This window comes from Kocuria sp. UBA5001, from assembly GCF_002398425.1.
In the GTDB taxonomy this organism is placed as follows: Bacteria; Actinomycetota; Actinomycetes; order Actinomycetales; family Micrococcaceae; genus Kocuria; species Kocuria salsicia.
The window spans coordinates 186,205-287,590 of the sequence record NZ_DGYR01000013.1 but is presented as its reverse complement, the minus strand read 5'-3'; the positions used below and the strand labels follow the sequence as shown (position 1 = coordinate 287,590).

Genomic DNA, 101,386 nt, shown 5'->3' with positions numbered 1-101,386 from the left:
CCCCCCCCCCCCCCCCCGCAGCGGCGCCCGGTAGGCTTCTGGGACACCCCGTCCGCCGTCGCAGGAGCCCCGCCATGTCCGAGTCCCCCGCCCACCGGGCCGCCAAGGCCGCCCACTCCGTGGACCACCTCTTCGGCTCCCGGGCGTTCCGCGTGCCGGGCACGTACCTGGGCGCCGTCGCATTCCCGCACCCGCGTCGCGGCCCCTGGCACTACTGGTGGCAGGCGCACCTCATGGAGGCGTTCCTGGACGCCGCCGCCCGCGAGCGCCGCGCCGCTCACGCCGACGCCGCCGCCTGGGCCCGCTCCCGCGCGCACCAGCTGCTGCGGGGCATCGCCGTGCACAGCGGCGGCCGGGTGACGAACAACGTGTTCTTCGACGACATGGCCTGGCTGTCCCTCGCGCTGGGCAGGCTGCGCCACGAGGACGTCGCGGCCACGGGCCGCACCACGCGCACGGTGAAGGACGACGGCGTGGCGCTGGCCAGGCGACTCGAGGCGGGGTGCGACGAGAATCTGGGCGGCGGCTCGTGGTGGAACACGACCCGCGACTACAAGAACACCGCGTCCACGGCGCCGGTGGCGCTGAGCTTCCTGCGGATGCACCGCGTCGAGGAGGCCCACGCCCTGCTGATGTGGCTCTTCGACACGCTCTTCGACGCCGAGCGCGGCGTGTTCCTGGACGGTGTCCGGCTGATCGCGGCGGGCTCCGGCACGGAGACGACCGCCGTGGACCCGCACGTGTACACGTACAACAGTGGACCGGTCCTGGGTGCGGCGCTCGAACTCGCGCAGCACGTGACGGACCCGGCGCAGCGGAAGCTGTGGTTGGACCGTGCGGCACGCCTCGTCCACGGGGCGGCCCGCGAGTTCACCGTCGAGGGACCGCACGGCCTGCCCGTCCTGAAGGGCCAGGGCGGTGGAGACGCCGGGCTGTTCACCGGGATCCTGGCGCGTTACCTGGGCGAGGCGGCGGCGTCGTCGCAGCTGGAGCCGACAGCGCGCATGACTGCTCGCGCGCTCGTCGCCGCCACCGCCGACGCCCTGTGGGACGGCCGCCGTGAGTTCGACCCGGACGTGGACTTCTCCCGGCCCGGCGTCACCGCGCAGACCGTGGATCACGAGACGGTGGCCGTGTTCTCCCCGGAGCCCTCCCGCCACGCGAACGACACCCAGCGCACCGGAGCCCCCGTGGAGCTGAGCACCCAGGTGCAGGCGTGGACGGTCCTCGAGGCCGCGGCGCTTTCGGCTGACCGCTGAACCCGGCGCGGCACGCGAATCCGCTCTGGCCCGAAAGGGTGTGACGAGGGTAGAAACGACTCATGAGTTCAGTACGCACACCGGACCCGAACCCTGGTTGGCTCAGCGAAGAGGACCTCAACCGAGCACGCGCCACGCTGCCCATCGTGTACGTCCAGGCCATTCCCGTGCGCCTGGACCCACTGGGGTGTCTCTCTGAGATCGGGCTGCTGCTCACCGCCAACGACGAAGGCCGCATGGTGCGCACGTTCGTCTCCGGGCGTGTGATGTACCGAGAGACGGTGCGCGCCGCGCTGCTGCGCCACCTGGAGAAGGACCTCGGGCGCCTGGCGATGCCGCAGATGCCCTCCACCACGGTGCCGTTCGCGGTCTCGGAGTTCTTCCCGTCCCCGTCCGAGACGGGGTTGACCGACGACCGCCAGCACGCCGTGGCGCTGAGCTACATCATCCCCGTGCGCGGTGAGTGCGAGCCCCGCCAGGACGCGCTGCAGCTCTCGTGGATGACCCCGGACGAGGCCCTCTCGCTGGACGTCCAGGATGAGTTCGAGGGCGGCCGCGAGGACCTCATCCGCCAGGCCATCGCCCACGCCGGCTGGGGCCGCTGAGGCCTTCTCAGTCTTCGTCCCGCGTCGGGACCCTGGGCATCATTCCAGTGGCCTGCCGGATGAGCGGCAGGGCCTGCGTGTCCGCGATGCGCTCCTCGCGTGATCGGAACACGTAGACCACAGCGAGTCCGCACGCGGCACCGATGACCGTCTCCACCGCGCGCGTGCCTGCAGCAGCGAGGACGCCCCGCCAGGGTTCGCGAGCTCGGTCATCAGCAGGGCCAGCGGGGTGATGAACAGAAGCGCCACGGAGTAGTTGCGCCCCACGAACAGCTCCGCGAGGAACTGCAGCAGGATCACGAACACCACGATGTGCCAGCTCTGCAGTTGCAGGGACAGCAGGAACGCGGTGACCCCCACACCTCCCAGGGTGCCAATCACGCGGTGCACCGCGCGCAGGGTGCGGGCGGTGAGGTCCGGCGCGGCAATTGGGGCCGCGGCCGCCACCATGGCCCAGTAGCTGTGGGAGAGTCCGCTCAGGCTGCCCAGCACCGCGGCCAGGCCCGTGGCTACGAAGAACCGCCCGGCGTGGGCCCACAGCTGCGCCCAGCTCAGGCCGTGGTGCGCAGGAACGGGTGCGACAGGGCCCCGCACGCCCTCGCCCACGAGGGTGAAAGCGGCACCGAGGCCCACGGACAGTGCTGCGGAGACGGCGGCCACCGCACCGGCCTGCCACACGGGGGCCGCGTCGGGCAGCGTGCCGATCGCCCCCGTCGCGAAGATGAAGAACAGCGAGCCCGCCGGCTTGAGCGTGAGGTATGCCGCAAGCAGCGCACCCACCCCGGCCACGACCGCCGTGACGGCCAGCACCGCAGGCTCCGGTGCCCCCACGTCCGACAGCAGAGCACCCAGCATCACGCACAGCACCACCAGCAGACCCGCCCAGGACTGGTGTGCCGCACGTGCGCGGGCGGGTTCGTTGCGCGCGTAGATGGAGGTGAAGGCCCCGAACGCCGCGTAGATGGCCAGGTCCGTACGATCCACGAGCAGCAGCACCAGCAGGGGGATCGCCACCGACAGGGCGATCCGCGCCGCCGGGACGTGGTCGCGCTGGGACGGCTGGATCGTGAAGAACTCGGAAATCTGACTCACGTGTGCTGGAGCGCCTTTTCCACGGGGTGACACGGGGACGCCCCATTCTCCCTCAGATGCGTCCCCCGTCCGCACCCACCCAGGAAATCGTTCCCTCGCTCGCAACGGTGTTGCAACACGACCGTAACGACACGCGTGTTCTGTGAGGAGTAGGCCGCTCACCTGCTCTCGATCCGGCAAGCAGACAGAGCTCTACCCCTTGACGGAACGATCGGCCACTACTACTTTGAAGCAACCGCGTTGCAGACATTGCAACATCTCACCCTGGGGGACCCATGACCCACGAAGCCACAGCCCAACCCGCGCCCGCGGCGGGGAGTCCCGAGGCGCCGTCTGCCCCGGTCTCGGCCGCCACCCGACGCCGCGTGATCTCCGCGAGCTTCATCGGCAACTTCGTGGAGTGGTTCGACTACGCGATCTACGGCTACCTGGCCGCGACCATCGCCGTCGTGTTCTTCCCGGACTCCGATCCGCAGACGGCGCTTCTGGCCACGTTCGCGCTGTTCGCCATCTCGTTCTTCGTGCGGCCCCTGGGTGGCTTCTTCTGGGGCCACCTGGGCGACAAGCTGGGCCGGCGCACCGCGCTCTCGCTGTCCATCCTGATCATGACGGGCGCCACGTTCTGCATGGCCCTGATCCCCGGCCATGCGAGCATCGGCATCTTCGCCCCGATCCTGCTGCTGATCGTGCGCATCGTCCAGGGCTTCTCCGCGGCGGGCGAGTACGCTGGCGCCTCCGCGTTCCTGGTCGAGTACGCCCCGTCCAACCGGCGCGGAATCTACGCCGCCGTGGTTCCGGCCAGCACCGCAGCCGGTCTGCTGTTCGGCTCGCTGTTCGTGGCCGCACTGTCCGCGCTGCTCTCCGGGGACCAGATGAACTCGTGGGGCTGGCGCATCCCGTTCCTGCTGGCCGCCCCCATGGGCCTGATCGGGCGCTACGTGCGCACCAAGCTCGAGGACACTCCGGTCTTCCAGGAGCTCGCCAAGGATGACGAGGTCATCCCGGCCCCGGTGAGGGACATGTTCCGCCACCACTGGGCCACCCTGCTGCGGGCGTGCGGCGCGGTGCTGCTCAACGCCGTCGGCTTCTACATGCTGCTCAGCTACATGCCCACGTACCTTTCCGAGGAGATCGGATTCGGCAAGACGGAATCCTTCCTGGCCACGTCCCTGGCACTGCTGTCCTACATCGGTTTCATCTTCCTCACGGGCCTGGCCTCGGACCGCTTCGGCCGCAAGAAGATGCTTCTGGCCGCAGGGATCTGTTTCATCCTCTTCACGGTGCCGCTGTTCATGCTCCTGGACCAGGGCACGTTCGCGGTGGTGCTGCTCGTGCAGGTGCTCCTCGGGGCCATGCTCACGCTCAACGACGGCACTCTGCCCAGCTTCCTGGCCGAGCAGTTCCCCACCCGGATCCGCTACAGCGGCTTCGCGGTCAGCTTCAACCTGTCCAACGCGGTCTTCGGCGGCACCGCCCCTTTCATGGCCACGCTGCTGATCTCAGCCTTCGACTCGGATCTCGCGCCGGCCTGGTACCTCATGGTCGCCGCCGCAGTCTCGCTCGTCGCCGTCGCCTTCTCCCACGAGACGTGCGACAAGCCCCTGACCGACTGACCGCCATACCGGGGGCGACGCCGCGCGGCGTCGTCGTCCCCCGCCTCACCCGCCACCCCGCCCGAGAAGTCCCCCGTCCAGGCGAGAACGACCACCCCACCAGAACACGACAGCACACCACCAAGGAGGATCATGAACACCTCACCCGCCACCGAAGCCACGCGCACGACGGAAGCCACCGACGTCTCCGAGCTGGCCCGCCTGAAGGTCATGCACAACGGCGAGAAGGAGCAGCTGACCTTCTCGGACGCCGAGTTCGAGCGCCGCCTGGCCGGACTGCGCGCGATCATGGCCGCCCGGCAGATCGACGCCGTGATCCTCACCAGCTACCACGGCATCAAGTACTATTCGGACTTCCTGTTCACCACGTTCGGCCGCAGCTACGCGCTCGTGGTGACCGCACTGGACTCGGTCACGGTGACCGCGAACATCGACGCCGGCATGCCGTGGCGCACCAGCTACGGCGAGAACGTGATCTACACGGACTGGCGCCGGGACAACTACTACTTCGCACTGCAGGAGGTGCTGCGCCAGCGCAACGTGACAGCGCGGCGGATCGGTGTGGAGGACGACGCCCTGCCCCTGCTCAACCGTCAACGCATCCAGGATGCGTTCCCGGACGCCGAGCTGGTGGACGTCTCCCTGGACGCCATGCGCCAGCGCATGATCAAGTCCGCGGAGGAGATCGCGGTCATCACCCACGGTGCGCGTATCGCGGACCTCGGCGGCGAGGCCATCCGGGAGGCTATCCGCGAGGGGGTGAGCGAGTACGAGGTGGCACTGGCCGGCACGGAGGCCATGGTGCACGAGATCGCGCGGACGTTCCCCCTGCGCGAGGTTCGGGACACCTGGGTGTGGTTCCAGTCCGGGCTCAACACGGACGGCGCCCACAACTGGGCCACCACCAGGAAGCTGCGGCGCGGGGACATCCTGTCCCTGAACTGCTTCCCCATGACCTCCGGCTACTACACGGCCCTGGAGCGCACCCTGTTCCTGGGTGAGCCGGACGCCCGCTCGCGCGAGCTGTGGGAGATCAACGTGCAGGTGCACGAGCGGGGCCTGGAGCTCATCAAACCGGGTGCGGTGTGCAAGGACATCGCCGCGGAGCTCAACGAGATCTACATCTCCCACGGGCTGCTCGCCAACCGCACGTTCGGTTACGGGCACTCCTTCGGCGTGCTCTCCCACTACTACGGCCGCGAGGCGGGACTGGAGTTGCGCGAGGACATCGACACCGTCCTGGAACCGGGCATGGTGGTATCCATGGAGCCGATGATCACCATCCCGGAGGGCGAGCCCGGTGCCGGAGGCTACCGCGAGCACGACATCGTGGTGATCGGGGAGGACACCACGGAGGACATCACCAAGTTCCCCTACGGTCCTGAGCACAACATCATCCCGGCCTAGTCAGTCGTAGCACCGCGGGGGTGGCACCGTGTCCGCACGGCGCCACCCCCGAGGCCTGCCGTGGCTCCGGCCCCATCTGCGCAAGAATGTAAAGTCCTATGGCACCCCCGAGATCCGAGTCCGCAGCCGACTCCCGCACCACCCCCGTCATCGCCAACGCAGTCAGCGTGCTGCGCTGCTTCTCCCACGACGATCCCCTGTTGGGTGTCACCGACATCGCCGGGCGGGTGGGGCTGCACAAGTCCACCGTTTCCCGCATCCTGGCGACCCTCGAGCAGGAGCACCTGGTGGAGCGTGACCCCCAGAGCCGCCGCTACCGTCTGGGGCTCGGGCTGATCACCCTGGCCGGGCCGCTGCTGGCCGATCTGGACGAGCGCCGCGTGGCCTACCCAGTGCTGCAGGAGCTGACCGAGCAGACCGGCGAGACCAGTGCCCTGGTGGTCTGGAACGGCTCCGAGACCGTGTGCGTGGAGCAGATCCCCAGTCCGCAGGAGATCCGGCACACGATTCCACTCGGCACCCGGTACGACACCGCCCTGAGCTCGTCCGTGCAGATCTTCCTGGCCCACCAGCCCGCGGAGCGGGTCCGCGCCCTTCTGCTCGCGGGGACCGTGACCCACCACTCCGCGGCCGACGATGCCGTCGCCCGCTACCTGGAGGCCCTCACCGAGGTGCGCGCCGCCGGGGTGGCCGTGAACTACGGCAAGACCCGCGTGGACGAGGTGGGCGTGGCCGCGCCCGTCTTCGACCACCGGGACGAGCTCGTGGCCGCCGTGATCATCGCGGCGCCGCGCTACCGCGTCACGGAGGACCAGGTGGAGCAGATCGCGGCAACGTGCACCGCCGCGGCGGACGAGGTGTCCCAGCGGCTGGGACACGCATCGCACGGCGGCTGACACCCTTGCCCGGCTGGCCACGATCCGGTGCCCCGCACAGACCGGGTGGCCCGCAGTCAGTCCAGACGGGGGACGTGCTCCGGATGACTCGCGCCCAGCGCCCGGTCAAAGGTTGCGAGCTCCACCCCGGCAAGTGCGGCCAGTGTGACGAGGTATTCGTCCGTGACCTGACGACGGCCCCTGAGAGTTTCAAGGCCGACCTGCGTGTAGGGCGGCGAATCCGTCAGGAAATCGACTCGGGGGTGTTCGTGGAGTGCCGTCAGCGGCCGTGCGAGGGACAGCGATGGGAGGCCGGTGGCGGGACGCACCGGCAATGCACCAGGGATTGTTCTGCGGGATCAGCGTCGTCACGCCGGAAGCGGCACCGTGGGGATTCCGCGGTCCGGCACAATGGTGGTGTGCCTTCCCCAGACTCCGTTCCCGCGTTCAGCTTCCAGTTCCACACCCGTCTGCGTGACGGCAAGGGTGTGCCGGAGGCGCGGATCCGCGAGAACGGCGGGCAGTTCCAGGCGCGCACCGGAACCATCACCACGCCGCACGGTCAGATCCAGACGCCCGCGTTCATCCCCGTGGCCACCCAGGCCGCGATGAAGGCCGTGCTGCCCGAGTCCATGGCGGCGGAGGGCGCGCAGGCGATGCTCGCGAACGCCTACCACCTGTTCCTCGAACCCGGGGACGACGTCCTGGACGAGGCCGGCGGGCTCAGCACCTTCATGAACTGGCCGGGCCCCACCTTCACGGACTCCGGCGGGTTCCAGGTGATGTCCCTGGGCTCGGGTCTGGGCAAGGTCATCGACATGTCCACCGGCGCGAGCCCCCTGGGAGACTCGCAGATGGCGCCGGGCCAGAAGCGCATGGCGCGGGTGGACGACGACGGCGTGTGGTTCCGGTCCTACCTCAACGGTGACCTGCACCGCTTCACCCCCGAGGTGTCGATGCGGGTGCAGCACAACATCGGCGCGGACATCATGTTCGCCTTCGACGAGCTCACCACCCTCCACAACACCCGCGCGTACCAGGAGGTCGCGCTGGAGCGCACCCGGAAGTGGGCGCTGCGCTGCGTCTACGAGCACCACCGGCTCACGCAGGAGCGCGCCCACAAGCCCTACCAGGCACTGTTCGGCGTCATCCAGGGCGCACAGTACGAGGATCTCCGCCGCCAGGCCTGCCGGGACCTCTCCGGGATGGGCTTCGACGGCTTCGGGATCGGCGGCGCGCTGGAGAAGTCGCAGCTGGGTACGATCGTGCGCTGGTGCACGGAGGAGCTGCCGGAGAACACCCCCAAGCACCTGCTGGGCATCTCCGAGCCGGACGACATCTTCACCGCGATCGACAACGGGGTGGACACCTTCGACTGCGTCTCCCCCACCCGAGTGGCCCGTTCCTCGGCCGTCTACTCGCCCACGGGCCGGTTCAACCTCACGAACATCCGCTTCAAGCGGGACTTCACCCCCATCTCGGACACGTGCCCCTGCTACACGTGCACGCACTACACGCGTGCCTACCTGCGGCACCTGTTCAAGTCCAAGGAGCGCAACGCCGCAACCCTGGCGTCCATCCACAACGAGCGCTTCGTCCTGGACCTCGTGGCCGGGGCCCGCGCGTCCATCGACGACGGCACCTACTTCGAGTACCGGGACGAGTTTCTGGGCAGCTACTACGGCACGACCCAGCCGAACATCTGAGGACGACGACGCCGCGGGGCCCGCCCCCGCACGTCGCACGCACCGTCCCCATGACCAGGGCCGATATCATCCGAAAGCATGATCGCTCTGGCCCTGATCGCCGCGCGGGCTCTCCACATCACGACACGTTGTGCGCAATTACCCGTGCTCGGCTCCTCTGTGTTGCTCCTCACAAACGGCGGCCTGTATAAACGGAACTCACATCGATGCAGAGGAGTGGTCATTGTGACCGACACCGCAGGTCGTTCGGAAACTCAGGGGACTTCAGGACGGGGTGCGTCGGAGGAGGAGCTGCTGCGCGCGCAGGTCTCGCAGACCATGGCCGCCACGCCCGCCGTCGACGACGCCGCGGGGCCAGACCTCGCCACTCCCCCCGTCGAATCACTGCCGGAGGACGTGCCTGCCGAGCCGGAGACCGGCCGCCCGGGCTCCGTGGACGACTCGCCGGAGACCTCCGCGGGAGGCTACGGGGTGGCGGCGGACGCCAAGTACGTGCCGTTCGACGTCGTCGGCCCCACCCGCCGGGTGCTGCGCAACATGTCCGAGGTGCGCCACTTCTTCCGCGTCAACGACGTCCCAGTGTTCTTCGTGGGCGCCACGCCGTTCAACCTGCTGGGCCTGGACCGCTGGGTCCGCAACCTGTCCTACGTCTCGTACTACGACGGCTGGGACGGAGCCCACCCGCGCATCTTCACGCCCAAGGACAAGCCGGCCCGCGAGTTCGAGTCTGGCGAGGACATCAACAACTGGCTGCTGCGCCACCACGAGGTGCGCGCGCACATCGAGTCCCGCACGCCGCACGGCAACCGGCCCAAGATCGCCCTGGTCTTCTTCAATGAGGAGACGGAGGAGATCTGCGAGGAGCTCGGCTACGACCTGATCCTGCCCAAGGCGGAGCTGCGCGAGATGCTCGACTCGAAACTCGTGACCACGCGCCTCGGCAACGAGGTGGGCGTGCCGTCCGTGCCGAACGTCCTCACCACCGTGGACTCATGGGACGACCTGCGCGAGCAGTCCGAGGACTGCGGGCTGGGCACGGACCTGGTGGTGCAGACCGCCTACGGGGACTCCGGCAAGACCACGTTCTTCATCGCCTCGGAGGAGGACTGGGAGAAGCACTCGGGTGAGATCGTGGGCCACGAGGTCAAGGTCATGAAGCGCATCAACAACGTGCCCGTGGCGGTGGAGGCGGTGCAGACGAGCGCCGGCACCATCGTGGGCCCGTTCATGACCGAGCTCACAGGCTACGCGGAACTGACCCCTTACCGCGGCGGCTGGTGCGGCAACGAGACCTTCCCAGATGTCCTGGACGACGAGACTCGGGCCGTGGCCGCAGGCATGGTGCGCCGGCTGGGCGACCGCCTGGGCCAGGAAGGTTACAAGGGCTTCTTCGAGGTGGACGTGCTTGTGGACACGGACACCAAGGACGTCTACCTGGGCGAGCTGAACCCGCGCATCTCCGGCGCCACGGCCATCACGCAGGTCACGGCAGGCGCGTACGCGGACATCCCACTGTTCCTGTTCCACCTGCTGCAGTACATGGACGTCGAGGTGCAGCTGGACGTGGACGAGATCAACGAGCGCTGGGCCGAGCTCGCGGCCGTGGACGTGTGGAGCCAGGCAGTGGTCAAGGAGACCGGTCCCGGGGTGGCCCGGATCGACAAGGCGCCCCGCACCGGCCAGTACTTCGTGAACGCGGACGGCGAACTGGTCTTCCGCCGCGCGGCACTAGACTGGCACCAGCTCCAGAACTCGTCGGAAGTCTTTTTCATGCGGATCTACGGTCCCGGCGAGTTCCGCTGGAAGGGCGCAGACCTCGGCATCATCGTCTCGGTGGGACGGCTGCAGCGCGCCACACGGGACGGGCTCGGCCTGAGCATCAGGGCCAAGCACCTGATCGAGTCCTTCCGGAACATGTACGCCGTGACTCCCCTGGTTCGCCCGGCAGGGGCCAGGGGATCCGCAGGTTTGAAGGCCTGACTTGCTGAGCGAAACCAGTAGCTCTCCTGGCGCGGGGGTCACTCTCAACAACTGGCAGACGCCCGAGCAGCTCGCGTGGTCTTTCCAGCACATCGCGGACATCCTGCCCACCGCCGTGATCTCGCGCGCCGCGGCACCCACCGCCCCGTTCGAGAGCGCACCCGCCCCCGTGGATGAGCTGCCCCTCGTCACGGTGGATGGCCGGTTCCTGACGGTGCGGGAGGTCATGGACTGGACGTACACGGACGGCTGGCTCGTGGAGCACGACGGCCGCCTGTTCGCGGAGCACTACCCGAGCGGCATGGCCCCGGGCACCCGTCATCTGCTGATGTCCGTGAGCAAGTCCCTGGTCAGCCTGGTGGCCGGCTCCCTGTGGGGCGCGGGCCTGCTGCACCCGGACGCGCCCGTGACCGCGTACGTGCCGCAGCTCGCGTACTCCGGCTACGCCGGCGCCACCGTGCGCCAGCTGCTGGACATGCGCACCGGCGTGCGGTTCTCCGAGGAGTACACGGATCCGGACGCCGAGGTGCGCCAGCTCGAGGAAGCCATCGGCTGGAAGGCGTGGACCCACCCGGGCCCGCGCAGCATGTACGAGTTCCTCCTGGGTCTGCAGAAGGTCCGGGAGCACGGCGGGCTGTTCGAGTACCGCTCGGCGGAGACCGACGTGCTCGGATGGATCTGCGAGGCCGCCGGCGGCGCGCGCATGCCTCAGCTGATGTCCCGTCTGCTGTGGAGCCGCATCGGCGCGGAGGAGGACGCCAACATCGGCGTGGACTCCACCGGCACAGGCATGTTCGACGGCGGCATCTCTGCCTCCCTGCGGGACATGGCCCGTGTGGGCCGCGTGGTGCTGGGCGACGGCGTGTCCATGACGGGCGCACGGGTCACCCCGGCCGAGTGGATCCACGACACGCTCACCGGTGCACCGGACTCCCGGCAGGTCTTCGCAGACTCCCCCACGGACACCCGGATGCCCGGCGGCATGTACCGCAACCAGTTCTGGATTCCCCGTGAGGGCTCGGACGTGGTGCTCGCCCTGGGCATCCACGGCCAGATGATCTACGTGAACCGCCCGGCCCGCGTGGTCGCCGTGAAGCTCTCCAGCTGGCCGGTTCCGCAGGACGCGTGGATGCTGCTCAGCACCATCACGGCCTTCGACACGATCGCGGCGGCGGTGCAGGAAGGCCGCCTGTGAGCCTGGCCCGCCCCTACGAGGCCGTCCCCGGCAAGCTGCACCGCGTGAGCAGCTCGGCGGGCGTGGTGCTCGCCCCGAACCCCGGCCCCATGACGCTGGACGGGACCAACACCTGGATCCTCTCGGGCCGGGGTGAGGGCCCGGAGCACCCGCACTACGGCAACCACCCGTCAGCGCAGGGTCGCGGCGAGTGGCCCGGCCCCGACGTCGTCGTCGTGGACCCGGGCCCCGCGGACGAGGAGCATCTGCAGGCCGTCGCGGCCACGGGCACCGTGGTGCTGATCCTCGTGACGCATCGCCACGGGGACCACACGGACGGCATCGACCGGCTCCACGAGATCACCGGCGCCCCCGTGCGCGCCGCGCTGCCGCAGTTCTGCCGGGACAGCGGCGAACCGCTGCGGGACGGGGACTCCGTCCTGGCCGCCGGCGTGAGCATCCGCGTGATGGCCACCCCCGGGCACACCTCGGACTCGGTATGCCTGCGTCTGCCCCACGACGTCCCGGAGACGGTGCTGACGGGGGACACCGTGCTGGGCCGCGGCACCACCATGATCGATCACCCGGACGGCTCCCTGACCGACTACCTCGCCTCCCTCGAGCGTCTCTCGCAGCGCGCCGGTGTCGTGGGCCTGCCCGCCCACGGGGACCCGTTGCCGGACCTGCGCGAGACGTGCCTGGAGCTGCTGCGGCACCGGCGCGCGCGCCTCGAGGAGGTGCGCGACGTCGTGAACAGGCTCGGCTCCGGGGCCAGCGTCGAGGCGGTCACGGACGTGGTCTACCCGGACGTGCCCGGCGGCGCGCGCCGCGCGGCCGAGCACTCGATCGCCGCGCAGCTCGCCCACCTGGACCGCTGAGCGCTCCTCCTGGGCACGACGAGGCCGCTGCCGCCGGTGCCCGCCAGCCTCACCCCTGGCTCGTGGCGGACTGCGCGTAGCCGGGCTCCCGGCGCTTGATCCAGGCGATAGCCGCGTATGTCACGGGCATGATCACGACCTCCACGAGGCACTTGTACACGTAGCCCACCACGGCGTAGTTCACGAACGCGGACCACGAGTCGATCCCGATCACGGGCGCGGCCACCGCGCAGAAGATCAACGTGTCCACGAGCTCCCCCACCAGTGTCGAGGAGATCAGCCGCGCCCACAGGTGCTTCTCGCTGGTGCGCTCCTTGACCTTGACCATCACGTAGGCGTTGAGCAGCTGCCCCACCAGGTAGCCCAGCAGCGAGCCGGCCACGATCAGCGGCACCGGGCCCAGCACCGCCTCGAACGCGGACTGGTTCTCGTAGAACGGGGCGGCCGGGAGGGCGATCACGATCCAGAACACCAGGGACGAGAACGCACCGAAGAAGAACGACGTGAGGATCGCCCGGCGGGCCGCGCGGAAGCCGTAGACCTCAGAGACCACGTCCCCCAGCACGTAGGCCAGGGGGAAGAGGAAGAAGCCGCCGTCCGTGATAACCGGCCCGAACTGCACGCCCTTCGTGGCCCCGATGTTGGAGAGCACGAGAATCACGCAGTAGCCCGCGAGGACGAGGTCGAAGTACGTGCGGGGGCGGCTCGCTAAGGCGGCCCCGCGTGCGGGAGGCGGGGCGGCGGTGTCACCGGACGGGGACGCGACGGCGTGCGGCGCGGCGGCAGAAGGGCGCGGCGGGGTGGCGTGGGAAGACACAGATGTCCTTGGAGTCGAGGGACGTCGAGGGGACGTCGCCTGCCACCCGACGTCGCACCCAGTGTAGTGGGGCGTGGGGAACTCGCGGGGCCGGTGCGGGGCGGAGCACAATACTGTCCATGAGTGAAACCACACAAAACCAGCCGCCCGTCGCCATGACCGTCGCGGGCTCCGAGGCCACCGGCGGTGCCGGCGCGCTCGCGGACATCAAGACCTTCACCTCGCTGGGGGTCTTCGGCTCCCTCGCACTCACGTGCATCGTGGCGTTCGACCCGGAGAACGGGTGGGACCACCGCGTGACCCCCGTGGACCAGCAGACCCTGGCGAACCAGCTGCAGACCATCACCGCGGCATTCGACCTGGACGCCGTGAAGATCGGCATGCTCGGCCACCCGGACACCATCCGCACCGTGGCCACCGCCATGAAGGAGCTCCGGCCGAAGCACCTGGTGCTGGACCCCGTGCTGATCTGCAAGGGCCAGGAGCCGGGTGCCGCGCTGGACACGGACCAGGCGCTGAAGGCGGAGGTACTGCCGCTGGCCACGTTCGTGACCCCCAACCACTTCGAGTCCCTGTCCCTGTCCGGGATGGAGTCCATCGACTCGGTGGAGGACCTCAAGGAGGCCGCGAAGCGCATCCACGACTCCTCAGGTGCCGCCGTGCTCGCCAAGGGCGGCGTGCGGCTGGCCGGGGCGGAGGCCGTGGACGTGTTCTACGACGGCTCCACGCTCGAGGTGCTCACCGAGCCCAAGGTGGGCGAGGTGCCGGTGTCCGGCGCGGGCTGCTCGCTCGCGGCGGCCGTGACGGCGGAGCTCGCCAAGGGCGCCACCCCGCTCGACGCCGCCCGCACCGCCAAGAGCTTCGTCACCGCGGGCATCCGGCACCGTCTGGCATCCCACCTGCCGTTCGACTCCCTGTGGCAGGGCGGATACGCCGCTGACGCGTAGCCGCACAGCGCCACCGAGGTTCCTGGGAGCCTTCGGGGAATGCCCTGTTCCGCAGGGCATTCCCCGTTTCCATGGGGTGGAATGGACATCGAACCCGCACGCGATGTCGGCAACCCGCGCTTTGCTGACAGAACAAGGTAAGGTGTCGTCATGCCCCGCATCACAGCCCCCAGCAACGCCGCCCAGCGAGAGCGCACCCAGCGCGCGATCCTGGATGCGTTCGGGGAGCTGCTGTACAGCAACGGGCTCACCGACCTCACCATGACCCGCGTCGCCAAGACCGCCGGAGTGGGCCGCACTGCGGTCTACAACTACTTCGCGGACATGGGCGAACTGCTCGTGGCCTACGCCCTGGACAAGACCGAGCGCTTCGTGGCGGACCTCAACCGCGAGCTCGCGGACACCGAGAACCCCGTGGACCAGCTGGGTGTCTACATCCAGCACCAGATCGAGGACCTCGGCCGCCGCCACCTGCCTCCCGGCCAGGCCATGCGCACGGTGCTCTCCCCCGAGGACTTCGCGAAGCTGGGCGCGCACGTGCAGAAGCTGCAGACCGTGCTCGCGGGCATCCTGCAGCGCGCCATGGACGAGGGCTACCTGCCCCACGGCGACACCGACGAGCTCTCCCAGCTGGTGCACGGCTCCCTGACCTCCACCGCGGACCGCACCACCTCCGTGGAGAGCACCCGCGCCCAGCAGCAGCGCACGCTGGCCACCGTCCGCTTCATCCAGCGCGGCCTGGGTGCCCAGTTCGACGCCCAGATGCGCCCCGTGCACCTGCCCCAGCAGCCGCCGCAGCTCAGCGCGGTGTCCTGATCCCCGGGACCCCACGTAGGCCCAGCACCGGAACTCGCCGTTGCGTGTGGCCACGTGCAACGCGTCCCTGAACCGCGGCGCAGAGGGGCAGCTGCTCCGCGATCTCAGCACGCCGGGCAACGAGCAGGCGCAGAACATCGCGGAGGTCATCCAGATCAACGCGCCGGACGTGGTGCTGGTCCACGAGTTCGACCACGTGCCGGGCGGCAGGGCCGCCGAGGCATTCCGTGACCACCACCTGTCCGTGCGCCGGAGCGGAGTGTTCTGGCCGAAGCTCGGCGAACCCGGTTCGGGGCTCACGAGCGACCCCGCCCTGGCCACCGACCACCACCTCGTCTGGGTGGACATGGATGTTCCCGGCAAGCGCTGACCTGCTCCCGCTGGTGCCCAGCTGCCGGGATCGGGGCTTCCGGCGGCCCGGTCACCGGGTTGGCCCGGCCACCGGGCCCGCATGCTCGCCGCTCCCGTCCGGTGACCGATCCGGCCGGTGGTGGTGCCCGCTCGTCGAGGTAGAGCTGGACGAACCGCTCCGCGTCGAAGTAGGGGGTCCAGTCCTGGGTGACGCCGTGGAACGCCTCCGTCACCTCGAACACCCGGGCTGGGGGCTGGGTGACGCACCTCACGGGGAATTCACTGTCCCGTCACGACCTGGTCTTGTGCTGTCCTTACGCTCACTGGCAGCAGTGCTGAACCAAGAGCACCGGTCGATCCCCCGCGACCGTTCACCCCACTCAGACCCCCCTTTCACAGCCCCCGCCCAGGAGATCACCGTGCCCACACCCCACCCCTCCGCCCCCGCCGACGCAGTGCGCCGAGGCGCGCTGGCCATCTCGCTCAGCGCCGCGCTGCTCACCACGGGACTCGGTGCCACCCCCGCCATCGCCGCGCCGAGCACCACGAGCATCGCCACCATCCAGGGCACCGGGCAGAGCACTCCCCTGGCGGGCCAGACCGTCACCACGGAACCCGCGGTGGTCACCGCGGTGTACCCGCCAGGACCCGGGTCCCTCGGCGGGTTCGTGATCCAGACGCCGGGATCCGGGGGCACGATCACTGGGACCACCGCCTCCACCGGGCTGTTCGTCCACACCGGGCAGGCTCCCGTGACCGTGCAGAGGGGCGATGCCGTGCAGGTCACCGGCACCGCCGGCGAGTACCAGGGCCTCACGCAGCTCTCGGGGACCGTGAGCGTCAAGAAGGTCGTCAAGAAGGTGGCACCGGTCAAGCCCGTCACCACCGACTGGGCCTCCACCGCCTCCTACCGGGAGAACCTGGAGTCCATGGTGTACCAGCCCCGGGAGAACTTCCGGGTGGCGGACACCTAGGTCGTGTTGCTAAACGGCCGGCCGGAACCGTTCGGTCATCCTTGGATTGTGTCGCGTGACGTGATCTCTGACGAAACGTGGTCTGTCATCGGTCCGCTGTTCCCGCCTGCAAAAACGAGAGGACGCCCGCCAGTCGATCGTCGGGTCATCGTGGAAGCGGTGGTGTGGCGGTTCCGGACGGGCGCTCCGTGGCGAGACCTGCCGGAGCGGTTCGGAAACTGGAACACGATCTACCGCAACTTTGACCGATGGGCGAAGGACGGCCTTTGGGCGCGTGTTCTCGAACACGTGCAAGGCGTAGTCGAGCGCAATGGGGACATCGACTGGGTGGCGTCAATCGATTCCACAATCGCACGCGTGCATCAGCATGGAGCGACACTGCCACGGGCTAAAAAGGGCACTTCGAACTACAACAAGTCCACCGCTGAGCCGTCGGATCATGCGATCGGCCGGTCGCGCGGCGGGCTCACGACGAAGACACATCTCGTTTGCGACGGCAGAGGCCGACCACTCGGGTTCGTCGTAACCGGCGGCCAGGTCGCCGACACCATCATGTTGCCGGCGACGATGAACCAGATCCGCGTCCTGACCGCGGGACGTCCACGACTTCGGCCGGACCGGTTGCGCGCCGACAAGGGATACCCATCGAAGGCCAGCCGCGCATGGCTGCGGGCACGGGACGTCAAGACGACGATCCCTGAGCGCAACGACCAAATCGCACATCGCCGAAAGCGTCCGGGCCGGCCCATTGTGTTCGACGCGGACGACTACAAGGGCCGGAACGTCGTCGAGCGGTGTTTCAACCGGCTGAAACAGTGGCGGGGCATCGCGATGCGCTCCGACAAGACCGCCCGTAACTACCACGCAGCCCTCTGCCTCGCCGCGACCCTGCTGTGGGCCGAGAGACCCAGCTCTTCTTCTCCGAACTGATCTTCAGTTTGCCGATGCCGACACAGCGTAGGCAGATTCCTCGACGCCTCGCCCGTCCGTTGTGAGCGTCGTCGCGACCAGATTCATGCCAAGCCGCTCGCAAAGCGCACGCGAAGATTCGTTGGCGGCGTCCGTCTTAGCTACCACTTGAACGAAGCCCCAGTCGCTGAGGGCAGCAGCCAGGAGAGCGCCCACAGCTTCAGTTGCCAGGCCCTTCCCACCGAAACGGGGATTGAACACGTAACCAATCTCGGCGCTGTCATCGTGAAGCCAGACGAGCCCGACCTCTCCGACAACTTCGCCTGTCTCAAGAAGCTCGACAACCAGAACCAGCTCGTCGCCGGGGCCGTCGAACCGCGCTGCAGCGTACAGGGAGAGCTCACTCACGGTGTGCTCCCGAGTCCACGTTCCAGCGCTCAGGTACTGAGCCACGTCCGGTCTCGACCTATAGGCGAGGACCGCATCGACGTCAGCTTCACGAGGCCGCCTCATTCGGAGTCTGGATGTATCGAGCACACGAAGACCGTAGCTGAACGAGCATTTAGCAACACGCCCTACGGGGTGGGCCGCTACGGTGAACTGGGCCTGTCCGCGGGCAAAGAGCTGCCCGCCCAGCCCACGCAGGTCGCTCGCCCGAACAGCCCCGAGGCCCGCGCCCAGGCGCAGCGCAACGACGCCATCTCGGTCACTCTGGATGACGGCACCAACCGGGGCTTCGCTGCCTCGCCCACCCAGGAACCCCGCCAGGTCCCGTACCTGACCCCCGAGAACCCCGTGGCCGTGGGCGACACCGCGCGGATCACCGCCCCGGTGATCGTGGACTACCGCTTCGACAAGTGGCGCCTGCAGCCCACCACCCCGATGGTCCCGGGCAAGGAACCGGCCCGGTTCTCCGGCTCGGCGGACCCCAAGCCGGGGGTGGGTGGACAGGTGCGAATCGCGTCTTTCAACGTGCTGAACTACTTCACCACCGTGGGGCAGGACAAGGGCTGCCGCGGCGGGAACTACTCCACGGACGGCACGTACAACGTGGCGCAGGGCTGTGACGCGCGCGGGGCCTACGACCGCGCGGACTTCGAGCGCCAGCAGGCCAAGACGGTCTCGGTGATCAATAAGGTGGATGCCTCCGTGGTCGGGCTCATGGAGGTCGAGAACTCCGCGAAGCTCGGCGAGCCCAAGGACGAGGCGCTCGCCTCCCTGGTCAAGGCACTGAACAAGGCGGCCGGCTACACCAAGTGGGCCTACGTCCCCGTGGCGGATTCCGAGCTGCAGCCGGTCGCAGAGCAGGACTTCATCACCAACGCGATCGTCTACCAGCCCCGCGAGGTCACGCAGGTGGGTCAGGCCCGGGCCCTCGGCTCCGAGGCCGTGGCCGGCGGCGCCTTCGAGAACGCGCGCACCCCGATCGCGGCCACGTTCACCGCGACCAAGGGCGGCGGCAAGCACGGCGCAGCACCCACCACGGTGGTGGTCAACCACTTCAAGTCCAAGGGCTCCGCTCCCCGCACCGGTCCCAACCGGGACACCGGTGACGGCCAGGGTGCCTGGAACACGTCGCGCGTGGCGCAGGCGAGCGCCGTCGTCGACTGGATCCCCGAACTCACGGCCGCCGCGGGCTCCCAGGACGTGGCCGTGCTCGGCGACTTCAACTCGTACGCGCAGGAGGACCCCCTGCAGGAGTTCTACCGCGCCGGGTACGCACGGGCCGCCGAGGACGACTACACGTACGTGTTCGGGGGCCAGGTGGGTTCGCTCGACCACATGCTGATCTCGCCGTCGCTCGCCAAGCGCATGACCGGCGCGGCCGCGTGGAACATCAACTCGGGCCAGTCGCCCTTGCTGCAGTACGCCCAGTACCGCACCACGGCCCTGGACTACTACGTCCCGAACGAGGTCGCCTCCTCCGACCACGACCCGTTCATCGCCGGGTTCCGGGCGGGCACGAAGTAGCCCTACCCCCCGGTACGACGACGCTGCCCGGCCCGTTGCGCACGAACGCGGCTGGGCGGCGTCATGCTGCCAGCCCCCGCGACCTCGGAGGCGCGGGACTCCCCGGCCGCCACGGGTGGATCGGGGAACTCCGCGGACAGCAGCGACCCCTTCGGCGGGATGGCCGCGGTGACTGGCTCGCTCACGACGGCCGAGACGGGCCAGCACATCGACGCGTTCCGGGCCAACATGCCGGGCGATGTGAGCAACGATCCCGCGGGTGCCCGCGAGGCCGTGGCGCAGCTGCGCTCGGCGGCACCGCAGGAGCTCAGCGGTAACCTGCGCGGCATGGAGCAGGTGCTGCACAACTTCGAGAACGGCAACAACCCCATTCAAGGGGTCGAGGGCAAGATGACCGGGCTGACCAACCAGTGCCAGGGTCTCGCGAACCGGTGACGGCTCCGCGCAGACATGTGCGATCGTAATTATTCGGCGGATATTACTCAGGGGTCATTCCTGTTCCTATGATGTGCTCACCCCCTTGATCGGTGAGTACCGCACGGGCCGGCGGAGCTGCCATCACACGCCCGCCACGAGGTTCCTCACCCTTAACGAAGGATCCGCGCATGTCCGCCGCAACCTCCGTCCGCCGCTCTGTCACGACCGGGCTCATCGCATTGTTCCTCGCCTCCGGCACCGTTGCCGTGGGCTCCTCCGCACCGGCGGAGGCCGCCGTGGTCAAGCCGTGCAAGGCCAGCATGTCCGTGACGCAGCCCCGCCAGTACACCAAGACCTCCGTGAAGGTCTCCCAGGTGGGCGCACGCGCCAACGTCACCACCACGGCCAAGTACAAGACCACCACGACCAAGAAGACCGCGGTCGCCTCAACCAAGGGCACCGCCGTGACGACCTACTCGATCGGCCGGGCCACCCTGAACCGCAAGGTGGTCGTGGACGTCGTCGCCACCTCGGGCAAGACCACGTGGACGTGCTCCACGTCGTTCACGCCGAAGCGCTGACGCCTCGGGTGGGGGGCCACCTTCCCACCCCTTCCGCTGGTGAAAATTAAGTGGAGTAAAAGCAGCCTGGCGCACGTGAGGCTGCTTTTACTCCATGAGGAATTCGACACGAGGTTCGACGCAGGGCCCACGCCCACGCGCCGGCGTTCACGAATGAGAAATGCGCCCCGTACTGACACGGGGCGCATTTCGTCGATCACAGCGCGGAGGATGGGGGATTTGAACCCCCGAGGGCGTTAACCCAACACGCGTTCCAGGCGTGCGCCATAGGCCGCTAGGCGAATCCTCCAAGCAAGCACGTGCACCACAGACGTGGGCAACGTGCGGCCATCAGCATAACAAAACTGGGCGGGCGGACGCGAATCGGGACGGTGGGCGGCCCGGACATGCCTGGCCGAGCGACGTCGTCACCCTTCGAGTTACCCCTTGACGGCCCCTCCGGTGAGACCAGAGACGATGTAGCGCTGCAGGAAAAGGAACAGCAGCACCACGGGGATCGCCGACAGGATGGCGCCGGCGGTGAACACTCCCCAGTTCTCACCGAACTGTACGGAGACGAATTGGTACAAGCCCACGGCCAAGGTGTACTTCTGCGGGTCCTGCAACACGATTTGAGCCAACAGGAAGTCCGAGAAGGACGCGATGAACGACAGCATGCCCACGACCACGAGGATGGGTGTGACCAGGGGAAGGATGATCGTCCAGTAGATCTGCGAGTGTGACGCGCCGTCCAGTGTCGCGGCTTCGTCCAGGTCACGCGGAATGGTGTTAAAGAAGCCGTACATCAAGAAGGTGTTCGCCCCCAACGCGCCCCCCAGGTAGACCGCGACCAGACCCATGCGGGAATTGAGCCCCAGGAACGGATACACCTCGGAAATACTGAAGAGCAACAAGAAGATTGCCACAAAGGCCAGCAACTGCGGGAACATCTGAATGATCAACAGGGACATCAGACCGCCCCTGCGGAACCTAAACCTGAACCGGGAGAAGGCGTATGCAGCTGCCGCGCCCATGAGAACCGTGCCCACAGCCGTGATGGACGAGATCAACATGGAGTTTCCGAACCATGTCAAGAACGGGTTCTGTGGATCGTTAAGAAGGTTTCGGTAGTTGGCGCCGGTGATCTCCGCGAAGAGGTCATTGGATCCCAACAAGGACCCCGTGGGCGACAACGAGGCCGATAGCGCGTAGACCAGGGGGAACAGGGCGAAGACGCACGCGATGACTGCGGCCACGTGTTTCCATCCCCCACGGGCGAACCGTTGTCCGACACTGAGCCGTGACCGGGACCCTGGCTTCCTGGAGGCGACGTTCGAGACTCGTGATGTGGACATGTCAGTTGATCTCCTCGAGTGCCCTGCTACGGCGGAAGGTCAGTGCCGAGACCACCGCCACCATGATGAAGATGAGGATCGACAGCGCGGAGGCAACTCCGTAGTCGTTGGCACCGCCGGCGAAGGCGATCTTGTAGACGAACGAGATCAGGATGTCCGTGGCCCCCACTCCCGTCGTGGATTCTAAGTCCTGGGGCCCGCCGCCGGTGAGCAGATAGATGACATTGAAATTGTTGAAGTTCATGGCGAAGGAAGCGATCAGAAGGGGCCCCACAGCCACCATGAGCATCGGCAGAGTGATCGAGCGGAACTTCTGGACGGCTCCCGCACCGTCCATGTCCGCGGATTCATAGAGTTCCGACGGGATGGACTGGAGCGCGCCGGTAGTTACCAAAAACATGTAGGGGAACCCCAACCACAGGTTTACCAGCAACAGCGAGACCTTGGCCAGCCACGGATTGTCCAACCAAGGGATGTTCGTCCCGCCCAGCAGCACCTGGTTGATGTAACCGAAATCAGCGTTTAGTAACCCCGCCCAGATCAGGATGGAGAGGAATGCGGGAAACGCGTAAGGCAGGAAGATGATGGCCCGGTAGACGTTACGGAACTTGAGGTTCTTGTCGTTGAACAGCATGGCCAGAAGCAGACCGAGGAAGAACGTCAGGGCTACCGAGAGGATCGCGAAAGCGAAGGTCCAGAGGGTGACGGAGACGAACGGCCCACCGAGGATCCCGGGATCGAAAATGGCCGCGAAGTTGTCCAGCCCCACGAAAACCCGCCACCCGGGACGCAGCTCTTCTCCCGCCGGGCCGACGAAGGCTCCCTGCCCGTTATCCGCGTACACGGTCCCGTCGTCCGAGACCATGGCATTGGCCTGCTCGTCGTAGACCAACGTGGGCGTATAGGGATACGCAGTGCGGCCGTCATCGGTGCGCAGCGCGCCCACGGCCGGATCATCGGAGACCGGGACTCGCAGGTCCATGACCGCTTCGTGCGCCGCGGTGACCTGCCCGTAATCGAGGATGTCGTAACCGGGGACCGCATCGATGGCACCGTTCGTCACGGTCGCACCCTCGACCGGGCTGAGCGCCTGGTGTGCGGAGCCGACGAGAACCCGGCCGTCCTGCACGGTCGCCAAAGCCAGGTCACCGTCCGCATTGAGCACCGAGACCGGATATTCCTGACCACCCGCCACCCGCTGTTCGTACGTACGGGTCAGCTGATTGACGGCCGCTTGTTTCGTGGAATTGTGACCATCACCGTAATTGGTGAACGCGGTAGCCGCGGTATAGAGGACCACGAAGATCTGGAAGACCAGTAGGAAGATCAGCCCGGGATAGAGGTACTTAGCCGGGAGCATCCTGCGGGTCGGTAGGAAGTACACGAGGTCCGCCGCGATCAGGGCCAGGAGCAGGAACACCAGGATGCCCCAGCTCTCGGCCGCCCATGCGGACAGGATGCCGAGCAGCCCGAAGGCGTTGATCAAGGCCATGAGCACGAGCTTGATCACGAACCCCATGCCGAAGCCGCGCGAGTGGGAATGCCGGATGCTCGGAGGTGACTCCGGCCGGCCGTCACCTGCTGAGTCCCTCTCCGTCGGAGAGATCACTGGACGGGCGGGGGTCGTGCTCATTGGATCTGTCCTTCGATATTGGCGATCATGCGATCCCACAGCTCGATCGGGTCCCCGTTGCCGTTGACGATTCCGTTCTCGGTGGTTCCCCAGAAGGACCACACTGCGCCCATCGCGGGGATGGTGGGCATGGGTAGTGCCTTGGTGGCGATCTCTGCGTAGGCGGAACGCAGCGGGTCACCCTGCATACCGTCAATGGCCACTTTGCTGGCCGGTGGCCGCCCCGTGCTCTTGTAGAGCGCAGTCTGTGATTCCGAGCGTGTCAGGTAGTTGGTCGCGAAGTCCTGCGCGGCCACGGGATTCGCCGCGTTCGCATTGACGAAGAACGCCTGGACTCCGGCGAACGGGCGTGCTTCCTTCCCACCCGCGGACGGGACGGGAAGAACGGTCACGTCCATGCCCGCGGCTTCGATGTCGCCGAGCTCCCACGGGCCCGCGATGTGGAAGGCGGATTGCCCGGAGATGAAGGACTCTTTTGCGATGTCCGGTGTCATGGACGTCCTGAGGTCACCGCTGCGCCCCAGCTCCGCCAGGTAGCGGGCGAACTCGTGACCATTTTGTCCACCCATGGCCAGCTCGTTCGAGTACTCACCGTCCGCGCCCCGCTGGAACACTTCCACACCGAACGAGGTCTGAAGGGGGTAGAGGTGATAGGGATCCCCGGCATCGGGTGACTGGCTCACCGTGAAGGGGTATTTGATGCCGCGTTCGTCCATGAGCCGATGGCCCTCGGCGCGCAGTTCGTCGAAGGTCGCGGGATCATCAGTGGTCAAGGCATTGTTGCGCACCAGGGCCACGCTTTCCACGGCGTAGGGCACCCCGTAGCTGACTCCGTTGTAGACGACGGCGTCCCGCGCGTTCTTCGTGAATTCCTCACCCCGGTCCCCCAGCTCCACGGGGGCGACCACCCCGTTGGCCGCCAACTGTCCGAGGTTGTCGTGCGGTGACACGATGATGTCCGGAGCTTGACCCGTGGGGCTCTGGGAGATGAAGTTCGAGATGGCCTGGGCGTTGATCTCGCGCTCGATGAACCGGACGTTCACACCCGTGTCGGCCGTGTATTCCTGCGCGATCTCACGCAGCGCGGGGATCTCGTCGTCACCGGCCTGGATGGTGACCTCCCCCGGCCCTCCGCCCAGCCCCGCCACCCCTGTTGTGGGTACGCTCGAACACCCGGCCAGTAGCAGAGCGCAACCAGCCAGAGCGGCTGCCCACCGCGTGCGTCTCATGGGCTTGTCCTCATCTCTCGTTCGGGTCCGTCGTCCGGCACGCCCACCGGGTCGCACGGGGCTCACGAGGGCAACCGGTTTCCGGTCGCGGCATCGAAAAGGTGGATGCGCTCGGGATCGGGAGCGACCCACAGGGTGCTCCCGGCGCTCGGCGGCGTGCGGCCGTCCGTCCGAACCACGATGGGGCTGGCGCCCCCATCGGCCCCTTCCTCCTCGGAATCGATGGAGTGGTCCGCGGCGTGTGCGGACGGATCCACCCGTACCACCGACGTGGCGGCTGTCAGCGGGGCGAGTTGGCCGTACACGTATGCATCGGCGCCGAGTTCCTCAACGACCTCCACCGTGATCGGGACCCCCGTCCCTTCCGCTGCGGGTGACAGGTCCTCCGGGCGGATTCCGACGGTGACCTGATGATCGGTCACCGCCTCCTGCTGGGCGGAGGACAACTGCAGAGAAAGCGTGCCCAACTCCACATGACCGGCGGAAACCGGGGCTCGGAACAGGTTCATGGCCGGGGACCCGATGAAGCCCGCCACGAATTCGCTGTTCGGTCGGTCGTACAGGTTGCGAGGGGTGTCCACTTGCATGAGCACCCCGTCCTTGAGCACAGCCACCCGGTCACCCATGGTCATGGCCTCCACCTGATCGTGGGTCACGTACACCGTGGTCACACCCAGCCGACGGGTCAGGGACGCGATCTGGGTCCGCGTCTGGACACGCAGCTTGGCATCCAAGTTGGACAGTGGCTCGTCCATGAGAAACACCTGCGGTGAACGGACGATCGCGCGTCCCATGGCGACGCGCTGCCGCTGGCCGCCGGAGAGGGCTTTCGGTTTGCGATCGAGATACTGCGTCAGGTCCAAGATCTTCGCGGCCTCTTCGACCCGCCGACGCCGTTCCTCGGGATTGACCTTGGCGATCTTGAGCGCGAAGCCCATGTTCTCCGCCACCGTCATGTGTGGATAGAGGGCGTAGTTCTGGAAGACCATGGCGATGTCCCGATCACGGGACGGGACATCCGTGACATCACGGTCGCCGATCAGGATCGTGCCGTCCGTGACCTCCTCGAGTCCGGCCAGCATGCGCAGGGTCGTCGATTTGCCACACCCGGAAGGGCCGACCAGGACCAGGAACTCCCCGTCGGCGATGTCGAGGTTCAGATCGGTCACGGAGGGGCGCTCGGCTCCCGGGTACTGACAGGTGATGTGGTCGAAGGTCACGGCGGCCATGGGCTGAGCTTCCTTTCAGAGTCCCCGTCACGGGGAAATTCCGACATGTCACGAGGAGACTGCCGGGCGCCACCACCACCATGCGATAGTGATGGACCTCACTAGTGTAAGCGATTCCATCAGTGGGAGGCAGGATCGGCACTTTGTTGCGTTGACATGTCGGAAGGAAGGAGCAAGCGTTTCCAGAAATGGGGTGAGACCCGCAGAGGAGAGGGAGCACGGGTTGGCCGGAGGCCGGTCCGCCGTGGAAGGTTTCGGGCCATAATTGGCGCATGCGGCGGTGGCGGCCCGCATCGCAGCTCATCCACCGCCCCGCCACGTGTTCTGTGCGGGATCACGCTGGTACCCACCCCTTGATGCGGAGGCACGCCCATGATCGCCCGAGAACTGTCGGCAACGCGTCGGCCGCAGGGGCCACCCCGCTTGAAGGACGTGGCCTCCAAGGTGGGGATGTCCACGGCCACCGTCTCACGCGCGCTCACGGGCCGGGGGCCCGTCTCCCCGGGGACGAAACGCCGCATCGAGGCCGCAGCCAAAGAACTCGGGTTCGTGGCGTCCTACCACGCATCGAGTCTCGCGAGCGGGCGCAGCCGGAACATCGGCGTCGTCCTGCCCTACGTGGATCGCTGGTTCTTCGCCACGGTCCTCGACGGCATCGCGAGCACACTGACAGCAGCCGGGTACGACGCCGCCCTGTACAACTTGCAGGGCGAGAACTTCCGCGAGAGCGTGCTCACCGATTTCCTGCTCCGCAAACGGCTGGACGCGGCCGCCGTGGTCTCGCTGCGATTGACACCCGGAGAGACCGAACAGTTGTTATCCGCCGGCATTCCGCTGGTAGGAATCGGGGGCTCCCTCGAGGGTGCCCCCACGATCAGCGTGGACGATCTGAATGCGGGACTGCGCGCGACCAATCACCTGATCCAGTTGGGACATTGCCGTATCGCCTTCATCGGAGGGCCCCCCGAGGCCGGCCGTTCCTTCCCCATGTCCAGTGATCGACGCCGCGGTTTCGAACGAGCGATGTCAACTGCGGGACTGCCGATCCACGAGAGGGACCAACTCGTCTCGGACTTCACGTTCCTGGGCGCCTATCAGCAGGTTAAGAATCTGCTCGCTGAGCCAGAGCAACGGCCCACCGCCGTATTCGCCGCGACGGACGAAATGGCGGCCGGCGCCATTCTCGCAGCGAGGGACCTGGGCCTCGAGATCCCCCGGGATCTGTCCGTGATCGGCATCGACGCCCATCCCCTTGGTGAGGCCTTCGGGCTGACCACCATCGACCAGCAAGCCCACCATCAGGGCACCCGCGCCGCGCAGCTGCTCCTGCGCCAGTTAGCCGGGGAACCGGTCACCGCCGGCCACGAACTGCATCGGGCCCACTTCATCGCACGATCCTCGACGGCACCGCTCGGTTCGAACTCCTCGCCGGCTTGAGCTAAAGTATGGGGCAGCCCCTCGTGTGGCGCCATCTCGTAAAACTCCCCCAGGGCCGGAAGGCAGCAAGGGTATATGGGCTCTGGCGGGTGCACGGGGGGTCTTCACGTTCCTGGCTCCCCATGCTCGCGGGCCCGCTGAGGGCGTCTGAGACCCCCGCTAGAGTCTTCGGTGTGACTACCGCCCTGTACCGCCGCTACCGCCCGGAGACCTTCGAGGACGTCATCGGTCAGGAGCACGTGACCGAGCCCCTGATGACCGCGCTGCGCAAGAACAGGGTCAACCACGCCTACCTCTTCTCGGGCCCCCGCGGCTGCGGCAAGACCACGTCCGCGCGCATCCTGGCCCGCTGCCTCAACTGCGCGGAGGGGCCCACCGCCACGCCGTGCGGGCGCTGCGAGTCCTGCAGGGACCTCGCCCGGGACGGCGCCGGCTCCCTGGACGTCATCGAGATGGACGCCGCCTCCCACGGCGGCGTGGACCACGCGCGTGACCTGCGCGAACGCGCCACCTTCGCGCCCGTGCGGGACCGCTACAAGATCTTCATCATCGACGAGGCCCACATGGTCACGCGCGAGGGCTTCAACGCCCTGCTGAAGATCGTGGAGGAACCTCCGGAGCACGTGAAGTTCATCTTCGCCACCACCGAGCCCTCCAAGGTGCTCACCACCATCCGCTCCCGCACACACCACTACCCCTTCCGGCTGGTGCCGCCCGAGCCGCTCATGCGCTACCTGGAGCAGCTGTGCCAGGAGGAGGGCGTCAGCACCGAGCCGGGTGTGCTCTCCCTGGTGGTCCGCGCCGGCGGCGGGTCCGTGCGCGACTCGCTCTCGGTGCTGGACCAGCTCATGGCGGGCTCGGACGAGCGCGGGATCAGCTACGACCTCGCCGTCGCCCTGCTCGGCTACACCCACGCCGCGCTGCTCGACGACGTCGTGGATGCCTTCGCCGCCGGGGACGCCGCCACGGTCTTCTCCTCCGTGGACCGGGTGATCCAGACGGGCCAGGACCCCCGCCGCTTCGTGGAGGACCTCCTCGAGCGCTTCCGGGACCTCGTGGTGGTCAACGCGGTCCCGGACTCCGCGGACAACATCCTGCATGGCATGCCCACGGACCAGATCAACCGGCTGCGCAACCAGAGCACCCAGCTGGGCGCGGCGGAGCTGTCCCGGTCCGCGGACATCATCAACGAGGCGCTCAACGAGATGACGGGCGCCACCTCCCCGCAGCTGCACCTGGAGCTGCTGTGCGCGCGGATCCTGCTGCCCGCCGCGGACCACACCACGCGCGGCATCACCTCCCGCGTGGACCGGCTGGAGCGGCGCCTGAGCATTCCGCGCGGAGCCGGGATCCGGCAGGGAACGGGGCACACGGCGTCGTCGTCCGCCGGGACCGCGGCGCCCGAATCTGCAGCGCCGGAACCCGCTGCGGCCGCGCCCCCTCCCACGGTGACAGCGGTCCCCGGGACCTCCTCGCCGGTCGTCGAGCAGCCACGCCGCGAAGAGCAGGACGGGCCCTCGCTGCCGGTTGCCCCGGACGGCTCAGCACCGGCCGGCGCGGGCGGGAACGGCTCGGCCGAGGGACGGCCCACTGAGCAGACCCCGGATGCCCAGGAGCCCACCGACCCGCAGGACGAGTCCGAGGAGACGGAGGGCAGCGCCCACCCCGCGGCGGGTGAGCCCGTGCCGGAGCAGGCCCGCGGACCCCAGGCGCAGCATCCCCCGGCCGATGGCACCGTCGACGTCTCGCAGCCGTCCTCGCGCTCCGGTTCCGGGGCGCAGGAGGGGCCGTCCCGTCCAGCGCAGCCGCACGCACCCGCCGCGCCGTCGGACTCGGGCTCCGGACCCGGCACTGCGCGCCCCCAGGACGACGCACCCGCCACACCCTCGACCGGCGCCCCCGCATCCGACAGGTCCACGTCCAGCACGTCGGCACCCGTCGGTGCCTCCACCACGGACGACGTCTCCGAGCGCACCGCCTCCCGGGAGGCCGCCCCGCAGCCGCCGCAGGTTCCAGACGAGCAGAGCGCGCCAAGCGACGTCACCAGCGGGGAGCTCGAGCTGCTGCGCTCCTCGTGGCCCGAGATCGTCTCCGCCCTGGCGGAGATCCGTCGTGTCGCCTGGGCCATCACCGTGCGCGGGACACCCATCTCGTACGAGAACGGCACGCTGCGGATCGCGTTCGAGGGCGACGGCGACATCCTCAACTTCCCCCGCTTCGAGGCGGACGTCCGCACCGCCATCCAGACCGTCGTGGGCCTGGACTGCGCCGTGGAAGCCGTGCGCCCCGGAGACACACAGGGCCGCTCCCGGAGCCAGGAACCCGGAGACCCGGGCCCCCGTCCAACCACCGCCCCCGGCGGGTCGAACGGGTCCCCCAACCGGCCGAACGGGCAGAGTCCATCCGGCACTCAGGGTTCCTCGCGTGGCCGCGGCCCGTCAGGAGGAGTGCCGGCCGCACGGGCACCCACCGGCGGAGGCTCCCGCGATCAGCCCGACTACTTCCGCGAGCCCGAGGGATTCGGTGTCAACCGCCGCCGTAGCCCGCAGAATCGGGACACCGCTCCGTCGCGGACCGCCACCGCTCCCGCGGAGGACGACGAGCCCGTCACGTCCTGGTCCGTCGCCGCCATCCCGCAGCCGGGTTCCACCACGACGCCGAGCACGGGCCCCGGCGCCACCTCCGACGCGCCCGACGTGGCCCACGCTGCTGACGCTGCTGACGCTGCGGCTACGTCCGGCCCCCCGGGGGGCGAAGATTCCACGTCGGAGCGCCCCCGGCGGGAGCGCGGTGGGCCCGAGCGGAGTGCGGCCATCACGCCCAACGCTGTCGGCTCGGAACCTTCTGACCACGGGGATCCCACAGATCCCCCCGCGGTGGCCGCACAGCCGGACGTGCCGGGATCCCCTGCGGGGGAGCCGGCTGAGGGAGAGTCCGCAGAGGCGGTAACCGAGGACCCCGGGCTGGCAGCGCCGGGGACGTCCGTGCCCGGTCCGATGTCGTCGGCCCCACCGTCATCCCAGTCCGAGTCCTCGCAACGGTCCGGAGGATGGTCTCAGCCCGGGGGCTCTGCCGCGACCGGAGCCTCGTCTCGGACCGGTCAGCCCGTGGATTCTTCCTCCTCCGGATTCCCGCACCAGTCCTCGCCTCAGTCATCGCGCGGGACAGATCGTCACGCGGACCGCGGGCCAGAGTACTGGAGCCCGGACGAAACCCCGCCTCCCCCGGAGGACGAGCCGCCCGCGGACATGTACGACGCCCCGCTCAGTCGGACACGACCGGTCCCGCACCGGGGCACCTCGGCAGCAGATCAGGCGGCGGCCCCCGGATCCGGAGCCCAGGTATCGGCGAGCACCGGTGTTGGCGGCGCAGGGTCGGGCTCCGGCGCTGGCCCTTCCCCCCGCCCCGGAATGAACGACGCTCCTGGCACCGGCGAAGGCAGTGACAGTGACAGCCGCAGCCCCGGTGCCACCGGCATTGGACGGGGCACCGGCCCCAGCAACGGCAACGGCAACGGCAACGGCAACCAGGGTGGCGATACGGCATCTGCGGGCTCGCAGGTCAGACCCCCGGGGAGCCGCCCCAGCTGGCGCGAACGCCACGCGGCCGCGATCGCCGCGGCAGGTGGCACCAACCCCGGGGCTGCGGACCACCACGGCCGACAGCGCGGCGAGGGTTCCGGCAGCGGCGTCGAGGACGAGAACTTCGTCCCCGGTGCGGACGACGAGTCCCTCGAGGACTCATCCCTGTACGGTCGGGCCGCGATCGAGCGGATCCTGGGTGGCATGCTGATCGACGAACGAGCACACGACGCGAACCAGTGAACCGTGCGCCCCGTCCCCGTGTGCCGAGCGCACAGGCCGCAGCGGGATGGGATCCCGGTCCTGTCCCCGGAGCGCGCCAGCCCGGGGACAGGACGTGGTCCGGCCCTCCGGAGCAGACAAGTTGCACCCGCGCACGGGGCACAGGGCACAGGGCACAGGGCACACAGCACAAATTCCACGATCCAGCACGCGGAGCCCGGATCCCGGAGCGCAGAGCCTGGGGCGAGCGAACGGGGCGGCGTCATCGAGCGGGCGACTCCCGCACCGCAGACTACTGAAGGAGCAGGGTGTACGAAGGACCGGTTCAAGACCTGATCGACGAGCTGGGCAGGCTGCCCGGCGTGGGCCCGAAGTCCGCCCAGCGCATCGCGTTCCACCTGCTGGACGCGGACAAGGATGAGGTCCAGCAGCTCGTGGACGCAATCACCACGGTGAAGACCTCCGTGTCCTTCTGCGTGATCTGCGGCAACGTCACCGAGCAGGAGGAGTGCGCCATCTGTCGTGACGCCCGCCGGGACCGCAGCGTGATCTGCGTGGTCGAGGAGTCCAAGGACGTCATGGCCATCGAACGCACCCGCAGCTACCGGGGCCTCTACCACGTGCTCGGCGGCGCCATCTCCCCGCTGCAGGGCGTGGGGCCGGACCAGCTGCGCATCCGTGAGCTGATGACCCGCCTGTCGGACGAGGCGGTCCAGGAGATCGTCCTGGCCACGGACCCCAACCTGGAGGGCGAGGCGACCGCCACCTACCTCTCCCGGCTGCTGAAGACCCTCGGCATCCGCGTCACACGCCTGGCGTCGGGGCTGCCCGTGGGCGGTGACCTCGAGTACGCGGACGAGGTCACGCTGGGCCGCGCGTTCGAGGGAAGAACGGTGGTCTCCGAGGCCGGCTGACACGCGGCGTCGGGCCCGGAAGTCACCGCCGACGTGTGTGACCTGCGCCGTCCCACCGGCTCGGGGCCGCGGCGGGTGAGCCGATAGCATGGGCACTGATCCCCGTCACCACCCGCCCGTCGGGATGCGTGCCTGCCCGTGAGAGGAATGCATGAGCCTCATAGTCCAGAAGTACGGCGGTTCGTCCGTCGCCGATGCCGACGGCGTGCGCCGGGTCGCCCGGCGGGTCGCCGAGACCCGGAACGCCGGACACCAGGTGGTGGTCGTGGTCTCCGCCATGGGCGACACCACGGACGACCTGCTGGACCTCGCCAACGAGGTCGCCCGCAAGCCACCGGCCCGCGAGTTGGACATGCTGCTGACCTCCGGGGAGCGGATCTCCATGGCGCTGCTGGCCATGGCCATCTCGGCCCTGGGCGTTCCCGCGCAGTCGTTCACCGGCTCCCAGGCCGGGATGATCACGGACGGCGCCCACGGTGCCGCGAAGCTCGTGGAGGTCAGCCCGCTGCGCGTGAGCGAGGCGCTCGAGGCCGGCAACGTGGCCATCATCGCCGGCTTCCAGGGCATGAACCGCACCTCCAAGGACATCACCACGCTCGGCCGTGGCGGTTCGGACACCACCGCCGTGGCTCTGGCCGCCGCGCTGGACGCGGACGTGTGCGAGATCTACTCGGACGTGGACGGGGTCTACTCCGCGGACCCGCGCATCGTGCCCTCCGCCAGGAAGCTGGACCAGGTCTCCTCCGAGGAGATGCTCGAGCTCGCGGCCAACGGCGCCAAGATCCTGCACCTGCGCTGCGTGGAGTACGCCCGCCGTTTCGGCGTGCGGCTGCACGTCCGCTCGTCCTTCACCCACAACCAGGGCACCTGGGTGATTCCCAGCCCCGATGAGATGCCCACGCCCCAGAAGGAGATTCCCTTGGAACAGCCGTTGATCGCCGGTCTCGCGCATGATCGCAGCCAGGCCAAGATCACGATCGTCGGAGCGCCGGATCACCCGGGCATCGCCTCCCGGATCTTCCGCCTGCTGGCGGACTCCAAGGTCAACGTGGACATGATCGTGCAGAACGTCTCCACGGGCGAGCACCCCCTCACGGACGTGTCCTTCACCCTGGACGAGTCCCAGGGTGAGCTGGCCATGAACCTGCTACGCGCCGCCGAGGAGAAGATCGGCTACACCCGCCTGGACTACAACAGCGAGGTGGGCAAGCTCTCCCTGGTGGGCGCGGGCATGAAGACCAACACGGGCGTGGCGTTCACGTTCTTCGAGGCCCTGGCGGACGCGAACGTCAACGTGGACATGATCTCCACCTCCGAGGTGCGCATCTCGATCGTCACCGGCGTGGACAGGCTCGACGACGCCGTGCGAGCCGTCCACACCGCCTTCGGCCTGGACTCGGACGAGACCGCCACGGTCTACGGCGGCACGGGACGCTGACCCGGGCTTCCACCCATGGCCTCTGACACCTCCGACCGCGCGACCTCCGGCATCCCCGAGAGCACGGGCGCCCCTGGCACCCCGGGGGCCGACGCCGTGCGAGGCCCCGCTGGTGCCCCGGCGCACGAGACCGCCCCAGGGCCCGTGACAGCCCCGGGGAGTGACGCCGCCGCGGGGCCCGACGCCGCTCGGGCACCAGACGCGCGCCCGGAACCGGAGCAGGGCGCCGTCGAGGACCCGCTGGCCCTGGCCAACCAGCTGTGCTTCTCGCTGTCGGTGGCCTCGCGCACGGTGGTGCAGAGCTACCGCCCGGTCCTGGAACCGCTGGGGCTCACGCACCCCCAGTACCTGGTGATGCTCGCGCTGTGGGGCTCCGCCCCGCGCACGGTGAAGGACCTCGCGGAGCAGCTGAACCAGGACTCCGCCACCATCTCGCCGCTGCTCAAACGGCTCGAGGCCCGGGGGTACGTGACGCGCGAGCGCGATCCCCACAACGAGCGCGCACTGGCCGTTGCCCTCACCCCGGAGGGCACGGCCCTGCGGGAGCGGGCACGGGAGGTCCCGCTGCGCATGATGCAGCGGCTGAACATCGGCCCGGACCAGGTGCACGCCCTCAACGAGCAGATGCACCGGCTCATCACCAGCGCCCGGGACCTCGGCGATGCCTGAGCCCACCTCAGGCGCAGCCAACCTGCTCACGTGCATGCCCCGCGAGGAGTGGACCCGCCGTGCAGAGGCGCACGAGGCGCGCGTGAGGCCGTGGACCCAGCCCTTCCTGGACCGGCGGTTCCGCGGGGAGAAGCACCCGGTGGAGGACTTCCTCTTCACCTACTACACACTCTCCCCCGGCCAGTTCACGCGCTGGCACCCGGGCCCCGGGGTGGTCCTCCTGGACGCCCCGGAGCGCGAGGAGTGGACGTTCTACCGTGCCGCCACGTCCGCGGAGCTGACGGCGGCGGGCGCGCCCGAGGGCGCGAGCGGCGTCGTCGTGGCGGCCGAGGCCTTCCTCGCCAAGCGCGAGACGGCGGTGCGGTTCACCCGCGAGCTGCTCGGCAGAACAGCAGCCAACCCCGCGACCTTCGACTGCTTCGGGCTGCACGAGTGGGCCATGGCGTACCGGGCCGAGAGCAACGGGGTGCGCCACGAGGACGCACCCCTGCGGCTGGGAGCCGAGGGCACGGACGAGGTGGTGGAGACCCACAGGATCCGCTGCTCCCACTACGACGCGTTCCGCTTCTTCCAGCCGCAGGCGGTGGAGCGCAACCAGCTGCAGCCCACCCGCGAGACGCAGCGCAGGATGGAACAGCCCGGCTGCCTGCACGCCACCATGGACCTCTACAAGTGGGCGTACAAGCTGCTGCCGGCCGTGGACTCGGACCTGCTGGCCGACTGCTTCGAGCTCGCGTGGGACGTCCGCGCCACGGACATGGCGGCCTCCCCCTACGACCTCCAGGACTGGGGCGTGGAGCCCGTGCGGATCGAGACCGCGGAGGGCAAGGCAGAGTACGTGCGCCGGCAGCGTGCCTTCGCCGTGCGCGGTGCCGCGCTGCGCCCCCGGCTGGTGGCCGCCACGGACCGGCTGCTGGCGGTCGCGGCGTGAGCTGGCACGAGGTTCCCGACGCCGCCGCGGTCGCCCGGGCGCTCGCGGAACCGCTCAGCGCGGTGCCGGTGCGCGTGGCCGGGCGGGAACTGGTGCTCACCAGGGACGGGGGTGGACGGCTGCGCGCCCTCACGAACGAGTGCCCCCACCAGGGCGCCACCGTGTGCCGGACTGCGAGCTCCGGGGAGGACCACCTGGAGTGCCCCAACCACTTCTGGGTCTTCGACCTCGCGGGGACATTCGAGGGCTCGCGCCTGGCCCTGGCCGCCGGACGCACCGCGCCGCGGGACCCTGCCAAGGACCTCGCGGGACACCCGTGCCGGGAGGTGGGCGGCGGCGTCGAGGTGCAGCTGTGACTGTCGAAACACAGCGGTGAGCGTCGAGGGCGCTGCCGGTCCGGCGCGTCAGGCCACGTGCACGTACCGGTGCTCGGGGCGGCCGCGGCTGCCGTAGCGCAGCTCCAGGCGCACTTCACTGCGCTGGACCATGGCCGAAAGGTAGCGATGGGCGGTGGCCCGGGAGATCCCCACGGCCCGGGCCACGTCCATCACCGTGACCTCACCGCCCTCCACCACGGCGGCCAGCACCGAGCTCTCCGTGGCGGACGCGCTCGGCCCAGAGGGCGCCTCCTCCGCACCCGTCATCGCACGCCGGGCCCGGTCGATCACCGCCTGGTCCAGGGGCCCGGGGGCGTCCAGCTGGCGGCGGTAGCGGGCGTAGCTGCGCAGCTTCGACATCAGCACCTCGGGCTCGAAGGGCTTGAGCAGGTAGGCGAGCGCGCCACGCCGAAACGCCGCCGTGACGGTGGCCCGCTCGGAGGCGGCCGAGAGCACGAAGGCGTCCACGTCCACGGCGCGCAGCACGTCCAGCCCGGAGCCCTGCGGGAAGTACATGTCCACGAGCATGAGGTCCGGCGACGTCTCGGCCACCGCCCTGCTCACGGCCCGCAGGTCGTGCACCGGGGGCAGCGCCGTGAACCCCGGGACGGCGTCCACGTAGCCCACGTGCAGCGCGGCCACGTGGAAGTCGTCGTCGATCACCAGCACCCTGAAGTCGCTCATGAGTCCCCCTGCTCCGTGTCCGTTCCCACTGCCAGCACGCCCGGCAGCCGCGCGACGAAGACCGCGCCCTGCCCCTCCTCCGCCCCGCCGGGGTCCGCGAGCCACACGTCCCCGCCCATCGTGCGGGCCAGCCGCCGGGAGAGGCTGAGCCCCACCCCGTGGCCGTGGACGTCCAGGCCCGGCTCCTCGCGCGTGCTGACCCCGGAGGCGAAGATGTCCAGCCCGAGTGCCACGCCCGCGCCGGAGTCCGCCACCGCGAGGTGGAGCGTGGAGCCCTCCCCGATGAGGTCCACCTCCACCCAGCGCCCGCTGTCCCCGGCCGCCGCCGAAACGGCGGGCCCCTCGGGCGCCTCGATGACCGCTGTCAGAGCGTTGTCGATCAGGTTGCCCAGGATCGCCGTCACGTCCTGCGCCTCCACGAGCTGGCCCTCCAGCACCGTCTCCGGCCCCACCCGCAGGTCGACGCCGCGCTCGTGGGACTGGACCCCCTTGGCGCCGATGAACGCGCGCAGGAACGGGTCCGTCACTGCGGAGATGTTCGCAACGGGATCCCGTACGGGCCCGGAGGCCATGATCTGCGCGACGTAGGTCCGGGCGTGCTCGTTCTCCCCGTTGGCGAGCAGCCCGGAGATGGTGTGCAGCCGGTTGGCGAACTCGTGGCGCTGGGCGCGCAGGGCATCGGTGATCGCGCGCATGGCGGAGAGCCGGCTGCGTAGGTCCTCCACGGCGGTGAGGTCCCGCAGCAGCACCACCTGGCCGAGGTCCACGCCGTCCCGGTGCACGCCCTGCACCTGGGCGCGGATGGAGCGGTGGGAGGTGTCCAGGCGGATGATCGACGCCTCGGCACCCTCCCCGGAACGCTGCCCGGTGATGGCCTGGGTGAGGGCGTCGTCGAATCCTGCCTGCGTGTACGGCCTGCCCACCACGTCCGCGGCCTCGGAGCGCCGTGGGAGGTCGAGCATCATGCGCGCCGCCTTGTTGCGAATGCTGATCCGCCCGTCCGGACCGATGCCGATCACGCCGTCCTCCACGCCGTAGAGCACCGCTTCCTGGTCCCGCACGAGCTGCGCCATCTCCTCCGGCTCGAGTCCCAGGGTGGTGCGGCGCAGCCACCGCACAAGCAGCGCCGCGGCGCCCGCGGCGAGCGCCATGGCGAGCACGGCGATGATCGCGATGGACACGGCCGCCTGGCGCACCTGCCCGGTCACGGCCGAGACGGGAACGCCCACGCTGACCTCACCGACCACGCGCTGGCCGTCCCGCACGGGCACCTTCGCGCGCACGGACTCGCCGAGCGTTCCGGCCTCGCGAGAGACGGACTCCCGCCCGCCCAGTGCGTCCGGGGACGTGCTGACCTCCTGGCCGAGCTCGGCGGTGTCCGGGTGGGAGAGACGCAGACCGTGGTCGTTGGTCACCACCACGAACAGCGCCCCGGTGCGCTGGCGCACCGCTTCCGCACGCTGCTGCACGGGCCCGTCCGCGAGAGTCGCTGCGTCCAGGGAGGTGGCCCCGGAACTCTCCCGTGCGGCGTCGACGACGGCGGGGTCGGCGGCGAGTGTGCGCCCGATCCCCAGTGCCTCCCGCTCCGCCTGGTCGTACACCCGCTCCACGCTCAGCACGAGCACCGCGGCGAGACACAGCACGACGATTCCGGCCACGATCCCGAACAGCACCACCAGCATGCGGGTGGTGAACGTTCCCGCGGGGGTGCGTCCGGTGGTCATGGGATCATCCTAGGTCTCGGAACACCTCCTGAGCACAATGCGCACAAACAGCGCAACGAGCACATTCAGCGGCAATGAGCACAACGGCTCCCACGAGCCCTCCCGCCCCTAGCGTGTGATGCAGCACACGCCATCTTTGGCTCCGGCCCACACGCCGTCGTCCACCCACACCCCCCAGGAGACGCCCATGCTCGTCGTACTCGGGTTCCTGATGATCGCCACCTTCATGGGGCTCATCATGAGCAAACGCCTCACACCCCTGCTCGCCCTAATCATCGTCCCCACGGTGTTCGGCCTCCTCACGGGCGCGGGTTTGGGCCTCGGCGACATGGTCATGGACTCGGTCAAGGACATGTCCTCCACCGCCGCCCTGCTGATGTTCGCGATCATCTACTTCGGGCTGATGATCGACGTGGGACTCTTCGACAAGCTCGTGAACCTGATCGTGCGCGCCACCGGCCACGACCCCGCCAAGGTGGTGGTGGGAACCATGATCCTCACGGCCCTGGTCTCACTGGACGGGGACGGCTCCACCACCTACATCGTGGTCACCGCGGCCATGCTGCCGGTCTACCAGCGCCTGGGCCTGAGTCCCGTGGTGCTCACGTGCGTGGCCGGCCTGACCAACGGCGCGCTGAACATCGTCCCGTGGGGCGGACCCACCGCGCGCGCCTCGGCCGCCCTGAAGGTCGAGGCCACGGACATCTTCCTGCCCATGCTCCCCTCCCTCGGCGCGGGTCTCGTGGTCATCTTCGTCTTCGCCGTGATGCTCGGGCGCTCCGAACGACGCCGCCTGGCCGTGGCCGACCCCGCCCGCTGGGGCGCCGGTACCACCGTGGGCGCGGGCTCCGGCAGCGCGGGTACCGCGGTTGCCACAGGCTCACCCGCGCCCGTGAACATGGGCCTCACCGACACCGCCCTGGACCCGAATCGCGAGTCCCTGCGTCCCAAGCTGTTCTGGTTCAACCTGGTGCTCACCGTGGCCATCATGGTCCTGCTCGTGGTGGACGTGGTCCCCCTGCCCTACCTGTTCATGGTGGGCAGCGCGATCGCCCTGCTGGTGAACTTTCCCAGGATGACGGACCAGGCCAAGATGGTGGTCTCCCACTCCTCCTCGATCATCGCCGTGGTCTCCATGGTGATGGCCGCCGCTGTCCTCACCGGCATCCTCTCCGGCACCGGCATGGTGGACGCCATGTCCCAGTGGCTCGTGGCCGTGATCCCCTCCAGCATGGGTCCGTACATGGCCGTGCTGACCGGGCTCATCAGCATCCCGGCCACGTTCTTCATGAGCAATGACGCCTTTTACTTCGGCGTCCTGCCGGTGCTCACGGAGACCGGCGCGCACTACGGGATCCCCGCCGTGGACATGGCCCGCGCCTCCATCACGGGCCAGCCCGTGCACATGCAGTCCCCGCTGGTCCCCGCGATCCTGCTGCTCGTCTCCCTGGCGGGCGTGCAGCTGGGCGACCACCACAAGAAGGTGCTCTGGCGCGCCCTGGTGGTCTCGCTGGTCATGCTCGTGGTGGGCGTCCTGGTGGGCGCGGTGGCCATCGGCTGACGACGTCGCACCACCCTCGGCCAGCGGGTCCACCTCCACGGGGTGGGCCCGTTCTCCGTGCCGGAGGGTGCCGGTAGATTTGCCCATCATGAGCCCCGCCACTCCTTCCGCCCGACGTCGCGACACGGCTCGCGCCGCCGGTTCCGCGGCACCCGGCTCCTCGCCCGGCACCTCGCGGCGGGGCTCTGAGGACGCAGCCTCCTCCCGCGCGGCCGCGCGCACGGAGCCACGCCTGGCCCTGTGCCGACCGCGCACCGTCGAGACCTTCTGCGGGGACGTGTACGCCGAGGAGAGCCTGGAGGGCCTCATGATCCGCGCCGCCGCATGGGCGGACCGCGACCTCCACGGCCTCACCCTGCTGGACTGCACCCTGCAGGGTGCAGAGCTGGACGGCGCGAACCTCAAGGGCGCACGGATCCACGACACCGAACTGGCAGAGATCAGCGAGCCCTCCCTCGCCGCGCCGGAGTCCTCGTGGTGCACCGCGTCGGTGCGGGACTCGCGGATCGGGGCGGCGGTGCTGCACGGCGGCGACTGGCGCTCGGTGCTCGTCACCGGGTGCAAGATCGACTTCCTCAACCTGCGGGACACCACGCTGCAGGACGTGGTCTTCGAGAACTGCTCGTTCCGGGACGTGGACCTCGTCAACGCCCGCGCCACCCGCGTGGCCTTCCGCGACTGCCGCGCCGAGACGCTGGACGTGCGCTTCGCCCAGTTCGACGCCGTGGACCTGCGCGGGCTGGAGTTCACCCGCGTGGACGGGCTCGCCGCGCTGCGCGGCACGGTGCTCGACGAGCAGCAGCTCATGGCACTGGCCCCGGCGCTCGCCCGGCACCTGGGCATCGACGTCCGCTGACACCGTCGAAGCCGCCCCTGGGCAGTACAGAGCGGCTACCGTCATCCCCCTCACGGGCTTTGGCGCTTCACTAAGGTATGCCTATCCTTGCTGGGTGACTTCGCGCCCCTCGGTCCCGGCCGATGCCCCTGCCGCCTCCGCACCGGCCGATCCGGACGCAGCCGGAGCGGGCGCGGCCGACCTCGAGGCCACCGACCCCGTGGCACCCGCCCGACGCCGCGGCGTCGTCTTCTGGTTGCCCGTCCTCCTGATCGCGGCGATCGCGGGACTCTTCCTGCTGAGCCTGCTCGTGGGCGGGCGGCTGAACACCCTGGCCGAGGGATGGCAGCGCATCCCCCAGGCCTTCACCTATGCGTTCGCGCCGCAGCGGCTTAACCCGGATGCCCAGGCCGACGACCTCGTGACCGTGATGGGTCTGCTGCGCCTGCCGCGCACCCTCGGGGCACTGCTCGTGGGCGCGGCGCTGGGCATGGCCGGTACCGTGATCCAGGGCCACACGCGCAACCCCCTCACCGATCCTGGCATCCTGGGAATCAACGCCGGTGCGGCCGCCGCCGTGGTTCTGAGCATCGTGTGGGGGTGGGTGTCCTCCCCCCTGGGTTATGTGTGGCCCGCGCTCATCGGCTGCGCGCTGGTCACGGCCGCGGTCTTCGCGCTGTCCTCCACGGGCTCCAGCGCGGCCAACCCCCTGAGCATCATCCTGGCCGGAGCGGCACTGTCCGCGATCCTGATGGCCGTGGTCAACGCGCTGGTGCTCTCCGACCAGAACACCCTGGACCGCATGCGCCAGTGGGCCACCGGTTCCGTCTCCGGCGTGACCCTGGAGGTCGCCGCGGTCACCGTGCCGTTCGTGCTGGTGGGCGCCGTGCTGGCCATGGCCCAGGGGCCCGGTCTGAACCTGCTGGCACTGGGCGAGGCCGTGGCGGAGTCGCTGGGGTTGAACGTGACCCGCCAGCGCGTGCTCGGCCTGCTGGCCGTGGCGCTGCTGGGTGGGGCGGCCACCGCTGCCGCCGGGCCCGTGGCCTTCATCGGTCTCGCTGCTCCGCACATGGTGCGCGGCCTGCTCGGCCCCGACTACCGCCTGCTGGTGCCCTACTCCGCGTTGCTCGGCGCGGCCCTGGCCCTCGGCGCGGACGTCCTCGGGCGTGTCATCGGGCGTCCCGGAGAGCTGCAGATGGGCATCGTCATGGCCCTGGTGGGCGTGCCGTTCTTCGTGGTCCTGATCCGCCGGGGGAAGGTGACCTCGCTGTGAGCCGCCTCCTGGCCGGGCCCCGCGCCCGGGCGCACACCACAGCACCGGACCTCGGCATCTCCGCCCTGCGCGTGGGACCCTGGTCCGTCCCGTTCAGCCTCCGCCGGTTCCTCGTGGGCCTCGTGCTCGTGCTGCTGTGCGCTCTGGCGTTCACCCTCGGCATTGGCATGGGGGACTACCGGCTGAGCGTGCCGCAGGTGCTGCGGACTCTCGCCGGGGGCGGCAGCCACATCGAGGAGACCGTGGTTTTCAAATGGCGCATGGGGCGGGCCGTCCTGGGTCTGCTCGTGGGCGCGGCCCTCGCCTTCGCCGGTGCCCTGACCCAGTCGGTGGCGCGCAACCCCCTGGCGAGCCCGGACGTCCTCGGCATCACCAGCGGGGCGTCCACCGCCGCGGTCTTCGTGATCACCGCGTCCGGAGGCACCGGGATCGTGGGGGCGGTCGCGGGCTTCGGCGACAACGTCCTGGGAGTCCCGGTGGTCGCAGTGATCGGGGCGACGCTGACCGCCCTGGCCGTGTGGTTCGTGGCGGGGAAGGACCGCGACTCCATGATCCGCCTGGTACTGATCGGCGTGGGCACCTCCATGTTCCTGGGCGCGATCTCCACGTGGCTCATGGCCACCACGAACGTGGACCAGGCCGCCACCGCCAAGCTGTGGCTCACCGGCTCGCTCAACGGGAGGGGCTGGGGTGAGGCCTGGCCCGTGCTCGCGTGCGTGGTCGTGGCCGTGGCGTTCGCCGGCTGGCTCGCCTTCCGCCTGGACGCCCTCGCCCTGGGCCCGGACGTCGCCCAGGTGCTGGGCCACGGCATCCGGGTGGCGCAGGCCGTGCAGCTGCTCTTCGGCGTCGTCCTCGTGGCCGTGGCCGTGTCGGCGGCCGGGCCGGTGCCGTTCGTCGCCTTCGTGGCCCCGCAGATCGCCCAGCGCCTCGCCGGAACTCCCACCCCGCCGCTGCTGTGCTCCGCGCTCAGCGGCGCCCTGCTCGTCTCCGGAGCGGACCTCCTCGCCCGCACCGTCCTGCCCTGGGAGCTGCCGGTCGGCATCGTGACCGCCTTCTGCGGTGCACCCGCCCTGATCTACCTGGTCGTGAAGACCAACCGAAAGGCCAGCGCATGAGCCCCGCCCGTCTCGCCGCCCGCTCCCTCACCGCGGGGTACGGCCAGGAACCCGTGCTTTGCGACCTGGACCTGGAGGTCCCCGCCGGTGCGGTGACCACCCTGATCGGCCCCAACGGCTGCGGGAAGTCCACCCTGCTGAAGTCCCTGTGCGGGCTGCTGCCCTACGAAGGCACCGTGGAGCTGGAGGGCCGGGACCTGCACGGCGTCCGCCGCCCGGACCGGGCCCGGTTGCTGACCATGCTCCCCCAGGCCCCCGTGGCCCCGGAGGGACTGACCGTGGCCGGGCTGGTGGCCCGCGGCCGCCACCCCTACCAGTCCTGGATGAGCCGCTGGTCCGCGCAGGACGAGAAGGAGGTGCGCCGCGCACTGCGGGCCACGGGGCTGTCCCACCTGGGCACCCGGCCCATCTCCGCTCTGTCCGGGGGCCAGCGCCAGCGGGTGTGGATCGCCATGGCACTCGCCCAGGACACCCCCACGCTGCTGCTGGACGAGCCCACCACCTACCTGGACCTCGCCTACAGCATCGAGGTGCTGAGCCTGGTGCGCCGGCTGCAGAGCGAGCAGGGCAAGACCGTGGTCATGGTGCTGCACGACCTCAACCTGGCCATCCGCTTCTCCGACCACCTGGTGGTGCTGGGGGACGGCGTCGTCGCCGCGCAGGGCACCCCGCAGGACGTGGTCACGCCCGAGCTGCTGCACGAGGTCTTCGGTCTGGACGCCCTGGTGGTCCCGGACCCGGCCACCGGCGGGCCGCTGGTCGTCCCCCGCTGAGTCCCTCGTTCAGGCCGGGGACGGGCATCCTCGCCGACGCCGCGGCAGCGGAGCAGAACCGGTGGCTGGGGGCCCGCGGGCGCGCCGCGGGGGAACTGTCGCGCCACGGTCCGCGTGTCACCCCCAGACAGAGTTTAGGTTAGCCTAAGCTTCCTAACAGGCTTGTCCATCTGGCCCGCCGAACCCAGGACCCCGTCCCGATCTCACGGAGGAAACTCGTGTCCCAGACATCCAGCCTGCGTCGCCTGCTCGCGGCGCTCGTCGTCGGCCTGTGCGCCGTCTTCGCACTCACCGCCTGCGGTGGTTCGCAGAGCTCGTCCTCGGACTCCAGCGCCTCGGCGTCGGCCTCCGACGAGACCTGGCCCAAGACCGTCAAGGACGACAACGACCAGGAGGTGAAACTGGAGTCGAAGCCCGAGAAGATCGTCTCCACCTCCGTGACCCTCACCGGCTCGCTGCTCGCCATCGACGCCCCCGTGATCGCCTCCGGCGGCACCTCCGCCAACACCTCCATCTCCGACAGCCAGGGATTCTTCACCCAGTGGGGTGACAAGGCCACCGAGAAGAACGTCAAGTCCCTCTACACCGGTGACCCGAGCGCCGAGAAGATCCTCGCCGAGAACCCGGACCTGATCGTCGTCTCCAAGAGCGGCGCGGACTCCGCCATGGACATCTACGACCAGCTCAAGGAGACGGGTGTCCCCGTCTACGTCATGGACTACAGCGACAAGGACTGGGAAGAGGTCTCCCAGCAGCTGGGTGAGCTGACCGGCAAGCAGCAGAAGGCCGACGAGCTCGTGAAGTCCTTCGGCGAACGCGTGAACGAGGTCAAGGACAACATCAAGGAGCCCGAGCAGCCCGTGACCGGCATGGTCTACAACGCCGGCTCCTTCAAGGACGACTCCGGCGCCAACATCTGGACCTCCGAGTCCGCGCAGGGAAAGCTGCTCGAGAAGCTCGGCTTCAAGCTGGCCGACATCCCCGAGGACGCCGTGGACAAGAACTCCCAGATGGGCCAGCGCAGCGACATCAAGCCGATCACCGGCGAAAACCTGTCCAAGGCCGCAACCGGCAAGACCGTGTTCCTCTTCGCCTCCGACGACGATGGCAAGGACGCCTACCTGAAGGACAGCCTGGTGGCGAACACCGAGGCCGTGAAGAACAAGGCCGTGTACGCCCTGGGCCAGGACTCCTTCCGCCTGGACTACTACTCCGCCAACAACGTGCTCGACAAGCTCGAGACCCAGCTGAAGAAGTAGCCCGCGAGGGACGCCTTCCCCGCGCCCCGCAACCACGAAACGCCCCGTGCCTCCGGAACCTTCCGGAGCCACGGGGCGTTTTCCGTTGCCCGTGGGCCGCCCGCCGGACGAGCCGCGGGGAGAGACCTGCGCGGCGGGGCAGCGGCAGGCACCCTCCCGGACGTGGTGCGGGCTCAGTCCGCGAAGCGTCGCAGCAGCTGCCGGTAGGCGGCCACGTCCTGCGCACCCGGGGCCGCGAACTGGCGGTCCACCACGAGGTACGGCACGCCACGCACACCGATCTGCCGGGCAGTGGCGATGTCGTGGGACACCACGTTCTCCGCCTTCTCCCCCACGGGTGAGGTGGGCTCGGCGGCCAGCAGCGCGGCGTCGCCGGCGGGAAGTCCCACGGCGCGGGCCTGCTCGGCGAGCACCACGGGGTCGAAGATGTCGAGGGTGCCGGAGAAGTAGCCGTCCTGCAGGGTGGCAAAGAAGGCCGCAGCGGCACCGTGGCCCACGGTGGCCTGCACCGCCTGCAGGAACCGGTGCAGGGAGCGGGTGCTGCCGCTGGGGCGCACGTCCACGTAGGGCACGCCCAGGGAGTCCGCGAGGGCGCGCAGCCGGTCCTCACCCTCAGCGATCTGCTCGGGACTCAACCCCACCTTCTCCCGCAGGTACTCGGTGTTGGTGGGCAGCCCGGCGCCACCGTCCGGGCCTGCGACGGGGGCGTCCGGGTCCAGCTCGAAGGAGTGCAGGGTGCGGTGCACGCGCCCCTCCAGGCCCTCCTCGCTGATCGCGCGCTCCAGGGCCACGCGGCCCACGTAGCACCAGGGGCAGACGATGTCCGCCCACAGGTCCAGGAGGACGGGTTCGGGTGCGTCGGGCATGGGAAGACTCCTGGGGCTTCTCGGGGAGGGCGTGCGGGACTGGATTGCGGGACAGGGTCGCGGGTGACCACCGCGCAACGGTGCCGCCGAACGGCACCGCGGGGCAGAGCCGTGGGACGGCCCCCAGCGTACGCCCGGGCCCGCCCCCGGCCGCTAGACTGGTGGGGCAAGCTCGCGGAGCGGGTCTCGACGCCACGGCGTCGGGCCCGTGAGACGGCACCCGAACCGGCACTCTCCGCGCCCATCCCTTCGCACCGCGTACAGGAGCGCCGATGCCCCGCATCATTGTTGACGTCATGCCCAAGCCCGAGATCCTCGACCCGCAGGGCAAGGCGATCGCGAACGAACTTCCCCGCATCGGCCTGACCGGGTTCACCGGGGTCCGGCAGGGCCGCCGCTTCGAGCTCACCGTGGCGGGCGAGGTCACGGACGAGGTCCTGGCCCAGGCGCGCGAGGCGGCCGAGAAGCTGCTCTCCAACCCGGTGATCGAGGACGTCGTCAGCGTCTCCGAGCTGGCCGAGGAGAACTGAGCGTGGCGCAGCACCTCACCGCCGAGCAGACCCCGCTGGTCGCGGACCTGGACCAGCCCGCCCCGGACGCCCGGCTCGCGGACGTCCGTGTGGGCGTGGTGACGTTCCCGGGCACCCTGGACGACCGCGACGCCGCCCGCGCCGTGGACATCGCCGGCGGCACCTCCGTGCCGCTGTGGTACGCGGACGAGGACCTGCAGGGCGTGGACGCCGTGATCCTGCCGGGCGGGTTCTCCTACGGGGACTACCTGCGCGCCGGGGCGATCGCACGCTTCGCCCCGCTCATGGGCCGGATCGTGGACGCCGCGAGCGGGGATGGTGGGATGCCCGTTCTGGGCATCTGCAACGGCTTCCAGGTGCTCACCGAGGCCCACCTGCTGCCCGGGTCCATGATCAAGAACGAGCAGCTGAAGTTCATCTGCCGGGACCAGCGCCTGCGCGTGGAGAACGCCGAGACCTCCTGGACCGGGCGCTTCACGGCGGGCCAGGAGATCGTGGTGCCGCTGAAGAACCAGGACGGCCAGTACGTGGCGGACCAGCGCACCCTGGACGAGCTGGAAGCCGAGCACCGTGTGGCCTTCCGCTACGTGGGCGGCAACCCCAACGGCTCGCGCAACGACATCGCCGGGATCACGAACGCCCGGGGCAATGTGGTGGGTCTCATGCCGCACCCGGAGCACGCCGTGGAACCGGGCTTCGGCGCGGACCTCTCCGGCGCGGGCACCGTGGGCATGCGCGAGGGCACCGACGGCCTGGACGTGTTCGTCTCGGTCCTGGAACGCCTGACCCGCTGACGGCACAAGGACGCCGCGAGCCCGGCGTCCTCGTCGTCCCCCTCCATCTCTCCCCGCTCGCCCCACCTCCTTCACGTAAGGGACACCGCACACGTCATGAGTGAAACGCACTTCAACCTGGACACCGTCGAGCACGCCGCCTCGACCCCGGACACCGAGCTGCCCTGGGCGGAGCTGGGGCTCTCGGAGGCCGAGTTCGGGCGGGTCAAGGACATCCTGGGCCGCCGTCCCACCGCCGCGGAGCTGGCCATGTACTCGGTCATGTGGTCCGAGCACTGCTCCTACAAGTCCTCCAAGGTGCACCTGAGCCAGTTCGGCGAGAAGGTCACGGAGGAGATGCGCAAGAACCTGATGGTGGGCATCGGGGAGAACGCGGGTGTCACGGACATCGGGGACGGCTGGGCCGTGACCTTCAAGATCGAGTCCCACAACCACCCGTCCTATGTGGAGCCCTACCAGGGGGCGGCCACGGGCGTGGGCGGGATCGTGCGGGACATCATCTCCATGGGCGCGCGCCCGGTGGCCGTGATGGACCCCCTGCGCTTCGGCGCGATCGACCACCCGGACACCCAGCGCGTGGTGCACGGGATCGTGGCCGGCGTGGGCGGCTACGGGAACTCGCTGGGCCTGCCGAACATCGGCGGCGAGGTGGAGTTCGACCCCTGCTACCAGGGCAACCCGCTGGTCAACGCGCTGGCGGTGGGCGTGATGCGCCACGAGGACATCCGCCTGGCCAACGCCTCCGGTACGGGCAACAGGGTGGTGCTCTTCGGTGCGCGCACCGGCGGCGACGGCATCGGTGGTGCGTCCGTGCTGGCGTCCGAGTCCTTCGACGACTCCAAGCCTTCCAAGCGCCCCGCCGTGCAGGTGGGTGACCCCTTCGCGGAGAAGGTGCTCATCGAGTGCTGCCTGGAGCTGTTCAAGTCCTCGCTGGTGGAGGGCATCCAGGACCTCGGCGCGGCGGGCATCTCGTGCGCCACGTCCGAGCTGGCGTCCAACGGTGACGGCGGCATGCGGGTGGACCTGACCGAGGTGCTGCTGCGCGACCCGTCCCTGACCCCGGGCGAGATCCTGATGTCGGAGTCCCAGGAGCGGATGATGGCCGTGGTCACGCCGGAGAAGGTGGCGGACTTCGAGGCCGTCATGGCCAAGTGGGACGTCGAGCACTCGTGGATCGGCGAGGTCACGGACACCGGCCGGCTGGTGATCAACTACCAGGGCGAGGTGATCGTGGACGTGGATCCGCGCACAGTGGCCCACGACGGCCCCGTCTACGAGCGGCCCTTCGCCCGACCGGAGTCCCAGGACGCCCTGCAGGCGGCGCACTTCACGGGCTCCCCGGAGGACGCGGCGCGGCCCTCGGGCGCCGAGCTGGGCCCGGCCCTTCTCGAGCTGATGGGCTCCCCGAACCTGTGCTCCAAGGCGTGGGTCACCAGCCAGTACGACCGCTACGTCCAGGGCAACACCGCCATGGCCATGCCGGACGACGCCGGTGTGCTCCGCGTGGACGAGAGCACCAACCTGGGAGTGGCCCTGTCCACGGACTCCAACGGCCGCTACACGCGCCTGGACCCGTACGAAGGCGCCCGGCTCGCGCTCGCGCAGGCCTACCGCAACGTGGCCACCGCCGGGGCCCGACCCGTGGCCGTCTCCGACTGCCTCAATTTCGGCTCCCCCGAGGACCCCGACGTGATGTGGCAGTTCGCGGAGGCCGTGCGCGGACTCTCGGACGGCTGCCAGGAGATGGGCGTGCCCGTGACCGGCGGCAACGTCTCGCTCTACAACCAGACCGGCGGCGTCGCCATCAACCCCACGCCGGTGGTCGCCATGATGGGCGTGCTGGACGACGTCACCCGCCGCACGCCGTCGGGCTGGCGGGAGGACGGCCAGGCCATCTACCTGCTCGGCGAGACCGCGGACGAGCTGGACGGCTCCGAGTGGGCGCGCGTGCGCGGCCACCTGGGCGGCACGCCCCCGCGCGTGGACCTGGGCCGTGAGCGCACCCTCGGGGACATGCTCATCAACATGTCCCGGGACGGCATGATCGACGCCGCGCACGACGTCGCGGAGGGCGGGCTGGGTGCCACGCTCGCCGAGATGGCGCTGCGCTTCGGCGTGGGCGCGCGGATCGGGCTGGGCGAGGTCGCGGAGCGCGACGGTGTGGACCTGTTCACGCTGCTGTTCTCCGAGTCCCAGGGCCGCGCCGTCGTGGCCGTGCCCCGCTCCGAGGAGGTCCGCTTCAGCGACATGTGCACCGTGCGTAACTACCCCTTCGCGCGAATCGGCGTGGTGGACGCCGTAAGCGGCACGCTGGACTTCCAGGGGGAGTTCGCCGTGGCGCTGGACGCCCTGCGGGAGGCCCACGAGGCCACGCTGCCCCGCCACTTCGGCTGAGGCACGGGGGCGGAGCCCGTTGGGTGTGGCCATGATGGACGAACTGCCCGAGCTGGACGGGCCCCGGCCGCCGCGCACCGAGCGGCTGGAGCTGCGTCCGTTCACGTGCGAGGAGCTCGAGGCCGGGGCGGACGGGCGCACGCTGCCCCGCTTCGCCCCCGGGTTCCCCGCCGCGGCGGACCGGGACTGGGCGCGCGGTGCCAGCGAGGCCGGCGCGCACTTCGCCACCGAGTCCCCGTACTCGCGCTTCGCGGGGGTCGAGCTCGTCACCGGCGGGATCGTGGGCACGGGCGGCTTCTCGGGCCCCGCGATGAACGCGGAGCTGGAGCTGGAGGGTTCGCTGGTCGCCGACCGGCGCCGCCGGGGTCTCGTACCACCTCCCCCACCCCTGATGGAACCGCAAGCATGAACCCCTGGATCCCCTTCAACCTGCTGCCCGCGGACACCGTGCCCGAGTGGATTCTGGTCGCCCTCGCGGTGCTGGACCTCGTGGCGAAACTCGTGGCGCTGGGCTGGATCCCCCACCAGCGCCGCCCGTCCGTAGCGCTGGCCTGGCTGCTGGCCGTGTTCCTGCTGCCCTACGCGGGCCTCGTGCTCTTCCTGGTGCTGGGCTCCTCCCGGCTGTCGCGGCGCCGCATGGACAAGCAGGCCCGGATGAACCACGTGATCCAGGAGAACACCCCGGAGGGCGTGGCCCTGGGCCCAGAGTTCGACCGGTACCCGGAGTGGGTGCGCACCACCGCGGCGCTCAACCAGAACCTCGGGGCGCTTCCCATGGTGGGCGGCAATGACTTCGAGATCCTCCCGGACAACCACCGAAACATGGCCCGGATGGCGGCGGACGTGGACGCCGCCACGGACTACGTGCACTTCGAGTTCTACATCGTGGCCGTGGACGAGGTCTCCAGGGACCTGCTCAACGCCCTGATCCGTGCCCACGAGCGCGGCGTGCGGGTGCGCATCCTCATCGACCACGTGGGGTCCCTGGGCTACCCCGGGTACGCGGAGCTGGTCCGCGAGTTCGACCGATCCGGGGTGCCGTGGCGGCGGATGCTCCCCATCCGCCCGTGGCGCGGGGAGTGGCAGCGCCCGGACCTGCGCAACCACCGCAAGATCCTGGTCGTGGACGGGCAGGTGGCCTACACCGGTTCGCAGAACATCATCCACCGCTCGTACAACAAGTCGAAGAACGTGCGGAAGGGACGGCAGTGGAAGGACCTCATGATCCGGGGTACCGGCGCCGTGGTCACAGAGCTCAACGCGGTGTTCGTCTCGGACTGGTACTCGGAGACCGACGACCTGCTGCTGGACGAGTCCCCCGCCGCCCTGGAGCAGGCCTCCGGGCCCATGTTCGCGCAGGTGGTGCCCTCCGGGCCCGGATTCGAGACCGAGAACAACCTGCGGCTGTTCAACCACCTGATCTACAACGCCAACCACCGCGTGGTGATCTCCAGCCCGTATTTCGTACCGGACGAGTCCCTGCTGCACGCGCTCACCACGGAGGCCCAGGCGGGGGTGCGGATCCAACTGTTCGTGGGTGAGACCTCGGACCAGTTCCTCGCGCAGCACGCCCAGAACTCCTACTACTCGGAGCTCGCGCGCGCCGGGGTGCAGATCCACCGCTACAGCTCCCCCACCGTGCTGCACGCCAAGTTCGTGCTGGTGGACGACATCGTCTCGGTGATCGGCTCCTCCAACATGGACGAGCGCTCGTTCGCGCTGGACCTCGAGGTCTCCGTGATGATCGTGGACCACGGGTTCCGCGAGCGGATGGAGCGGATCGTGGAGCAGTTCACCGCGCACTCCACGCGCCTGGACCTCGGCGTCTGGGAGAAGCGGCCCCTGGGCCGCAAGTTCGTGGAGAACGTCTGCCGCCTCACCTCCGGGCTGCTCTGAGGTGGTACTACGACGACGCCACCCGGGGTAGCCGGGTGGCGGCGGCGTCGTTGTCCTCGTAGTGCGGCGCCCGCGCCGCGACGGCTCAGGAGGCCACGAGCACCGTGCGGCCGTTGAACGTGCGGTTGCGCAGGCCGTCCAGCGCGGAGTTGACCTCCTGTGCGGTGAGCGGGAGCTCCGTGATGGGCGGCCTGGGCAGATCCGTGTCCTGGGCGAGCTTCACAAGCTCCTTGAGCTCGGGCAGGCTGCCCACGAAGTTGCCGCGGATGTTCAGCAGGTTGAACGCCACGAGCGCGGTGGGGAACGTGAACTGGCCGCCGAACAGCCCCACGCTCACCAGGGTGCCGCCGTTGGCCAGGGCGAACAGGGCGGCGCTGGAGGTGTCCCCGTTGTTGACCAGGTCGATGGCCGCGGCGATCTTCTCCCCGCCGGCCGCCACGATGTCCTTGTGGAGGGCCTCGCCACCCGCTACCACGGTTGCCGTGGCACCCATTGCGGTGGCGTTCTCCAGTGCCTTCTCACTCATGTCCACCGCCACGATGTTCTCGTGGCCCAGTGCCTTGAGCAGCGCAATGGTCATGAGCCCCACACCACCGGCGCCGATGACCGCAACCGGCTTGTCCGCGGGGACCGGGATGATCTTCTGGATGGCCGAGTAGGACGTCAGCCCAGAGCAGGCCAGCGTGGCACCGAAGGAAGGCTCGATGTCCCCGAGCGGCACCAGGTAGCGGTCCCCTGGAACCAGGACCTCCTCCGCGTAGCCGCCGTTGAGTGCCACCGAGAGGTTGCGCTTGGCGCCGCTGCAGTAGTTCTCGCGGTCCTCCTGGCAGGCCTGGCACTCACCGCACCCGACCCAGGGGTAGACGATGTACTTGGTGTCCCCCGGCTGCACCGTGGCCTGCGGGCCCACCTCCACCACCTCTCCCACGATCTCGTGGCCCAGCACCACCGGGTACTGCGCGCCCGAGGCGGTCAGCTCGCGACGCCCCGCGCTGCCCAGGTCGAAGTACCCGTCCTGAGCGTGGACGTCCGAGTGGCACACCCCCGAGTTCGTGACGCGGATCAGCACCTCGGAACCCGTGAGCTGGGGCTTCTCCAGCTCGATCTCCTCCGCCGGGGCACCGGGCTCGGCATGGGCGAAAACCTTCATGGCTACTCCTTCGTAGCAGTTGCGTTCGTGCGACTCGCAGTGTGAGCCTCACCATAATTCTAGGCCGCACCACCCGGATGCCGAACCGGTGCGCCGGGGCTCGCCGCACTGCCAGGTGACGGGCCACCGGGGCCCGCACGACGACGTCGCACCCGCCGGCCCGTGGTGGGCCTTCCGGCAGACCGAGCTACGGGAAGGTCTAGCGTGACCCCATGGACGAGACACCCACGGACACGACCCACCGATCCGAACCACCCCAGCAGGGCGACGAGACCGCCACCCTGCTGGGGTTCCTGGAATACCTGCGCGCTACGGTCGCGTGGAAGACCGAGGGGCTCAGCACGGCGCAGCTGCACGAACGTCCCCTGCCCAGCACCATGACCCTGGGCGGCATGCTCCGCCACCTCACCTACGTGGAGGACCACTGGTTCTGCTACGTGCTCAGCGGGCAGCGGCAGTGCTCCCCGTGGGACGCCGTGGAGTGGGAGAAGGACCCGGACTGGGACTGGGACTCCGCCTCCGAGGCGGGCGGGGACGCCCTGCGAACGCACTGGGCCGCCGCTGTGGAGCAGTCCCGGCAGCGGTGGGAGAACTTCGCCGCGGAGCACGCTCACCCGATGGACGCGCTCGTGGCCCGTCCCCTCCGCGGGGACATGAACGCCCGGTGGGTGCTCACGCACATGGTCGAGGAGTACGCGCGCCACTGCGGCCACGCAGACCTGCTGCGGGAGGCGATCGATGGCGCCGTCGGGGAGTGAGGTCCTTGCGACCGACGGCGCCTGGGCCGACCCACGAGCCCGGGCCACGCCACTCGGTGTCGGGATGGCGGTCGCACGGGTCAGTCACGAGCCGGGCGGGCCACCGTCACTCCACTCGGCAGCCGCAGCTCACCGGATCCTGTGGGATCGGTTCCAGGCTGCGTACCGCCAGCAGGTGACACTCTGGGAAGCGGTGGCCCTCGTCCGGGCGGCTCATGGTGTGCCAGACCTCGCGGAAGCCGGCCCGCAGGAGGTGGTCCGCCATCACCTCGGGGTGCCAGCGCCAGGCCGGGCCCACGGCGTGGTCAAAGGAGACGACCGCCCGACCGCGGTCCATCGCCTGGAACGCGAGCATCACCACGCCGCCCTCCGGCATCCGCTCTGCCCGGTCCGCGCGCACGCCCGCCACCCTGCACCGCCCGCTGCGGCACCGTCCGGAACTAGTGCCGTCCGGAACAGGGCCCCGGCGGCGCGGACCCCGGGCGGGAAACGGGCCGTTGTCCCACCCGAGTGGGGTGCCCCGGCAACCCGGCCGTGCGGCGTCGTCCTCCCTGCGTCCCGGGCCGCCGCTCAGCGGGAACTGGCCGTGGCCACGGAGCACGCGTCCGCGAACGCGCCCCGGTAGGCCGCGGCGGGGTGAGTGTCCTTCACGCGGTCCTGGCCGGCTCCGTAGAGGGACTCGCGCAGGGTGGAGCCCTCGTACTCGGTGCGGTAGCGGCCGCGGGCCTGCAGTTCGGGGACCACGTACTCCACGAAGTCCTCGAAGGAGCCCGGGCTCACGTGGTAGGCCAGGTTGATGCCGTCCAGGCCGCCCTCGTCCACCCAGCGCTCCAGCTCGTCCGCCACGGTGGACGGAGAGCCCACGATCACGGCGCCCATCCCGCCCAGGGCGCAGTGCTTGGCGATCTCCTCGCGCGTCCACCGCTTGTCCTTCGCCTGGAGGGTGAACGGGGTGAGGAAGGACTGGATGGAGTCGGTCTTGATGTAGTTCAGGGCCTCGTCCTCCGGGAACTGGGAGAGGTCCACGCCGGACCAGCCGCCGATGATCGCCTGGGACGCCTCCAGGTCCACGTACTGCAGGTAGTCACGGTACTTCTCCGCGGCCTCCTCATCCGTGTCCGCGACCACCACGGAGAGCATCGCGTAGATCTTCACGTCCTCCGGGTCCCGGCCCTGGGCCTGCGCCTGCTCGCGGATCTTGTCCGTCATGTACCGGGTGAGGTCCGGGCGGGTGCCGCCGATGAACACCGCCTCCGCGTGCCGCCCGGCGAACGCCTGCCCGCGCGAGGATGCACCCGCCTGGAAGATCAGCGGCGTGCGCTGCGGGGACGGCTCGGTCAGCCCGGCCCCGGGAACCGTGAAGTGCTCGCCGGCGTGCCGGATGGGGTGCACCTTGGTGGGGTCCGCGTAGACCCCGGATTCGCGGTCCTTCACCACGGCGTCGTCCTCCCACGAGCCCTCCCAGAGCTTGTAGCACACGTCCAGGAACTCCTCCGCGATCTCGTAGCGCTGGTCGTGCTCGATCTGGCGCGGCAGCCCCTGGTTCTCAGCGGCGGAGGGCAGGTAGGAGGTGACCACGTTGAAGCCCACGCGCCCGCGCGTGAGGTGGTCCAGCGTGGCGAACTTCCGGGCGAGGGTGTAGGGCTGCTCGTAGGTCACTGCGCTCGTGACGCCGAAGCCCAGGTGCTCCGTCACGGCGGCCATGGCCGAGACCTGCATGAACGGGTCGTTGACCGGGACCTGCGCGCCGTCCCGCACGGCCGGTGCCGCGGAGTTGCGGTAGATGTCGTAGATCCCGACGACGTCCGCCAGGAAGAGTGCGTCGAACTTCCCCTTCTCCAGCAGCCGGGCCAGATTCGTCCAGTACTCGAGCGTGTTGTACTCGGTGGCCCGGGACCGCGGGTGCCGCCACAGGCCAAAGCTCTGGTGGTCCACACAGGTCATGTCAAATGCGTTGACGGAGATCCGCTTGCTCATGTGCCGGTTCCTTGAAGTTGACGCAACCCGCACCCCGTGCACCGCCCGCGGCGGCCATCTGCGGGTCCAGCGCGCGCGTGTGCGGCGCCGTACTTGCCGCATGCGGTGTGCCATGCGGCCCGATCCTCACCTGGGGCACCCCGCTACGGGAGAGGGTTGCCGTCCGACAAGCCAGGGCTGAACGTCGGAACTCGTGATCGTCTCGATCCAGAGTCTAACCACGCTCCCTCAGCAGGCGAAGCTCCACGTGACGCCGCGTGACCCCGCGCACCACCGATCCCCGTGGGCTGTCTCACACCGACTTGCATCACCGCTCCGGGCAACCGTTGAATGAGGGCGTTCCCATCCGGAGCGGCTGAGAGACCTGGCTCGTCGACGTCGCAGCAACCGGCCCCACGCGGGCAAGGTGCTAATGCCAGGAACGATGGAGTTGATGAGTTGCGTCATGTCCTCACACGCCCGGACACCGCCCTCGACGCCGCGGCGGTCTCGTTCGAGAACCTGGGCAAGTCCTTCCCCTCCCGCGACGGTCGGTACGAGCAGCCCGTCCTGACGGACGTCTCCTTCCGGGTCGAGCCGGGAGAGATCGTCACCGTCCTGGGCCCCTCGGGCTGCGGGAAGTCGACGCTGCTGCGCGCGGTGGGCGGCCTCAGCGCCCCCACGTCCGGCGCGGTACGGATCGACGACGACGTCGTCTCCGGGATCGACCCGCGCTGCGCCGTCGGCTTTCAGGAGCCGCGGCTGCTGCCCTGGCGCACGATCACGAAGAACGTGGAACTCGGCCTGCCCGCGAGAACCCCGAGCGGCACTGGCCGACGCCGGGTGGCCGAGCTGCTGGATCTCGTGGGGCTGACCCACCACGCGGGCCACCGCCCCGGAGAGGTCTCGGGCGGCATGGCGCAGCGCGCGTCGCTGGCCCGTGCGCTGGCCCGCAACCCCCGGGTGCTGCTGCTGGACGAACCCTTCGGCGCGCTGGACGCCCTCACCCGGATCCGCATGCAGGACCTCCTGCTGCAGGTGCACCGGGCGGATCCGACAACGGTCCTGATGGTCACGCACGACGTCGAGGAGGCGCTCGTCCTCTCCGACCGCGTGGTCGTCCTGACCCGAGAGACCCCCACGAGCCCGGCCACGGTGGCGGAGGTGCTCGCCCCGGATCAGGCCCGCCCGCGCTCCCGGGACGACACCCGCCTCACCGCCATGCGCACCCACCTGCTGCGCCTGCTCGGTGTGGAGCGCTGAGGGGTGCCCGTCGTCTCACGCCGGGGCGTGCTGCGTGCCGCCGCCCTCTCCCCCCTGGCGCTGCCGTTGAGCGGCTGCGTCATGGCCGGGGAGGGCCCCGGACGCGGCGTGGCCGGCGGCTCCGCGGACGAGATCTACCTGGACTACGCCACGTACAACCCGCTGTCACTGATCATCAAGTCCAAGGGGTGGCTCGAGAAGGTTGCCGCCGAGCACGGCCAGAGCGTCACCTGGGTCTACTCGGCCGGGTCGAACAAGGCGAACGAGTCCCTGCGCGCGGGCGTGGTCGATGTCGGCTCCACCGCCGGCTCGGCCGCGCTGCTGGCACGGGCCAACGGCTCCCCGATCAAGACCATCAGCCTCTTCTCCCAGCCCGAGTGGTCTGCCCTGGTGCGCACGGCGGCCTCGCCCGTGCGCGCCATCGCTGACCTCGCAGGCAAGAGCGTGGCCGTCACCAAGGGGACGGACCCCTACTTCTTCCTGCTGCAGTCCCTGAAGGCTGCGGGGATGAGCGCGGAGGACGTCACCGTGACGAACCTCCAGCACGCGGACGGGCGCACGGCCCTGGACTCCGGCCGGGTGGACGCCTGGTCCGGGCTGGACCCGATCATGGCGGCGTCCGAGCAGAACGGCGACGTGCTGTTCCACCGCAAACTCGAGTACAACACCTACGGCTTCCTCAACGTCCGCGAGGTCTTCCTGCGGCTGAACCCCACCGGCGCCCAGGACGTGGTGAACACCTACGCCTATGCCCGCTCCTGGGCGGCGCGGCACCGTGACGAGGGGATCGAGGTCCTCGCGGAAGCGGCGAAGATCGACCTCGACACCGCCACCCGTGTGTGGCACCGCACCCACCTGGACATCGACCCCGTCCCCGGCGAGAAGCAGCTCGCCGTGCTGCGGGAGGTGGGCCCGATCCTCGTCGACTCGGGGGACGTGCCCTCGCAGCAGGATGTGGACGACGCCCTCGCGGGGATTGTCGAGCAGCACTACGCACAGAGCGCGGACGCCGACGCCGCGGCCCGGGCCATCGAAGGGAACGCCCCATGAGCACGCACTCCACCTCCGGAAGCACGACCCTGGACGAGGTGACCGGCGAACCCCTCGGCGGCGCGAACGCGAGCACGGTGCCCGCCGCCGAGCACGAAGGCTCCGGTCCGCTGCCCCCACGACGTCGACGGGCAGGTTCCGTGCCGCGCACCCGGCTCACGGTCGCCCTGCTCGGACTGGTGCTGCCCGTCCTGCTGCTGCTCGTGTGGCACCTCCTGTCCACGAACGGCTTCTACTCCCCTGTGCAGCTCCCGCAGCCCTCGGCCGTCCTCGGCGCCGGGTGGGAGCTGCTGCGCAGCGGTGACCTGTGGGTGCACGTGGGGATCTCCACCCAGCGCGTGGTCGTAGGATTCATGCTCGGCAGCGCCCTGGGCCTCGCCGTCGGCGCCCTGGTGGGACTCTCCCCGTGGGCGCGGATCCTCGCCGGGCCCACCGTCGGAGCCCTGCGCGCGGTACCGTCCCTGGCCTGGGTTCCGCTGCTGCTGCTGTGGATCGGGATTGGGGAGAACTCCAAGGTGACCCTGGTGGCCATCGGCGCGTTCTTCCCCGTGTACACCACGGTCTCCGCGGCGCTGCAGCACGTGGACGGGCAGATCGTCGAGGCGGCCCGCTCGTTCGGCATCCGGGGCGTCCGGCTGTTCACCACCGTGCAGCTGCCCGCCGTGCTGCCCGCCGTGATCTCCGGGCTGCGTCTCGCGCTGGCCCAGGCGTGGCTGTTCCTCGTGGCCGCCGAGCTGCTCGGCTCCTCCATGGGGCTCGGATTTCTGCTCACCGACTCGCAGAACAACGGTCGCACGGACCGGCTCCTGCTCGCGATCGTGCTGCTCGCCGTGCTGGGCAAGCTGACAGATGCGCTGATCGGGGTCTTCGAGCGCTGGACACAGCACCGGTGGGGCTCGGCCCCCGCCACCTGAGCCCGGTTTCTCGTCCGGGCGGCGTCGGCACCCGACGACGACGCCCGCACCCCTGAGCACGCCACCCACCCGAGGCGCGAGCCCCACGGCCGCCGCCCCCTGACCTCCGACGGACCATGAACCAGGAGACACCACGATGACCGCGTTCGCATACACGGACCCCCACGCCCCCACCCCGAACCCCGCGCTCATCTCGGACGAGGCGCGGATCGAGTTCTGGGCGGAGCAGGCCGGCCGGCTGGACTGGGCCGAGCCGTGGCACACGACCCACCGCTTCGAGAAGCCGCGGCGCACCGGGGAGGACGAGGACGGCAATCCCACCTACACGGTCCCGGAGATCGCGTGGTTCGAGGGCGGCACGCTCAACGTGTCCTACAACTGCGTGGACCGCCACGTGGCAGCGGGGCGCGGCAACCACGTGGCCCTGTACTTCGAGGGCGAGCCCGGGGACCGTGCGGTCTACACGTACGCGGACCTGCAGCGGGAGGTCTGCAAGGCCGCCAACGCCCTGCTGGACCTCGGTGTGGAGAAGGGCGACCGCGTGGTGATCTACCTGCCCGTGATCCCCGAGACGGTCATCATCACGCTGGCGTGCGCCCGGATCGGCGCGGTGCACTCACTGGTCTTCGGCGGGTTCTCAGCCGAGGCGCTGAAGTTCCGTGTGGAGGACACCGGCGCGAAGGTGCTGGTGACCACGGACGGGCAGAACCGGCGCGGCGTCGTCGTGCCCGTGAAAGCCGCGGCGGACGAAGCGTGCAACGGGGAGAACGCGATCGAGCACGTGGTGGTGGTGCGCCGCACCTCACGCCCCGGCCGCACGGACCTGCCGCGGGGCACGCGCGGGCTGCGGTCCAAGGACCAGGAGCTCGTGCCGTGGACGCCCGGACGGGACGTGTGGTGGCACGAGCTCACCGCGCAGGCCTCCGAGGTCCACGAACCCGAGGCGTTCGACGCCGAGACGCCGCTGTTCATCATCTACACGTCCGGCACCACCGGGAAACCCAAGGGCCTGGTCCACACCATGGGCGGGTACCTGGTGCAGACGGCATACACCCACGCGCTCATGTTCGATCTCCTGCCGGACGTCCCGGACGCGGACGGAACTGTGCGCCCGGACGAGCTCTCGACCGTGAACGATCCGGCCAAGGTGGACTCGACCGTCCACTGGTGCACCGCGGACCTCGCGTGGGTCACCGCCCACACCTACGAGATCTACGGACCGCTGGTCAACGGCGTGTCGGAGGTGATCTACGAGGGCACCCCGAACACCCCTGACTACGGCCGGCACTTCGAGGTCATCGAGCGCTACGGCGTGACCAACTACTACACCGCGCCCACTCTGATCCGCTCGCTCATGGGCGCGTTCCCCAGGGGCCTGCCGCCGGTCTACAACCTGTCCTCGATCCGCCTGCTCGGCTCCGTGGGCGAGTCCATCAACCCCGAGGCGTGGCGCTGGCTGCGCGCGCAGGTGGGCCGGGACGAGGTGCCGTTCGTGGACACCTGGTGGCAGTCCGAGACGGGGTCGTGCGTGGCCTCCCCGCGTCCGCGCGACCCGCAGTTCGCCCCTCCCGGCACGTTCGACGACGCCGCTCCGCACACCTCTCCGAAGCCCGGCTGCGTCACGCGCGCGGTGCCGGGGGTGTCGCTGCGCGTGGTGGACGAGTCCGGCGAGGACGTGGCCCCGGGGCTGCAGGGCTTCGCGGTGGTCGACAAGATCGGCCCGTCCATGGCGCGGACGGTGTGGAAGGACCCGCAGCGCTTCCTCGCCTCCTACTGGGCGGCCTACGGCGAGCGCGGCTGGTTCCTGGCCGGGGACGGCGCCCGCACGGACGAGGAGGGGGACCTCTACATCCTCGGGCGCGTGGACGACGTCATCAACGTGTCCGGGCACCGGTTGTCGACCATTGAGATCGAGTCCGCGCTGGTCACCCACCCGCACGTGGTGGAGGCCGGGGCCACGCCGGTGACGGACCCGGTGACCGGGCACGCGGTGCTCGCCTACGTGGTGCTCAGCCGTGCGGCGCTGTCCCTGTCCCAGGAGGAGGTGCGGGACGAGCTGCGCGCCCACGTGGCCCGGGAAATCGGTCCGATCGCCAAGCCGCGGGAGGTCGTCGCCGTGCCGGACCTGCCCAAGACGCGCTCCGGAAAGATCACCCGCCGCCTGCTGGGCCAGCTCTACGAGGGCGCGCCCCTGGGCGACCGTTCCTCGCTGCAGAACGAGGAGGCGCTGGACGCGATCGCGGACGTCCTGGCGGCACGGGGGCAGGTCGGCCAGGGCCCGGACCGCCGTCGCCGTCGTACGTCCTTGTAGCCTGCACCCATGGACGACCCTCCCGCAGACGCCTCCTCCGACCAGGTCCCCGCGGTCGGCCCTGCACGGTTGCTGCTGCCCCGCGAGGTGACCGCCACCGAGGAGCAGCAGCGGGCGATCGCTGCGGGGTTGCAGCCCCACTGGTGGTCAGGATGGCGCCCGCGCTTCCCTCCCTCCGGGCGGACGTGGAGGCGGCGGTCCGCGGGGTGTCACCGCCGCAGACCTGAACCACCTGGTGGGCCCGCCGAGGTCGAGGGGTCCGAGGGAGCTGAGTGCACCGGCAGGCGTGACCGCGTGTGACCCCCGGAACTGGTCCCTCCCGCGCCACCTTCTAGGATTGGGCAGTGATGACTTTCTCCGATCCCTCCCCGCGAGAGCCCGCCGCGCGCGCGTCACGCCCCGCCGCGCCGGCTGCCGTCCCCTCGGACGCGCCCGACGACGCCGCCCCGCGCTCGAACGCGTGGCAGCGCACCCTGGGAGCGGCGTCGAACCCGGACCTGAAGCTCGCCATGGCGGCCTCAGGCACCGCGCTGAGCCTGTTCACCGTGGGGCACATGGCCGGGAACATGCAGGTCTACGCGGGCCGTGAGCGGTTCAACGAGTACGCCCGGCTGCTGCGCCGCGCGGGCGCCCCGGTGCTGCCGCCGAACACCCTGCTGTGGGTCGCGCGGGCCGGTCTGCTCGCGAGCGCCGGTGTGCACGTGCTCGCGGGCACCGAGCTCACGCTGCGCAGCATGCGCTGGGAGGGCCGAACGGTCGCGGTCACAGCGCGGCAGGTCACGCTCCGGATCGCCACGGTGGTGGGCTCGCGTCCCCGCCCTGCGCTGCCCGGGCGGGCCCTGGGCGTCCCGACGAGCGCACCCGAACAGCCAACGGGTGCACCCACGGGCACGCCGAAGGCCTCCCGCCGCGCGCCATTTGCCGGCGCCTTCCTCCCCGACCGCTCCGGCGCCCCCCGCAGGCGCCCCCGGGGACGACGTCGCACACTCCCCCAGCTCGTCGCCCGGTCGATGCGCTCCACGGGCGCGGTCCTGGGCCTGTTCGTGGGCTACCACGTGATGGACCTCACCACCGGAACCCGCCCGGCGGCCGCGCGCTCCTTCGAGCACGGTGACGCCTACGGAAACCTGGTCTCGAGCCTGTCCCGGCCGGTGGTCGCGGCGTTCTACGCGGCGTCGATGGCCGCCCTGGCCGGGCACATGGTCCACGGGCTGCGCACCGCCGCGCTGGACACCGGGCTCACCGGGACCGCCCAGCGTGTGCACCGGGTGGACGTGGCCGCGAAGGCCGTGGGCGCCGTCGTCGCGATTGGCAACGTGAGCATTCCTGTAGCCGTACAAATCAAGGTGGTGCGCTGATGCTGCTGACCGTGCACGTCTGGCGACAGCCGGACGCCGAGACCCAGGGCGGCTTCGAGACCGTCCATCCCGTGGAGGCGCGCGAGGAGATGAGCGTCCTCGAGCTGCTGGACGCCGTCAACGAGACCCTGGAGCGCCAGGGGGACGAGCCCGTGAGCTTCGACGATGGTTGCCGCGAGGGCATCTGCGGCAAGTGCGGCGTGACCGTGGACGGTGTCCCGCACGGTCCGGACCGCAACAGGGCCTCGTGCATGCAGTCCCTGAACGCCTACCGGGACGGGGACGAGATCTTCGTCGAGCCCATGCGCGCCGGTGCCCTGCCGGTCAAGAAGGACCTCTCCGTGGACAAGAAGTCCCTGCGGCGGGTCTCCAAGGAGGCCAAGTTCCCGGTGGCCATGAAGGCCCTGAACACCGCGGGCTGCATCAGCTGCGGCGCGTGCATCGCCGCGTGCCCCAACGGCTCCGGCCAGCTGTTCGTGGGCACCATGCTCAAGCACCTGCCGCCGCTGGCCAAGACCCCCGAGGAGCGCGACGAACGCGCCGCCAAGGTGCTCGACGCCGCCGACCAGGAGTTCGGCCCGTGCTCCCTGCTGGGCGACTGCACCGAGGTGTGCCCCGCCGGGCTGCCGCTGCAGAACCTCACCTCCGTCACGCGGGAGAACCTGCACCGCAAGTTCCCGGAGCGCTACCCCGCGCCGCAGGGCCCCGACGACGACGAGGGCTCCGCGGGCGCCGAGAAGAAGTAGCCGCGCGGCGTCACACCGGTTTGTGGGCCACCCGGGGTCCGTCCCACAATGGACGGACCATCCCGAGCGGCCGAGAGACCTGGATCGACGACGCCGCAGCAACCCGCAGCGCCCGGCCCGCTGCACGGTGCTACCGCCAGGACCGATGGAGCGTTCGCACTCGCTGCAACAGTTTCACCGCGGGACCCACTGCGCAGGCCGTTCAGGAGGATCCATGGCCGAGCACCAGTTCGGTTTCCGCACCCGGGCCCTGCACGCGGGCGGCACCCCGGACGCCGAGCACGGCGCGCGTTCCGTGCCGATCTACCAGACCAGTTCGTTCGTGTTCAAGGACGCCGACGACGCCGCCAACCTGTTCGCGCTGCAGAAGTACGGCAACATCTACTCCCGGATCGGCAACCCCACGGTCTCGGCCCTGGAGGAGCGCATCGCCTCCCTCGAGGGCGGGATCGGCGCGGTGGCCACCGCCTCGGGCATGGCCGCCGAGTTCATCACGTTCGCCGCGCTGTGCGGGCAGGGTGACCACGTGGTGGCCTCGTCCCAGCTCTACGGAGGCACGGTCACCCAGCTGGACGTGACCCTGCGCCGCTTCGGGGTGGAGACCACGTTCGTGCCCGGTACGGACGCGGCGGACTACCGCGCGGCGCTGACCGGGAACACCAAGGCTGTCTACGCGGAGCTCGTGGCCAACCCGTCCGGGGAGATCGCGGACCTGGAGGGTCTTGCGGAGGTCGCCCACGAGGCCGGTGTGCCGCTGGTCGTCGATGCCACCCTGAACACCCCGTACCTGTGCCGCCCGTTCGAGCACGGCGCGGACATCGTGATCCACTCGATCACCAAGTTCCTGGGCGGGCACGGCAATACCCTGGGTGGCGTGGTGGTCGAATCCGGCCGCTTCGACTGGGGCAACGGGAACTTCCCAGCCATGACCGAACCGGTCCCCTCCTACAACAACGTGACGTGGTGGGGGAACTTCGGTGAGTACGGGTTCCTGACCAAGCTGCGTTCGGAGCAGCTGCGGGACATCGGGCCCGCCCTGACCCCGCAGGCAGCGTGGAACCTGCTTCAGGGTGTGGAGACTCTTCCCCAGCGCATGGACGCCCACGTGGGCAACGCGCGCGAGGTGGTGCAGTGGCTGCACAGCGACCCCCGCATCTCCTACGTCAACTACGCCGGGCTGGAGGACCACCCTCACCACGACCGCGCGCAGAAGTATCTCCCGCACGGTGTGGGCTCGGTCTTCGCGTTCGGGGTCGCCGGAACGGACGAGCTGAGCGGGCGCGAGGTGGGCGCCCGGTTCATCGGCGCCCTGCAGCTCGCCTCCCATCTGGCCAACATCGGAGATGCCCGCACCCTCGTGCTGCACCCCGCCTCCACCACGCACCAGCAGCTGAGCTCCGAGCAGCTCGCGGCCGGCGGTGTGAAGGAGGACCTCATCCGCATCTCCGTGGGGCTGGAGGACGCGGCGGACATCATCTGGGACCTGGACCAGGCGCTCACCGCGGCCAGTGGCAGGAACCGGGAGGGCGGCGTCGTCGGCCCCGAGGCCATCCTCGAGGACGCCGCACGGCAGATCCTTGAGCAGGACACCAGCGCCACAGGCGCGCACGAAGGAGGACGGGCATGAGCACCGAACGCACCTGGGTGGGCCCCAGCGCCCCCGAACGGCTGGGCATCCTGAGGAGCACCCGCTCCGTGGCGATCGTGGGGATGTCCAACAAGCCCTCGCGCGCGAGCTACTTCGTGGCCACCTACCTGCGCTCCTCGAGCCCGTACCGCGTGTACTTCGTGAACCCGGTGCTGGACGAGGTGCTCGGCGAGAAGGTCTACCCGTCCCTCGCGCACCTGCCGGAGCCCCCGGACCTCGTGGACGTGTTCCGCAAGGACGCTGACCTGCCCGGGGTGGCGCAGGAAGCGGTCGATGCGGGCGCGAAGACGCTGTGGCTGCAGCTCGGCTCCTGGAACGAGGAAGCCGCGAGGATCGCGGAGGACGCCGGACTGAACGTGGTCATGGACCGCTGCGTGAAGATCGAGCACGCACGCTTCCACGGCGGCCTGCACCTCGCGGGCTTCAACACGGGAGTGGTCTCCGCGAAGCGCCAGGTTCTCGCGTAACCGGGACGGCGGCCCTCTGAGGTGTAGGGACACCCGGATTTCCTGCACGGAACCGGGTACCTCTACACCTCGGATTCATGTCCGGGCCGCGCAGTGCCACGACGACGACGCCGCACCCTCTGCTGCGCGGCACGGGCCTCGGCTGGTGCGCACCTCAGCTGGAACGTGCCCCTGCCGGTCAGCGCCTCAGGCAGCGCACCACCGCGGCCACCCGCTGCCAGCCCTGCGCCTCGCGGGCGGGGAGCTCACTCTCCGGCACGACCGTGTACAGGCGCTCGGCGTCCGCGAGGAAGGCCTCGTTGGCCATGGCGGAGACGAGCGGGTCCAGCACCTCGGCAGGATCGCGGTCCTGCGACGAGTCCGCGTGCAGCGCGCCCACGAACGCGACGCCCTCCTGCACGGACATGGCCGAGTGAGCCACGGGCTGACCCCACTCGTCCACCTCGAAGCGCGACCAGTCGCCCATTGGTGCATCGAAGAGTCCGGCGTCCCCGGGGAAGCCCAGGCCGCGGTCGAGGTCCTGCACCGCGCCGCAGAGCAGCACGTCGGTGGAGAGGACGTCGCTGCCCGCCGCCACGACGGCATCCCGGACCGTACCCGCGTCCGAGGGCTCACACACCAGGACCAGCTCCACGCCGGCCACCGTGTCCTGCGGGAGGGAACCGTTCCACGCCCGAACGCCCTGTGGGGTCTCGTCCTCGCGGATGGCGGCCCATCCGCCCGCCCAGGCATCGAGGTCCGACTGCCACTGCTGCGTCATGAGCTGCTCCTTCCGCGGAAAACGTCCCTCACGAGTATGCCACCGCGGCCGGTCGCCGGAGGGGCTGCGGCACCCGGTGCCGGGGGCGGCGCACGCACGCGCCCGGTCATGTCTCTATGCTTGGCGGATGAATGCTCGGCGGGGTGCGCCCCGACCGGGCCGCGCCTTCGCCACCCCACCACACCTGCGAGGAGTCCCACCTGTGTCCGTCAAGAAAACCATGCAAGTCTCACTGGCCTTCGTGGGCCTGATGGTCGGTGCCGGTTTCGCGACCGGTCAAGAGGTCATCCAGTACTTCATCTCGTTCGGTGCGTGGGGTCTCGCCGGGGCGATCGTGGCCGGGGTGCTGATGATCACCGCCGGTGCCGTGATCATCAACATCGGCAGCTACTTCATGGCGGACGAGCACCGTCAGGTCTTCAGCTCCGTGTCCTCCCCGTGGATCTCCCACTTCCTGGACTACGCAGTGTCGCTCACGCTGTTCGCCATGGGCATCGTGATGCTCGCGGGCGCGGGCTCCACGCTGGAGCAGCAGTTCGGGCTGCCGGCGTGGATCGGCTCGGCCATCATGGTGGCCATTGTGATGGTCACCGGCCTGCTGGACGTCAACAAGGTCACGAACATCATCTCCGCGGTGACGCCCACGATCTTCGTGGCCGTGATCGTGGCGTTCGTCTACACCCTGTTCCAGCTGCCCGTGGACCTGGGTGCCGCGCACGAGCTCGCCGTCCAGGCGGACTCGCCGGTCTCCCCGTGGTGGCTCTCCGCGATCAACTACACCTCCATGGCGCTCATGCTGGGCGTGTCCATGTCCCTGGTGATCGGCGGCAACACCCTGGACCCGCGCGACGCCGGCCGTGGCGGTCTGATCGGCGGCGTGGTCTACACCGTTCTGCTGACCATGAATGCGTTCGCCCTGCTGGTGAACTACCCGAGCGTGGGAGAGGCGGACGTTCCCATGCTCAGGCTCTTCGAGACCATGCACCCCGTCGCGGCCATGGCCATGGTGTTCGTGACGTTCGTGATGATCTACAACACCTGCATCAGCATGTTCTACGCTCTGGGCCGCCGTATGACGGTCAACCACCGCAGCCGCTACGTCCCCATCTTCCTGGTCACCTGTCTCGTGGGCTACGCAATCAGCCTGGTGGGCTTCGGCACTCTCATGAGCGTGGTGTACCCGGTGATCGGCTACGTGGGCCTGGTGCTGATGGTCGTGATGTTCGTGTGGTGGTTCCGCAACCGGGAGAAGATCAGTACGGAGGCCGGGCGCCGCATCCGCATCCGTGCGCTGCTCACCAAGCGCGGCGACGACAGCCAGGACTTCTCCGAGTACAACGAGAACCAGCTGCGTGACGCCACCGAGGGCTCCCCCGCGGACAACGACACCCTCACGGGCGCCATCGACGCCCTCATCAAGCGCGACCAGAACGCGGAGAAGGACTCGTCCTCCTCCTGATCCCCGGCGCGCCCACGGTGCCCGCGAGGGAGCACCCCCGAACGTGAAACAGCCCCCGGCACCTGCCGGGGGCTGTTTCGTGGAAGGGCGCGGGCGGCATCGTCGTCAAGAGCTCGGGACGAGGACGACGACGCCGCGCCCGCGGGATCAGCGGCGCGCCCCGTCCTTGTCGCGGCCCCGCTGCTCCCAGAAGATCGGCAGCGTCACGGTGTCCGTGCCGTCCCACGCGGAGAGCCCGTGCAAACCGGGGATGTCACCGGCCTTGAAGACGGGCTCCACGCCGGCCTTGCGCTGCTCCATGTAGTTCTGCAGCACCTTGGCGGCCACGCCGGCGAGCATCACCAGGGCGATCAGGTTCAGCGTGGCCATGAACGCCATGAACAGGTCCGCCAGGGACCACACCAGGTCCAGGGCCAGGATGGCGCCCATGAACACGCACACGAGCACCGCGAAGCGGTAGACGCCCATGGCCGTGCGGGACTTGGTCATGAAGCGGACGTTGGACTCACCGTAGTAGTAGTTGCCGATCACCGAGGACCACGCGAACAGGAAGATCGCCACGGTCAGGAAGTGCACGGCCCAGTCGCCCAGCTGCATTCCGAGGGCGCTCTGGGTCAGGCCCGCACCCTGGCGCTCGTCTCCGAACGTGGGGTTGGACAGCAGCACGATGAACGCGGTGATCGAGCAGACCAGCATGGTGTCGAAGAAGACGCCCAGGGACTGCACGAAGCCCTGCTTGGCGGGGTGGGAGATGGACGCGGTGGCACCGGCGTTCGGGGCGGAGCCCATGCCAGCCTCGTTGGAGAACAGACCGCGCTTCATGCCCTGGATGATCACGCCGATCAGACCGCCCGTGATGAACTCCCGCATGCCGAAGGCGCCCTGGATGATCATCCCGAACATCGCCGGAACCTCGGTGATGTTCAGGACCAGGACCAGCAGACCCAGGATCAGGTACAGCACGGCCATGACCGGCACGAGCACCTGCGTCACAGAGGAGATGGAACGGATGCCGCCGAAGATCACGGCCGCGGTGAGCACCACGAGGGCCAGACCGAGCACCACGCGCAGCCAGAGGCCCTGCCCGTTGGTGATGTCCACGCCGAAGGAGCCGCTCACGGCGTCCACGATCGAGTTGGACTGCACGGAGTTGAACACGAAGCCGTAGGTGACGGTGATGATGACCGCGAACAGCAGGCCCATCCACCGCTTGTTGAGCCCGCGCTCCATGTAGTACGCGGGACCGCCCACGTAGCCGTCCGCGGTCTTGACCTTGTAGAGCTGGCCCAGCAGGGACTCCACGAAGGCGCTCGCGGCACCGATGGCCGCGATGACCCACATCCAGAACACGGCGCCGGGCCCGCCCAGAGTGATCGCGATGGCCACGCCGGCGATGTTGCCCGTGCCCACGCGCGCAGCGGCGGAGACCGTGAACGCGCGGAACGAGGAGATGCCCTTGCGCCCGTCCTCCTCACCCGCGGGATCGGTCAGCACGCGGAACATCTCGGGGATGCCGCGGAACTGGATGGCCTTGGTGCGGATGGTCAGGTACAAGCCCACGCCGATGAGGATGGCGAAGACCACGTACCAGACGTAGCCACCCACCGTTGCGACGAGCTCTGTCAGTGATTCCATGGAAACTCCGTGTTGTGCGGCTGGGAAGGTTCCGGCCCCGCCGCTGCTCGAGCGGGCGGAGCCGGGAAGGATGAGCGGCACGCTGCGGCACCGATTGAGGACACAGTAGTGCATCCCCGGCGGGTTGCCCGGGATCAGCCCCGGGAGCGGCGGGCTGTGACGGAGCCGCACCGCCCGACGGGCACCCGTGAAACCCGCCCCGGCGACGTCGTGCGCTACGGTCGCTCGTCACGGCGGCCGGGGATCGGCCCCGGGCCCGCCACCACGGGGAAGGCGCCCGTGAAGCCCTGGCGCTGCTGGGCGATCTCGTGGACCCGCCCGCGCACCAGGTACCACCCGAGCACCAGGCACGGGACGAGAGCGAGCGAGGAGACAAGCGTCCACGTGCCCACCGGGTAGTCCACGGCCATGAGCACGAGCACCCCGGCCAGGAACGCGAGCGTGAGCCAGTCCGTGAACGGGGACAGCGGCGCGCGGTACGGCGGCCGGTGGTAGAGCCCGCGCTTGGCCAGGGCGACGAACTTCATGTGGGACATCGTGATGGCCGCCCACCCGGCCATGGTCCCGAGGGCGGCCAGGTTCAGCACGATCTCGAAGGCCTCCTCCGGCACCACCAGGTTCAGGCCCACCCCCAGCAGGGCGACGACGGCGGTCAGCAGGATCCCACCGTAGGGCACCCCGGACGCCGTCAGCCTCCCCGCGAATCGCGGCGCGGAGCCGGCCATGGCCATCGAGTGCACGATCCGCCCGGTCGAGTAGAGCCCGGCGTTGAGCGAGGACAGCGCGGCCGTGATCACCACGAGCTGCATCAGAGGGGCCGCCGCAGCCACGTCGATCGACTCGAAGAACGTGACGAACGGGCTCTCCGTGGCGCTGTACGCGGTGTAGGGCAGCAGCAGGCACAGCAGCAGCACGGAGCCCACGTAGAAAACGGCGATCCGCAGGATCACCAGGTTGATGGCGCGCGGGATGACGCGCTCGGCGTCCCGCGTCTCGCCCGAGGTGGTGCCCACCAGTTCGATGCCCGCGTACGCGAACACCACACCCTGCACCACGATCAGCGCGGGCAGCACGCCCGTGGGCAGCAGGCCCCCGTTCTCGGTGATGAGCGAGAAACCCACCTGCGAGCCGGTGGGGGTCCCGAAGACCACGAAGAGCGTGCCGATCACCAGGAACACCAGCAGTGCGAGCACCTTGACCAGGGCGAACCAGAACTCGAGCTCCCCGAAGATCTTCACCGAGACCAGGTTCAGCGCCAGCACGAGCACCACGACCACCAGGGCCAGCGCCCACTGCGGGATCCCCGCGATGAACTCGCTGTACTGCCCGAACCACGCGATGTAGATGGCGATGGCCGTGGCGTCCGCGACCGCCGTCATCGCCCAGTTCAGCCAGTAGAGCCACCCGGAGACGAACGCGGCCTTCTCCCCGAAGAACTCGCGGCAGTAGGAGACGAAGGAGCCCGACGACGGCCGGTGCACCACCAGCTCCCCCAGCGCACGGAGGATGAGGTAGCCGAAGAACCCGCAGACCGCGTAGAGCACGAACAGGGACGGCCCGGCCTCCCGGAGGCGGCCGCCGGCACCCAGGAACAGTCCCGTGCCGATCGCGCTGCCGATCGCGATCATCTGCAGCTGCCGCTGCCCCAGGCCCTTCCGGAAACCGGAGGCCTCCTCCTGGAACTGCCGTGCCGCGGGCAGTTCCCGCGCCGCGTCCCGTCCATGTGTGGCCATCACACCGTCCCCTTCCAGAAACCCGAGACACGCCGTGGGGACGTGCTGCTCCGCTCCTGGTGAGCCTACGGCGTCGCGCGGACCACACCCGGTGCCACGCCGCTCACCGCGTCACGGCGCGCAACGCACGCGTGCACGCCGCAGGGGCGCTCACCCGGGCACGCGGCCCCGGTGAGCGCCCCCGTGGAGTCCGGCAGAGCGACGTCGCCGTCGGCTCAGTCCTCGACCACCCGCACCGCGCCCTTGTCCGCGGACGTCACCATCGATGCGTACGCGCGCAGGGCCTTGGAGACCTTGCGCTCGCGCGGCCTGGTGGGCTTCCAGGGCGCCTCACCCTTCTCCTGGCGACGGCGGGCCAGCTCGGCGTCGTCCACGTTGACGCGCAGCACGCGGTTCTCCACGTCGATCTCGATCTCGTCACCGTGCTCGATCAGCCCCACCGCACCGCCCGCGGCGGCCTCCGGGGAGATGTGGCCGATCGAGATCCCGGAGGTGCCGCCGGAGAAGCGGCCGTCCGTGATCAGCGCGCACTTCTTGCCCAGCCCCAGGCCCTTGAGGTAGCTCGTGGGGTAGAGCATCTCCTGCATGCCGGGGCCTCCCTTGGGGCCCTCGTACGCGATCACCACGATGTCCCCCTCCTTCACGTTCTTGGAGAGGATCTCGTGCACGGCCTCGTCCTGGGACTCCACCACGAACGCCCTGCTCACGAAGTGGAACAGCTCCGGGTCGATGCCCGCCGTCTTGATGACGGCGCCGTCCTCGGCGATGTTGCCGAAGAGTACGCACAGCCCGCCCTCCTTCGTGTAGGCGTGCTCCACGGAGCGGATGCAGCCCCCAGCGGCGTCCACGTCGTGGTCCTCGTACTCGTTGGCCTGCGAGAACGCCTGGGTGGTGCGCACGCCGCCCGGTGCCGCCAGGAAGAACTCCTTGGCGGCGTCGGATGCCTTGCCCGAGCGGATGTCCCACTCGTCCAGCCACTCGCCCATGGTCTGCGAGTGCACGGTGTGGACGTCCTCGTTCAGCAGCCCGCCGCGGCGCAGCTCCCCCAGGATCGCGGGGATGCCGCCGGCGCGGTGCACGTGCTCGATGTGGAACGTCGTGGAGTTCGGCGCCACCTTGGCCAGGCACGGGACCTGGCGGGAGAGTGCGTCGATGTCCGAGAGGTTGAAGTCCACCTCCGCCTCCTGCGCGGCGGCGAGGATGTGCAGCACGGTGTTGGTGGAGCCGCCCATCGCGATGTCCAGAGCCATGGCGTTCTCGAACGCGGCCTTCGTGGCGATGCTGCGGGGCAGCACGGACTCGTCGTCCTGCTCGTAGTACCTCTTGGCGGACTCCACCGCACGGCGACCGGCCTCCAGGAACAGCCGCTTGCGGTTGACGTGGGTGGCCAGCGTGGTGCCGTTGCCGGGCAGGGACAGTCCCAGCGCCTCGGTCAGGCAGTTCATCGAGTTCGCCGTGAACATCCCGGAGCACGAGCCGCACGTGGGGCACGCGTTCTCCTCGATCTGGGCGAGCTGCGCGTCCGTGACCGACTCGTCCACGGCCAGGGCCATGGCGTCCACCAGGTCCACGCGGTGCTCCACCACGCCCTCCACGCCCTCACCGGACTCCATGGGGCCGCCGGAGACGAACACCACCGGGATGTTCAGCCGCAGCGCCGCCATGAGCATGCCCGGGGTGATCTTGTCGCAGTTGGAGATGCACACGAGCGCGTCCGCGCAGTGCGCGTTGACCATGTACTCCACGGAGTCCGCGATGATGTCGCGGGACGGCAGCGAGTAGAGCATGCCGTCGTGGCCCATGGCGATGCCGTCGTCCACCGCGATGGTGTTGAACTCCTTGGCGACGCCGCCCGCCTCGCGGACCGCGGAGGCCACGAGGTCCCCCATGTTCTTCAGGTGCACGTGGCCCGGCACGAACTGGGTGAACGAGTTCGCGATGGCGATGATGGGCTTGCCGAAGTCCTCGCTACCCATACCGGTGGCGCGCCAGAGGGCACGCGCTCCCGCCATGTTGCGGCCGGTGGTGGACGTCGCTGAACGCAGCTGCGGCACTGTCTTGCCTTCCCCTTGTCTGGGCCGGGACGGGCGGGTCATGGGTGCCGCGCCCCGGCAGAACGCATTCCACCCAGAATACGCGCGGCCCCCGCCGCTGTTCACATGCCGGGCACCGGTCTCACATGGCGGACAGCATCTTGCGCCCGGTGACGACGACGCCGCGTCGCCCGGTTCCCTGCCCGCCGTCGCCTGGTCAGCCGTACCGTCGCCGGCCTGCAGCTCCGCTGACGCCCTGGCCCGCGCCCTGCCGGCGCCCGACCCACGAACCCGCCGCGCGGCGTCGATACCCAGCGCGGACCGGGGCGGGCCCACCTGCCCCGCCGTGCGCCGTCGGGCCGTCCCGCCTGCCCGCCATTGCCGGTCCGCCGAGCCGCGTGACGGAGGCCGTCCCTAGACTGGGCGGACGTCACGCGCCACCCCGCGAAGGAGCAGGAGAGACATGAGCAAGCACAGGCACACGCCCCACCGGGACGACTCCACGGACTTCGCGGTGGACCTGGCCCAGGCGCAGGACCCGCTGGTGATGACGCTGGACATCGGCTCCACCGCCACGCGAGGCTCCCTGCACGACGCCGCCGGGACCCTCGTGCGCGGCTACCGCCACAAGATCCCGCACGCCTTCACCACGGGCGCGGACGGCACCTCCGTGATCGACCCGGACCAGGTGGCCGGGGAGATCGCCGAGATCCTGGACCGCGTGTGCGACCGGGAGGAGCTCGCGGGGCGGGTGCGCGGCGTCGGGCTCGACTCGTTCGCGTCCTCCCTGGTGGGCGTGGATGCCAACGGGGACGCCGTGACCGAGTGCTTCACCTACGGGGACTCCCGCTGCGCACCCCAGCTCGCGGAGCTGCGCGAGGAGCTGGACGAGCGGGACGTGCAGCAGAAGATGGGCGCGCGGCTGCACACCAGCTACCTGGCGCCGCGCTTCCGGTGGCTGCGCGAGACCCGGCCCGAGCAGTTCGCTGCGGCCGAGCGCTGGCTGAGCATCGGCGAGTACGTGTGGCTGCGGCTGCTCGGGACCACCGCCGCCGGCACCGCGACCGCCGCGTGGACCGGGCTGCTCAACCGGCGCTCCGGCAACTGGGACCGGCGGATGCTCAAGGCGGCCGGGATCACCGAGGACGTGCTGTCCCCCGTGCTCGATCCGCACGAGCCGCTGCGGGACGTGGACCCCTCCCGCGTGCAGCGGTGGCGAGGGCTCTCGGAGGCAAACTGGTTCGCGCCGGTCGCGGACGGACTGTGCGCCAACCTGGGCGTGGGCGGTGCAGGCGAGGACACCATCGTGGTCTCCGCCGCGACCTCCGGGGCGATGCGCGTGCTGCTGCACCACCAGCCGCAGGAGATCCCCGCGGGTCTGTGGTGCTACCGGATCGACGACTCGCGGTGCCTGCTGGGCGGGGCCCTCAACGACGTCGGCCGGGCCGTGAGCTGGCTGATCGACACGCTCTCCCTGGACGACGCCGTGCTGAACGACATCGCCGCCCTTCCCGTTTCCACCGACACCCCCGGGGTACTTCCTTTCCTCACCGGAGAGCGCTCCACGGGCTGGGCCGGCAGCGCGCGGGCGGTGTTCTCGGACGTCTCCGCCGCCACGGACGCACCCGCCATGGCCCGCGGGATGCTCGAGGGGATCGCCGGGTCCTACCGCAGGGTCTCCGACGAGTTGGAGGCCGCAGCCCACAGCGTGGAGCGGATCGTGGCGGCCGGGCGGGTCACGCAGGAGCTGCCGTCCTGGCTGCAGATCCTCGGCGACTACCTGGGCAAGCCGGTGATCCACCAGACGATCAAGCGCTCCACGTGCCGCGGCAACGCGCTGCTCATGCTGGAGTCCCTCGCCCCGGACGTGGAGCGCTCCCACCCGAAGCCGGCGGGCACCTACGAGCCCCGCGAGCAGACGCAGGACTACTACCGGGGAGTCCACGAGCGCTTCGAGCACCTCTACGACGCGCTGGTGGCGGGCCGCTGACCCCGCTCCGCCGTTGGCCCTGCCCGCCCTGCTGCGTTTGCTCCGCTAGTGCACACCTGCGCCGCCGGGCCTGCATTTGCTCCGCTAGTGCAGTTTTGGGGCCCCGGATCTGCACTTGCTCAGTTTTTGCAGCCGGTGCCTGCTCGGGTGGGCGGAGTGGCTAGGACGACGACGGCGGTCCCCCTCTTTTCGCCCGTCCGCTCCTATGCGGCCCCGCCCCAACCACGCGGAACCGCGCCCAGGAGGGGAACGCGTCGGCCCGCGACGGGTGGCAGGTCCGCGAGGTACTCCCTGTTGGAGGTCGCCAGGCGGTCGGGGTCGGCGGGCCAGCTGCCCAGCACCACCCCGGCCACCTCGACGCCGCGGTGCAGCAGCGCCTCCAGACTCAGCAGCGTGTGGTTCAGCGTCCCGAGGTCCGGGCGCGCCACCAGCACAGTGCTCACCGTCCCCCCGTCACGTTCCACCGCGTTCACGGGCTCGGACGTCTCGGGAGAACTCAACTGGCCGCTGGTTTCGGCCGCCGCTCGGCCCGTTTGGGCCGCCCCGCCTGGCTCCCCACAAGCCTCCTGCAACGCCACTGCCAGGTCCGCAATCGTGCGCCGGTCCCCGTCCAGCTCCACGAGCACACCCCCGCTGCCCTCCACGATCACGAGGTCGTGGGATTCTTGTAATTCCACAATTTTCATCACGTGCTCCGAGAGCGGGAGCAGCTCCACCCCGTCGATCGCCGCCGCGGGAGGCGGGGCCATCGGCTCGGTGAGACGCTGGCCCTCGGCGGTGGTGAGTGCCTCGGGAGGCACGCCGGCGGCGCGAGCCAGCCGGGCGACGTCGTCAACGTCCCCCGGTTCCCCGCCCCGCATCCCGGTCTGCTGCGGCTTGTAGACCGCGATCCGCCGCCGGCCCACGTTCCACCCGGAGACCGTGAGCGCCGCCGTGGCGTACGTCTTGCCCACGTCCGTGTCGGTTCCCGTCACGACGACGGCGTGGCCCAGGGAGGCGACGAGGTCGCCCAGGGGATTGGTGGTCATGGTCTCTCCTGTCAGAGTGAAAGCAGTGCGGCCACGTGCGCTGGACGTGGCTGACGCGGCGGCGGGCAGTTCCTCCGCAGGGTGAGCGGCCCCTCACACGCCCTGCGGTTCGTCCCCCACCACGTCCCGGACGGTGTCCAACGCCCGGGCCAGAACGTGTAGTTCCATGTCCGCGGGAGCCGTGATGCGCAGGCGACTGATGCCGTCCGGGACCGAGGGCGGGCGGAAGCACCCCACCACCACGCCCCGGGAACGGATCACCTCCGCTGCCCGCACGGCCGACTCCGCGGAGGCCACCGGGAGGGACTGCACCGCCGCGCGGGCCGGCGGGGTGCCCAGCGCGGAGGCCACGAACCGCGCCCGCTCGTGCAGGGTCTCCACCAGTTCGGGGTGCGCCCGCACGATCCGCGCGGCCTCCGTGGCCGCAGCGGCAGAGGCGGGCGCGAGGGCGGTGTCGAAGATGAACGGGCGCGCCGTGTTCACCAGGTGCTCGCGCAGCGCCTCGGACCCGAGCACCGCGCCGCCCTGCGCGCCGAGCGCCTTGGACAGCGTCATGGTCACGGCCACGTGCGGCGATCCCGCAAGACCAAGCTCGTGCACGAGCCCCCGGCCGCCGCCCGCTACCCCGATCCCGTGCGCCTCGTCCACGAGCAGCAGCGCGTTCTCGGCGCGGCAGAGCGCGGCCAGCTCCGCGAGCGGCGCGTGGTCGCCCCACACCGAGTACACGGACTCCACGACCACGACGGCGCGCGCCTCCGCGCGCTCCGCCAGCAGCTGCGCCACGTGCGCGACGTCCGAGTGCCGCGCGATCCGCACCGGCGACTGGGACAGCCGTGCCCCGTCCACCAGGGACGCGTGCGCGTGGGCGTCCGAGACGATCAGCGTGTCCGCGTCCCCCAGCGCCGTCAGCACCCCGGTGTTCGCGGCGTACCCGCTGGAGAACGCGAGCGCGACGGGCTGGTCAGTGAGCTCGCACAGTTCGCGCTCCAGCACCTCGTGGACCCCCAGGGTTCCGGTCACCAGCCGGGAGGCCCGAGAGCCTGTGCCGTGCTCCCCCAGCGCGTGCTGGGCGGCGGCCACCACGCGCGGGTCCCGGGAGAGCCCCAGGTAGTCGTTCGAGGCCAGGTCCACGCACGCCCGGGGCGGCGTCCGCAGCCGACGTCGCAGTCCCGCCTCCGCGCGCTGCTCGCCGCGAGCGCGGAGCCAGTCGTCAAGGGGACCGACCGTCATGCCCATCCCCCGCCCGTCAGCTCCACTTCCTGCGCGGCCCGCAGCAGGGCGTAGGCGATGGTGCGGACCTCCTCGTCCGTGCAGACGTACGGGGGCATGGTGTAGAGCAGGCGTCCGAACGGGCGGAACCACACCTCCTGTTCCAGAGCCGCGCGGGTGAGCAGCTCCGGGTCCGGGGCCTCGTGGAACTCCACGACCCCCACGGCGCCGATGACCCGCACGTCCTTCACGACGCGCAGCTCCGCCGCCACGGGCAGGATCTCCCGCAGGGTCTCCTCGATCCGGGAGACGTTCGCCCACCAGGAGTCCCGCAGCATCCGCACGGACTGCAGGGCCACGGCGCACGCGAGCGGGTTCGCCATGAACGTGGGCCCGTGCATCAGCGCGCGCTGCTCCGACGCCGTGATGACCGCTCCCACGGCCTCGGACACGAGCACCGCCGCCAGGGACATGTATCCGCCGGTCAGCGCCTTGCCCACGCACATCACGTCCGGGACCACGTCCGCCCACTCACTGGCGAACCACTTCCCGGTGCGGCCGAAGCCCGTGGCGATCTCGTCCACGACGAACACCAGGTCCAGCTCGTCCGCCAGCTCTCGCAGCACCCGCAGGCACCGCGGGTCGTACGTGCGCATCCCGCCCGCGCCCTGCAGCACGGGTTCCACGATGATCCCGGCGAGCTCGTCCCGGTGGGCGCGGGCGACGTTGCGCACGTCCGCGATCCACGCCTCAACGGCGGCGTCGTCGGCGTCCCAGTCCACGGCCCCGGACGACGACGGCGCTCCCGCACCCTGCGCGCCGCTCCCACCTGGCCCCTCGGTGTCCCCGGAAGGCACGAAACCAGCGGTGTCCGAGGCCGCCGCACCGAGGTTCTCCGGGGACCGCAACCCCTCGGGATCCTCGTACCCGGACCTACGCCGGGGGTGCGCCGCGGGAGGCGGTGCCACGAACAGCTGCTCCGCCACCAGCCCGGAGAATTCGGCGTGCATTCCGCCCTCGGGGTCGCACACGCTCATGGCGCCAGTGGTGTCCCCGTGGTAGCCGCCGCGCACGGTCAGGATGCGACGGCGCTCCGGCCGCCCGAGGGCCGCCTGGTACTGCACGGCGAGCTTCAGCGCGACCTCCACGCTCACGGAACCCGAGTCTGCGAAGAACACGTGCTGCAGCTCGGGCGGGGTGACCTCCACCAGCAGCTCCGCGAGTTCTACGGCCGGGCGGTGCGTGAGACCGCCGAACATCACGTGGGAGAACTCGGTGATCTGGTCCACGGCGGCGCGGTCCAGCTCCGGGTTGCGGTAGCCGTGCACCGCGCACCACCACGAGGCCATGCCGTCGATCGCCCGGACCCGCTCCCCCTCCGGGGTCTCCAGGGTCAGGGTCACGCCCTCCGCGGCCAGCACCGCGTGGGGTGCGGGTCCGTCCAGCGGTGCGTAGGGGTGCCAGAGCAGCCCGCGGTCACGAGCGGCGAGGCGGGTGGGCTGCGCGGCGTCGTCACCCTGTTCTGCCGTATCTGCCACGGCACCCGCGGTGGGGCAAGAAGCTTCCCCGCTGCTCTCGGCGGGCGCGGTGTCGTGAGTGATCTGCGGTGCCGGTTCAGGCATTCGGCGCCACCGAGGTCCCCGCACCACGACGCCGCACGGTCGGGCTCAGCTCGATCCTCACCCGGGTGTCGTCCTCGTCGCGCTCGGGCCCCTCGCCCGAGCTCAGCAGGGCGGCGAGCGCCGCAGACACGGGGGCGGGGGCAGCTGGCGGGGTCGGAACCGGGCCCGGGGCGGCGGAGGGCACCGCGGCGTCGTCGCCCTGACCGGAAGAGACCGGGTCGGAGGGGTCCGGACGGCCGCCCGAGGCGGCATCGGAACCGGCAGGTCCACCGGTTCCGCACGTGGACCCGCAGGGCGTGGTCGCGGGGCCCGTCGAACCTGCCTGGCCCGCCGCGGCCTGCTCGGGTGCCGCACCGTTCGAGGTGTCGGCGGGCACCGTGTCGTCGTGCTCCCTCAACGGACCCGCGCCGAGGACGGTGAATCCGGCGTCCGCGATCATGTCCAGGTCCGCCTTGGCCGCCTGCCCTTCGGAGGTGAGGTAGTCGCCCAGGAACAGGGAGTTGACCACGTGCAGGGCGAGCGGCTGCAGGGAGCGCAGGTGCATCTCGCGGCCGCCGGCCATGCGGATCTCCTTGTCCGGGCACACGAAGCGCACCACGGAGAGGATCTTCAGGCACTTCTGCGGGCTCAGCTGCCACGTGCCGGCCAGGGGCGTGCCGTCGAAGGGCATGAGGAAGTTGACCGGCACGGAGTCCGAGCCCAGGTCCCGCAGGGCGAAGAGCGCCTCGACGAGCTGCTCGTCCGTCTCCCGCATGCCCATGATCAGCCCGGAGCACGGGGAGAGTCCGGCGTCCTTGGCGCGCTCCACGGTGTCCACGCGGTCCTGGTAGGTGTGGGTGGAGCAGATGGACTCGTAGTTGGACTCGGCGGTGTTGAGGTTGTGGTTGTAGGCGTCCACCCCCGCGCCGCTCAGTGTCTCCGCCTGGCCGTCCTTGAGCAGGCCCAGGCATGCGCAGACCTCCACGTCCGGGTGCTGCTCCTTGAGCGCCTCCACGGTGCGGGTCACGTTGCCCACCTCTCGGTTGGACGGGCCGCGGCCGCTCGCCACGAGGCACACGCGGCTCGCGCCACCGCGGATGCCGTACTCGGCCTGCTCCACGGCCTTCTCGGGGCTCAGCCACGAGTACTTGAGGATGTCCGTCCCGGCGTTCAGGCGCTGGGAGCAGTAGCCGCAGTCCTCGGCGCACAGCCCAGACTTCAGGTTGACCAGGTAGTTCACCTTCACGGTCATCCCGAAGTGCTCGCGGCGCAGCCGGGCGGCGGCGGCCACGAGGTCCAGCATGCCGGGGTCGTCGGTGTGCAGCAGCTCGAGGGCTTCGTCCGGGGTCACGGGGTCGCCGGCGAGGACGCGCTCGGCCAGCTCGGCAGGGTTCTTGAACATTGTTCAATTATTGAACGGTGTTCAGGATTGTCAATTCTCCGGGCCATCATTGCGGGACGCGGCCCACGGGTGGCCGCCGCCCTGCCGCCGTCCGGGCCACGACGACGTCGCGCCCCACCCCCGCCAGCGCGGGCCACCCCGCCCGCTCGGTAGAGTTTCCGCGTGGCCCGCACCCGGGCACGAGAGCAGGGAGGGACACCGTGGCACTGGACCGCGAGCAGGTGGTGGACGCCGCGTGGCACATCCTGCAGACCTACGGGCTCGGGGACCTCTCGATGCGCCGCCTGGCCCGCGAGCTGGGCGTGCAGCCCGGCGCCCTGTACTGGCACGTGGCGAACAAGCAGGAGCTGCTGGCAGTCCTCGCGCAGCGCATGGTCGCCCCGCTGAGCACCTCCTCCACAGGCGCTCCCACCACAGGAGCCTCTCCCGCGGGCACTTCCCCGGCAGTCGCCGACGACGACGCCACCCTCCTCATCGCCCGGTTCCGTTCCGCGGTGCTCGCCGTGCGAGACGGCGCGGACGTGGTGAGCGTGGCCCACGCGCTGGACCCCTCGGGCATGCAGCCCACACCCCTGCTCACCGCGGCGCTGACCCGCGCGGGCATGGACCCCGCCCCGGCCGAGACGGCCGCGCTCACCCTGGTCCGCTTCACCCTGGGATCCGTGACCGCCCAGCAGACCCGCGAGTCGATGGACCTCCCCACCGCCACGATGGCCGCCGAGTTCGAGGCGGGCGTGCGCGCGATCCTGGCGTAGCGGCGTCGTCGCCCCCCCTCCACCGCCCGCACCCCTGCAACAACTGAGCAGATGCCGAATTGCGGCCGCAAAACCGCACTTGCTCTGTTAATGCAGGAGGCGGGAGGGGGCTTCAGTGAGCCTGCCGGGGCCACCGCTCTCGCTGAAGCCGCCGGTCCAGACGGGGCGCCCCTGCGACTACGGAGCAAACGCAGAACTGCGACCCCGGAACTGCACTTGCTCCGTTGTTGCAGGTGGTGGGAACGCGTGCGCGCTCCTCTCCACCGCCGGGTCCGCCGTCCGGGGGTGTCAGCCGATGCGGGCGGCGGCCAGAATGTCTGCATGACCACCGGCACCCCCTTCACCGTGCGTACACCCGTCCCCGAAGACGCCCCGGGGATCGCGAGAGTGCACACGCAGTCGTGGCGGGAAACGTACACCGGGCTCGTGCCGGAGCGGTTCTTCGACGACGACGCCTTGCGCCGTCGGGAGGAGACGTGGACCCGGATGCTCGCAGAACCGTCCCGCCGTGTACGGGTTAGGGTGGCCGTGGTGGGCGAGACGATCATCGGTTTCGCGGGCACTGGGCAGCCCCGCGAAGACGACCCCGCCCGCGAGCACGCCCTGCACCTGCTCTATGTGCTCCGCGAGCACCACGGCACGGGCGCGGGACAGGCCCTGCTCGACGCCGTTCTCGGCGGGGAGCCCGCGCAGCTGTGGGTCGCGGAGGCCAATCCACGCGCCATCCGCTTCTACGAGCGCAACGGGTTCCGGGCGGACAGCGCCTCGTTGACCGATCCCGGGCTGGAGGACCTGCGCGAGGTCCGCATGGTCCGGTGAGACCGCGGACGACGTCGCTCCCCGCCACCCACGCGCGGCACGGGACCGTGCGGCGTCGTCGTCAGACCCCCGCGCCCACGATCAGCATGGTCGCCCCGAAGACCACCCCGGAGACCACCAGCACCACGGTGGTGTAGCCGAGGATGTCCCGGATCTTCAGCCCGGCGATCGCCAGCAGGGGCAGGGCCCAGAAGGGCTGGATCATGTTGGTCCACTGGTCGCCGTACGCCACGGACATGATGATCACGGAGGGGTCCACGCCCAGGCGGGCGGCGGCGTCGAGGAGGATGGGCGCCTGGATGGCCACCTGGCCGCCGCCGGAGGGGACGAAGAAGTTCACGAGGCCCGCGGAGAGAAAGGCCAGGAAGCCGAGGGTCTGGGGGGAGGCGACCTCCACGATGGAGTCCGAGAGCACCTGGATGAGCCCACTGGCCGTCATGATTCCCATGATCCCGGCGTAGAGCGGGAACTGCAGCAGGATGTCTCCCACGTTGGATGCAGCGTTCTTGACGAGCGCCATGACCTCGAACGCGTTGCGGGAGAGCAGGAAGATCAGCGCCAGGAACATCCAGTTCACAATGTTCAGGGTCACGGTGCCGCCGCCGGTGAAGTGGATGACCAGGTAGGCCACCAGGGCGAGGCCCACGAGCAGGGTGGGGATGCGTGAGGCGTCGAGGCGGTCGGCGGGCACTTCCACCTCGGGGGTGGCAATGCGCTGGTCGGACTCGGCGAGCGCGTCTGCGGTCACCGCGTGACTCGCGGGCACGGCCCGAGGCGCCACGAGCCACAGGGCGAAGGCGACGAGCACCACGGTGGCCACCGTAGCCGTGATGTTCCACCACGAGAACGTGGTCTGCGAGATGGGGATGACGTGGCCCACCTGCTTCTCGATGAACGAGCCGGGAGTTGCCGCGGTCAGCGGCCCCGAGCCCGAGTAGCCCATGTGCCACACCACGAAGCCGGAGAAGCCGGAGGCCACGAGCATGGGGAAGCTCACCGGCCTGCCGCGGCGCGAGAACTCGGCGGCGACCTCGCGCGCGAGCAGACCGCCGACCACCAGGCCGAAGCCCCATGTGATCAGTGACGCCACCGCAGCGATCACGAACACGAACACGTAGGCCGCAAGCGGCGACCGCGGGATGCCGGCGAGTCGTGCGAGAAGCGCCCGAACCGGCCGAGTGCTCGCCAGGGCGTGGCCGAGCAGCAGCACCAGCGCCATCTGGGTCATGAACTCCAGCAGCCCCGAAAGTCCCGTCCCCCACCCCATGACAACGGTCACTGGGCCGGAGTCGGTCAGGACCAGTGCCATGACCGCAACCACCAGTGTCAGGACGATCGCGAAGATCAGCGCGGAGGGGATGAACCGCTCCACCACGTAGTTCACGGGCTTCATGGCCCGGGCAAGCACGGGGTCGGCGGTCGCCGCAGGAGTTGAGGAACGGTCGGGGGAGCTCATGGCGGGCCTCTTCTTCGTTGAGGAGGGTTGACGGGTAGGCGCCGACGACGCGTGCCGGGCTGGTACCCACAGCCCGGTGGCGCGAGAGCTGGACTCGGCGGTCACGGGCGGGCAGGTCCCGGCCCCCGGCGGGGACACTCGGGGCGGACAGGAGCCTCGCGGGTGCGGCGAGGGGAGCCGGCGGACCGACTCCCCTTGTCACGATGGGCTGATGCGTGCTGGGTGGCTCAGCGGCTCAGCAGCAGGGCCTCGCCCTGCCCGCCGCCGCCGCACAGGGACACGGCAGCCTTGCCGGAGCCGCGGCGGGCGAGCTCCATGGCCGCGTGCAGCGCGAGCCGTGCGCCGGAGGCACCGATGGGGTGGCCCAGTGCGATCGCGCCTCCGTGGATGTTCACCCTGTCCATGTCCACGCCGAGGTCCTTCACGGACTGCATGGACACCGCCGCGAAGGCCTCGTTGATCTCGATGAAGTCCAGCTCCGAGACGTCCCAGCCGGAACGGGAGAGCGCGTGCTCGATCGCGTGCGAGGGCTGGGAGTGCAGGGACGTGTCCGGGCCGGCCACCTGGCCCGGACTGCCCACCACGGCGAGCCACTCCAGGCCGTGCTCCTGCGCGTAGCCGCGGGTGGTCAGTACCACTGCCGCGGCGCCGTCGGAGATGGGGGACGAGTTGCCCGCGGTGATCGTGCCGTCCTTGGTGAACGCGGGGCGCAGCTTGCCGAGCCCCTCCGCCGTGGAATCGGGACGGACGCCCTGGTCCTCCGCGACGGTCACGGGGTCACCCTTGCGCTGGGGGATCTCGATGGGTGCGATCTCCTCCGCGAACACGCCGTCCTGCTGGGCCTTGCCTGCGAGCTGGTGGCTGCGCGCCGCCACCTCGTCCTGCTCCTGGCGCCCGATGTGCCGTTCCGTGTTGCCCGTCTCCGTCAGCTCACCCATGGCCACGCCCAGCGCGGAGTCCACCAGGCCGTCGTGGGCCAGGGAATCGGCGAGGGTCATGTCCCCGTAGGACTTCCCCTTGCGGGCACCCAGTGCCAGGTGGGGTGCGTTGGTCATGGACTCCATGCCACCGGCCACCACCACGTCCGCCTCGCCCGCGCGAATCATCCGGGCAGCCTCCGTGACGGCCACCAGCCCGGAGAGGCACACCTTGTTGAGGCTCATGGCGGGCACGCTCATGGGCAGCCCGGCGGCCACGGCGGCCTGCTTCGCCGGGTTCTGGCCGTTGCCCGCCTGCACCACGTTGCCCATGTAGACGTGGTCCACGTCCTCCGGGGCTACCTCGGCCCGTTGCAGCGCGTGCTTGATGGCGTGCGCCCCCAGGTCCACGGCGCTCTGGGACGCGAGCGCTCCCAGCAGCTTTCCCTGCGGGGTGCGGGCCCCGTTGACGATCACGATGTCGTTGGCGTTCTCGGTCACTGTTCCTCCTGAACGGGTACGGAATCGGGGGTGACGTCCACCAGATCCACCCGGTAGTTCGCTTCGGTCTTTTCGGCCACTTCGTCCTCGCTCACCCCTGGGGCCAGGGTGCGCAGCACGAGCCCGGCGTCCTCGACGTCGAACACGCACAGGTCCGTGATGATGCGGTCCACCACGCCCACACCGGTGAGCGGGAGGTCGCACTCGTGCTTGAGCTTCGCGGAGCCGTCCTTGGCCACGTGCTCGGTGAGCACCAGCACGCGCGGCGTCCCGGCCACGAGGTCCATGGCGCCGCCCATGCCCTTGACCATCTTGCCGGGAATCATCCAGTTCGCCAGGTCTCCCGTCTCGGAGACCTGCATGGCGCCCAGGATCGCCATCTTCACGTGCCCGCCGCGGATCATCCCGAAGGACGTGGCGGAGTCGAAGATCGCCGCGCCCGGCTGCAGCGTGATGGTCTGCTTGCCGGCGTTGATGAGGTCCGGGTCCTCGTCCCCCTCGTACGGGAACGGGCCCATGCCCAGCACGCCGTTCTCGGACTGCAGCACCACGCTCACCCCGGGCGGCAGGTTGTTCGCCACCAGGGTGGGGATGCCGATGCCCAGGTTCACGTAGTCGCCGTCGGCCAGTTCCGACGCCGCGATGGCCGCCATCTCGTCGCGCGTCCAGCTCATGCCGCGTCCCCTTCCGTGCGGCGGCCCGCGGTGGGCCGTTCTTCCGCGCCGCTCTCCGGCGAGCGCCGGTCCTCTGCCGCGCGCACGACGTCGCCCTCGGGCCTCGGCCGCGTGGTGCGCTGCTCGATCTCCTTGGGCACCCCGGAGTACCGCACCACGTGCTGCACGTACACGCCGGGGGTCACGATGTGGTCCGGGTCCAGCTCGCCGGGAGCCAGCACCTCCTCGACCTCCGCGAACGTGACCTTCCCGGAGGCCGCGCACACCGGGTTGAAGTTGCGGGAGGTGCGCCGGTAGACCAGGTTGCCGTCCGTGTCCCCGCGCCAGGCGTGCACGAGCGCCACGTCCGCCACGATCCCGCGCTCCTGGACGTAGGTGCGCCCGTCGAACTCGGCGGTGGGCTTGCCCTCGGCCACGGGGGTGCCCACCCCGGTGGCCGTGTAGAACGCGGGGATCCCTGCCCCACCGGCGCGCAGCCGCTCCGCGAGGGTGCCCTGCGGAGTGAACTCCACCTCCAGCTCGCCCTCCAGGAACTGGCGCGCGAACTCCCTGTTCTCCCCCACGTAGGAGGCGAGCACCGTGGAGACCTGGCGGTTCTCGAGCAGCAGCCCGAGTCCCTTGCCGTCCACGCCCATGTTGTTGGAGACCACGGTGAGGTCTTTGACGCCGCTGTCCCGCACCGCCTCGATGAGGTCCCGCGGGATGCCGGAGAGACCGAACCCTCCCACCGCGAGGGTCATGCCGTCCCGCAGCGTCTCGGCCAGCAGGCCGGTGACGTCGTCCCTGAGTTTGGACATGGCCGCCCTTTCCGGATTGTTCCGTGTGATCTGCCTCTCACCCTAGGAAGGGTTCACATCCTGGTCAAAGAAATCCGTGGTGCGTCGCGGAACGAGCCACATTCTGGAAAACTGGCGGTTGATCGTCCACATCGTGGACAAGCGGGGCCTGGCGGGCAGAGGAGACGGCGATGGCGAGAGCGGCGGAGCAGCCGGGCGGCGCGGAACGGGCGCGGGCGACGACGTCGCGGGCCGCAGCGACGTCGGGCACCCAGGTGGTCGGACGGGTCGCCGCGGTGCTGCAGGCCGTGGCCGCCGCGGGAACCGCTGGCACCGCCGAGGTCGCCCGCAGCACGGGGCTCACCCGCCCCACCGCCCACCGCCTGCTCACCGCACTGGCCCACGAGGGACTGCTCGACCGGGACGACACCGGTCGCTGGGCGCTCGGCTTCGAGCTGACCATCCTGGGGGCGGTGACCGCTCAGCGCTACCCGGCGCAGGACCTCGCCACCCCGCACCTGCGGCGCCTCGCCGAGGCCACCGGCGAGTCCGCGTTCTTCTCCGCCCGCCGCGGGGACGAGGTGATCTGCCTCGAACGCGCCGAGGGCTCGTTCCCCGTCCGCTCGCACGTCCTGCACGAGGGCCTGCGACTGCCCCTGGGCGTCGCCTCCGCGGGGCTGGCCATCCTCGGCCACCTCCCGGACGAGCAGCTGGAGGGCGCGCTCGCCGCCACCCGCGAGCGCCGCAGTGAGCTCGGCCCCCAGCACGACGACGCCCACGTCCGCGGTCTCGTGGCCCAGGTCCGCGAGCACGGCTGGTCCCTGAACCCGGGGCGGATCGTGGAGGGCTCGTGGGGCATGGCCGCCGCGGTCTTCGACGCCTCCGGCCAGCCCCGCTACGCGCTGTCCCTCACGGGGATCGAGTCCCGCTTCCGCCCGCCGCGGCAGCAGCAGCTGGGCACCGCGCTGCTGGACCAGGCACACAGGCTCAGCACGGCACTGCGCACGGGCCGAGCGACGTCGTAGCCCGCCCCGCACGAGGCTCGCACACGGCCCGGGCGACGTCGTCGTCCGCCGAGAGTGCGCCACAGGCCCGCCATGATTCGCCCGCCCACCTCCGCGTGCTGTTGGATGGAGGGGCAACCATCCAGAGCGGCCGAGAGATCTGGCTCGTCGAAGCCGCAGCAACCGGATCACCCCCGGTGCTAATGCCAGAACCGATGGAAAGGACGCACCACCCCATGCCCCACAACACCGACCGCATCCAGACCACCCACGTGGGCTCGCTGCCCCGCACGCCCGAGCTGCTGGAGGCCAACAACCGTTTCCAGGCGGGCGAGATCGACCTCCCCCAGCTGGGCGAGGCGCTCGACGAGGGGGTCAAGGAGATCGTGCGCACCCAGCGCGAGATCGGCATCGACATCGTCAACGACGGCGAGTACGGCCACACCACGTCCGGCGCCGTGGACTACGGGGCCTGGTGGAACTACTCGTTCCACCGCCTGGGCGGGCTGACCCCCACGGACGAGGACCGCTGGAACGACGCGGAGAAGCACCGCTCCAGCCCGGGGCACATCGTGCTCACGAGCTTCCCCGACCGCCGCGACCGCGAGCGCTTCCGGGACGCCTACGAGGACCCCACGGCGGGCGTGCTGGCGCACCGCAACACGGTCTCGCAGCCCAAGATCACGGGCCCGCTGACCTACACGGGTCAGGAGGCGGTGGCCGGCGACATCCGCCGCGTGAAGGACGCGATGGCACTGAACGGGGCCACGCAGGGCTTCGTCGCCGCACTGTCCCCCGGCTCCTGCGCCCGCGTGAAGAACGAGTACTACGCCACGGACGAGGAACTGGTCTACGCCTGCGCGGACGTGATGCGCGAGGAGTACAAGGCCATCGTGGACGCCGGGCTGACCGTGCAGATCGACGACCCCTCGATCGCCGAGTCCTGGGACCAGATCAACCCGGAGCCCACGGTGGAGGACTACCTGGACTTCACCCGGCTGCGCGTGGAGGCCCTGAACCACGCCCTGCGCGACCTGCCGCAGGAGCAGATCCGCTTCCACCTTTGCTGGGGCTCGTGGCACGGCCCGCACACCACGGACCTGGAGCTGAAGTACCTCGTGGACCTCATGCTCACCATCAACGCGCAGGGCTACAGCTTCGAGGCGTCCAGTCCCCGCCACGGCCACGAGTGGAAGGTCTGGGAGGAGCACAAGCTGCCCGAGGGCAAGGTGGTCTACCCCGGCATGGTCTCCCACTCGACCAACGGCGTGGAGCACCCGGAGCTGGTGGCGCAGCGCATCGAGCAGTACGCCTCGGTGGTGGGCCGCGAGAACGTCATCGCCTCCACGGACTGCGGGCTGGGCGGGCGCTTGCACCCGCAGATCGCGCTCGCGAAGCTCGGGTCGCTCGTGGAGGGCGCGCGGATCGCCTCGCAGCGCCTCTTCTGAGCCCTTCCGCCTCTTCCAGCACCGACGACGACGCCGCGCGCGCCGTCACGCGGGCCCGACACCTCCACGGAGTGCCGGGCCCGCGGTGCATGGTGACCCCGCCCTGCCGGGACGTCGCGGGCGTGGCCGTGCCGGTGCGCGGAGGTGACGTGCCGCCAGGGAAGCCTCGCGACGACGCCGTAACATATACGATTTTATACACGACATGCGTGACCGGGCTCACACGCATGCGTACACTGCCGTTTCAAGACCAATCGGTCGGTTATTGCATTCAGGCCCCTGCCTCTGGCACCGCGGACGCCGGTCCGAAGATTCTGGAGATCCACCATGGCATCAACCACCACAGCGCCCGCGCAGGGCCACACCATGAGCCGCGAGGAGCGCAAGGTCCTCGCGGGCACGCTCGTGGGCACCACCATCGAGTGGTACGACTTCTTCATCTATGCCCAGGCCGCCGCGTTCATCCTGGCCGCGCACTTCTTCAACCCGCTCACCGCCGAGAACCCCCAGTTCGGTCAGATCATCTCGTGGGCGACCCTGGGCATCAGCTTCCTCTTCCGCCCGCTGGGCGCGATCGTGGCGGGGCACATCGGCGACCGCTTCGGGCGCAAGGTCACGCTCGTGATGACCCTGTTCGGCATGGGCGCGGCCACCACGCTGATCGGCCTGCTGCCCACGTACAGCCAGATCGGCATGGCGGCACCCATTCTGCTGATCCTGCTGCGCATCCTGCAGGGCTTCTCCGCCGGCGGTGAGTGGGGCGGCGCGGCCCTGATGTCCGTGGAGCACGCCCCCGTGAACAAGCGCGGACTCTTCGGCGCGTACCCGCAGATCGGCGTGCCGATCGGCATGCTCATGGCCACCCTGTTCATGTTCGGCCTGAGCACGGGGCTGACGCCCCAGCAGTTCGAGTCCTGGGGTTGGCGCGTGCCGTTCCTGTTCTCCATCGTGCTGATCTTCGTGGGCTGGCTCATCCGCCGCTCGGTGGACGAGTCCCCGGTGTTCCTGGAGATGCAGCAGCGCGCCAAGGAGTCCTCCGCGCCCCTCGGCCAGCTCTTCCGCAAGAACCCCCGCGAGGTCCTGCTCGCCGCGCTGATCTTCGCCGGCAACAACGCCGCGGGCTACCTGGTGATCGCGTTCTTCGCCTCCTACGGCACGAAGGTCCTGCACATGTCCCGGCCGGAGACCCTGGTCGCCTCCCTGGTGGGCGGCATCGGCTGGCTGATCTTCACCATGCTGGGCGGCTGGATGTCGGACAAGGTGGGACGCAGGCGCACATTCATGATCGGCTACGGCATCATCATTGTGTGGGCCATCCCCATGTGGTGGCTGCTCAACACGGCGTCCCTGCCGCTGTTCGCCCTGGCGATCTTCGTGCTGACCATCGGCCTGGGCCCGTCCTACGGACCGCAGTCGGCCATGTACGCGGAGATGTTCCCGGCCCGCGTGCGCTACTCGGGCGTCTCGATCGGCTACGCGCTGGGCTCGATCATCGGCGGTGCGTTCGCGCCCATGATTGCCGAGCTGCTGCTCGCCCGCACCGGCCAGGCGTGGACCATCGGCGTCTACATCTCGCTGCTGTCCCTGGTGTCCTTCATCGCGGTGTGCTTCGTGAAGAAGTCGGACCAGGGCAAGGACCTTCACGTGGCGGAGGTGCACCAGGAGTACGTCCAGGCGCACCCCGGGGAGAGCGTCCCCGCCGTCGCCGGCGAGCCGGAGACCACCTCCGCGCGTCGCCCCCGGCACTGACGCACCCTGCGCACCCCGTCCCGCGGCCCCCGACGAAGGGCCGCGGGACGCCACCCGAGAACCGGCCCGGCATCCGCACGGACGCCGGGCCTTCTCGTCTCCCCGGAGCGGGTGTCACCGATTGACGTGGCTCACACGATCGGGGAACCTGAGCAGTGAACGATCGGTCAGTAATCCTTCCCAGCTAGGAGTTGCCATGCCCTCTCTGCCGCAAGCCTTCCTCGTCGGGGGCGCCCGGACGCCCGTTGGCCGCTACGGCGGCGCGCTGTCCTCGGTCCGCCCGGACGACATGGCCGCCCTGTGCATCCGCTCCGTGGTGGGGGAGGCCGGGATCGACCCCGCGCTGGTGGACGAGGTGATCCTGGGCAACGCGAACGGCGCGGGCGAGGAGAACCGCAACGTGGCCCGCATGGCGTGGCTGCTCAACGGCTACCCGGACTCCGTCCCAGGCATCACGGTCAACCGGCTCTGCGCATCCGGGATGTCCGCAATCACGATCGCCTCCCAGATGGTGAAGTCCGGTGCCGCGGAGATCGTGGTGGCCGGCGGTGTGGAGTCCATGTCCCGCGCGCCGTGGGTCATGGCCAAGCCGACCACCGCCTTCGCCAAGCCCGGGGACGCGTTCGACACCTCGATCGGCTGGCGCTTCACCAACCCCGCCTTCCTGGACGGGCCGCTGTCCCGGGACGGCAAGATGACCTACTCCATGCCGGAGACCGCGGAGGAGGTCGCGCGCGTGGACGGCATCACGCGCGAGGACGCGGACGCCTTCGCCGCGCAGTCCCACGAGAAGGCGCTGGCAGCGATCCGCGCCGGGCACTTCGAGAAGGAGATCGTCCCTGTGGAGGTCAAGGGCCGCAAGGGCGCGGTCACCGTGGTGGACACGGACGAGGGCCCCCGCGAGGGCTCCACCACCGAGGTGCTCGCCAAGCTGCGCCCGGTGGTCGCGGGCGGCTCCGTGGTCACCGCGGGCAACTCCTCCTCCCTCAACGACGGCGCCTCGGCCGTGATCGTGGCGAGCGAGCGGGCCGTGACCAAGTACGGTCTCACCGCCCGTGCGCGCGTGGTGGACGGCGCCTCAGCCGGTCTCGCCCCGGAGATCATGGGCCTCGGCCCGGTCCCGGCCTCGCAGAAAGTGCTGGAGCGGGCCGGGTGGAACGTGGGCGACCTCGGTTCGGTGGAGATCAACGAGGCCTTCGCCACCCAGTCCCTCGGCTCCATCCGCCGTCTCGGCCTGGACCCGGAGATCGTGAACCGGGACGGCGGCGCGATCGCCCTGGGGCACCCGCTCGGCTCGTCCGGCTCGCGCATCGTGATCACGCTGATGGGTCGTATGGAGCGCGAGCGCACCGCCAAGGGCCTGACCACCATGTGCATCGGCGTGGGCCAGGGCGCGGCTCTGCTCGTGGAGCGGGTGTGATCCGGCCGTGACGGACACGAACCCCAGCCACGACGACGCCGCCCGCGACCCGCGCGCGGACGGCGCCGCCGCGCCGTCGTTCCCCGAGAACGGGCGGACGCCCACCTGGGCCGCGGACTTCTCGGCCCTGCGCGTCACCGAGCGCCCGGACCGGCTGCACGTGGCCCTGGACCGCCCGGACGTGCGCAACGCCATCGACGAGGTCATGGTGGACGAGCTGCACACGGTGTGCGGGCACCTGGAGCGCGAGCCGAAGATCATGGTGCTCAGCGGCACCGAGGTGAAGGGCAAGGGGATCTTCGCCTCCGGGGCGGACATCGCCCAGCTGCGCGAGCGGCGCCGCGAGGACGCCCTGCGCGGGGTGAACTCGCAGATCTTCGACCGGATCGCCAAGCTGCCCATGCCCGTCGTTACCGCCCTGGACGGCTACGCCCTGGGCGGTGGCGCGGAGCTCGCGTGGGCCGCGGACTTCCGCATCGGCACGCCCCGCCTGAAGGTGGGCCAGCCCGAGACCGGGCTCGGCATCATCGCCGCGGCCGGTGCGCTGTGGCGGCTCAAGGAGCTCGCCGGTGAGGCCCTGGCCAAGGACATCCTGATGGCCGGGCGCATCCTCTCCGCGCAGGAGGCCCTGGAGGCCCGGCTGATCACGGAGATCCACGAGCCCTCCGAGCTGCTGGCGGCCGCGGACGCTCTCGCGGACCGGATCGCCGCACAGGATCCGCTGGCCGTGCGGATCTCCAAGCGGGTCTTCGCCATGCCGCGCGAGGCCCACCCCCACGTGGACGAGCTTGCGCAGGCCGTCCTGTTCGAGTCCCAGGCCAAGTTCGACCGCATGCAGGCGTTCCTGGACCGCAAGAAGGAGCACAAGAAATGACCGAGAGCACCACGTCAACCGTCCCCTCCACCGTGGGCGTGCTGGGCGGGGGCCGCATGGGCGCGGGAATCGCCCACGCGTTCCTGATCTCCGGCGCGCACGTGACCGTGGTGGAGGTGGACGCCCAGGCCGCGGAGGCCGCGAAGGAGCGCGTGGAGTCGGACCTCGCCAAGTCCCTGGAGCGCGGGAAGATCGACGGCAACCTGGACGTGTGGGCCGAGAACTTCGCGGTCAGCGTGGACTACGCGGACTTTGCGAACTGCGAGCTGGTGGTCGAGGCCGTCCCGGAGATCTGGGACCTCAAGGTCTCCTCCCTCCGGGAGGTCGAGGCGAACCTGTCCGAGGGCGCCTGGCTCGCCACGAACACGTCCTCGCTGTCCGTGGACGGGCTCGCCGCGCAGCTGCAGCGCCCGGAGCGCTTCTGCGGCATGCACTTCTTCAACCCGGTGCCCGCCTCCAAGCTCGTGGAGATCGTGATCGGCGAGCGCACGGGGCAGGAGCTGCGGGACCTCACTCTGCAGTGGGTCGCGGGGCTCGGCAAGACCCCCGTGACCGTCAAGGACGCCCCCGGGTTCGCCTCGTCCCGCCTGGGCGTGGCCCTGGGCCTGGAGGCCATTCGCATGGTCGAGGAGGGTGTGGCCTCCGCCGAGGACATCGACAACGCCATGGTGCTCGGCTACAAGCACCCTGTGGGTCCGCTGGCGCTCACGGACATTGTGGGACTGGACGTCCGCCTGGGCATCGCCGAGTACCTGGAGAAGGAGCTTGGACCCCGCTTCACGCCCCCACAGCTCATGCGGGACATGGTGGAGCGCGGCGAGCTGGGCAAGAAGTCCGGAAGGGGTTTTTATGACTATTCATAGAGTTGCCGCTCGACGCTGACCGCATGACAGCTGGTCGGCACAGGTTTCCCCCGACGGCCCGCCACCCAGAACCCCCGGGTGGCGGGCCGTCGTCCATCACAATTCGATCACAGGGGGTTGCACTAGCAAACGGCTCCCGTGAAGTGTGGGGCGTGTTGCAGAGCACAGACGGCTCCCACATCGAGAGGTGATCGAGATGCAGTCCAAGAAGACCCTGACCCTGACCGCCGCGGCCGTGGCCGCCCCGCTGCTGGTGGGGTGCGCACAGAGCGCTCAGCCCTCCCAGACTGCCGAGGCCGGCGAGACGACGGCACAGACGCGGCAGACGGCGAGCACGGCCGCATCGGCCCAGAGCTCGCAGGCACCCGCGACAGGCTCGAGTGCGGTGAGCACCGCGGACCCGGCGGCCACGACCACCGGTGAGGCCAGCACGCAGGCTGCCGCCGGCGAGGGCACCACGCTGCCGGAGGTGACGGACCCGCTGGCCGGCACGGAGGCCGAGACCTCGAGGATCCCGGTGGAGCACCCTAAGTACGGCGATCTCGAGATCGTCACGTACCTCCACGTCACCTCGGGCGGCGCGGCCCCGTCCGAGGGCGTCCCGAGCTACGCCGTGTACCAGAACGGCCACGCGGTGGGCTACGTCGCCTCCCCGGAGGGCACCAAGGCGGTCAACTTCTCCGACCGCAAGGCACTGGCCGGACAGACGTGGGAGGTCGGCAAGGAACACCCCGTGGACCGGTACGGCAACGTCTACATCTCCTACGACACCGGCGTGACCGTGCTGACGCCCACCGAGATGGGCTTCGACTCCCAGGGCACCATGCCTCCGGCCAAGGACGCGAAGTTCCCGTTCTCCCACGCGGGCCTGAAGCTCGACGCCGCCGGGTTGCCCACGGTGGTGCAGAAGGTCGTGGACAAGGACGGCACCGAGACCGGCAGGACCGTGAACTGGACGTGGGAGAACACCACGTTCGTCCAGGAGAAGTGAACGACATGCGTTCCACCCGAACGCCGCCCCTGACCACTGCCCTTGTGGCGCCCCCCTGCTCGCGGTCTGCGGGCAGGGCAGGCAGACCGCCGGAGTACGGGCCCATGGAGGTGGTGACCTGCACGCTGACCACCACCCCGGACACCGCACCGCAGGGCAAGCGGGGCAGCTATGCCGTCCACCAGAACGGCAACCCGGTGGGCTCCGTGTCCTTCCCCGAGAGCTCCTCGGTGATCACCTTCGGCAACGGCCCGGCCATCGGGGACCAGCTCTGGGAGGTGGACCAGAAGAACCCCGTGGACAGGTACGGCAACGTGCACTTCCCCTCCAACTCGGGCGTCACGGTCATCAGCCCCTCAGGCGGGGGCTTCGACTCCCACGGCACCTTGCCGGGAGCCGAGGACCCGCAGCACCCCTTCCAGAACGCGGACGTGAGGATCGCCTCCTCCGGTGAGCCGACGGTCGTCCAGCACGTCAGGGACAAGAACGACAGCAATGCGGACACCGGAGAGACCGTGGACTGGACCTGGGATAGCTCGAAGTTCGCGGCCCGCAAGTAGGTCACGGTCCCACCGCACGGTCCCACGAGGGCGGCCCCGCTGCGGCGGAGCCGCCCTCGTGCGTGCCTGGCCATCCTGGTGCGGGCCTGACCGCCCGGCAGAAGACTGGGGTCGCGGTTCGATCACACCTGGTTGCAATCGCAAATGCGATGGGGGGGGAGGGTGGATGCCTTGGTGATCTCAGAGATCTCCCCCAACCGACGAGGTGAACGAGATGTGCTCCACGAAGACCAAGACCCTGACCGCCGCTGTTCTGGCTGTCCCGCTGCTCGTGGGTTGCGCGCAGAGCGCCGAGCCCCCGCAGGCCGCCGACGCCGCGTCGTCGCCCGCCGCGAGCACGGCCCCGGCGGCGAGCAGCACCCCGAGTACGGCGCCGAGCACCCAGGCGGCGCCCCCCGACGAGAGCGCGGAGACCCCGGCCACGGAGCCGACTGCGACTGCAGAGACCACCACGCCGCCACCGGAGCCTTCCAGTTCAGCACCCGCCGTCCACTCCACGCTCCCCGCGGTGGAGGACCCCTGTGCGGGGGTCTGCACGGCCACGGGACGGTTCCAGATGAATCACCCCGCCTACGGCCCCATGGAGATCGTGTCCCACGAACGGATCGTGCACCCGGAGACCGCTCCCCAGGGCAAGCAGCCCAGCTTCGCCGTCTATCAGGGGAACGAGCCCGTGCGCTACGAGGTGAACGTGGACGCCGGGGACCTGGTCTCGTTCGGACCGGCCCCCGTGATCGGGGACCAGGTGTGGGACGTGGCCGGGAGCAGCCCCGTGGACAGGTACGGGAACCTCTACCTGAGCAGCAGCCGCGGCGTCACCGTCATTTCCCCCGCCGACGAGGGCTACTCATCCAACGGAACCATTCCCGAGGCCAACCTGATCCCGCCGTACCCGTCCGATCCGGCCGGGCTGCGGATCGAAGCCTCCGGCGAACCGACCATCCTGGTCAAGGAGGTCGCCCCGGGCGGCGCCCCAACGGGCAAGACCCTGGAGTACACCTGGGACGGTTCCACCTTCGTGCCGAGCACGTAGGCACGCAGGAAAGTAGCTGACACGACGCCGTGCGGGCAACGGTGAAGGGCGCGACCCCGAGGGGTCGCGCCCTTCACGTCCGATACCTGTGTGTTCTGGTGCTCGTGCGCTCGACCGGCCGTGAACCGGACCTCCAGCGGTTCGGCCACCCGGCGTCAGCCGTGCGGCCACGGAGCTGTCCTCATGGGGCCGTGCCGGACTCAGCGCTCCACGAGGATCCCGTCCTCGTCCGCCCACAGGGTCTTGCCCGGACGGAAGGTGACACCTCCGAAGTTGAGGATCACGTCCGTCTCGCCGAAGTCGTTGGGCGAGGACTTGCGGGGGTTGGTGCCCAGGGCCTTCACGCCGATCTGCAGGGTTCCGAGCTCCACGCGATCGCGCACCGGGGCGTTGATGACGAGCCCCGCCCAGCCGTTCTCCATGGCGGTGCGGGCCACGTTGTCGCCGAGCAGCGCGCAGTTCATGGAGCCCTGCCCGTCCACCACCAGCACGGCACCGTCACCGGGGGTGGCCACGAGCTTCTTGACGTCCACGTTGGACTCGAAGCAGCGCACGGTGCGGATGGGGCCGGCGAACTGGTGGACGCCTCCCACCGAGATGAACTGGGTGGTCACGGACTGCAGCTCGTCGCCGCGCTCGTCGTAGAGGTCGCACGTGGAGATGGACATGGCACTGGCCTTTCGTCGCGGACAAGGGGGCCGCGCGGCGTCGTCGTCGGGTGGGCGGCGCACTGCGGAAGCTCGCCCCGCGCCGCGAGAACGACAGCCTACGCAGCAGTAGGAACGTGACGGACGTTACGCGAGGTCCGCATCGAGTTCAACGGCCGGCGCGTGGCGCTGCAGGAAGCGGTACACCTCGGTCTCGTCCACCCCGGGGAACGCGCCGGCGGGCATTGCGGCGAGCATGTGGGTGGCCGGGCGCGCGGAGGGCCACGCCTGTCCGTCCCACAGCTCCGAGAGCGCGGGCGAGGGCTGCTGGCAGCACGCCGGGTCCGGGCAGGTGGAGGTGCGCCGGTAGTTCGTGGCCCGGCCCCGGAACCACTTGACGTGCTCGTAGGGAACCCCGAAGGAGATTGAGAACTCGCCGTGCTCGGAGCCCTCCACGCGGGCGGAGCACCAGAACGTGCCGTGCGGGGTGTCCGTGTACTGGAAGTGCGAGAGCAGCCGGTTGGTCCCGGAGAAGGCCTGGCGCGCGGAGAAAAAACGGCACGCCCGCTGACCCTCCACCGCCCCGCTGTGGTCGGTGGGGAACTGGAGGCCGTCGTTCTGCCAGGCCTTGTGGATGATCCCGGAGGAGTGCACCTTCTCGAAGTGCGTGGGGATCTCGAAATGGTGGGTCATCAGGTTGGTCATGCGGTGCGCGGCCGTCTCGTGGGAGACCGCGAACGCGTCCCGGAGGTCGTCCACGGACAGCTCCCGTTGGGACTTGGCCCGGGCCAGGAGGTCCACCGCCGAGGCCTCGGGAACCATCAGCGCGGCGGCGAAGTAGTTGGTCTCCACCCGCTGCTCCAGGAACTCGCCGTAGCTTGCGGGCCGTCCGTGCCCCAGCAGGTGGTGGCCCACCGCCTGCAGCAGCACGGACCACGGGGATCCGCCGGCCGTGCTGGCGGGCAGGTAGAAGCGCCGGTTGCGCAGGTCCGTGACGGAGCGCGTGGAGTGCGGCAGGTCCGGGACCTGGTGGATCTCGAAGCCCACGTGCTCCACCAGCCGGGAGATGTGGTGCTCGGACAGCGGCCCGCCGGTGTGCCGGATGGCGGCGAGCAGCTCCGCGGCCATGGTCTCGATCCGCTCGAAGTAGTTGTTCACGCTCTGCATCCGCGCCCGCAGCTGGGTGTTGGCGCGCCGGGCCTCCTCCGGGGTGGCGGCCTGCTCCTCGAGCCGCTGACCGAGCTGCTGCTGCAGTGCGGCGAGCGCCTCGAGGGTCTCGGTGCTCGTCCCCGGCCCCACCCGCACCGTGGGCAGCCCGAGCGCGGAGTACATGGGCCCGCGCTGGACCCGCTCCACCTGGATCTCCAGTTCCATGCGCCGAGAGGGCGCCTTGGAGCCCAGCAGCTGCTCCACCCCCATGTCCAGGGCCGCAGCGATCGCGGACAGCGCGCTGAGCTTGGGCTCGCGCTTGCCGTTCTCGATCAGTGACAGCGCGGACGGCGCCATTCCCGCGGTGCGCGCCAATTCCTCCAGCGTGATTCGCAGGCGCTTGCGGCGGTAGCGGATGCGCCGACCCAGCACGATCGGGTCCGCCGGGTCCCCCGACTCTTCGGGCGGCACCTCGGAGGACGACGACGCCGCGCGGCCACCTCGGGTGCCCGCCCTCCCGTGTCCCGCGAGAGCGGTGCGCTCGGTCGTGGAATGGGTGGGAGCGGCGTCGACGGTGCGACGGTGCCTGCGGGGTCCTGTGTCCGGGGTCATAGTCCGAGTTTAGGCAGATTTTTCTGAAACGTGAAGAAATTCAATTCTTCATCCGAAAAACCTCTATGCGAGGGTGCAGATCGCGGCAAAAGTGGAACACATCAAGTTACCCGTGCGGAGCTTCCACCGAGGCCGCCGGCTCGAACGATCAAAGGAGACCGAGATGAGCAACGAGAACAGCAACCTCCGCAGCGCCGCTGAACTGGCCCGTGACTGGGAGGAGAACCCGCGCTGGGCGGGTGTGACCCGTGACTACGCGCCCGAGGAGGTCCTGCGTCTGCAGGGCTCCTTTCGAGAAGAGCACACCAACGCCCGCCGCGGGGCGGAGCGCCTCTGGTACCTGCTCAACTCGGAGGATTACATCAATGCTCTGGGCGCTCTGACGGGCAACCAGGCGGTCCAGCAGGTCAAGGCGGGCCTGAAGGCCATCTACCTCTCCGGCTGGCAGGTGGCCGGTGACGCCAACCTGGCGGGCCAGACCTACCCGGACCAGTCCCTCTACCCGGCGAACTCGGTTCCCCAGGTGGTGCGCCGGATCAACAACGCGCTCAAGCGTGCGGACCAGATCGAGCACGCCGAGGACGTCCACACCGTGGAGAACTGGATGGCGCCGATCGTCGCGGACGCGGAGGCCGGCTTCGGCGGACCGCTCAACGCGTTCGAGCTCATGAAGTCCATGATCGACGCCGGTGCGGCGGGCGTGCACTGGGAGGACCAGCTGGCCTCCGAGAAGAAGTGCGGCCACCTGGGCGGCAAGGTGCTGATCCCCACCCAGCAGCACATCCGCACCCTCAACGCGGCCCGCCTCGCGGCGGACGTGGAGGACGTGCCCAGCATCATCATCGCCCGCACGGATGCCGAGGCGGCCACCCTGATCACCTCGGACATCGACGAGCAGGACGCCGAGTTCATCACCGGCGAGCGCACCGCGGAGGGTTTCTACAAGGTCCGCAACGGCATCGAGCCCTGCATCGCCCGAGCCAAGGCGTACGCGCCGTACTCCGACCTCATCTGGATGGAGACCGGCACCCCGGACCTCGAACTCGCCAAGCAGTTCGCGGAGGCCGTGCACGAGGAGTTCCCGGACCAGATGCTGGCGTACAACTGCTCGCCGTCCTTCAACTGGAAGAAGCACCTGGACGACGACACCATCGCCAAGTTCCAGCGCGAGCTGGCCGCCATGGGCTTCCGCTTCCAGTTCATCACCCTGGCGGGCTTCCACGCCCTGAACTACTCGATGTTCGACCTGGCACACGGCTACGCCCGCAACCAGATGAGCGCCTACGTGGAACTCCAGGAGCGGGAGTTCGCCGCCGAGGAGCGCGGCTACACCGCCACCAAGCACCAGCGCGAGGTGGGCACCGGCTACTTCGACCTGGTCTCGCAGGTGGTCAACCCGAACTCCTCGACCATCGCCCTCAAGGGCTCCACCGAAAGCGCCCAGTTCTGACCCGCCCCGCGCGGCAGCGCTGACACAGATTCGCGGAGGCCGGTGCACGGTCACCGAGGCCAAAGTACTCCGGGCACCCGGCCTCCGCGTTCACCTCATCCGCGGGTGATGGAGGGGTCTGCTCAGACCTCTGGCGGACACAGAACCGCCCCGGCACCGCACCATGACGCGGCCGCCGGGGCGGTTCTTCCGTGCGCGGGGCACGCCTGCCGCGGCTACTGCGAGGGGGCGTCCTTGAGGTAGTTGGTGATCCGCACCGTGCACAGCCGGCGGCCGGTGTCGATGTGGGTGATGACCACCTCGTGGCTCGTCATGGTGCGGCCCAGGCGGATGGCCGTGGCCACGCCGCGCACCCGGCCGCTCGTGGCGGAGGCATGGTGGGTGGCATTGATGTCCACGCCCACGGCCACCTTGCCCATCGTGGAGCCGTGGATCACGGCGGCCCACGATCCGAGCATCTCGCCCAGCGCCACGGAGGCGCCGCCGTGCAGCAGCCCGAGGGACTGCCGGTTGCCCTCCACGGGCATGGTGGCGACGAGGCGCTCGGCGGAACGCTCTTCCACCTCCACGCCCATCTTGCGGTCCAGCTCGCCCAGCTCGAGGTTCAGGGCGTCGAAGGGCTTGCCCTTCTGCTCGTCGGACGACGCCGCGCGCCGCCGGTTCTCCACGCGTGCGTCCGCGGGGGTCGGGTCCTCGTGCATGTTCACTCCTCGTGGTGGTGGCACGACGCCGCCCGCGCGCCCGCGCGGGGAAGGTGCCGCAGCGCCGTCGGGCCCGGTGGAGCGGGACGAACGGCCATGGTGACTCTGTGTGACCTAGGTTATCCTGGTCCAAATACTGACCGATCGTTCGGCTACCGCCTCGACACCCGGAGGACCCAGCGTGAGCACCCAGACCCAGGCGCCCGAGACCAGCGCCCCGCAGATCCTGCCCAGCTTCGTGAGGGGCCAGTGGTGGCGCCCGGACGACCCGCAGAAGGTCACGGACGTGAAGGACGCCGCCACCGGCGAGCTGGTGGCCCGCGTGAGCACGGACGGCCTCGACACCGCCGGGGCCGTGGAGTACGCCCGCACCGTGGGCCAGGCCTCGCTGGGGCAGTTGCGCATCCACGACCGCGCGCTGATCCTCAAGCAGCTCGCGCAGCACCTCGGGGAGCACAAGGGGCAGCTGTACGAGCTCTCCTACGCGACCGGCTCCACCGCGAAGGACCACCTGATCGACGTCGACGGCGGCATCGGCACCCTGTTCACGTTCTCGTCCAAGGGCCGCCGCGAGCTGCCCAATGCCAACGTGATCGTGGACGGCGCCGTGGAGCAGCTCTCCCGGGACGGCTCGTTCCTGGGCGAGCACGTCTACACCCGCCTGCCTGGCGTGGCCGTGCAGATCAACGCGTTCAACTTCCCCGTGTGGGGCATGCTCGAGAAGTTTGCGCCCGCGTTCATCGCCGGGGTACCCACCATCGTGAAGCCCGCAACCCCCACCGGCTACGTCACCGAGGCGTGCGTGCGGCTCATGCTGGACTCCGGGCTGCTGCCCGAGGGATCCCTGCAGCTGGTCTCCGGCTCCGCCGGGGACCTGCTCGACCACCTGGACGCCCGCGACCACGTGGCGTTCACGGGGTCGGCAGCCACGGCCCGCTCACTGCGCGGCCACACCAACGTGGCGGAGAACGGTGTGCGCTTCACCGCGGAGACCGACTCCCTGAACGCCGCGGTCATGGCCCCGGACGTCACCGAGGACTCCCCCGAGTTCGAGGCGTTCGTGAAGTCCGTGGTCCTGGAGATCACCGCCAAGGCCGGGCAGAAGTGCACCGCGATCCGCCGAGTGGTCGTGCCGGAGCAGGTCAAGGCCGCCGTGGTCACGGCGATCCGCAAGCGGGTGGCCCAGCGCGCCGTCGTCGGGGACCCGCGGGACGCCGCCACCACGGTGGGCCCGCTCGCGTCCGAGGACCAGTACCTCGAGGTGCTGCGCTCCGTGCGCACCCTGGTCGACGCCGGTGCCACCGTGGAGCTGGGCGGACCCGAGGAGCTCTCCTCCGTACCCCAGCACGGCGCGTTCTTCCCCGTCACCGTGCTCTCGTTCGACGACGCACGCACCCCCGTCGTGCACGAGGTCGAGGCGTTCGGCCCGGTCACCTCCGTGCTCGG

The 101,386-nt window shown here is 70.0% G+C and carries 88 protein-coding genes, 1 tRNA gene, 1 other RNA gene and 3 riboswitches; of the genes, 60 read left to right on the top strand and 30 right to left on the bottom strand.

Annotation, left to right across the window (positions count from 1 at the left end):
• Nucleotides 1-74: 74 nt before the first annotated feature.
• A complete protein-coding gene (locus tag B3G12_RS09200) occupies nucleotides 75-1,259 on the top strand; it encodes a glycoside hydrolase family 76 protein (RefSeq protein WP_055086279.1) in 1,185 nt (394 codons plus the stop codon).
• A gap of 62 nt (nucleotides 1,260-1,321) precedes the next feature.
• Nucleotides 1,322-1,864: an NUDIX hydrolase family protein gene (locus B3G12_RS09195; RefSeq protein WP_055086277.1), complete on the top strand. Its 543-nt coding sequence runs from the start codon at nucleotides 1,322-1,324 to the stop codon at nucleotides 1,862-1,864.
• A gap of 39 nt (nucleotides 1,865-1,903) precedes the next feature.
• Here the strand turns inward: B3G12_RS09195 and B3G12_RS09190 are convergent, their stop codons facing one another.
• A complete protein-coding gene (locus tag B3G12_RS09190) occupies nucleotides 1,904-2,956 on the bottom strand; it encodes an FUSC family protein (RefSeq protein ID WP_290499996.1) in 1,053 nt (350 codons plus the stop codon).
• A 275-nt stretch (nucleotides 2,957-3,231) separates the two neighbouring features.
• Here B3G12_RS09190 and B3G12_RS09185 point away from each other — a divergent pair, with 275 nt between their 5' ends.
• The 7 genes from B3G12_RS09185 (at nucleotide 3,232) to B3G12_RS09155 (ending at nucleotide 12,589) form a co-directional block, all read left to right on the top strand.
• Entirely contained in the window at nucleotides 3,232-4,569 is a 1,338-nt protein-coding gene (locus B3G12_RS09185; RefSeq protein ID WP_144941135.1) for an MFS transporter, read from the top strand.
• A gap of 132 nt (nucleotides 4,570-4,701) precedes the next feature.
• Complete coding sequence (locus B3G12_RS09180) at nucleotides 4,702-5,976, top strand: M24 family metallopeptidase (protein ID WP_055086270.1); 1,275 nt, start codon at nucleotides 4,702-4,704, stop codon at nucleotides 5,974-5,976.
• Nucleotides 5,977-6,074: 98 nt separating this feature from the next.
• Nucleotides 6,075-6,872, top strand: a complete 798-nt coding sequence (locus tag B3G12_RS09175; protein WP_055086268.1) for an IclR family transcriptional regulator — start codon at nucleotides 6,075-6,077, stop codon at nucleotides 6,870-6,872.
• A 398-nt stretch (nucleotides 6,873-7,270) separates the two neighbouring features.
• Complete coding sequence (gene tgt, locus B3G12_RS09170) at nucleotides 7,271-8,557, top strand: tRNA guanosine(34) transglycosylase Tgt (RefSeq protein ID WP_414672746.1); 1,287 nt, start codon at nucleotides 7,271-7,273, stop codon at nucleotides 8,555-8,557.
• Between the two features lie 225 nt (nucleotides 8,558-8,782).
• Nucleotides 8,783-10,537 carry a biotin carboxylase gene (locus B3G12_RS09165; protein WP_290499992.1) on the top strand — a complete coding sequence of 585 codons (1,755 nt, stop codon included), beginning with the start codon at nucleotides 8,783-8,785 and terminating at the stop codon, nucleotides 10,535-10,537.
• Between the two features lies 1 nt (nucleotide 10,538).
• Nucleotides 10,539-11,732: a serine hydrolase domain-containing protein gene (locus B3G12_RS09160; RefSeq protein WP_290499990.1), complete on the top strand. Its 1,194-nt coding sequence runs from the start codon at nucleotides 10,539-10,541 to the stop codon at nucleotides 11,730-11,732.
• A gap of 2 nt (nucleotides 11,733-11,734) precedes the next feature.
• Nucleotides 11,735-12,589: an MBL fold metallo-hydrolase gene (locus B3G12_RS09155; protein ID WP_144941598.1), complete on the top strand. Its 855-nt coding sequence runs from the start codon at nucleotides 11,735-11,737 to the stop codon at nucleotides 12,587-12,589.
• Between the two features lie 49 nt (nucleotides 12,590-12,638).
• On the opposite strand, the gene B3G12_RS09150 is transcribed toward B3G12_RS09155, so the two are convergent.
• The gene (locus B3G12_RS09150) at nucleotides 12,639-13,406 is read right to left on the bottom strand and encodes a queuosine precursor transporter (RefSeq protein WP_290499985.1); all 768 of its coding nucleotides are present in this window, start codon (nucleotides 13,404-13,406) and stop codon (nucleotides 12,639-12,641) included.
• Nucleotides 13,407-13,525: 119 nt separating this feature from the next.
• On the opposite strand from B3G12_RS09150, the gene B3G12_RS09145 reads away from it, so the two are divergent.
• From B3G12_RS09145 to B3G12_RS09125, 5 genes are all read left to right on the top strand, one after another.
• On the top strand, nucleotides 13,526-14,353 hold the full coding sequence (locus B3G12_RS09145; RefSeq protein ID WP_290499983.1) for a hydroxymethylpyrimidine/phosphomethylpyrimidine kinase: 828 nt from the start codon (nucleotides 13,526-13,528) through the stop codon (nucleotides 14,351-14,353).
• 150 nt (nucleotides 14,354-14,503) lie between these two features.
• Entirely contained in the window at nucleotides 14,504-15,169 is a 666-nt protein-coding gene (locus tag B3G12_RS09140; RefSeq protein ID WP_012397363.1) for a TetR/AcrR family transcriptional regulator, read from the top strand.
• Nucleotides 15,170-15,215: 46 nt separating this feature from the next.
• Entirely contained in the window at nucleotides 15,216-15,539 is a 324-nt protein-coding gene (locus B3G12_RS09135; protein ID WP_186367244.1) for a hypothetical protein, read from the top strand.
• A 400-nt stretch (nucleotides 15,540-15,939) separates the two neighbouring features.
• Nucleotides 15,940-16,494: a hypothetical protein gene (locus B3G12_RS09130; protein ID WP_290499980.1), complete on the top strand. Its 555-nt coding sequence runs from the start codon at nucleotides 15,940-15,942 to the stop codon at nucleotides 16,492-16,494.
• Nucleotides 16,495-16,554: 60 nt separating this feature from the next.
• Nucleotides 16,555-17,424 carry an IS5 family transposase gene (locus tag B3G12_RS09125; protein WP_290499978.1) on the top strand — a complete coding sequence of 290 codons (870 nt, stop codon included), beginning with the start codon at nucleotides 16,555-16,557 and terminating at the stop codon, nucleotides 17,422-17,424.
• A 3-nt stretch (nucleotides 17,425-17,427) separates the two neighbouring features.
• Here the strand turns inward: B3G12_RS09125 and B3G12_RS09120 are convergent, their stop codons facing one another.
• Nucleotides 17,428-17,916: a GNAT family N-acetyltransferase gene (locus B3G12_RS09120; protein WP_290500091.1), complete on the bottom strand. Its 489-nt coding sequence runs from the start codon at nucleotides 17,914-17,916 to the stop codon at nucleotides 17,428-17,430.
• A gap of 69 nt (nucleotides 17,917-17,985) precedes the next feature.
• On the opposite strand from B3G12_RS09120, the gene B3G12_RS09115 reads away from it, so the two are divergent.
• The 3 genes from B3G12_RS09115 to B3G12_RS09105 all read left to right on the top strand — a co-directional run bounded on the left by B3G12_RS09115 (nucleotide 17,986) and on the right by B3G12_RS09105 (nucleotide 20,372).
• Entirely contained in the window at nucleotides 17,986-19,374 is a 1,389-nt protein-coding gene (locus B3G12_RS09115) for an ExeM/NucH family extracellular endonuclease (RefSeq protein ID WP_290499976.1), read from the top strand.
• 63 nt (nucleotides 19,375-19,437) lie between these two features.
• Nucleotides 19,438-19,809 (top strand): hypothetical protein, encoded by a 372-nt coding sequence (locus tag B3G12_RS09110; protein ID WP_290499975.1) that lies wholly within the window; start codon nucleotides 19,438-19,440, stop codon nucleotides 19,807-19,809.
• 170 nt (nucleotides 19,810-19,979) lie between these two features.
• Nucleotides 19,980-20,372, top strand: coding sequence for a hypothetical protein (locus B3G12_RS09105; RefSeq protein ID WP_144941147.1), 393 nt, complete (start codon nucleotides 19,980-19,982; stop codon nucleotides 20,370-20,372).
• 204 nt (nucleotides 20,373-20,576) lie between these two features.
• Here the strand turns inward: B3G12_RS09105 and B3G12_RS09100 are convergent.
• The 5 genes from B3G12_RS09100 to B3G12_RS09080 form a co-directional block, all read right to left on the bottom strand.
• Nucleotides 20,577-20,661: transfer RNA gene (locus B3G12_RS09100), tRNA-Ser, on the bottom strand.
• Nucleotides 20,662-20,791: 130 nt separating this feature from the next.
• Nucleotides 20,792-21,607: a sugar ABC transporter permease gene (locus tag B3G12_RS09095; RefSeq protein WP_167318016.1), complete on the bottom strand. Its 816-nt coding sequence runs from the start codon at nucleotides 21,605-21,607 to the stop codon at nucleotides 20,792-20,794.
• A gap of 100 nt (nucleotides 21,608-21,707) precedes the next feature.
• The gene (locus B3G12_RS09090; protein WP_222128291.1) at nucleotides 21,708-23,339 is read right to left on the bottom strand and encodes an ABC transporter permease subunit; all 1,632 of its coding nucleotides are present in this window, start codon (nucleotides 23,337-23,339) and stop codon (nucleotides 21,708-21,710) included.
• Entirely contained in the window at nucleotides 23,336-24,487 is a 1,152-nt protein-coding gene (locus B3G12_RS09085; RefSeq protein WP_290499971.1) for a sugar ABC transporter substrate-binding protein, read from the bottom strand. The genes B3G12_RS09090 and B3G12_RS09085 overlap by 4 nt, the downstream gene beginning before the upstream one ends.
• A gap of 143 nt (nucleotides 24,488-24,630) precedes the next feature.
• Nucleotides 24,631-25,797, bottom strand: coding sequence for an ABC transporter ATP-binding protein (locus B3G12_RS09080; RefSeq protein ID WP_131332238.1), 1,167 nt, complete (start codon nucleotides 25,795-25,797; stop codon nucleotides 24,631-24,633).
• A 372-nt stretch (nucleotides 25,798-26,169) separates the two neighbouring features.
• Between B3G12_RS09080 and B3G12_RS09075 the strand changes: the two genes are divergently transcribed.
• The 8 genes from B3G12_RS09075 to B3G12_RS09040 all read left to right on the top strand — a co-directional run bounded on the left by B3G12_RS09075 (nucleotide 26,170) and on the right by B3G12_RS09040 (nucleotide 35,345).
• Nucleotides 26,170-27,234, top strand: a complete 1,065-nt coding sequence (locus B3G12_RS09075) for a LacI family DNA-binding transcriptional regulator (protein ID WP_144941153.1) — start codon at nucleotides 26,170-26,172, stop codon at nucleotides 27,232-27,234.
• A 12-nt stretch (nucleotides 27,235-27,246) separates the two neighbouring features.
• Nucleotides 27,247-27,343: signal recognition particle sRNA small type (ffs, locus tag B3G12_RS09070), an RNA gene on the top strand.
• Between the two features lie 64 nt (nucleotides 27,344-27,407).
• Nucleotides 27,408-31,058: a DNA polymerase III subunit gamma and tau gene (locus tag B3G12_RS09065; protein ID WP_290499967.1), complete on the top strand. Its 3,651-nt coding sequence runs from the start codon at nucleotides 27,408-27,410 to the stop codon at nucleotides 31,056-31,058.
• A gap of 287 nt (nucleotides 31,059-31,345) precedes the next feature.
• Nucleotides 31,346-31,951: a recombination mediator RecR gene (gene recR / locus B3G12_RS09060; protein WP_290499965.1), complete on the top strand. Its 606-nt coding sequence runs from the start codon at nucleotides 31,346-31,348 to the stop codon at nucleotides 31,949-31,951.
• 151 nt (nucleotides 31,952-32,102) lie between these two features.
• Nucleotides 32,103-33,389: an aspartate kinase gene (locus B3G12_RS09055; RefSeq protein ID WP_145012030.1), complete on the top strand. Its 1,287-nt coding sequence runs from the start codon at nucleotides 32,103-32,105 to the stop codon at nucleotides 33,387-33,389.
• A 15-nt stretch (nucleotides 33,390-33,404) separates the two neighbouring features.
• Nucleotides 33,405-34,058: a MarR family transcriptional regulator gene (locus B3G12_RS09050; RefSeq protein ID WP_344205701.1), complete on the top strand. Its 654-nt coding sequence runs from the start codon at nucleotides 33,405-33,407 to the stop codon at nucleotides 34,056-34,058.
• Nucleotides 34,051-34,989, top strand: a complete 939-nt coding sequence (locus B3G12_RS09045; RefSeq protein WP_414672745.1) for a 3-methyladenine DNA glycosylase — start codon at nucleotides 34,051-34,053, stop codon at nucleotides 34,987-34,989. The genes B3G12_RS09050 and B3G12_RS09045 overlap by 8 nt, the downstream gene beginning before the upstream one ends.
• Nucleotides 34,986-35,345: a Rieske 2Fe-2S domain-containing protein gene (locus B3G12_RS09040; protein WP_290499964.1), complete on the top strand. Its 360-nt coding sequence runs from the start codon at nucleotides 34,986-34,988 to the stop codon at nucleotides 35,343-35,345. The genes B3G12_RS09045 and B3G12_RS09040 overlap by 4 nt, the downstream gene beginning before the upstream one ends.
• A gap of 48 nt (nucleotides 35,346-35,393) precedes the next feature.
• Here B3G12_RS09040 and B3G12_RS09035 read toward each other — a convergent pair whose 3' ends face one another.
• Both B3G12_RS09035 and B3G12_RS09030 read right to left on the bottom strand, forming a co-directional pair.
• Nucleotides 35,394-36,050: a response regulator gene (locus tag B3G12_RS09035; protein WP_290499963.1), complete on the bottom strand. Its 657-nt coding sequence runs from the start codon at nucleotides 36,048-36,050 to the stop codon at nucleotides 35,394-35,396.
• The gene (locus tag B3G12_RS09030; protein WP_290499961.1) at nucleotides 36,047-37,774 is read right to left on the bottom strand and encodes a sensor histidine kinase; all 1,728 of its coding nucleotides are present in this window, start codon (nucleotides 37,772-37,774) and stop codon (nucleotides 36,047-36,049) included. The genes B3G12_RS09035 and B3G12_RS09030 overlap by 4 nt, the downstream gene beginning before the upstream one ends.
• Before the next feature lie 187 nt (nucleotides 37,775-37,961).
• On the opposite strand from B3G12_RS09030, the gene B3G12_RS09025 reads away from it, so the two are divergent.
• The 6 genes from B3G12_RS09025 (at nucleotide 37,962) to fepB (ending at nucleotide 44,590) form a co-directional block, all read left to right on the top strand.
• Nucleotides 37,962-39,335 carry a CitMHS family transporter gene (locus B3G12_RS09025; RefSeq protein WP_290499959.1) on the top strand — a complete coding sequence of 458 codons (1,374 nt, stop codon included), beginning with the start codon at nucleotides 37,962-37,964 and terminating at the stop codon, nucleotides 39,333-39,335.
• An 88-nt stretch (nucleotides 39,336-39,423) separates the two neighbouring features.
• A complete protein-coding gene (locus tag B3G12_RS09020) occupies nucleotides 39,424-40,191 on the top strand; it encodes a pentapeptide repeat-containing protein (RefSeq protein ID WP_290499957.1) in 768 nt (255 codons plus the stop codon).
• Nucleotides 40,192-40,285: 94 nt separating this feature from the next.
• The gene (locus B3G12_RS09015; RefSeq protein WP_222126515.1) at nucleotides 40,286-41,443 is read left to right on the top strand and encodes a FecCD family ABC transporter permease; all 1,158 of its coding nucleotides are present in this window, start codon (nucleotides 40,286-40,288) and stop codon (nucleotides 41,441-41,443) included.
• Complete coding sequence (locus B3G12_RS09010; RefSeq protein ID WP_222126516.1) at nucleotides 41,440-42,558, top strand: FecCD family ABC transporter permease; 1,119 nt, start codon at nucleotides 41,440-41,442, stop codon at nucleotides 42,556-42,558. Before B3G12_RS09015 ends, B3G12_RS09010 begins: the two co-directional genes overlap by 4 nt.
• Nucleotides 42,555-43,331 (top strand): ABC transporter ATP-binding protein, encoded by a 777-nt coding sequence (locus B3G12_RS09005; RefSeq protein WP_144941171.1) that lies wholly within the window; start codon nucleotides 42,555-42,557, stop codon nucleotides 43,329-43,331. Before B3G12_RS09010 ends, B3G12_RS09005 begins: the two co-directional genes overlap by 4 nt.
• Nucleotides 43,332-43,549: 218 nt before the next feature.
• Nucleotides 43,550-44,590, top strand: coding sequence for a Fe2+-enterobactin ABC transporter substrate-binding protein (gene fepB / locus B3G12_RS09000; RefSeq protein ID WP_145012051.1), 1,041 nt, complete (start codon nucleotides 43,550-43,552; stop codon nucleotides 44,588-44,590).
• Between the two features lie 173 nt (nucleotides 44,591-44,763).
• Here the strand turns inward: fepB and B3G12_RS08995 are convergent, their stop codons facing one another.
• The gene (locus B3G12_RS08995; protein WP_144941174.1) at nucleotides 44,764-45,456 is read right to left on the bottom strand and encodes a DsbA family oxidoreductase; all 693 of its coding nucleotides are present in this window, start codon (nucleotides 45,454-45,456) and stop codon (nucleotides 44,764-44,766) included.
• A 272-nt stretch (nucleotides 45,457-45,728) separates the two neighbouring features.
• Between B3G12_RS08995 and purS the strand changes: the two genes are divergently transcribed.
• From purS to cls, 5 genes are all read left to right on the top strand, one after another.
• The gene (gene purS, locus B3G12_RS08990) at nucleotides 45,729-45,986 is read left to right on the top strand and encodes a phosphoribosylformylglycinamidine synthase subunit PurS (protein ID WP_144941176.1); all 258 of its coding nucleotides are present in this window, start codon (nucleotides 45,729-45,731) and stop codon (nucleotides 45,984-45,986) included.
• 2 nt (nucleotides 45,987-45,988) lie between these two features.
• A complete protein-coding gene (purQ, locus tag B3G12_RS08985) occupies nucleotides 45,989-46,780 on the top strand; it encodes a phosphoribosylformylglycinamidine synthase subunit PurQ (RefSeq protein ID WP_144941178.1) in 792 nt (263 codons plus the stop codon).
• A 96-nt stretch (nucleotides 46,781-46,876) separates the two neighbouring features.
• Entirely contained in the window at nucleotides 46,877-49,174 is a 2,298-nt protein-coding gene (purL, locus tag B3G12_RS08980; RefSeq protein ID WP_144941180.1) for a phosphoribosylformylglycinamidine synthase subunit PurL, read from the top strand.
• Between the two features lie 31 nt (nucleotides 49,175-49,205).
• A complete protein-coding gene (locus tag B3G12_RS08975; RefSeq protein WP_290499952.1) occupies nucleotides 49,206-49,583 on the top strand; it encodes a hypothetical protein in 378 nt (125 codons plus the stop codon).
• A complete protein-coding gene (gene cls / locus B3G12_RS08970; protein ID WP_290499950.1) occupies nucleotides 49,580-51,070 on the top strand; it encodes a cardiolipin synthase in 1,491 nt (496 codons plus the stop codon). Before B3G12_RS08975 ends, cls begins: the two co-directional genes overlap by 4 nt.
• A gap of 85 nt (nucleotides 51,071-51,155) precedes the next feature.
• On the opposite strand, the gene B3G12_RS08965 is transcribed toward cls, so the two are convergent.
• The gene (locus B3G12_RS08965) at nucleotides 51,156-52,220 is read right to left on the bottom strand and encodes an alcohol dehydrogenase (protein WP_145012060.1); all 1,065 of its coding nucleotides are present in this window, start codon (nucleotides 52,218-52,220) and stop codon (nucleotides 51,156-51,158) included.
• Nucleotides 52,221-52,432: 212 nt separating this feature from the next.
• Here B3G12_RS08965 and B3G12_RS08960 point away from each other — a divergent pair, with 212 nt between their 5' ends.
• Complete coding sequence (locus B3G12_RS08960) at nucleotides 52,433-52,978, top strand: DinB family protein (protein ID WP_290499948.1); 546 nt, start codon at nucleotides 52,433-52,435, stop codon at nucleotides 52,976-52,978.
• A gap of 106 nt (nucleotides 52,979-53,084) precedes the next feature.
• Here the strand turns inward: B3G12_RS08960 and B3G12_RS08955 are convergent, their stop codons facing one another.
• Together B3G12_RS08955 and B3G12_RS08950 are read right to left on the bottom strand one after the other, a co-directional pair.
• On the bottom strand, nucleotides 53,085-53,378 hold the full coding sequence (locus B3G12_RS08955; RefSeq protein WP_145012066.1) for a hypothetical protein: 294 nt from the start codon (nucleotides 53,376-53,378) through the stop codon (nucleotides 53,085-53,087).
• Between the two features lie 170 nt (nucleotides 53,379-53,548).
• A complete protein-coding gene (locus tag B3G12_RS08950; RefSeq protein ID WP_145012069.1) occupies nucleotides 53,549-54,955 on the bottom strand; it encodes an LLM class flavin-dependent oxidoreductase in 1,407 nt (468 codons plus the stop codon).
• A gap of 84 nt (nucleotides 54,956-55,039) precedes the next feature.
• A riboswitch (SAM riboswitch) is annotated at nucleotides 55,040-55,154 on the bottom strand.
• Nucleotides 55,155-55,294: 140 nt separating this feature from the next.
• A riboswitch (SAM riboswitch) is annotated at nucleotides 55,295-55,386 on the top strand.
• A 7-nt stretch (nucleotides 55,387-55,393) separates the two neighbouring features.
• Here B3G12_RS08950 and B3G12_RS08945 point away from each other — a divergent pair.
• From B3G12_RS08945 to B3G12_RS08910, 8 genes are all read left to right on the top strand, one after another.
• Nucleotides 55,394-56,197, top strand: coding sequence for an ABC transporter ATP-binding protein (locus tag B3G12_RS08945; RefSeq protein ID WP_290499947.1), 804 nt, complete (start codon nucleotides 55,394-55,396; stop codon nucleotides 56,195-56,197).
• 3 nt (nucleotides 56,198-56,200) lie between these two features.
• Nucleotides 56,201-57,247, top strand: coding sequence for an aliphatic sulfonate ABC transporter substrate-binding protein (locus tag B3G12_RS08940; protein WP_290499946.1), 1,047 nt, complete (start codon nucleotides 56,201-56,203; stop codon nucleotides 57,245-57,247).
• The gene (locus B3G12_RS08935) at nucleotides 57,244-58,161 is read left to right on the top strand and encodes an ABC transporter permease (protein WP_145012075.1); all 918 of its coding nucleotides are present in this window, start codon (nucleotides 57,244-57,246) and stop codon (nucleotides 58,159-58,161) included. Before B3G12_RS08940 ends, B3G12_RS08935 begins: the two co-directional genes overlap by 4 nt.
• Nucleotides 58,162-58,297: 136 nt before the next feature.
• The gene (locus tag B3G12_RS08930) at nucleotides 58,298-60,472 is read left to right on the top strand and encodes an AMP-binding protein (protein WP_290499945.1); all 2,175 of its coding nucleotides are present in this window, start codon (nucleotides 58,298-58,300) and stop codon (nucleotides 60,470-60,472) included.
• Between the two features lie 347 nt (nucleotides 60,473-60,819).
• On the top strand, nucleotides 60,820-61,830 hold the full coding sequence (locus B3G12_RS08925) for a hypothetical protein (protein WP_290499944.1): 1,011 nt from the start codon (nucleotides 60,820-60,822) through the stop codon (nucleotides 61,828-61,830).
• Nucleotides 61,830-62,576: a succinate dehydrogenase/fumarate reductase iron-sulfur subunit gene (locus tag B3G12_RS08920; RefSeq protein WP_290499943.1), complete on the top strand. Its 747-nt coding sequence runs from the start codon at nucleotides 61,830-61,832 to the stop codon at nucleotides 62,574-62,576. Before B3G12_RS08925 ends, B3G12_RS08920 begins: the two co-directional genes overlap by 1 nt.
• 214 nt (nucleotides 62,577-62,790) lie before the next feature.
• Nucleotides 62,791-64,203 (top strand): O-acetylhomoserine aminocarboxypropyltransferase/cysteine synthase family protein, encoded by a 1,413-nt coding sequence (locus B3G12_RS08915; protein WP_290499942.1) that lies wholly within the window; start codon nucleotides 62,791-62,793, stop codon nucleotides 64,201-64,203.
• A complete protein-coding gene (locus tag B3G12_RS08910) occupies nucleotides 64,200-64,691 on the top strand; it encodes a CoA-binding protein (protein ID WP_144828374.1) in 492 nt (163 codons plus the stop codon). The genes B3G12_RS08915 and B3G12_RS08910 overlap by 4 nt, the downstream gene beginning before the upstream one ends.
• Nucleotides 64,692-64,869: 178 nt before the next feature.
• Here the strand turns inward: B3G12_RS08910 and B3G12_RS08905 are convergent, their stop codons facing one another.
• Nucleotides 64,870-65,451: a hypothetical protein gene (locus B3G12_RS08905; RefSeq protein ID WP_290499941.1), complete on the bottom strand. Its 582-nt coding sequence runs from the start codon at nucleotides 65,449-65,451 to the stop codon at nucleotides 64,870-64,872.
• A 202-nt stretch (nucleotides 65,452-65,653) separates the two neighbouring features.
• Here B3G12_RS08905 and B3G12_RS08900 point away from each other — a divergent pair, with 202 nt between their 5' ends.
• A complete protein-coding gene (locus tag B3G12_RS08900; RefSeq protein WP_144941199.1) occupies nucleotides 65,654-66,910 on the top strand; it encodes a hypothetical protein in 1,257 nt (418 codons plus the stop codon).
• 147 nt (nucleotides 66,911-67,057) lie between these two features.
• Here B3G12_RS08900 and B3G12_RS08895 read toward each other — a convergent pair whose 3' ends face one another.
• The 3 genes from B3G12_RS08895 to ilvD form a co-directional block, all read right to left on the bottom strand.
• The gene (locus tag B3G12_RS08895) at nucleotides 67,058-68,545 is read right to left on the bottom strand and encodes an alanine/glycine:cation symporter family protein (protein WP_290499940.1); all 1,488 of its coding nucleotides are present in this window, start codon (nucleotides 68,543-68,545) and stop codon (nucleotides 67,058-67,060) included.
• Nucleotides 68,546-68,760: 215 nt separating this feature from the next.
• Nucleotides 68,761-70,278: an amino acid permease gene (locus B3G12_RS08890; protein WP_290499939.1), complete on the bottom strand. Its 1,518-nt coding sequence runs from the start codon at nucleotides 70,276-70,278 to the stop codon at nucleotides 68,761-68,763.
• 215 nt (nucleotides 70,279-70,493) lie between these two features.
• A complete protein-coding gene (gene ilvD, locus B3G12_RS08885; RefSeq protein ID WP_290499938.1) occupies nucleotides 70,494-72,332 on the bottom strand; it encodes a dihydroxy-acid dehydratase in 1,839 nt (612 codons plus the stop codon).
• 442 nt (nucleotides 72,333-72,774) lie between these two features.
• On the opposite strand from ilvD, the gene B3G12_RS08880 reads away from it, so the two are divergent.
• The gene (locus B3G12_RS08880) at nucleotides 72,775-74,301 is read left to right on the top strand and encodes a gluconokinase (RefSeq protein WP_145012098.1); all 1,527 of its coding nucleotides are present in this window, start codon (nucleotides 72,775-72,777) and stop codon (nucleotides 74,299-74,301) included.
• 203 nt (nucleotides 74,302-74,504) lie between these two features.
• On the opposite strand, the gene bioD is transcribed toward B3G12_RS08880, so the two are convergent.
• From bioD to bioB, 4 genes are all read right to left on the bottom strand, one after another.
• Nucleotides 74,505-75,329 (bottom strand): ATP-dependent dethiobiotin synthetase BioD, encoded by an 825-nt coding sequence (gene bioD / locus B3G12_RS08875; protein WP_290499937.1) that lies wholly within the window; start codon nucleotides 75,327-75,329, stop codon nucleotides 74,505-74,507.
• Nucleotides 75,330-75,422: 93 nt separating this feature from the next.
• A complete protein-coding gene (locus B3G12_RS08870) occupies nucleotides 75,423-76,559 on the bottom strand; it encodes an aminotransferase class I/II-fold pyridoxal phosphate-dependent enzyme (RefSeq protein ID WP_186320706.1) in 1,137 nt (378 codons plus the stop codon).
• On the bottom strand, nucleotides 76,556-78,076 hold the full coding sequence (locus tag B3G12_RS08865) for an aspartate aminotransferase family protein (RefSeq protein ID WP_290499936.1): 1,521 nt from the start codon (nucleotides 78,074-78,076) through the stop codon (nucleotides 76,556-76,558). Before B3G12_RS08865 ends, B3G12_RS08870 begins: the two co-directional genes overlap by 4 nt.
• 76 nt (nucleotides 78,077-78,152) lie before the next feature.
• Nucleotides 78,153-79,541: a biotin synthase BioB gene (bioB, locus tag B3G12_RS08860; RefSeq protein ID WP_290499935.1), complete on the bottom strand. Its 1,389-nt coding sequence runs from the start codon at nucleotides 79,539-79,541 to the stop codon at nucleotides 78,153-78,155.
• A 200-nt stretch (nucleotides 79,542-79,741) separates the two neighbouring features.
• On the opposite strand from bioB, the gene B3G12_RS08855 reads away from it, so the two are divergent.
• Entirely contained in the window at nucleotides 79,742-80,296 is a 555-nt protein-coding gene (locus B3G12_RS08855) for a TetR family transcriptional regulator (protein WP_290499934.1), read from the top strand.
• A gap of 321 nt (nucleotides 80,297-80,617) precedes the next feature.
• Nucleotides 80,618-81,115 (top strand): GNAT family N-acetyltransferase, encoded by a 498-nt coding sequence (locus B3G12_RS08850; protein ID WP_024289465.1) that lies wholly within the window; start codon nucleotides 80,618-80,620, stop codon nucleotides 81,113-81,115.
• 61 nt (nucleotides 81,116-81,176) lie between these two features.
• On the opposite strand, the gene B3G12_RS08845 is transcribed toward B3G12_RS08850, so the two are convergent.
• From B3G12_RS08845 to B3G12_RS08830, 4 genes are all read right to left on the bottom strand, one after another.
• The gene (locus tag B3G12_RS08845) at nucleotides 81,177-82,571 is read right to left on the bottom strand and encodes a short-chain fatty acid transporter (RefSeq protein WP_290499933.1); all 1,395 of its coding nucleotides are present in this window, start codon (nucleotides 82,569-82,571) and stop codon (nucleotides 81,177-81,179) included.
• A gap of 227 nt (nucleotides 82,572-82,798) precedes the next feature.
• Nucleotides 82,799-83,989, bottom strand: a complete 1,191-nt coding sequence (locus B3G12_RS08840) for an acetyl-CoA C-acetyltransferase (RefSeq protein WP_290499932.1) — start codon at nucleotides 83,987-83,989, stop codon at nucleotides 82,799-82,801.
• The gene (locus B3G12_RS08835) at nucleotides 83,986-84,663 is read right to left on the bottom strand and encodes a CoA transferase subunit B (protein ID WP_290499931.1); all 678 of its coding nucleotides are present in this window, start codon (nucleotides 84,661-84,663) and stop codon (nucleotides 83,986-83,988) included. Before B3G12_RS08835 ends, B3G12_RS08840 begins: the two co-directional genes overlap by 4 nt.
• Nucleotides 84,660-85,460 (bottom strand): CoA transferase subunit A, encoded by an 801-nt coding sequence (locus B3G12_RS08830; protein WP_290499930.1) that lies wholly within the window; start codon nucleotides 85,458-85,460, stop codon nucleotides 84,660-84,662. Before B3G12_RS08830 ends, B3G12_RS08835 begins: the two co-directional genes overlap by 4 nt.
• A gap of 170 nt (nucleotides 85,461-85,630) precedes the next feature.
• On the opposite strand from B3G12_RS08830, the gene B3G12_RS08825 reads away from it, so the two are divergent.
• From B3G12_RS08825 to B3G12_RS08790, 8 genes are all read left to right on the top strand, one after another.
• The gene (locus tag B3G12_RS08825) at nucleotides 85,631-86,464 is read left to right on the top strand and encodes an IclR family transcriptional regulator (RefSeq protein ID WP_126874230.1); all 834 of its coding nucleotides are present in this window, start codon (nucleotides 85,631-85,633) and stop codon (nucleotides 86,462-86,464) included.
• A gap of 114 nt (nucleotides 86,465-86,578) precedes the next feature.
• Nucleotides 86,579-86,665, top strand: a riboswitch (SAM riboswitch).
• Between the two features lie 14 nt (nucleotides 86,666-86,679).
• Entirely contained in the window at nucleotides 86,680-87,891 is a 1,212-nt protein-coding gene (locus B3G12_RS08820) for a cobalamin-independent methionine synthase II family protein (RefSeq protein WP_126874229.1), read from the top strand.
• A gap of 327 nt (nucleotides 87,892-88,218) precedes the next feature.
• The gene (locus B3G12_RS08815) at nucleotides 88,219-89,640 is read left to right on the top strand and encodes an MFS transporter (RefSeq protein ID WP_290499929.1); all 1,422 of its coding nucleotides are present in this window, start codon (nucleotides 88,219-88,221) and stop codon (nucleotides 89,638-89,640) included.
• A gap of 196 nt (nucleotides 89,641-89,836) precedes the next feature.
• A complete protein-coding gene (locus B3G12_RS08810; protein ID WP_290499928.1) occupies nucleotides 89,837-91,060 on the top strand; it encodes a thiolase family protein in 1,224 nt (407 codons plus the stop codon).
• 7 nt (nucleotides 91,061-91,067) lie between these two features.
• Nucleotides 91,068-91,934, top strand: a complete 867-nt coding sequence (locus B3G12_RS08805; RefSeq protein ID WP_232300279.1) for an enoyl-CoA hydratase/isomerase family protein — start codon at nucleotides 91,068-91,070, stop codon at nucleotides 91,932-91,934.
• Complete coding sequence (locus tag B3G12_RS08800; protein ID WP_145012120.1) at nucleotides 91,931-92,797, top strand: 3-hydroxyacyl-CoA dehydrogenase family protein; 867 nt, start codon at nucleotides 91,931-91,933, stop codon at nucleotides 92,795-92,797. Before B3G12_RS08805 ends, B3G12_RS08800 begins: the two co-directional genes overlap by 4 nt.
• Before the next feature lie 196 nt (nucleotides 92,798-92,993).
• Complete coding sequence (locus B3G12_RS08795) at nucleotides 92,994-93,788, top strand: hypothetical protein (RefSeq protein ID WP_145012123.1); 795 nt, start codon at nucleotides 92,994-92,996, stop codon at nucleotides 93,786-93,788.
• 104 nt (nucleotides 93,789-93,892) lie between these two features.
• A complete protein-coding gene (locus tag B3G12_RS08790) occupies nucleotides 93,893-94,348 on the top strand; it encodes a hypothetical protein (RefSeq protein WP_290499927.1) in 456 nt (151 codons plus the stop codon).
• Nucleotides 94,349-94,528: 180 nt separating this feature from the next.
• On the opposite strand, the gene B3G12_RS08785 is transcribed toward B3G12_RS08790, so the two are convergent.
• The gene (locus tag B3G12_RS08785) at nucleotides 94,529-94,891 is read right to left on the bottom strand and encodes a hypothetical protein (protein ID WP_290499926.1); all 363 of its coding nucleotides are present in this window, start codon (nucleotides 94,889-94,891) and stop codon (nucleotides 94,529-94,531) included.
• A gap of 13 nt (nucleotides 94,892-94,904) precedes the next feature.
• Between B3G12_RS08785 and B3G12_RS08780 the strand changes: the two genes are divergently transcribed.
• Nucleotides 94,905-95,381 carry a hypothetical protein gene (locus B3G12_RS08780; protein WP_145012129.1) on the top strand — a complete coding sequence of 159 codons (477 nt, stop codon included), beginning with the start codon at nucleotides 94,905-94,907 and terminating at the stop codon, nucleotides 95,379-95,381.
• A 200-nt stretch (nucleotides 95,382-95,581) separates the two neighbouring features.
• On the opposite strand, the gene rraA is transcribed toward B3G12_RS08780, so the two are convergent.
• A complete protein-coding gene (gene rraA, locus B3G12_RS08775) occupies nucleotides 95,582-96,049 on the bottom strand; it encodes a ribonuclease E activity regulator RraA (RefSeq protein ID WP_290499925.1) in 468 nt (155 codons plus the stop codon).
• 126 nt (nucleotides 96,050-96,175) lie between these two features.
• Nucleotides 96,176-97,648, bottom strand: coding sequence for a helix-turn-helix domain-containing protein (locus B3G12_RS08770; RefSeq protein WP_145012188.1), 1,473 nt, complete (start codon nucleotides 97,646-97,648; stop codon nucleotides 96,176-96,178).
• Nucleotides 97,649-97,952: 304 nt separating this feature from the next.
• Here B3G12_RS08770 and aceA point away from each other — a divergent pair, with 304 nt between their 5' ends.
• On the top strand, nucleotides 97,953-99,239 hold the full coding sequence (gene aceA, locus B3G12_RS08765) for an isocitrate lyase (RefSeq protein WP_012397296.1): 1,287 nt from the start codon (nucleotides 97,953-97,955) through the stop codon (nucleotides 99,237-99,239).
• A gap of 215 nt (nucleotides 99,240-99,454) precedes the next feature.
• On the opposite strand, the gene B3G12_RS08760 is transcribed toward aceA, so the two are convergent.
• The gene (locus B3G12_RS08760; protein ID WP_222126518.1) at nucleotides 99,455-99,940 is read right to left on the bottom strand and encodes a hotdog fold thioesterase; all 486 of its coding nucleotides are present in this window, start codon (nucleotides 99,938-99,940) and stop codon (nucleotides 99,455-99,457) included.
• A gap of 181 nt (nucleotides 99,941-100,121) precedes the next feature.
• On the opposite strand from B3G12_RS08760, the gene paaZ reads away from it, so the two are divergent.
• On the top strand, nucleotides 100,122-101,386 hold a 1,265-nt coding region (gene paaZ / locus B3G12_RS08755), incomplete at its 3' end, for a phenylacetic acid degradation bifunctional protein PaaZ (protein WP_290499923.1).

Bases quoted from the DNA above. Each gene is read 5' to 3' on its own strand.
- B3G12_RS08960 (WP_290499948.1), top strand. From the start codon at position 52,433: ATGGACGAGACACCCACGGACACGACCCACCGATCCGAACCACCCCAG.
- B3G12_RS09075 (WP_144941153.1), top strand. From the start codon at position 26,170: ATGATCGCCCGAGAACTGTCGGCAACGCGTCGGCCGCAGGGGCCACCC.
- B3G12_RS09180 (WP_055086270.1), top strand. From the start codon at position 4,702: ATGAACACCTCACCCGCCACCGAAGCCACGCGCACGACGGAAGCCACC.
- B3G12_RS08820 (WP_126874229.1), top strand. From the start codon at position 86,680: ATGCCCCACAACACCGACCGCATCCAGACCACCCACGTGGGCTCGCTG.
- B3G12_RS08880 (WP_145012098.1), top strand. From the start codon at position 72,775: ATGAGCAAGCACAGGCACACGCCCCACCGGGACGACTCCACGGACTTC.
- B3G12_RS09195 (WP_055086277.1), top strand. From the start codon at position 1,322: ATGAGTTCAGTACGCACACCGGACCCGAACCCTGGTTGGCTCAGCGAA.
- B3G12_RS08895 (WP_290499940.1), bottom strand. From the start codon at position 68,545: ATGGAATCACTGACAGAGCTCGTCGCAACGGTGGGTGGCTACGTCTGG.
- B3G12_RS08795 (WP_145012123.1), top strand. From the start codon at position 92,994: ATGCAGTCCAAGAAGACCCTGACCCTGACCGCCGCGGCCGTGGCCGCC.
- B3G12_RS09030 (WP_290499961.1), bottom strand. From the start codon at position 37,774: ATGACCACCGGACGCACCCCCGCGGGAACGTTCACCACCCGCATGCTG.
- B3G12_RS09050 (WP_344205701.1), top strand. From the start codon at position 33,405: ATGGCCTCTGACACCTCCGACCGCGCGACCTCCGGCATCCCCGAGAGC.
- aceA (WP_012397296.1), top strand. From the start codon at position 97,953: ATGAGCAACGAGAACAGCAACCTCCGCAGCGCCGCTGAACTGGCCCGT.
- bioD (WP_290499937.1), bottom strand. From the start codon at position 75,329: ATGACCACCAATCCCCTGGGCGACCTCGTCGCCTCCCTGGGCCACGCC.
- B3G12_RS08760 (WP_222126518.1), bottom strand. From the start codon at position 99,940: ATGCACGAGGACCCGACCCCCGCGGACGCACGCGTGGAGAACCGGCGG.
- B3G12_RS09035 (WP_290499963.1), bottom strand. From the start codon at position 36,050: ATGAGCGACTTCAGGGTGCTGGTGATCGACGACGACTTCCACGTGGCC.
- purL (WP_144941180.1), top strand. From the start codon at position 46,877: ATGAGTGAAACGCACTTCAACCTGGACACCGTCGAGCACGCCGCCTCG.
- rraA (WP_290499925.1), bottom strand. From the start codon at position 96,049: ATGTCCATCTCCACGTGCGACCTCTACGACGAGCGCGGCGACGAGCTG.
- B3G12_RS09175 (WP_055086268.1), top strand. From the start codon at position 6,075: ATGGCACCCCCGAGATCCGAGTCCGCAGCCGACTCCCGCACCACCCCC.
- B3G12_RS08915 (WP_290499942.1), top strand. From the start codon at position 62,791: ATGGCCGAGCACCAGTTCGGTTTCCGCACCCGGGCCCTGCACGCGGGC.
- B3G12_RS08790 (WP_290499927.1), top strand. From the start codon at position 93,893: ATGGAGGTGGTGACCTGCACGCTGACCACCACCCCGGACACCGCACCG.
- B3G12_RS09140 (WP_012397363.1), top strand. From the start codon at position 14,504: ATGCCCCGCATCACAGCCCCCAGCAACGCCGCCCAGCGAGAGCGCACC.
- B3G12_RS08850 (WP_024289465.1), top strand. From the start codon at position 80,618: ATGACCACCGGCACCCCCTTCACCGTGCGTACACCCGTCCCCGAAGAC.
- B3G12_RS09055 (WP_145012030.1), top strand. From the start codon at position 32,103: ATGAGCCTCATAGTCCAGAAGTACGGCGGTTCGTCCGTCGCCGATGCC.
- B3G12_RS09200 (WP_055086279.1), top strand. From the start codon at position 75: ATGTCCGAGTCCCCCGCCCACCGGGCCGCCAAGGCCGCCCACTCCGTG.
- B3G12_RS08815 (WP_290499929.1), top strand. From the start codon at position 88,219: ATGGCATCAACCACCACAGCGCCCGCGCAGGGCCACACCATGAGCCGC.
- B3G12_RS09185 (WP_144941135.1), top strand. From the start codon at position 3,232: ATGACCCACGAAGCCACAGCCCAACCCGCGCCCGCGGCGGGGAGTCCC.
- B3G12_RS08995 (WP_144941174.1), bottom strand. From the start codon at position 45,456: ATGCCCGACGCACCCGAACCCGTCCTCCTGGACCTGTGGGCGGACATC.
- bioB (WP_290499935.1), bottom strand. From the start codon at position 79,541: ATGTTCAAGAACCCTGCCGAGCTGGCCGAGCGCGTCCTCGCCGGCGAC.
- B3G12_RS08780 (WP_145012129.1), top strand. From the start codon at position 94,905: ATGAATCACCCCGCCTACGGCCCCATGGAGATCGTGTCCCACGAACGG.
- B3G12_RS08935 (WP_145012075.1), top strand. From the start codon at position 57,244: ATGAGCACGCACTCCACCTCCGGAAGCACGACCCTGGACGAGGTGACC.
- B3G12_RS09045 (WP_414672745.1), top strand. From the start codon at position 34,051: ATGCCTGAGCCCACCTCAGGCGCAGCCAACCTGCTCACGTGCATGCCC.
- B3G12_RS08950 (WP_145012069.1), bottom strand. From the start codon at position 54,955: ATGAGCAAGCGGATCTCCGTCAACGCATTTGACATGACCTGTGTGGAC.
- B3G12_RS08810 (WP_290499928.1), top strand. From the start codon at position 89,837: ATGCCCTCTCTGCCGCAAGCCTTCCTCGTCGGGGGCGCCCGGACGCCC.
- B3G12_RS09080 (WP_131332238.1), bottom strand. From the start codon at position 25,797: ATGGCCGCCGTGACCTTCGACCACATCACCTGTCAGTACCCGGGAGCC.
- B3G12_RS09120 (WP_290500091.1), bottom strand. From the start codon at position 17,916: ATGAGGCGGCCTCGTGAAGCTGACGTCGATGCGGTCCTCGCCTATAGG.
- B3G12_RS09005 (WP_144941171.1), top strand. From the start codon at position 42,555: ATGAGCCCCGCCCGTCTCGCCGCCCGCTCCCTCACCGCGGGGTACGGC.
- B3G12_RS08965 (WP_145012060.1), bottom strand. From the start codon at position 52,220: ATGAAGGTTTTCGCCCATGCCGAGCCCGGTGCCCCGGCGGAGGAGATC.
- B3G12_RS08890 (WP_290499939.1), bottom strand. From the start codon at position 70,278: ATGGCCACACATGGACGGGACGCGGCGCGGGAACTGCCCGCGGCACGG.
- B3G12_RS09025 (WP_290499959.1), top strand. From the start codon at position 37,962: ATGCTCGTCGTACTCGGGTTCCTGATGATCGCCACCTTCATGGGGCTC.
- B3G12_RS08920 (WP_290499943.1), top strand. From the start codon at position 61,830: ATGCTGCTGACCGTGCACGTCTGGCGACAGCCGGACGCCGAGACCCAG.
- purS (WP_144941176.1), top strand. From the start codon at position 45,729: ATGCCCCGCATCATTGTTGACGTCATGCCCAAGCCCGAGATCCTCGAC.
- B3G12_RS08975 (WP_290499952.1), top strand. From the start codon at position 49,206: ATGATGGACGAACTGCCCGAGCTGGACGGGCCCCGGCCGCCGCGCACC.
- B3G12_RS08800 (WP_145012120.1), top strand. From the start codon at position 91,931: ATGACCGAGAGCACCACGTCAACCGTCCCCTCCACCGTGGGCGTGCTG.
- B3G12_RS08910 (WP_144828374.1), top strand. From the start codon at position 64,200: ATGAGCACCGAACGCACCTGGGTGGGCCCCAGCGCCCCCGAACGGCTG.
- B3G12_RS09110 (WP_290499975.1), top strand. From the start codon at position 19,438: ATGCTGCCAGCCCCCGCGACCTCGGAGGCGCGGGACTCCCCGGCCGCC.
- B3G12_RS08830 (WP_290499930.1), bottom strand. From the start codon at position 85,460: ATGTCCAAACTCAGGGACGACGTCACCGGCCTGCTGGCCGAGACGCTG.
- B3G12_RS08905 (WP_290499941.1), bottom strand. From the start codon at position 65,451: ATGACGCAGCAGTGGCAGTCGGACCTCGATGCCTGGGCGGGCGGATGG.
- B3G12_RS08845 (WP_290499933.1), bottom strand. From the start codon at position 82,571: ATGAGCTCCCCCGACCGTTCCTCAACTCCTGCGGCGACCGCCGACCCC.
- B3G12_RS08930 (WP_290499945.1), top strand. From the start codon at position 58,298: ATGACCGCGTTCGCATACACGGACCCCCACGCCCCCACCCCGAACCCC.
- B3G12_RS09020 (WP_290499957.1), top strand. From the start codon at position 39,424: ATGAGCCCCGCCACTCCTTCCGCCCGACGTCGCGACACGGCTCGCGCC.
- B3G12_RS08870 (WP_186320706.1), bottom strand. From the start codon at position 76,559: ATGACGGTCGGTCCCCTTGACGACTGGCTCCGCGCTCGCGGCGAGCAG.
- cls (WP_290499950.1), top strand. From the start codon at position 49,580: ATGAACCCCTGGATCCCCTTCAACCTGCTGCCCGCGGACACCGTGCCC.
- B3G12_RS08925 (WP_290499944.1), top strand. From the start codon at position 60,820: ATGACTTTCTCCGATCCCTCCCCGCGAGAGCCCGCCGCGCGCGCGTCA.
- B3G12_RS08825 (WP_126874230.1), top strand. From the start codon at position 85,631: ATGGCGAGAGCGGCGGAGCAGCCGGGCGGCGCGGAACGGGCGCGGGCG.
- B3G12_RS09145 (WP_290499983.1), top strand. From the start codon at position 13,526: ATGAGTGAAACCACACAAAACCAGCCGCCCGTCGCCATGACCGTCGCG.
- B3G12_RS09105 (WP_144941147.1), top strand. From the start codon at position 19,980: ATGTCCGCCGCAACCTCCGTCCGCCGCTCTGTCACGACCGGGCTCATC.
- B3G12_RS08835 (WP_290499931.1), bottom strand. From the start codon at position 84,663: ATGAGCTGGACGCGCGACGAGATGGCGGCCATCGCGGCGTCGGAACTG.
- B3G12_RS09090 (WP_222128291.1), bottom strand. From the start codon at position 23,339: ATGAGCACGACCCCCGCCCGTCCAGTGATCTCTCCGACGGAGAGGGAC.